This is a genomic window from Agarivorans sp. 2_MG-2023 (assembly GCF_030548085.1).
Classification (GTDB): Bacteria; Pseudomonadota; Gammaproteobacteria; order Enterobacterales; family Celerinatantimonadaceae; genus Agarivorans.
The window spans coordinates 461,090-576,432 of sequence record NZ_JAUORQ010000001.1; the positions used below are offsets into that span (position 1 = coordinate 461,090).

Below are 115,343 nucleotides of genomic sequence, written 5' to 3' on the forward strand. Positions count from 1 at the left end.
TACTGGTTTTAAGTAAGTGATCAGTACCCGGAATAAATGAATCCCCATTGAACATACTTGGTGAGCACGTTCTAGTGTGTCTTCATTTTTTGCAAGCTGCCAAGGTGCTTCTTCTGCAATATATTGGTTGGCTTTGTCGGCTAAGGCCATAATCTCGCGCATAGCTTTACCAAACTCACGTCCTTCGTATAAGGCTGCGATGTTTTGTTCAGCGGCTACAAACTCATCAAGTAAAGCTTGGTTGCTAACATGAGTAGATAAGGTAGCGTTAAAGCGCTTGCTAATAAAGCCGGCGGTGCGGCTGGCAATGTTAATAACCTTGCCTACTAAATCTGAGTTAACTCGCTGTGCGAAGTCTTCTAGATTTAAATCTAAGTCATCGATACGATTATTAAGCTTAGCGGCGTAGTAGTAACGCAGATATTCTGGGTTTAAATGATCTAAATAGGTTCGCGCTTTAATAAAGGTACCGCGAGATTTAGACATTTTTGCGCCATTAACGGTGACATAACCGTGGGCATAAACGCTAGTAGGTTTGCGGTAACCAGCACCTTCTAACATGGCGGGCCAAAATAAGCTGTGGAAGTAAATAATATCTTTGCCGATGAAGTGGTACACCTCGGCGTCTGAATCCTTGTTCCAATAGTTATCAAAATCCAAATCGTCACGTTTATCACATAGGTTTTTAAAGCTGCCCATGTAACCGATAGGTGCATCTAACCAAACGTAAAAGTATTTGTCTTCAGTACCCGGGATCTTGAACCCAAAGTAGGGCGCATCACGGCTAATATCCCACTGCTGTAAACCTTGTTCAAACCACTCATTAAGTTTGTTAGACATCTCTTCTTGGAGTGAGCCAGAGACGGTCCAATCTTTTAGCATGTTTTGAAATTCTGGTAAGTCAAAGAAGTAATGCTCTGAATCTTTAAGAATAGGCTCGGCACCAGAAATAACTGATTTAGGCGATACTAAGTCTGTTGGGCTATAAGTAGCACCACAATTATCACAGTTGTCGCCGTTTTGATCTTCGCTACCACATTTAGGACAAGTGCCTTTTACAAAACGGTCAGGCAAAAACATGTTTTTCTCAGGATCGAATAACTGAGAAATGGTACGTGTTTTAATATGTCCAGCTTGGTTCAACTTGTTGTAAATATCTTCCGATAGCGTCTGGTTTTCTGGGCTATGGGTTGAGTGGTAGTTATCAAATTCTATATGGAATTCTTTAAAGTCAGCGGTGTGTTCAAGCTGAACTTGATTGATCATTTCTTCCGGGGTGATCCCCATTTGCTGAGCTTTTAGCATGATAGGCGTACCGTGTGCATCGTCGGCACAAACATAGGTACAAGTATTGCCGCGAAGTTTTTGGAAACGAACCCAAATATCGGTTTGAATATATTCCAGTAAATGGCCTAAGTGAATAGGACCATTAGCATAAGGTAAGGCACTGGTTACCAGGATTTTGCGTTGTTCGTTTGTCATGTGATCTACTGTAAGCTCAGTCAATTAACAGGTGATTCAAGGCTGCCAATATTACCCTAAGCGACAGTTGATGCCTAGTAGCGTAGCGCTTATGGAACAACTATTACGAATTTGCGATTAATTATCTTGCTTCATGCTATTCCCGTAATGACTAATACTTTGTTAGCACCTATAATTGCGGCAAAAGTACCAGGTTAATTCTATGAAAAATCAAGATCACAATATTGTGGTTATAGGCATTTCTGGGGCATCGGCCTCTGGCAAAAGCCTTTTCTCTCAAACTATCGTAAACGACATTCGTAATGAGTTGGGCGATGATTGTATTGCTGTGATTAACGAAGACAGCTATTACAACGATCAGAGCCACATTACGCCTGAAGAGCGTAAGCTAACCAACTATGATCATCCCAAATCAATGGATCACGCATTACTGGTTAATCACTTAAAACAGCTCAAACAAGGGCAGGCGATTCAGCAGCCACAATACAGTTATAAAGTTAATAACCGAATGGACGAAACCAAAACGGTTGAACCTACAAAAATTGTGGTTTTAGAAGGGATTCTATTGTTTACAGACCCTGCTATTAGAGAGCAGCTAGACATTAGTATTTTTGTAGATACACCTTTAGATATTTGTTTAGCTCGACGTATTCAGCGCGATGTTAAAGAGCGCGGTCGAACTCTAGATTCAGTGTTGTCTCAATACAACACCACTGTTCGTCCAATGTTTTTGCAGTTTGTCGAGCCGTCTAAGCAGTACGCCGATGTGATTGTGCCAAGAGGTGGAAAAAATCGGATTGCTATTGATATTATTAACGCAAAAATTCGCCATTTATTGGCGTCTTAGCTAACACCAACTCACTAGAATTAAACCAATTAAAATGAAAGCTGGCTAAAAGCGAAGCAAAGCTAGCAGATCTCGATTATCATTTATAGATAAATTGCATATTATTCAACAGCTTTGTTAATAGGGAAAATTATGAAAAAGTTGCTATATGGTGTGGTCATTGTAGTTGCAGCACTGGTTGTAGCCGTAGTTATTGCAGTTTCATTGGTAAATACCGACGATATAAAACAACTATTAGTTGATAAAACGAAACAGGCGACTGGCCGAGAGTTAGTGATCGAGGGTGATTTGGGCTGGCGCTTTTTCCCCAGTATTGGTTTTGAACTGGGTAAAGTGCGTTTATTGGACCACCCAGACTTTGGTGAAGGTGATACATTCATTATCGTAGGTGCAGAGATGTCTGTTGCCTTAATGCCGTTATTCAGTAAAAGCGTTGAGGTAGGTGACATTTCTCTACAGGGATTACGTTTACGTCACCAAACTAATGCCGATGGCAGTACCAATTTAGATGATTTAACCCAGTCTGACACTAACGCTGACAAATCTGATCCAGAGCCAAGTAATGAGTCTGATTCGGGGGCTTCCGCGCCAAGCGATTGGAACATAAGCTTGTCTGGTATAAACGTGGTTGATGCCAACGTTGAGCTTATAGATTTAAAACAAAACAAAACGCTGAAACTTGGACCGGTTAACTTTTCTTTAGAAGGCCTAGAGTTAGGTGCAGACAACAAATTCGCACTTTCTTTAATGTTTACTGATGGAGAGATGAGTGTTGAGCAACAAGCAGAAGGCTTACTGTTTATTGCCAATGACTTTAGTGAAGTCGCGCTAAAGGGGGTAAACAACGGCTTATCTTTGCAAGGTGCCGCTATACCCAATGGTGCGATGAATATACAAACTGGCTTTGATTTAGCTTATGTAGTTAACGCAAAAACAGCTGCATTAAGCAATTTGGTGGTGGATATAGATGGTAAAACAAAAATTAACGGTAGCAGTAGCGTTGTATTAAGCGAGATACCCTTAGTTAAGTTTGATTTCACTATCCCGCTTTTAGATACCGCCCACTTTATTGGCTCAAGCAGCACTGATACAGCCAAAGCAGAGAGCGAATCACCTACACCAAGTAACAGTGAGCCTGAGCAAGAGCCAGATCTCAGCGCCCTTAAAACGGTTAATCTAGATGGTGTATTAAGAATCACTAAGTTACAGCACGAAAAATTACACATTGAGAATATCAAACAGCATGTGAGCATTAATAAAGGTATTTTGCGCCTTAAAGAGTTAAGTGCTGATTTGTACGGTGGTAAATTGTTGAGTAACGCGGTTGTAAATGCTCAAAAATCGATAGCAAGTTATTCAATGACAGCTACGCTAAGTAGCGTACAAGCAAGACCCTTATTAACCGATGCCGCAGGTTTTGAATACATCGCTGGCGGACTAAATGTCGATTTGGATCTTAAAGGTGTCGGTTTAACTCCTACAGCGGTTAAACAAAAAATATCTGGTCCAGTCAATGCTACATTCACCGATGGCGCTGTTTATGGTGTGAATATTCCGCAAATGATCCGCAGTGCTAAAGCTTCAATAAAGGGCGGAGATAAACAACAAGCTAAGGAAGAGCAGAAAACAGATTTCAGTGAACTGTTAATTAATACCCAATTAGGTAAATCAGTAGCTACGGTTAAGAAAATGCAAATGTCTTCGCCGCTGTTGAGAATAGATGGCAAAGGTAATACTCACTTAATCAAAGAAAGTCTAGATTTTAGCTTCGTTACCAAAGTTGTCGCGAGCTTAGAAGGGCAAGGTTCTAAAAATGATTTGGCTGGTCTAGATATACCGATTAATGTTAAAGGTTCTTGGTCAGAGCCTAAAATTAACCTGGATATGAAAAAGTTGTTTGAAGGACAGGCAAAAGAAGCCGTGAACAAAGAACTTAAAAAAGCACTGGGCGATAACGAAGACAGTAAGCAATTGCTCGACAGTCTAGGTGGCTTTTTCAACTAAGCAACACAGGGCACATAACGTGCCCTTTTTTATAGGATTGATTGTGGAAAAAATTGCGGGTGTAAAATCTATTTTGGTTGTTTGCATGGGAAACATCTGTCGTTCAACCACAGCAGAAGCGGTATTACGAGAAAAACTAAAGCAAAGTAAGTTAAAGATTAAAGTTGACTCAGCAGGTACTACTGGATATCACAAGGGGGATAAACCAGATCCCAGAGCGATTAGAATAGCTGAAGAGAAAGGCTATAAGTTCAAAGGTATTCGTTCACGTAAGGTTGCTGATAAAGATTTTGTTAAGTGTGATTTAATATTGGCGTCAGATAAAAAAAACCTAGCCTACTTAGAGAAGCATTGCCCTGCAGAGCATGCTCATAAACTGGCGCTTTTTCTACCTGTTGGTGGTGTAGAAAGAGAAGAAATACCCGATCCTTACTATGGCAGTGTACAAGGATTCAAACAGGTTCTTGAAATGATAGAGCAGGCCAGTGACACTATAATTGAGCGCTTAAAAGTTTAGCAATACAAAAAAAGAATATAAAAAAGGCCAGCATTAAGCTGGCCTTTTTAGTGTCTTATTTACCTATTCGCCTGAAGGGCTCATAGGGCTCATAGGGCTTTGAGCTGAAGTGCTAGAGCTACTATTTTGTGCTCTGCGTGTGCCCACTGTAACAGGCTTACGCACGTATGGTTTTTTAACTTCATCAGTGCTTATTGCTGGAGCACTTACTGGTGCTGGCTTAGCCATTACCGCAGACGCATTACCTTTGCCTTCAACCTTGCTTGGTTTAAGCTTACCGCGATTACTACGCTTAGGTTTTACCTCAGCTTTAACTGCTTCAACCGGTACTTCAGCTTTCACTGTTTCAACAGGTGCCTCAGCTTTCACTGTTTCAACAGGTGCCTCAGCTTTCACTGTTTCAACAGGTGCTTCAGCTTTCACTGTTTCAACAGGTGCTTCAGCTTTCACTGTTTCTACCGGTACTTCGGTTTTAACTGTTTCTACCAGTGCTTCGGTTTTAACTGTTTCTACCGGTGCTTCGGTTTTAACTGTTTCTACCGGTGCTTCGGTTTTAACGGCTTCAACCGGTGTTTCGGTTTTAACTGCTTCTACCGGTGCTTCGGTTTTAACTGCTTCTACCGGTGCTTCAGCTTTCACTGTTTCAACAGGCACTTCGGTTTTAACTGCTTCTACCGGTGCTTCAGCTTTTACTGTTTCAACAGGTGCTTCGGCTTTAACCGCTTCTACAGGCGCTTGCGTCGAATCTGTAGCTGGGTAACGAGAATCTACCGCATCTTCATTCGTCTGGGTGCCAGTTTCAGCTTTAGGCAAATCATTAAAACGTTTGCGTCCGGCGCTGCTTGAAGAACGACGACGACGTTTTGGCTTCGGTGCATCGTTGTTCTCAGTTGAGGCTACGGGGGCCTCAGGTGCAACTGTTTTTGGCTCGACTTTTTCAGGTACTGATTGTTCTACCAATACTGGCTCTTGCACTTTAGGTTGCTCAGCAGTCTTCTCCGCATTAACACGAACTTTCTTACGTAAGTTTCGACGTTCTCTGCGTTCTTTAATTTGCTGTTCTTTAGGTGCTTGCTCTTTTTGAGCAGGCTTATTTTCTTTTACCGTCTCGGTCTTTTCAACCTTGTCGCGCGCAGGCTTATTGCGCTGGTCCTTACGACGACGGGTTTTAGCGCCTTCGCTTCGCTCACCGCGCTCGTTACGTTCGTTGCGATCTTTACGTTCAGGGCGCTCTTGTCGCTCCGAATTTTTGCTAGTACGCTTGTCGTTGCGTTGGTTGTTACGACGATTGTTGCGCTTGTCACGGTTATTATTGTTTTTGCTTCGAGTGTTCTGCTTAGGAGCAGGCTTTTCCTCGGTAGCAAACATGGCACTAAAGAAAGCAACAATGCGTGCTAACAAAGAAGGAGAGGCTGCTGCGGCAGTTTTAACTGGTTTATTAGATTTCGCAGGAGCTGCAGGAGCCGCCGGGGCACTAAAACCTTGTAATACTGGTTGCTCAGCTTCGATTTTCTCTTTTGCTACTTGATTCGGCTGATAAACAGGAGATGGGTTTTCAGTGGTTAGCTGATAGCTTGTCTCTTGTGTTTCTTCGCCGCTACGAACACGTGTAACATCGTAGTGAGGTGTTTCCATATGTTGATTAGGAATAATCACTAAACGTACGTTATGACGTTTTTCTAGTTTGTTAATTGCTACTCGTTTTTCGTTAAGCAAGTATGCAGCAACAGGAACCGGTACTTGAGCATGAACTTCCGAGGTGTTTTCTTTAAGTGCTTCTTCTTCGAACAAACGTAAGATAGAAAGTGCTAAAGATTCGTTATCGCGAATTGTCCCTTGACCATCACAACGTGGACAAATATGAGTGCTTGACTCACCTAAAGAAGGGCGTAAACGTTGGCGGGACATCTCTAATAAACCGAAACGAGAAATACGACCCACTTGAACACGCGCTCTGTCTTGACGAACGGCTTCACGGAAACGATTTTCTACTTCTCGTTGGTTTTTAACTGGCGTCATATCGATGAAATCGATAACAACCAAACCGCCCAAGTCACGTAAACGCAACTGGCGTGCAATTTCATCTGAAGCTTCTAAGTTAGTTTGTAGTGCTGTTTCTTCAATATCGCCGCCTTTGGTTGCTCGGGCGGAGTTGATATCGATTGACGTTAGCGCTTCTGTTGGATCAATAACAATTGACCCGCCAGATGGTAAACGTACTTCACGTTGGAAGGCTGATTCAATTTGCGATTCAATCTGGTAATGATTGAACATTGGCACTTCACCTTCGTAGCGCTTTACGCGGCTTACAAAGTCAGGGCGTACCAACTCGATGTGTTTTTTAGCTTGGTCGAAGATAGTTTTATTATCTATCAAGATCTCACCAACATCACGACGTAAGTAATCGCGAATAGCACGTACAATAACGTTGCTCTCTTGGTGTATTAGAAAAGGAGCTTGCTTAGAATCAGAAGCGTCAGTAATAGCACCCCAGTGATTAAGCAATACTTTTAGATCCCACTGTAATTCTTCAGCTGATTTACCAACGCCTGCTGTACGAACAATAAGACCCATACCATTTGGTAATTCTAGGCCGTTCATTGCTTCTTTTAGTTGGGTGCGCTCGTCACCTTCGATACGACGAGAAATTCCGCCTGCACGAGGGTTGTTTGGCATCAATACTAAGTAGCTTCCAGCTAAACTGATAAAGGTAGTTAAAGCCGCGCCTTTGTTGCCTCGTTCTTCTTTGTCGATCTGAACGATAACTTCTTGGCCTTCTTTTACTACTTCTTTAATGCTTGGGCGTCCTTGATAGACGTAGCCTTCTGGGAAGTATTCACGTGCGATTTCTTTCATCGGAAGGAAACCGTGACGCTCTGCGCCGTAGTCTACGAATGCAGCTTCTAAACTTGGTTCTACGCGGGTGATTTTACCTTTGTAAATGTTAGCTTTTTTCTGTTCGTGACCAGGACTTTCTATGTCTAGATCGTATAGCCTTTGGCCATCGACCAATGCAACGCGCATCTCTTCAAGCTGCATCGCATTTATTAACATTCTTTTCATTTATGTTGCCTTGGGGTTTGTTTGATTAAAACAACCTCATGGACAGCAATTAACCTGCCTTAAATGGCCAGACCCTGTGTTTGATGTCAGAGTGTTCAGGTAACCTCTCGGTTAGCTACTCTAGTCCTTAGGGCGCATTTTGGCGCTTCTATAAATAATGAGTCCCGCAAGCTGAGCTTGCCGAACTTAACAATATATTCTATATAGCTTTGATTTAAGGCAAATAATTGTGATTGCCTATCAGGTTGCTATGAAAATTCTTACTATCAAGAGCGTCAAAATATACAAAATAGTACGCTCTAAAGTTGGTGCCAAATAAGGAAAACCTTTAAAAACGGGCACTTTAAGCCTTACAAATATAGCAAAGCTATATTTTTCCATCAAATTATTTATGAGCATGTTACAATTTTTGCTATGAATACCGAAAATAAAGCAGTTCAGATGGTCACGGTTAGTGACGACGAGGCTGGACAAAGAATAGATAACTTCCTATTAAAACGGCTGAAAGGGGTACCTAAAAGTCGTATTTATCGCATTTTACGCAAAGGGGAGGTTAGGGTTAACAAAAAGAGGGTTAAACCCGAATACAAGGTAGTGGGTAGTGACATTGTGCGCATCCCACCGATTCGTGTTGCCGAAGAAACAGGGTTGCCTTCTAATAAACTGAATCAGGTGGTGCAGTTAGAGCAGCACATTGTATATGAAGATGATTGTTTGTTGGTTATTAACAAACCCTCGGGCATGGCCGTTCATGGCGGCAGTGGCCTCAGCTTTGGGGTTATCGAAGCATTACGCTCACTACGCCAAGATTGCCGTTACTTAGAATTAGTGCATCGGATTGACCGAGATACCTCGGGTTTGTTGGTGGTGGCTAAAAAACGCAGCGCGTTACGTGAAATGCATAGGCAACTTAGAGAGAAGGTGGTGCAGAAAGATTACCTCACCTTAGTTCACGGGCAATGGCCTAAATCTACAAAAACGGTAGATGCGCCTTTACGTAAGAACGCGGTGGCGTCTGGTGAACGAATAGTGATCGTTGATCACCAAGAAGGTAAAGCTTCGCTAACACGTTACCGAATAGAGCGTCGCTTTGCTGATATGACTCTAATGAAAGCTAGCCCCGTAACCGGCCGAACCCACCAAATCCGGGTTCACAGCCAATATGAAGGGCATAGCATAGCTGGTGATGATAAATACACGAGTAGAGAGTTGCTCAGTGAGGCCGCATCTCAAGGTTTACATCGTTTGTTCTTACATGCATGGCAAATACGCTTTACTCATCCTGCTACAGAAAAAGAGATGCACTTAACCGCACCTTTAGAGTCAAGCTTAAAAAGCTATTTAGATAAACTAACGCCTTTATAGTAGTTAACAGATTAAGGAGGAATTTCCTCCTAATCTCTTAATCAAGCAGCTTTACGCCTTGTTGCTCTAATAAAGCACAAAGCTTTATTAGCGGTAGTCCGACTAAACTATTTGGATCATCACCTCTTAAATGTTTAAACAGTACAATGCCAGAACCTTCGCTTTTAAAGCTTCCTGCGCAATTATAAGGTTGCTCAGCTTTTAGGTAGCGCTCTATGAGTTCCGGACTAAGCTCTCGAAAACCAACGTCAAAAGTATCCACTAAACTATTCATCTGCTGGGTAGTACTGTTATATAGCGCTAAGCCCGTATAAAAGGTAATAACTTGGTTGCTGGCTTGGCTTAGTTGATCTACCGCACTTTTGTGGTTGCCAGGCTTACCTACAATATTGCCGTTAATACAACATACTTGATCGGATCCTATAATAAGGTGCTCTGGGAAAGTTTGTTTTCCGGCGAGTGCTTTATGCTCTGCTAAACGCAATACTAATTGCCTAGCAGTTTCATTTGGTTGAGGTGTTTCGTCTATATCTGGATTGAAAGTGTTAAACTCAGAAATAATTTTTTGTAGCAGTTGTTTTCTAAAAGGTGAGCTTGAAGCCAAAACTAGGCGATTTTTCATCGTTTTTTAACCAAAATGAGCAGTCTGGTGATTTTAAACGCAAACTATAGTGATAGCGACGCTTAAAGGCATGAAAAAAGCAGAAATTGTTTTGACTATCACTGAGTGTAACTATAATATGCGCGCCTTATGCAAAAAGTGAAATTACCAGTAGAGATTGACCCGTTTAAGACGGCCAAGCGAAAGTTAGATTATCAAGGTTCACTTGAAATCAAACGATTGCCTCGTCTTAGCGATGCAACCTTGAAAGTGAATAGTGATGTAGACGTCTGGTTACGCTTTGGAACTGACCCGCAAGGGTTGGTTGTCGTTCAAGGCAAAGCGTTAACTGAGGTGGAGTTGGAATGCCAACGTTGTGGTGAAGCTTTTAGCTATGCTATTGATGTTGAGTTTACCTACTCGCCAGTCTGCGATGAATCGCAAGTGGAAGAGTTACCTGAAGATTACGAACCACTGCAATTAGATGAAGACAACTACTTTTTAGTCGCTGATTTAATTGAGGACGAGCTGTTACTGGCGTTACCAATTATACCTAAGCATTCTTTAGAAGACTGTTTAGTAAAGCAAGACGAACAAGTATTTGGAAAAATCGACATTGTAGAGGAAGAATCTAAACCGAATCCGTTTGCAGTGTTACAAAGTTTAAAAAAGAAAGACTAGGAGACTGGGTCAATGGCTGTTCAGAAAAGTAAAGTTACACGTTCAAGACGTGGCATGCGTCGTTCACATGACGCAATTGAAAACAATGTTGCATTAACAACTGACGCAACTTCAGGCGAGCTTCACCGCCGTCACCATGTTACTGCTGACGGTTACTACCGCGGTAACAAGGTAATTAACAAGTAAATTTTTGCATTTTGCAAAAACTTACAATTGCAGTTGATGCAATGGGGGGCGATGTTGGCCCCCATGTTACAGTGCCTGCCGTTGCGCAGGCACTTAACTATTACCCTCATCTAAATGTTACCTTAATCGGTGACAAGCATTTTATTAATTCCCTATTGATTGAGCATAAACTCGCTCAACATCCCCGTTTAGAATTTATTCACACTACTCAAGTTGTTACTGCTAACGATAAACCACTAACTGCTTTACGTTCTCGCCGTCAGTCTTCAATGCGTTTAGCCTTAGATTTGGTGCACCAGAATCAAGCCGACGCTTGCGTAAGCGCGGGTAATACAGGCGCGCTTATGGCCATGGCAAAAGTTGTATTAAAACTGCTGCCAGGTATCGAGCGTCCAGCGCTAATTAGCCATTTGCCAGAACAAAATGGACGGGGTAGTTTACTGCTCGATCTCGGTGCTAATTCAAGTTGTGACTCTGAAGTGTTGATGCAGTTTGCGGTTATGGGGGCATCATTAGCCGAAAGCGTGTGGGGCTTAAAGCACCCTCGTGTAGCCTTACTCAACATTGGTGAGGAACAAATCAAAGGTAATGATGTCGTAAAACAGACTGCGCAACTTCTTGAAAACTCTAACGCAATTAATTACATTGGCTTTGTTGAGGGTAATCAAATATTTAGCGGCAAAGCTGACGTAATAGTTTGTGATGGATTTGTAGGCAATATCGCACTAAAAACCGCCGAAGGTGTTTCTCAGCTAATATTGGCTAAATTAAAGAAGCAGTTTGACGTAAACTGGTTTGCTCGTTTTATATTGACTTTGTTTTTACCAAGCTTAAAAACACAGCTAAAACAATTGAACCCCGACCAGTATAATGGCGCTAGTCTGTTAGGATTGCGCGGAATTGTCATCAAGAGCCATGGTCATGCCGATGAAACGGCATTTTTGCAAGCTATTCACCAAGCGGTTGCCGAAATACAGCAACAAGTGCCAAGCCGTATTACCGACAAACTAGAATCTTTATTAATGGATAAGCATTAAGTCATTTATGTACTCAAAAATATTATCTACAGGTAGTTATCTGCCAAGTAATGTAAGAACTAACTCAGATCTTGAGCAAATGGTAGAAACCAGTGACCAATGGATCACTGATCGAACCGGCATTAAAGAACGTCGTATCGCTGCTAGTGACGAAACGGTCGCGGACATGGGCGCATACGCTGCTGAGTTAGCAATAGAACGAGCGGGTATAGATAAAAACGACATTGGCTTAATTATTCTTGCGACTACTTCTAGCGAAAATGCTTTTCCCGCAGCCGCGTGTGAAGTACAAGCTAAGTTAGAGCTACCTGGCGTGCCAGCCTTTGATATAGCAGCCGCGTGTGCAGGTTTCACCTACGCCTTAAGTGTTGCCGACCAATACATTAAAAGTGGTTTAGTTAAAACTGCGCTAGTGATTGGGGCCGATAGGCTATCGCAGATGTGTGATCCTGAAGATCGCTCTACCATTATTTTGTTTGGCGACGGTGCCGGTTGTGTATTGTTAGGTGCGAGTGAAGAGCCTGGTATTTTATCTACCCATATCCACGCCGATGGTCGATATGGTGATCTATTAAAACTCCCTCATCCTCAGCGTGGTATGTCTGGCACTGAAATGGAGTCTTACATGAGCATGAGCGGCAATGAAGTATTCAAAGTGGCGGTTACTCGTTTAAGCGAAATTGTGACCGAAACCTTAGCCGCTAACAATATTGAGAAAACAGAATTAGATTGGTTGGTTCCTCACCAAGCAAACTTCAGAATTATTAAAGCTACAGCCAAAAAGCTAGCCATGCCGCTTGAAAAAGTGGTACTGACTTTAGATCGACATGGTAATACTTCAGCCGCATCTGTTCCTATTGCTTTAGACGAAGCAGTGAGTGACGGACGCATTCAACGTGGCCAGTTAGTATTACTAGAAGCTTTTGGTGGTGGTTTTGCGTGGGGCAGTGCCCTAGTCAGATTTTAATTATTAGGATAGATGATGAGTAAATTAGCATTTGTTTTTCCCGGTCAAGGTTCACAAAGCGTAGGTATGCTAGCTGAATTAGCCGGAGAATATGCAGTAGTTGCCGACACTTTTAAACAGGCTTCAGACGTATTAGGTTACGACTTGGCAGGACTTATTGCCAATGGCCCTGCAGAAGATTTAAACGATACGAGCCGCACTCAACCTGCATTATTAGCTGCCTCTGTAGCGCTATGGCGTTTGTGGAATGAAAAGGGTGGTCAACAACCCGCTATATTAGCAGGGCATAGCCTAGGTGAGTACTCTGCCTTAACGTGTGCAGGCGTGCTTGATTTTGCTGACGCGCTAAAACTGGTTGAATATCGCGGACAACTGATGCAACAAGCTGTACCAGCAGGTATCGGCGCTATGTCTGCAATTATCGGTTTAGGTAACCAAGAGATTATTGACGCTTGTGAAAAAGCGGCTGAAGACCAAGTTGTAACAGCAGTTAACTTTAACTCACCTGGTCAGGTTGTTATTGCTGGTCACAAAGAAGCCGTAGAGCGCGCTAATGTGTTGTGTAAAGAAGCTGGCGCAAAACGTGCACTTCCTTTGCCTGTTAGCGTTCCATCTCACTGTGCATTAATGCAACCGGCAGCAGATGAGTTAGCTGGCTATATTGAAGGCGTTACGTTCTCTACACCTCAGTTTGACGTGATTAATAACGTAGACGTTGCGATTGAGAAAGACGCTAAAGCAATTAAATTAGCGTTAATTAAGCAACTATATAGTCCAGTACGCTGGACAGAGACGGTAGAAGCAATGGCAGCCAAAGGCATTGACTCAGTTTATGAATGTGGCCCAGGAAAAGTACTTAGTGGCTTAGTAAAACGTATTCATAAACCTATGGCAGCTGCGGCAATTAACGATTTAACGTCAATTAAATCAGCTTTAGATAACAAGTAACGAGGATTTATTAATGACCTTACAAGGTAAAGTTGCACTAGTCACTGGCGCAAGTCGCGGCATTGGTCGTGCGACTGCAGAAACGTTAGTAGCAAAAGGCGCTACAGTTATTGGTACAGCTACATCTGAAAAGGGTGCTCAAGCAATTGCTGGTTACCTAGGTGAAAACGGCACTGGTTTAGCGTTGGACGTAACCTCTAGCGATTCGATTCAACAGTTGTTTGCGGCTATCAAAGCTCAATACGGGGATATCGATATCCTAGTAAACAATGCTGGTATTACTCGCGATAACTTGTTGATGCGCATGAAAGATGACGAGTGGGAAGATATTATTAATACTAACCTAACGTCTATTTTCCGTTTGAGTAAAGCGGTACTTCGCTCAATGATGAAAAAGCGAAACGGCCGAATTATCAGTATTGGCTCAGTCGTCGGCACCATGGGCAATGCAGGCCAAGCGAATTACGCTGCAGCAAAAGCTGGAGTACTTGGTTTTACGCGTTCTTTAGCACGTGAAGTGGCTTCTCGCGGAATCACAGTAAATGCGATTGCCCCAGGATTTATTGAAACAGATATGACTCGAGCACTTGACGATAATCAACGTGGTGCTATCTTGTCGCAAGTGCCTATGGCACGTTTAGGTGATGCTCAAGAAATCGCCAAAACGGTTGCCTTTTTAGCCAGCGAAGATGCTGCTTATATAACAGGTGAAACTATTCACGTTAATGGTGGAATGTACATGGTTTAAGCAGTGGCTTAAAAAATGTGCAAAAAATTGATAGATCGCAAGTTTTTTACAAAAATAACTACGAAAAACGTGGTTAGACCACTACGGTTAGGCTTGCAAAGTAATTCGGTTTGAATACACTATCGCAACAACGCAGAAGCGTATTTACTAAGGAAAAATATTGTCATGAGTGCAATTGAAGAACGTGTTAAAAAAATCATCATCGAGCAACTTGGTGTAAGCGAAGACGAAGTTAAAAACGAAGCTTCTTTCGTAGATGACCTAGGCGCTGATTCTTTAGATACAGTAGAATTGGTTATGGCTTTAGAGGAAGAATTCGATACTGAAATTCCTGATGAAGAAGCTGAAAAAATCACTACTGTACAAGCTGCAATTGATTACGTTCTAAATAATCAAGATTAGTAAAAAAGTGGGCGACGTCAGTCGCCCGTTTTGAATCCCCCTAAGATAAGTAAATCCCCCCTGGAGGCATTTCAGTGACTAAGCGTAGAGTCGTTGTTACTGGTATTGGTGCTTTATCACCAGTAGGTAATACCGCTGAATTAACTTGGCAAGCTATTAAGGCTGGTCAAAGTGGTATTGGCCCAATCGAACACTTTGATGTAGAAGCATTCCCAACCCGCTTTGCCGGTTTAGTGAAAGACTTCAATGTTGAAGAGTTCATGACTAAAAAAGACGCCCGTAAAATGGACGCGTTTATTCAATACGGTATTGCAGCAGGGCTTATGGCCTTTGACGACGCAGGTATTGAAGTAACTGATTCAAATGCTCACGGCATTGGGGTTTCAATTGGCTCTGGCATTGGTGGCCTAGGTTTAATTGAACAAAATCATGAAAATTATTTAAAGAATGGACCACGTAAAATTAGTCCGTTTTTTGTTCCTTCAACCATTATCAACATGGTGTCAGGACATTTATCGATAATGAAAGGCCTAAAGGGCCCTAATATCGCTGTTACTACCGCATGTACTACAGGTGCCCACGCTATTGGCTTAGCGGCGCGCATGATCGCTTATGGCGACGCTGAAGTGATGTTAGCCGGTGGTGCAGAAAAAGCGTCTACCCATTTAGGCATGGGCGGCTTTGGTGCTGCTAAAGCCTTATCTACTCGCAACGACGACCCAACAAAAGCAAGTCGTCCGTGGGATAAAGACCGTGATGGTTTTGTACTAGGCGACGGTGCTGGTGTAGTAGTGCTTGAGGAATACGAAGCCGCTAAAGCACGTGGTGCTAAAATCTACGCAGAGCTTGTTGGCTTTGGCATGAGTGGCGATGCATATCATATGACTTCACCTCCAGCCGACGGTGATGGTGCAGCGCGTTCTATGGCTGCAGCCATTAAAGACGCCGGCATTGATGCTTCTGTGATTGATTATATCAATGCGCACGGTACGTCGACACCTGCTGGTGACGTTGCTGAAACTCAAGCGGTGAAAAATGTTTTTGGTGATCATGCTAAAGATGTATTGGTTAGCTCAACTAAATCGATGACCGGACATCTATTGGGTGCTGCGGGCGCTGTTGAAGCGATTATTTCAGTACTCGCTATTCGTGACCAAATCGCGCCGCCTACCATTAACTTGGAAAACCCAAGTGAAGGTTGTGACTTAGATTATGTTGTTGGCAGCGCTCGAAACGCAAAAATTGATTACGCCTTATCTAACTCGTTTGGTTTTGGCGGCACCAATGGTTCGTTAGTATTTAAGAAAATTGACGCATAATCTTTTTTCTATGCTATAGCTATTCAAAGCCTGATGTTATCATCGGGCTTTTTTATGTTTAGGGATATCGCTTTTGCAGGGCTCTGAGTTATCTGTGCTTGATCGCGGATTTAATTATGGCGATGGATTCTTCACGACAATGCTGGTGAGGAAGGGTGAAGTAGAACTATGGGACTATCACCAGCAGCGTTTGTTAAATGCTCAGCGAGTCTTAAAGTTTCCAGAAATAGACTTAGAGAGCCTACTTGAACAGGTAAAGCTAAAAGTCTCTGGCCGTCAAATCTGCGTGGCTAAAATAGTTGTTAGTCGTGGCCAAGGTGGCCGAGGGTACGCCCCTCCTAAAGTGGCTACGCCAACCATTTTTATTAACACTGCTGATTATCCCAAGGCCTATATTGGTCTGCAAAAAAATGGACTCAGAGTAGGCTCTGCTACTCAGCGCTTGTCTTATGGTGGCCTTTATTCCTCGGTTAAAACTCTAAATCGTTTAGAGCAAGTTATGCTAAAGATTGAAGCTGACGAACGTGGCCTTGATGATTTGGTTTGCTTAGATATAAATGATCACGTTGTTGAGGGGGTGGCTTCTAACTTGTTCTGGGTAAAGGGAAATCACATTTATACGAGTGATCTTGGCGGGGCTGGTGTTGCAGGTGTGCAACGTCAGTTTCTTCTGAATAGTATTCAGCATTCGCCTTATCAACTTAAGCTCGGTACTTTTTCATTATCCGATTTGTTAGGTGCAGATGAAATTTTTATGAGTAACTCAATTATCCAGTTTGCTCCAGTTAAACAGTTTGATGAACGTAAGTTTAATCAGTTTCCCGTTTGTCGATGGTTTCAAGATTTGGTGAATCATGTTTCGTAAATTAGTTGTTATTGTTCTACTTTTTTCTCTAGCAGGCTTTGCGGCTTACACATGGTTTGATGACTATCTGAATACTCAGTGGCAGGAAGCACGAGACACTCAATTAGAACAAATTGAAGTGAGCTCTGGCGATAATTTTTATCGTGTTGCTCAAAACGTATTTCTAGATGCAGAGCAAGATAATTGGTGGCTAAGAGTGTGGTTTAAACTTCACCCTCAGCATAGCCAAATTAAAACTGGTCATTACCAACTACCGCCTGAACTTAGCTATGCACAGCTTACCGACATATTAGCAAGCGGTAAAGTTGTGCAGTTAAAAGTAAGCTTGATTGAAGGCGAAACGTATACTCAATTTTGGCAAAAGCTCAACCAAACCAAAGGTATTAAAGCGAGCAGCAAAACTGAACAAGAGCTGTTAACTTGGCTTGGTAGTGAATTTACCAAATTAGAAGGTTTATTGCTGCCAGAAACCTATTTCTTTGTTCATGGCACTCCTGCAGAAAACATTATTAAACGTTCTTTTGTAGCGCAAGAAAAAGTAATTGCAGAGCAGTGGGACAAACGTAATAAAAAAGTGCCGCTTAAATCACCATACGAAGCCTTGATTTTGGCCTCAATTATTGAAAAAGAAACGGGAGCCAAGTTTGAGCGGCCGCGCATTGCGTCGGTGTTTGTTAATCGCTTAAACAAAGGTATGCGTTTGCAAACTGATCCTACGGTTATTTACGGAATGGGCGAGCGTTATGATGGCAATATACGGCGTAAAGACTTGCGAGAAGCCACGGCCTACAATACTTACGTGATTCGCGCTTTACCTCCAACGCCAATCGCGATGGCTAGCGAAGATGCTATTATTGCCGCCCTTAATCCTGAAAAATCGAACTATTACTATTTTGTAGCCAAAGGTGGCGGTGAGCATTACTTCTCTAAGAATCTTGCAGAACACAACCGAGCGGTTAGAAAATACATATTAAAGAAGTAACAACATGACTATTGGTAAATTTATTGTAATAGAAGGGCTAGAAGGCGCAGGTAAAAGTACTGCGGTTGCCGCTATTCAGGCATTATTAAGCGAACGAAAAATTCCATTTATTAATACTCGGGAGCCTGGCGGCACGCCAATAGCTGAAGCATTACGAGATATCGTGAAGCAGGGCGTCGGCGAAGAACAAGTTTGTGATAGCACAGAGTTATTATTAATGTATGCTGCTCGAGCACAATTAGTTGAAACACGCATTAAACCTGCTTTAGCAAGTGGTAAGTGGGTTATTGGAGATCGACACGATCTCAGCTCACAAGCCTACCAAGGCGGTGGCCGCCAATTGGGTGTTGAAAAACTTGCTGCCATCAAGCAGATCGCCATTGGCGATTTTGAACCCGATCTCACTCTTTATTTAGACATAGAACCAAGCCTTGGTTTAAGTCGAGCTCGCCACCGCGGTGAACTAGATAGAATTGAACAACAAGCCTTAAGCTTTTTTGAGCGTAGTCGAGCGGTATATCTAGAGCAGACGGAGAGCAAACCCAATATCGTTAAAATAGATGCTAGCCAAAATATTGAGCAAGTCGCTAGCGACATCTCTCAGCATCTTAAAGATTATCTAGCCGGTTTATAAGCGAGAATTACGATGAGTTTGCCGTGGTTAGGAAAAGCCTGGAAGCAGTTATCAGCCCAATTAAGCGCAGATACTTTCCCGCAAAGTTTACTACTACGGGGAGAAAAGGGCCTAGGTAAGTTGCAGTTAGCCCAGTTTGTGGCCAAAACAATTCTCTGCTCCGAACAACAACACCAAGCCTGCAATCAATGCCACAGTTGTAAATTGGTTGATGCTGGCGCTCATGGAAGTTTATTTTTACTTAATCAAGACAAACCTAAAGTTGATGATATTCGTGCGCTAAGCCTGTGGGCTAATAAAACCAGTAGTATTGGTAAAAATAAAGTCGCGATCATACAAGATATTGCTTTGCTGAATATGGCATCCAATAACGCCTTGTTAAAAACCTTAGAAGAACCGGTTGCAGATACTCGTTTTATTCTAGTTAATCATCTACCGTTCAAAGCGATGCCAACCATTCTTAGTCGCTGTCAGTTGTTAACCATCACAACCCCTGAACAAGACTTGGTGAAGCACTGGTTAAGTAAACAGAAAGTAAGGTTAGACGATAACTTCGCGTTAATATACCGATTTTGTAACGGTTCCCCACTAACTATTGCTGAGTTTTATCGAGACCAATCCTACACCGAACTAGAACAGTTTTTATTGCAGTTCAAACAAATGGTTGAAGCAAAACCTAATAAATTGGCCGAGCTGATTCAAAAAGATAGCAATAAGTTACTTTGGCTAGGTCAAAGTTTGGCCTTAAGTTTTAGCATTGCCAAAGGTTTAGACTCGCCAGCAGTTTTTCCACAACTTGCACTAAATTCTAGTTTAACAAGCACGTTAGGGCGGGCTTACCAAGACTGGTTATCGTTAAATAAACAATTAGAACAATTTCCCGGACTTAACGTGGGCCAACAGCTCTACCCGTTGTTTGCCGAATTTAAGGATTAACAATACGTGTTAGTAGATTCACATTGTCATTTAGACCGACTTGATTATAAAGACAAACATCAAAACGTGGCTGAGGCCCTAGCAAAAGCAAAAAATGTAGGGGTAGATTATTGCCTTGCCGTTGCTATTTCGCCAGACAAGTTTCCCAGTATGATGGACAAAGTAGGGGAGTTTGATAATGTATTTGCATCTTGCGGCATGCACCCTCTTTATGTTCAAGACCAAGCTTTTGACTTGGAGCTGATGGAATCATATTTGAGCCACCCTAAGGTTGTTGCAGTGGGTGAGACTGGCTTAGATTATTTCTACGCTAAAGAACACAAAGAGCTACAGCATGAGGTGTTTACTCAACACATTAAGCTGGCAGTAAAACACCAAAAACCCCTAATTATTCATACTCGCGACGCGCGAGAAGATACGCTTAACTTATTGACACAACATAATGCAGAGCGCTGTAAAGGGGTATTGCATTGTTTTACCGAAAGCTTAGAGATGGCGCAAGCGGCGATAGAGATGGGCTTTTACATTTCGGCTTCCGGTATTATTAGTTTTAATTCGGCGAAAGAGCTACAAAATACCTTCAAACAGTTACCGTTAGATCGAATCTTGGTTGAAACAGACAGTCCTTATCTAGCACCGGTTCCGCATCGTGGTGATGAAAACCAACCCGCTTATACGTTAGATGTGGCGAAATGTTTGGCTAAGATTAAAGGGGTAAGCTTAGAAGAAGTAGCAGAGCAAACCACGAAAAACTTCTTCGATTTGTTCAGCTTGGCTAAGCCTTAAAAAAACGGCTCCACTCTAGTCCTTGAGCGGAGCGTAGGGGAATGGCTCTGTGTAGAGCCTTGCGCTAATAGTTTGCTAAGTGTAGTTGCAAATACTGTATTTGCAAGTTCACGCCAGCCCCTTGTCTTTAACCAATTCACGTGGGTAAGAGTTTTTAATTTTGTTTCTAATCCACTTGCCTAATCCTATTACCTGACCTTGATAGCTTAGTGCTACTTCACCTTTATTCGCGTTTGGATAGGCAATATCTTTCCCTTGATAAAACTCATGGGCTTGTTGACCATTTAACTCAATGAGGTTGTTGCTGATGTTTGCACCTAGAGCTGTTATTGCATCGTGGCTTGTTCTAAAGCCGTGTTTAAACTCTTCGGCTAATTTCACTCCTACTCGTTCAAAACGCATTTCATCTTTAACTAACAAAAAGCTGTTAGGTAATAACCAGTAGTCGCTGCCTTTGATAAATACCGAATAATCAGTTGGCAGTGTAAGGCCAAACGATTGTGAAAAGTGCAGTTGTATAGCGCTTGTCTGCTTAGCGCTTGCCGCTTTATAAGCAAAGGGCTTAATCCGCTTTTTAATCACTTCAGTAGGCATTGATTGGTCTGACTTACGTAAAGCAGCAACAAAGAATCCCTCGCTGTTAAAGCGTTGTGGCCAAACGTGCAAATACCCTTCAGGGGTTATCGCTTTTTGGCAATCAGGAAAAAGCTGGCTCAGACTGATTGGTTCAAAGCTATTCGGGTATTGAAGATTAACCTTATCAATCACTTGTTGGTTTTCTTGTTGGTTAAGAGTACAGGTTGAATAGATGACCGTTCCACCTGGTTTTAATGCATGTAGTGCACTGGCCAATAGCTCACTTTGCAATGTGGCAATACTCTCGACATGCTGTTCACTCCAGTTATCCAAAGCTTGTGGGTCTTTTCTTAAAGTGCCTTCACCAGAGCATGGCGCATCAAGTAAAATGGCATCAAATTTCTCTGTCATCCAAGTGCCAAATACTTCAGCACTAAAGTGGGTGATAGCTGCATTTGTTACTCCACAGCGAAGTAAATTGGCGCTTAAGACTTTTACTCTACTCGCGGAGAACTCATTGGCGACAATAGCGCCTTGCCCCTTAAGCTTAGCGGCCATTTGAGTGGTTTTGGACCCAGGTGCTGCGGCTGCGTCTAACAACAGACTATCGTTGTTAGCATCAAAGCAATGAAATAGGGCGCTTACCGGTAACATGGAGCTAGCTTCTTGGATGTAAAACAGTCCAGCCATATGTTCAGCTGTGTTACCTAAAGAGACGTTCTCGTTTTCGCGTTCAATCCAAAAGCCTTCTTCGCACCAGGGGATGGGTTCTAGTTGCCAGCCATTATTCTTAGCTAACTGAGTAAACTGCTGCACATCGGTTTTTAAGGTATTAACCCTAATACTTTTGCGCATTGGTTGCTGGAAAATCGCTTTAAAGCTAGCCAAACTCAGGTCGCTGGGAAGGTCTTTCTCAATGCGCTCTATGAATTTTGCTGGGAAGTTAATTGGTTTAGTCAAAACGAATAGGTCTAAGGTTGAATAGAAGGGCTCCATTGTAGCCATTTTTCGTCGTATGTGGACTGTAATTGATATTTATCGTTATCATTTGCTAATTCGGCCAAGGGCGTTGTTTCTGGAGTCGCGAAGGCAATACCCCCAGTTAACAGGGTTTCCATTGAATCAAGACGAATATCTGCCCCGCCTAATCCCAATTTTACATCCACTCCCGAAGCATTCCAAAACACACTATTAGCCCTAACTAAATGGCGATAATTTGAGTCAATATTGAGTCGCGCTAGAATTTTTGAGCCATCCAGTTCTAATTTCGCTTTATCAACAGTGCCCACTTTATACTGTTTATATAATACCGGGCTGCCTATTTTGAGAGAGCCAAAATGGCTTGAGCTTAACCACACATGTAGTGAACCCTTGTCGGTATTAGGCACCTCTTTTAACAGCTTAAATGTTTGAAGCGGTTTCCCTTTACCAGGCAATGCGTTAATAAAATCGCCTTTGACCAAAGTATCCAAATTTTTCACTTCAGATAAGCTAATCGATGCACTTTCTTGCCAATACAAGCTGCCACTGCGTGCGAAGTTGCGGTAATAAGGGAAATCTAGCTCAGCACTTGCCGTTAATGTGCTTAAGTCTTCACTAAATCTCAGTTGGGTGATTTTACCAATCTGCTGGCCTTGGTATTTAATTGGCATGTTGTTGTATATGCCGTGGCTATCTTGAGTAGATAGGGCGATATTTAAGTGCCGTTTAGTTGCCAATTGTTTTGATTTATAAATAGTGCGCTGGGTTTCTTTAGCCAATTCGTCGAATTGGTCAAAGCTTATACCGCCTAACACGAGTGATTTTAATGACTCACTGTTTACCGATAATCCCTCTAAACTGGCTTTAATTTCTAAGCCAGAGGCATGCCAAAAACGCGTGTTATCAGTGACTAGGTAACGGTAATTACCGTAGATTTCTAGCTCAACTTCTATTTTCCCATCTTTAAGTAGCTGATAAGAATCTACTTTACCCACCGGTACACGTCGATATAGTACTGGTGCCCCTTCAGCTAAAGAACCCAAATAGTCAGTGTTTACCGTAAGTTTGAGCGGTGCTAGTGCTTTTTCTTTAGAAAGCAAAGCGGCTTGTTTGTTGTGGTGTAATCGGAATGTTTTACTGGTACTAGTCTTTTTGGACTGCCCAGGTAATAAAATAATAGGTGACTGTATAAACCCGCTTAAACCACTGCTTTCTACAGTGATGCCATTCAAGTCAGCTTCTATCGCTAACGGACTTTGGTTATAGAAACGAGAATTAATGGTGAGTAGGCTTGCGAATTCTGGTGCGATATATGTCGATAACTCAAAACTTCGTTTTTTTAGCGTCAGCGCAAGAACTTTACCTATGGTTAGTCCATTGTAGACAATAGGGCTACCTGAGCTCACACCTTTAACGTTATCAGTAGTCAGCGTGAAGGTTTTACTGCCCTGTGGTGGCTTAGGGGCTAAAGATAGCTCAAATTGTGTAGCAAGCTCTCCTTGGTCGGCAATAACTTCTATCTGCTTAGCACCGACTAAGGCCCCTATATTTTTAACGCCATTTAAGCCAATTTCGGGTTTGATAAGAACAAGTTGAGTAGAACTATTAAACAAATCTTCGTATTTGGGCTCAACCAAGGCTTTAGCAGTAAACTGGTCATGACTGCCGTTGTTTATAATTTCGCTAACAAAACCAATGTTAGCGCCTCGATAAACTAGTTTACTCCTACCTGCCACCAATCCATTTTGCTGTTGCATACTAATTTGAATCGGCTTGCCGCGGTGAGAATCCTTTAGGTTATCGTAGAGGGTAAAGCTTTGCCCTTTTGTGGCAATGGCAGATTGAAGAGGGCTGTCAAAACTCACACCACCAGAAATAACACTGGCTAAGCTCTCGCTGCTTATCTGCATTCCGTCTAGGGAAATATCTGCCTCAAAGCCACTCACATTCCAGAAGCGCGTATCTATTTTCACTAAATGAGCGAACTGAGGCCTTATTTGAATATCAAATTCTACTTTGTGTTCGTCTGTAAGTTGGTAACGTTGAACCTCACCAACTTTAATCTTTTTAAAGTAAATCGCGGAGCCTATATTTAGAGAGCCTAAATCGTCAGCGTTTAGTCGCACGTTCAGACCTTTGCCTCTAATGATGTTTGGTGGCTCTGAGAGGGCAACAAAACTGTCGTCATATTTCCCTGTGCCAGGGTTTAGTTCTATATAGTTACCAGATACTAAGGCATCTAAACCACTAATTTCAGTAATTGAGGCCTTCGGTGTCACTAACCAAAATTGGCTGTCAGCTTTTAAAAGCTGTTCGGCTTCTCTTTTAACTTCAGCTTTTACTATTACCCCTTCCAACTTAGGGGCTAATGCGACTGACTTAACTACGCCGATATCTAAGCCCTGATAGAACAACTGTGTTTGCCCAGCAGTAATACCTTTGGCACTTTCGAACACAATATCAATTTTTACGCCGGCTTCTGACCACGCTTTAAATAGCAGCCATGCTCCTAGCACTATCGCTAAAATAGGCAGCAACCAAATAGGGGAGATTACGCGTTCTTTTTTAATCTCTGGAGCACTAGCGTTGTTCAAGTTGTTTATCCCATATAATTCTTGTGTCGAATGACTTAGCAGCAAATAATGTTAACAAAACAACTGCACCAAATGCTGTAGCACCGGGCCCGGCTTCTACTCCGACTAAGTTGTTACGTTCAAAAACCGCTATCATAATTGACAGTACAAACAGATCAAGCATCGACCATTTGCCGATAATGTCAATTATCCTATAAATAACAATACGTTGTCGATTATCTAAATTCATCTTGAATTGCAAGCTGAGCATAATCACGATTAAGCCAACAAGTTTCATAACTGGAACAACAATACTGGCTACAAAAACGACGATGGCAATGCCTACCATGTCGTCTTTTATTAAACTAATTACACCAGACATTATTGTTTCGTATTGAGGCGCTCCGCGGGTACTTAGCACGGTAATAGGCATTAGATTAGCGGGGAAAAGGCCTACTGTAGCGGCAATAACAAATGCCCAACACTTTTGCAGGCTGTTTGGGGTTCTGGTATGCACTCGCATATGACAGCGTTGGCAATGAGTTTGCTCTTCGGACATAGAAAGTTTGCAGTGTCTACAGAGCTTTAAACCCATTTGCTTAGCGGATGTGTACATAGCGCTCCCAGTATTCTGCTGGTTCTATCCGTTGAATCAAACGAGTAGACAACAATAGCGTAATACATATACACCAGAGGCCATAACCTAAATCAATATCTGCATATTCAACCAGTTTCACTAGGGCGACTAAAAAGCTGACGATATAAACCTCTATCATGCTCCAGTGAATCAAATCATCTTGAAAATGCAACGCAGTGGCAAGACCTGGCGCTTTCCAGCCCTTGCTTAACGACAACGATGTGTAACAAATAAGGCTAAAAAGCAGTATTGGTGCAATGAAACTGGCGATAACGACAGCAAAACCTACTAGGTAATAGCCGTGCTCCAACAGCAATACTGTGCCACGAAGAATGTTAGCTGAGCTGGGTATTCCCAAGAATGTAAAGCTTAATAAAGGGTAAGTATTTGCAAGAGACACCATAATTAAGCAGGTAAGGGCGAGTGCAAATTGGCTAGAAAATCGGGCTCTGTTACCTCGCGCTAAGGTATGCTTACAGCGTGGGCAAATAAGAACTTTACCGGCTCTGCAATGGGCGTGCGTATCCACTAAAAGATCACAACTTGGGCAAATGGATAGCTTTGATAACTCAGAAGATTTCATAATCTACATATTAGCCAAGTCGAGCCAACTATGCTGTAAAAATTTGTCACTAGTAGTTTAAAAATGAATGATGCATACTATCCTGTATATAAAAACAGTAAACGGAGGCAGCGGTGGCTGTAATTATTAAATATGTCGTCGAACGGAACGGTGTAGAGAAAATGACTTTTAGCTCAAAGAAAGAAGCCGATAACTACGACAAAATGTTAGATGTTGCCGATCAACTTACATTGTTGATTAAGCACGCAGAGCCAAAACTTAACGAGCAACAAGCAGAAAACTTAGGTTTTTACCTTTCATCGCAGCGCAACGCTTTACAACAGGTGCTAAAGGGCCAAGAGTTTGAGCCATCGATGATAGAAGAAGAGGCTTAAAGCTTGGAACAGGTATCAACACGTTATATCACGCTTGGCAAACAGTTAGACGCTATTTTAGACAAAGACCTACCTTACATATCAAGCTTAGCAAATTTTTCTGCTTTATTGTGGCTAGAGCTAAGCGATATAAATTGGGTTGGTTGTTATTTAACAAACCAAAACAAAGACACATTATTTTTGGGCCCGTTCCAGGGTAAACCTGCTTGTACCTCTATTACTGTAGGTAAAGGTGTGTGTGGCGAGGCATTTGCTCAGCAAGAAACTCTAAGAGTGGCTGATGTTCATAGTTTTCCTGGCCACATCGCTTGTGATAGCGCGAGTGAGTCTGAAATTGTGGTGCCATTCCGTTTAAATGGACAACTCTTTGGGGTAATCGATATTGATAGTCCTAAGCTTTCCCGTTTTGGTGCCGATGACCAAATTGGTATCGAGCATTTAGTTAACGTGCTGGAAAATAACTTGGCGGATGTGCATTTTTAATGGCTTTTCAATATACGCTCACTATAATAGCCGAAATCAGCCCTGTCGCTGTACCAGAAGAGATGTTTAAGAAAGGTCATCATGGAACAAACTAATAAACTGAAAAATAGTAAAGAAGTCATTCAATATTTGGCAATGCAATTTCCTAACTGTTTCTCTACAGAAGGTGAAGCTAAGCCACTTAAAATTGGTATTTTTCAGGATTTAGCTGAACGTCTAAAAGAAGACGAGAAAGTTAGTAATACTGTACTTCGCTCGGCACTGCGCCAATACACTTCAAGCTGGCGCTACCTACATGGCGTTAAAGTGGGTTCTAAGCGAGTTGACTTAGACGGTGTTGAAGGTGCTGAAATTGAGCAAGAGCATGTAGAACACGCGCAAAAAACCTTGAAAGAAAGCAAAGATAAAGCTTTTGCTAACAAGAAAGCGCAGGCCGAAAAAGCCGACAAAAATAAATCTGGCGAACGTAAGGCTAAAGCTGAATTTAAACGTACTAGTAAACCGAAACAAAGTACCAATAAACCAGCGGTAGAGAAAAAGCCGATTGAAAAAATCGACAGTAAAGATTTAGTTGCTGGGAAGCAAGTACGTGTATTGGTTGGAAAAACACCAATGCCGGGCCAGATCTCAGAAGTAACAAAAGATGGCATTGCTGTTACACTTAAAAGCGGTATGTTAGTTAAAGTAAAAGCAGAACATATCGTCGCATAATCGTATTTAGTAGTGAGAATAGGTGCCTATGAAATATTTGAGCCGTCTGTGGCTATTTTTTTTAACGCTTAGTTACTCAACTCTGTTGTTGGCTCAAACGCCTACATTAGGACAAGACGCGCTACCCACATTAAGCCAGCAAAGCCAACATGCAACAGCGGCTAAAAGGATCAGCGCTTTATACTCCCGTTCACACTACCGCAGTGTTCCGTTCGATGATGAACTTTCCAGCGAAATGTTTGATAAGTTCGTACAACAGCTCGATTACAATCGCAGCTTGTTTCTTGAGGAAGACTTTCTTCGCTTCGAGCGCTACCGATTCAGTTTAGATCAAGACATACCAGCAGGGCGTTTAGAACCGCTTTACTCTATGTTTGATTTGTCCCTTAAACGTCGTTACCAGCAATTAGTCTATTCATTACAGGTTCTCGATGAACCGATGGATTTTACTAAAGACGAAGACTTCCAATTTGACCGTAGTGAAGCAGACTGGCCTAAAACCCAAGCAGAGATAAAAGAACTGTGGCGTTTAAAGGTTAAGTACGACGCGCTTAACTTAAAGCTTGCGGGCCGAGACCACGACAAAATTGTAGAGGTGTTAGCTAAACGCTATAACAGTGCGATTAAACGTTTGGTGCAAACTAGCAGTGAAGATGTTTTCCAAACGGCTATGAATGCATATTCTCGTAGCATTGAACCGCATACCAGCTATTTGTCTCCTCGCACTGCAGAGCGCTTCAAAATGGAGATGAATTTATCTCTTGAAGGCATTGGAGCGGTGTTGCAAGGTCAAGATGAATATACGGTTATTCGTAGTTTGGTACCTGGCGGCCCTGCTGCAATGAGTAATCAACTAGGTCCTGAAGACAAGATTGTGGGAGTTGCCCAAGGCGAAGATGAGATTGTAGATATTATCGGCTGGCGTTTAGATGACGTTGTCGATCTTATTAAAGGCCCTAAGGGAACCACTGTTCGTTTAGAAATCTTGGCATCGGGTGGCAAAGTCGATGGCAAAACTAAAGTTGTTGATATTATTCGCGACAAGGTTCGTCTGGAAGACCGCGCCGCCAAAAGCGAAGTTATTGAGCTACATGGTAAGAAAGTTGGGGTACTTAACGTACCGAGCTTTTACGTAAACTTAAGTGAAGATGCTAGCAAAGAGCTCAATAAACTTGACGAAGAAAACATCAGCTCACTGATTGTTGACTTACGTGGAAATGGCGGTGGTGCGTTAACCGAGGCAACAGCGTTAACCGGGTTGTTTATTCCGCAAGGGCCTGTAGTTCAAGTACGTGATCAGCTGGGCCGCATTACCGTTAACAATGATACGAGTAATTCGGTAACTTACAGCGGCCCAATGGTGGTGTTAATTGACCGTTATAGTGCTTCAGCATCAGAGATTTTTGCTGCTGCGTTACAAGATTACGGGCGCGCACTGGTTATAGGCGAACAAAGTTACGGTAAAGGTACTGTTCAGCAGCATCGTGGTTTAGGCCGAATTTACGATTTGTACGAAAATGAGTTAGGTCATGTTCAATACACAATTGCTAAGTTTTATCGTATCGATGGTGGTAGTACTCAGCACCGCGGTGTAGTGCCTGATATATCTTATCCTTCAGCTTTGTTACCAGAAGAAACTGGTGAAAGCGTAGAAGATAACGCACTACCTTGGGACAAGATAAAGCCCGCTCAGTACAAGCTATTAGGTGACGTTAGTCCTTATATTGAAGCCTTAGATAAAAAGCATTCAGCACGAATTGCCAATGATACTGAATTTCAATATATCGTTAGCGACATAGCCGACTACCGCAAAGATAAAGATATGGTGTCGGTTAGCTTAAGTGAAAAATCACGTATCGCGCAACGGGATGAAAAAGAGCAGAAACAATTAGCTCGATTAAATGAGCGCTTAGTTCGCTTAGGTAAAGAACCCGTTAAAGATTTAGAAGATGCGCCGAAAGATTTAGAACTAGATGATGCATTTTTAACTGAAGCTGCCGAAATTGCTCTAGATTACTTAGAGCTACGTAACCCAAGTTAATGTTTGTCATTATTAAAAAAGCCAGCTTATAGCTGGCTTTTTTAATTTTAGGTATCTTGGTTTAAACCGGGCTAGCTACTATTGATTGCTGTAGCTTTTTCACTTCAGTGATTTTTACTTCAATGATATCACCAAGACTAAACTGCTTATCTTTGGTAGTGATAGTGCCTAACTCACTTTCAATGCTTAAGTCTTCAGTTTTGTCTGCAAGCTTTGTTTTAGGAACAAATGCCGACGCGCCGCTGGCTAACAATCGAATGTTTAAACCACCGCGATTAATATTGGTCACTTCTGCCTCTAAGCCAATGTTTGGATCTTGTTCAGCAAAATACTCACAGTATAAATAAGTGGCCATCTCACGTTCGGCAAAACGTTGGCGCTTTCTGCAGTCGCTTAAATGTTCAGCTAGTGATTCAGACAACGGTGAGTTTGGCGTTTCTCCGTTAAGCACCGACTTAATTAAACGATGATTAAGTAGATCGCTGTATTTACGGATTGGAGAGGTCCAAGTGGCGTACTTTGCTTCACCTAAACCAAAGTGAGGCAAACAAGTTTCACTGTAAATACTAAAATTGAAATGTCGTTTAACTAATTGATCTAAGGTTTTGTTGCCGCTAGCAATAATGTTACGACGCAACTGACAGAAGTACTCTAGATCATTGAGCTTATCTCGCTCTACCGATATTTCAAATCTGCCAAGTAGTTCAACTAGGCTGTCTAGTTTCTCTTCTTTAAAGCCTGAATGGCTAGCAAATACACCGCGACCTAAATTTTCATCCAAGAAACGTCCACCGCATATGTTTGCAGCAACCATTGATTCTTCAATCATGCGATTGGCGCTACGGCGATTCTGGCGCAAAATGTCCATCACTTGGCCTTTGTTATCCAAAACAAACTCGTAATCTGCTTGGTCTCCAAAAACTGAGGTATTTTGTTCACGCCATTGGTAACGTTGCTGGCTCATTAAATCCAGTTGCTGAAGAGCGATAGCGAGTTCTTCATGCTGGGCAAGTTCTAGATTCGTCTGCTCTATAAAATCTGAAACCTGATTGTAGTTAAGTCTGTGCTTAGACTGTACATTAGCTAAATAGAAGTTGGCATTGTTAAGTAGCTCGCCATTAAAACCAATCTTCATTTCGCAAACTAATGCCGGCCGCTGCTGTTCAGCAAGTAATGAGCAGCGCTCATTGGCCAATTTACTTGGCATCATCGGCACAGTGCGGGCTGGGAGATAGAGAGTAAAAGCACGTTTTACAGCGGCTTTTTCTATCTCACCTTGCTCTTCCAAATATGCGCTAGGGTCGGCGATAGCTACTTTTAGCGTCCAATGGTCTGCATCGCGTTTGATTGATACAGCATCATCCATGTCTCGAGTGCTTTCACCATCAATAGTAAAAAACAATTCATTAAGTAAGTCTTTACGCTCAATGTTTGGATCAATGATGTTTAAGTCACCAGCAAATTCTGGCTGATCCCATGCGAGCTGGTGTTTAAGCGTGGTCGCTTTCCAGCGGGCAAAATTATCGTCACTTTCTGCAATAAACTCTACGATTTCAGCTTGGAAATGATCGTCTTTAAGTGCATGTTTCAGCAGCTTAGCCATCACCCAATCGCCTTGTTTGATTGAAAAACCACTGTCTTTTTTAACTTTGGCATTCAAGGCTTGGTTTATTAGAGGGTGATCTACCTGTAGTTTGGTTCGCTTGTCTACAAAAGTTACGCGCGCTACAAAGGTATCAAGTGCTGCGTCGACTAGCTCTTCTGGTTCAGCTGATTCTTTACCACTGTTTTCACGAATGACCGCGCTAATACGGTCGCCATGAATTAGCCTCTTCATCATAGGGGGAGAGATGAAGTAGCTTTTTTTATTATCTGTTTGAAGGAATCCAAAGTTTTTTTCGGTGGCTTTAACCACACCTTCAACAGTTGGAATCGTCTCTCTAATTTGCTGCTTCAATTGGGCTAATAGAGGGTTATCTTTAAACATAAAGGCTTCCATCATTTATCGTGAAAGCACTATACCCAAAGGTTTATAGCTATTCTAGAGAAACAGTACTGGTTTATTGGCTTTAGCTCAGGCTACACTTGCCAACAAATGGGTAACAAGTGAAGAGCAGGGATGAGTAAAGATCAAGAGAAACACCAGCAGCGTCAGGAAAAACTAAAAGCTAGCGTTGATGCAAAGGTAGAGGATGCGCAAATCGAAAAAGGCTTGCTGCTAGTCATAACCGGAAACGGTAAAGGTAAATCAACCGCTGGCTTCGGCAACGTTGCGCGTGCAACTGGCCATGGTTATAAGGCTGTTGCCGCGCAGTTTATTAAAGGCGGATGGGAGTGTGGTGAGCGAAATTTGCTAGAAAAGAATGGTGTTGAATTCGCTGTTATGGCGACAGGTTTTACTTGGGAAACTCAAAATCGAGAATTGGATACTCAAGCTGCGCAAGAAGTGTGGCAACGTTGTAAGCAATGGTTAGCCGATCCGTCTATTTATTTGGTGTTATTAGACGAGATAACTTACATGTTGAGTTACGACTATTTAGACGTAGATGAAGTGGTAGCCGCCATTGAGCAACGCCCTAAAGAACAGTCTGTAGTGGTTACTGGACGCGCTTGTCATCGTAAAGTGATAGAACTGGCGGATACTGTGTCGGAAGTTAAAAACGTTAAACATGCTTTTGAGTCTGGTATTAAAGCTAGAAAAGGCGTGGATTGGTAGTTATCGGTCTTCCTCCTCAAGCCCTTTTCCTGGGGCTTGATTTCTTACATCAATATAAAGTTAGAAATATATTGCCAATTTTAGATTATAGTTGAAAAATAATGTCTCCATTTGGCTGGTCATAGCCAAAAACGCCAACATTTTCTAAGCCACTAAAAATATCATATAGGTATCTTAAATCACCGAGAATTCATGATGGTAAATCAGTGGCAACAGTATATAGACCTAGTACAAAAGGAAGTGGTACCGGCATTAGGTTGCACCGAGCCAGTCACTGTTGCTTTAGCGAGCGCTAAGGCGAGCGAATTACTGGGTGGGGTTCCCGATCATCTCACCATTAAGGTTACTCCCAACTTATATAAAAATGGCATGGGGGTATTTGTACCTGGTACCGGTAAAGCCGGTTTGCCTATTGCCGCAGCAGTTGGTGCTACTGCAGGCGATGCAGATAAAGGTTTAGAGGTTCTTGCAACGATCAGTGATCAAGGCTTGATTAGGGCAAATCAGCTTTTAGACGAAAAGCGTGTGTCGGTGTCGATGGTTAGCAATGACGATGTACTTTACACCGTGGTAAACGCAAGTTTGGCTGATAAGCATGTAGAAGTGTGCATTGCAAAAGCGCATACCCGTTTCGAATATATGGTAGTGAATGGTGACCTTGTTTACCAAGCAGAAAATGTACAATGCACGAGCTCAACTAGCGAGCAGAGCTTAAGCTTAACGATTGCCGATATTTTGGCATTTATAACCTCGGTTCCCTTAGCTGACATAAGCTTCATTAAACGCGCGGCAGAGTTAAATAAAGCCCTCGCCGATACCGGTTTAAGCGGCAACTTTGGCTTAGGGCTAGGCGCTAGTTTACAAAGCCAAATGGATCAGGGCCTACTAAGCGATGACTTACTCGGACGAGCAATGCGTTTGGGCGCCGCGGCGTCAGATGCGCGCATGGGCGGCGCTCATCAAGCTGCGATGAGCAATTCTGGAAGTGGTAATCAAGGTATATCTGCAACTATGCCAATTGTTGCCTTTGCTGAGTTACGCGATCTAAACGATGATCAATACGTACGCGCGCTAATGCTTAGCCATTTAGTCGCCATTTATGTTAAATCTAAGCAAAATAAACTATCCGCGTTATGTGCTGCTACCACGGCCGCAATGGGTTCTACCGCAGCACTTACTTGGTTACTAAAAGGTGACTTAGCGGCTATCCACCGGGCTATCAATTCTATGATTGGTGATGTGTCTGGTGTGTTTTGTGATGGAGCAAAAGCAGGTTGTGCCATGAAGGTATCAACCGGTGCAAGTAGCGCAGTTAAATCGGCGATACTCGCTGTTGCGGGCCGCTGTGTGTCTTCTCAGCAAGGCATTGTTTTCGAGTCGGCTGATGACAGTATTACTCAGCTGGGCCTTATGTCTAAAACTGCTATGTTGTCTACCGATGAAGCCATTATTGCAACCATGCAGCACAAGCAAGTTGGCTAACAAAGAGTTTAATGCTTACTCTGCTGATGGTTAAACACTAGAGAAAGCTCAGACATAGCCAATTGCACCTTTTCTTTATCGTTAGGGTTAACCTTGTGTACCAAGCTCAACTCAAAGGGGTAGCAATACTCCGTGGCATTAATCAATCTAATGTCTTGATTGTCTAGGTAGGGTTTAACTTCACTTTTAGGTAAATACCCGATGTAAGCACCGGATAATATTAAGGCCAAGCGGCTATCAAATTGGTAGCCTTTTGCGCCAAAGTTTAACTGTTGCAGTTGCTTGCGGCCTTTAGGGTTTAATTCAATGCCAGGGTGAATGGCGGAGTATTGACTCAATATGCTCGGGTCAATGTCGGTATCACTCAGATGATATAAAGGAGAGTGCTGGCTGGCACATAAATAGATAGTTTCACTAAATACCACTTCACTTTGTAGGCCATCAATACTTCGGTAGGCCGGGTAAAAACCAATATGGGCTGTATTGTTGATTAATGCTGATTCTATATTAGCGACGGTATCCATGTTTAGCGAAACACACAACCGTGGCGCTTTTTGTTTGATAGCCGCAATAGCTTTGCCAAGGTTGATAATGCTGCTTCTATCTAACAGGTCTGAATACAAGATAATCAGTTCACCGCTTAAGGTTTTGCCTAAGTTGTCAACTAACGAGCCAAACTCTTGTATCGATGCAAATAGTTTTAAACACGCCTGGTAGACCACTTGGCCACGCTCGGTTAACGCAAACCCACTGCGCCCACGTACACATAGCTTTAAGTTCATCCTACTTTCTAAACTCGACATATGTACGCTGATTGTTGAACGTGTAATGCCTAAAAACCCTTCGGCGGCAGCAAAACCACCATGTTCGACAACTGCTTTAAACACTCTTAATAAACGTAGGTCGTATTCACTTAATTGTTTACCGTTGATTGGGTCTAACATAGTTTTACCTAGTTCAAACTAAAGTTTTATTGTTTGATATTTAACATTGTTTTTAATTGGTATTCAATAAGTGTTAACGGTCTGAGTCGCTATAGAGAATCACGCAATGGAAGCTATCAAACATCGTGCTTTGTTAAAAATGCAGTCTTACATCAATGGACAGTGGCACGCTTCTACCAAGCAGTTTGCAGTGCATAACCCTGCTAACCAACAGACTATTGCTTTGGTTGATGATGCCGGTATAGATGGAACTGTACTCGCTATTGAAGCGGCTAAGTCGGCCTTTAAGGCTTGGAACAGCAAATCTGCTAACGAGCGAGGCACATTGCTTAGGCGTTGGTACCAGTTAATGTTAGAGCACCAAGATGATCTAGCGCTAATTTTGACACAAGAGCAAGGTAAGCCTTTAGCCGAAGCAAAAGGAGAGATAGCTTACGGCGCGGCGTTCCTCGATTGGTTTGCCGAAGAAGGAAAACGCTGTTATGGCGATGTAATTCCAGGACCCGCGTCAGATAAACGCATCTTAGTGATTAAGCAAGCGGTAGGGGTTGTGGCTGCGGTAACTCCTTGGAACTTTCCTAACGCAATGATCGCGCGTAAAGCCGCGGCTGCATTAGCTGCAGGATGTACTTTTGTGGTTAGGCCTGCGCAATTAACGCCTTTGTCTGCCTTAGCGATGGCTGAATTAGCCCACCAAGCCGGTATTCCGGCTGGTGTGTTTAATGTTGTAGTGGGTGAAGACGCTCGAGGTATGGGAAAAATACTGACCGAAAGCACTGACGTGGCAAAATTTACCTTTACGGGCTCTACTGCTGTTGGCAAACAGCTTATTGCTCAGTGCGCTGGTAGTGTTAAAAAAGTCTCTATGGAACTCGGTGGTAACGCCCCGTTCATAGTGTTTGATGATGCAGACTTAGACGCTGCTGTACAGGGGGCTTTGGCATCGAAATATCGAAACGCCGGGCAAACCTGTGTTTGCGCAAATCGATTCTTTGTACAAAGAGGTGTTTATAAAGTATTTGCCGAAAAACTGGCTGCTGCATTAGCCCAATTACCCGTGGGTAATGGCTTAGCTAATGATGTAGTGATTGGCCCAATGATTAGTGAGCAAGCCAAAATTAATGTTCATGAATTGGTGACTGATTCGGTGTCTGCTGGTGCCAAAATCCTTAGTGGTGGTGAAGCTCATCATGCTGGTAGCCATTTTTATCAACCAACTATCATGACTGATGTGACTAACGACATGCCTATCGCTAGAAATGAAATATTTGGCCCGGTAGCGCCGCTGATAATGTTTGACGATGAAGCTGAGGTTATCCAGTTAGCTAACGATACTGAGTATGGCTTAGCGGCCTATTTCTATACCAGAGATATAGGGCGGGTGTGGCGAGTAGGCGAGGCCCTCGAGTTTGGCATGGTAGGCGTGAATGAAGGGATTATTTCCAACGCTGCAGCCCCCTTTGGCGGGGTAAAGCAATCGGGAAGTGGGCGCGAAGGCTCGCAATACGGTTTAGATGATTACACCGAAATTAAGTATTTGTGTATGGGCGGCTTAAACGCTTAGAAAATAGGGATATTGCTAATGAATAATCAACAACTACAACAAAGAAAACAAAAAGTATTCGCGAGAGGGCAAGGCAATATTTACCCTGTTTATGTTGAACGTGCCTTAAACGCTGAAGTATGGGATGTGGAAGGTCGCCGTTATATAGATTTTGGTACCGGGATTGCAGTTTGTAATACTGGCCATAGTCATCCTAAAGTGGTTGAAGCAGTAAAGGATCAGCTCGATAAGTTCAGCCATACCTGTGTGATGGTGAATCCATACGAAAGTGCCGTAGCATTAGCTGAAAAGTTGGTGAAACTTGCGCCTGGCTCAAGTGACAAAAAAGCGATGTTTGTTACCACTGGCGCAGAGGCCGTAGAAAATGCGGTAAAAATTGCCCGTGCTGCCACTGGACGCAGAGGTGTAGTGGCCTTCAATGGTGGCTTTCATGGTCGTACTAATCTCACCATGGCATTAACCGGTAAAATTACGCCCTACAAACACCTATTTGGCCCCTTTGCAGGAGATATTTACCATGTGCCTTTTCCTACAAAGCTACATGGGCAAAGCACTGAACAAAGCCTAGTCGCCTTGAATAACTTGTTTAAAGTAGATATCGCGGTACAAGATGTGGCTGCCATTATCATCGAGCCGATTCAAGGAGAGGGTGGGTTTTATCCTGCGCCTAAGTCTTTGTTGCAAGCGCTACGTAAACTATGCGATGAACACGGCATTGTACTGATAGTTGATGAGATTCAAACGGGGTTTGGCCGTACTGGTAAAATGTTCGCCTGTGAAGACGCTGGGATCGAGCCTGATTTAATCACGATGGCTAAAGGTATTGCTGGAGGGTTCCCCTTATCGGCAGTGGTAGGTAAAAGTGCATTAATGGATGCACCGTTACCGGGTGGGCTAGGCGGAACCTATGGTGGGTCGCCTGTCGCGTGTGCAGCGGCCTTAGCTGTGCTTGATTTAATTGAAAAAGACAAACTAGTGGAGAGGGCACCGCAAATAGGAGTGCAGTTTGGCGAGTACTTGAATCAGTTACAAAAGCAGTTTCCTGATTTGATCGCTGAAGTGAGAATTTCGGGTGCGATGATCGCCATTGAATTAGTGACAGAAGGCAATGCGAATCTACCTAATACTGCGCTTACTCAGCAACTCATCGCGAAAGCCCCTGAGTATGGACTGATTTTGTTGGCCTGTGGTTTTTACGGCAATGTGATTAGGTTTTTGCCAGCATTAACGATTGAAGATGACATTATTGCTGAGGGTATGCAGCAATTTAAACAGGTATTTACTGACTTAGCTGATTAAGTCAAAGTTATTAAACAAGTACTTAGCGAACCTTTTCGGTTCGCTTTTTTGTTTCCGCAAAACTATACAACTTAGCTTAGCTTCGCTATGTTGTTACTTTAAGTAATAATAAAACAAGCAGCGTTACGGTAGTTTCTTGTTTTGACGAAAAGCCGCACGGCCATATGCTGCAAAGGAATTCTAATGCCAAGCCCGTTACCCAATAGCCCTAGCTCCTTGTTTGTACTATTACGTTGGCTACTATTGCTAATACCACTGGCTTTGGTGGTTGGTTCACTAAACGCGCTGTTTTTATGGTTGTTAGATTACGCCAGCCATACTCGCGCAGACAATCCTTACTTGTTGTACTTTTTGCCTATTGCTGGTGTGGTGGTGGTGTTTATCTATCGCCGCTTTGGCAAAAACTCCGAATCTGGTAATAACTTAATCATTGATGAAATCCATCAGCCTGGAGCGGGTATCCCCGCCCGTATGGCCCCGTTGGTGCTTATATCTACGGTAGTCACCCACTTATTTGGTGGCTCAGCTGGGCGTGAAGGCACCGCGGTTCAAATTGGCGGTGCTTGTAGTGCTGCCTACGGAAAGATGTTTAAGCTAACCGGTCGCGACTACCAAATTTTGTTAAGTGCCGGGGTGGCCGCTGGTTTTTCTGCGTTGTTTAGCACTCCCTTGGCAGCCACTATTTTTGCGTTAGAGGTTCTGGCTGTAGGAAGAATAAGATTTGATTCCGTCATACCCGCCTTATTTGCGGCTATTTTAGCCGATGTAGTGTGTACTGCCTGGGGCACGCCGCATACTCAATACAAAATAGATTTCCTAGAGCATGTAATGCTGTTTGAACATGTGGTTCATGTTGATTTACTTATGTTAGGTAAAGTACTCGTTGCCTCCATCGCTTTTGGTATTGTTGGATACCTATTTGGCGAGTCGGTGTTTATGTTTAAAGACATCTTCAAACACACCATCAAAAACCCTTACTTGATCGCAATCGTTGGTGGAGTAATTGTAGTCTGTATTGTTAAGCTAATTGGAAACCAGGACTATATAGGTTTGGGGGTTAATAGTTATCGTGAGGGCGGCGTAAGTATTATTAGCGCCTTTAATGAAGGCGGTGCAGAGTGGTATAGCTGGATGCTCAAATTATTACTTACCGCAATTACGTTAGCCGCAGGTTTTAAAGGAGGAGAAGTAACGCCGTTGTTCTTTATCGGTGCCACTCTGGGTAATACTTTGGCCTGGATAATGGGCGCTCCTGTTGATTTATTTGCGGCAATTGGCTTCATCGCAGTATTTGCGGCGGCTACCAATACACCTTTGGCTTGTACCATTATGGGGGTTGAACTTTTCGGCTCTGACCACTTGTTGTATTTTGCTGTGGCTTGTTTTGTTGCTTACTATTTTAGTGGACACACTGGAATATACTCATCACAACGTGTAGCGGTACCTAAATCGACTAATTTTGCCGCTCATGAAAAAACTTTAGGTGAAATTAGAATGGCTAATAACAAGCTAGTGCAGTGGCTAAAAAAGCGGAAAAAGTAGATGGGCTTTTCAGTAAGCAAGAAAACCATAGTAATTTCTGCGGCTCTTTGCTTGAGCCCGACGATTGTGTTTGCTTACCCTGGAAACCTGACTACCAACTTAGAAGGGAACGAGTTAAAAGCCACGGTAACCTCAAATTCTGATCAACCTATACGCTGTCAACTTTCTGCAGGTCCAGATATTGTGTGGATGGAGATTGAAGATAAACAAGAAAACTTCAAGCTGGCACAGGGTTATCGAACCCATGATTTAAGTTTATATTGCAAAGTTATTAAGCAAAAAACTAAGCCAAGACCATGGCGAATTAACCCTTACAACACGCCAATTCCTGAGTGGAACAAAGTTATCTACCCTGATTAGTGACTTTATCAACGACCATTTGGTCTCCCCTAAGCCAATCTCCAATATTATGAATAGGCTTCTAATAGTAAAGGCGGCCATGCCGCCTTTACTATTTGTTATTTATAGCCTCCAGCTATTTCTGGACTGGTTTGCTGTAATGTCACCAGATTTCGGTGTAAAGCCTCTTCAGGTAACGGGATAAAGCCGTACTTAAGCATGCGCTGTTGGGCATCATCTGTTTGTACGTATTGAACAAACTGTCTATATGACGAATGAGAGTAGTTGCCGTTGGGGGCTACGTTAAGGTACATATAGTAAACATTGGCCAAAGGGTAGCGACCCGACAATATGGTCTCGTGATTTAAATCGAAATAGTCGCCTTGCTTATCGATTAACTGTAGTGCTTTTGCTTGGTCAAAATTATTTTGGTAAAGCGTATAAGCAATCGCATCGATTTGTTTATCCAGTGTGCTCAGGAGTTGCGATGTGCTGACTTGAGTTGCGGCATTTTGTTTGCCATCGCTACAGGCTACTAATTCGTTAAACTTTCGATGTTGATCTAGCTCTTCACTAACCGCATAGCGTTGAATAGGGCTATTAGCATAACTGGTATTTATAGTGTTCCAATTTAGCGTGGTAGCCTCTGTTTGGCAGGCAAATATTTGCTCTAAAGAAGCCATATCGATAGCGTTTATTGGATTGTCTCGATGCACCAGTATGGCAGCAGCGTCGGAGCTAAAAAACAACTCAATAGGTTGATAACCATAACGTTTAACAAACTCAGCCATGTCACTGTCTAACCATCGCTGAGAACTAATACCTACGCGACCTTTTCCTTCAATAAAGCTTTGGCTTACTGTGGTGGTTTTTATAATGCCTAATTGCTCAGCGAGTTCAGCGCTTTTTATCAACTCAATCATGGGTTCTACAAGTTCGTGTTCAACTAAAATACGCTGCTGGGCATCTGCTTGCGCTAAGTAAGTAATCAGCATGGTGAACCAAAGAAAACTGTGGATTAGCTTCATTGTTCAACTCCTCGCAATGTTGCCTTTTCAGAACTATAAATAGTCCACTGCGTTTGAGCCTGTAACTGCTGTTCTTTAAGAACCGCAATGACTCGTCGTTTCCGCTGTTTCAGCTGATGAGTGTAATCAGTATCTTGGTAATACTCTTGTATTAGTATTCGCTGCTTATCAACGCCTTGGTTTGTTAAGGCTAGGGTAATTGCATCGGTACGTTGTTGAGCAAGCCGATGATTGTAGGTTTCGTTGCCTTCACTACTTGTATCACCTATCAGTGTCACTTGCAGTTGCGGGTTTTGCTGTAAAGTTAGCGCTAAGTGTTGTATCTGCTCATGTTGATCATTCCTAATCTCGGACTTATCTAAGTCAAATAACACGCTATGAATGGCAATGGATTGTTCACTTAGCCAAATAGCACAGCCATTGTTATCTGTCAGCGTACCGGAAGGGGTTTCCCTGCATTTGTCGCGTTGATTGATAACCCCATCATTGTCATGATCTCTAAGATCGTCGATTTGATGGCGAGTGACTTGAGTATCTGGTTGCTTGGCGCAGGCTATAACCAGCAAACAAACCGTCATGAGAATGGTATTTTTAATGCTCATTGTTTAGTCTCCGTTTGCCATTGCTCAGGGTATTCAACTCTCAATGCGTAGGTTAAGCGACCCATCGCATTTAATATTCGATAGGCTGCAAGGGTGTGTTCGTAGTCCGTTTCAATATAGTTTTTGCGGGCCAAAAATACCTCCACCTTGGCATCAAGCACATCAAGCAAACTTCGCCTCCCCACATTAAATTGTTCTACGTAACCCAGCTCAGCGGCCTTGGCTGCGTCTACATTTACTTGAAGTAATTGCTTTTGTTGGGCAAGTAATTCATACGCATGCCAAGCCAATGTTGTGCCTTCAACTACTTCGCGTTGGGCTCGTATTCGAGTGGTTCTAGCTTGCTCACTGCGCCAAGCCGCGGCTTCCGTATTCGCGGTGGTACGCCCACCACTAAAAATGTCATAGCTCATTGTTAGCATTATTCGCGCGTCGCGGTCGGGTCCTCGAATACCACCAACGTTGTCATTTCTGTTGGCTACAGCTTCAAGGTTAAACTCTGGGTAATAGTTGCCTCGTTCACGGCGAGTTTCTTGATGAGCTGCTTCAATATCTGCCATCGCAGATTGAATCTCTGGATGGGTATCAATTCCTTGCTGTATGGCTAGTTCTTTATTGTTAGGTATTAGCTGATAGTCAAATTGTGGCTTTACTAAGTCTTCGGGAAGTCGACCCACCAACCGAGAATACTGAGCCTGTAGATCGTAAAGATTATTAGTGGCGGCTATCGTAGAGCTTTTAGATGTGGCCACTCGTGCTGATATTTGGGCTAAATCGGAATTACTGCTTAAACCATTTTGGGTACGTTCTAGAATATCGTTATAAATCTCTTGGTGCTCTAGCACGTTTCGTTGGCTAAGCTCTAATACCGTTTGTGCTTTAAGGGTGTTCAAATACACTCTAATCACGTCTAAGGCGACGTTTTCAGCGTCAGACAAAAGCAGCAAGCGTTCTGACTCCGCTTCGTAACTTAAACGCGAGATATTGGCGTTGGTTTTTAAACCGTCGAAGATTAACTGAGAGGCTTTTATACCAACCTCAGTTCGATTTAGATTGCGCTCGTCACTAGGGACTTGTACACCACTGTTATAGTAGGTGTCTTCGTAACCTGCAGCAGCATATACATTCAGTTGCGGAAGGTAGTCTGCTTGGGCGCCATCTACATCTCGTAATACTGATTGAAAGCGGGCATATTGGCCTGCCACATCAGGGCTGTAGTCAATGGCGTAAGCGACTGATTCTTCGATGGATAGTGCAGTTGCATTTACACTAAGTAGCCAAGTAGCGGCAATTATTACAGATGAACGCATTCCTTTTCCTCATCCGTTAAGGTTCACGAAGAGCACTGGCTTTAGCCCTGAGTAAGGGTTTAAGCCAATAGCCCAATACTGATTTTTCCCCGGTTAATATGTCTACCATGGCTTGCATGCCTGGGATTACCTGCAAGTTAGGATTAGCTGTTTGATTGAGTAGAATGTGTGCCCTGTAATAGGTACTACCATCTTCTTCTTGTAAGGCGTCGGGGCTTACGTAGCTAACGGTGCCTTTTTGTCCGCCATACACTACAAAGTCAAACGCAGTAAACTTCACCATCGCTGGCAAGCCTTCGTGGATAAATCCGATATCTTTAGGTGCAATTTTGGTTTCTATAATGAGCTGGCTATCTTGCGGGACAATTTCCATAATAGCTTCGCCGGGGCGAATCACGCCGCCAATCGACCGCACTAGTATGTCTTTTACTGTGCCCTCAATAGGCGAGGTGAGTTTGGTTCGATTAAGTTGGTCGGCTACTGCTCGTTGGCTTTCATCTAACTGCGCTAACTTGGCCGATACCTCATTTAGCTGAGCCTGTGCTTTAGTTCTAAACTCAACGGCAATGTTTCTTCGCTCTAAAATGGCTTCATTAATGGCCGCTCGAAGTTTGCTTGCCATTAGTTGAGCGCTAGTAATATCCCCATTAAGCTGAATTTTGTCGCGCTGTAGCTTAAGCAATTCAACTTTTGCTACGGCGCCGCTGGCGACAACATCTTCCAACATCGATATTTCTTGCTCTACCACCACTAGGCTATGTTGCAGGGTTTGTTGATTACCTATGGCATCGTTTAGCGCTTGTTGATGTTGCTCGACACTTAAAGTCGCTTCTTCGAGTTGCGCATTTAGCTGGCGGATCCGTTGTGCAAAGTTCGCGCTCGAATTGGTTTGTGCACGATGATTTTGGTTTATAAACTCAAGAGGTTTAGGACTCACTGTTACTTGCTGTGTCCAATCATTCGGGCTGGTATTTATGCTTACGCTAGCAAGTTCTGCAATAAGTCTGGTTTCTTGAGCGAGCAGGGTACTTCGCTGTTGTTCACTTTCCAAAAATGCTGCTCTAAATCGAGTATCTTCTAGGGATAGTAGAGTCTGACCTTGACTCACTTGATCACCCACTTCTACATATAGCTGTTTAACAATTCCACCCTCTAAACTTTGAATTTTACTGATAGCGGAAGAGGGAACGACTTTGCCATCGCCTACGACTACTTCATCTAAGGTGGCTAAAGTTGCCCATACAATTAGGCTAATTATCAGTCCCACGCAGAGCCATACAATGAGGCGAGATTGTTGGGCTAAGCGTTGTTGTTGCCAGGCAAGTTGACTAGTCATGCTTCGCCTCTCTCACCACACTCACTGAGTGACGTTTTTTGGATTGAAGTCCCAGTATTACCGAAGCCTTGTCGTTAGCGACCAAATGTCCTCTTTCAAGTACAATGATTCGGTCGCAAATACTCAATAAGCTTTGTTGGTGGGAACTTATTACCATTGTCATATCACGAGGTAGCTTGCTTAAGCTTTGCTTTATCAAACTTTGATTATTGTTATCCAAGGAGCTTACAGGCTCGTCTAACAGCAGCAGTTTGGGTTGTCTATATAGAGCTCGGGCTAGTGCTACCGCTTGACGCTGTCCGCCCGACAACAACATTCCGCGTTCACCTACTTGGCTCTCGAGACCATTACTTAAACGTTCAAGGTGGGTTTGAAGACCAGATTGGCTAATGACCGATGCGAGTTTTTGTTCGTCTAATTCAGATTCTCCTAACAGTATGTTTTGTATAACACTACCGAATACCAAATGAGCATCTTGCCCTAACCAGCCTATTTGTTGGCGTAGTACGATTGGAGGCCACATCGACGAATCAATATCTTGATAAAGTATTTGCCCACTAGTGGGAGAATATTGGCCAGCCATTAAAGAAATCAGGCTTGATTTCCCCGATCCAGCACTACCTATTATGCCCAGTCGCTCGCCTGGCATCACTTGCAGTTCAATATTGCTTAACGCATTAAAGTTTTGCTCTGGGTAACACAAGCTGACTTTATCAAACACCAATTTTCCTTTGAAACTACCGGGCTGAATAATTTGCTCTGGCTTGTGTTCTTGAGGTAATTCCATAACTTGCTCTAAACCTTGAATGGCCGAGCGGCATTGTTGATAGCGTAAGATAAGCATGGATAGCTGGTTAATGGCACCAGCTGCGCGACCACTCAACATTACAATGGCAATTAAACCACCCATGCTTAAAAGCCCTTCAGAAATACGGTATACACCGATGACTACCAAGCCAATAGTGACGACTTGTTGGCTGGTAACGATTGAATGGCTCACTAAGTTACTTAGGTGCCTAGAGCGTATTTGCCAATCGCTCATTTGGCTGGTGGTTTGCTCCCAAGTTCGTTGGCTAGCGCCTTCGGCGTTGAATTGTTTTACTTCAGTTAAACTAGATAAGGTTTCAAATAACTCAGCTTGCCGTTGAGTTGACAGCTTAGCGCTTTGCTCCATGCTGGCCGCGATCTTAGCTTTCATCAGTAAACTAAAACTGAGCAATCCAATTAATACGCCTAACGGGACAAACACCATTGGCCCACCTAGCCAGGCAATTAGCACTAAGAAAAACAAGGTAAAGGGGAGGTCGACTAAGGTGACAAGGGTTATTGAAGTAAAGAACTCGCGCACACTGTCAAAGTCTTGTATTTGTCGAGAAAACGCCCCTACTGATTGAGGTTTATTCTCTAAGCTCATGCCTAGCACTTTTTGCATAATGCTTGCGGAAAGCTTGTTATCTATTTGCTTGCCGGCCATGTCGGTAATATTGCTGCGCGCTTTACGCAACAACCAATCAAAAAGCAGCGCAAGGCTTACCCCTATTGCTAATGTCCATAAAGTATTGAACGCCTGATTAGGCACCACTCGATCATAAACATTCATAGTGAAAAGCGGCACAACCATCGCCAGTAAATTGATAAACACTGACGCTAAGAGTAAGTCTCTAAACCAAGGTTTTACCTCATTGAGTGCTTGTGTTATCCAGTGTTGCTGTTTGGTATCGTGTAACTGTTCCACCCTGGTGTCTTTGGCGATTGTAGGGCTGATGAGCCAAAGCTGATGTGAGACTTCGGCTTTAAAGTTCTTTAAGGTTTGTTGGCAGACCGCATTTTTGTTGGAAAACTGATAATTAACCATTTGTTGGTTGATTTCGGTCACCATCCGTAACTGTTGTTGTTTATCTAGCGCTACCAATACGCCGCTAAATTGTTGGGTTTGTTCTAGTTTTACTGGAACCGCTTTTAGGCCTGTTTGTTGACAAGCACGAGCGAAAAGATCAGCATTTAGCTGTCCATTTTCCAAAGGAAGACCACGTAATAGGGTTAAGCGATTAAAGCTTTGACCGAAATGGCGACACATCCATTCAATGCTGTCTAACCAGGCGTCCTGCGGTTCCATATTTTCCTTAGCTTATAATGAGATTTTGGTCGTCTATCATTTTTTGTAATAAGTCAGATTGGTCGGCCACGCTAGCATCGCCCTTGTATAAGTCATCTAAACTTACGCCCGATAAATGAATACTTTGCGTAACGTTACTGGCGTCTGGTTTTATTGTCATAAGTGCCGAACCGGAAAGCTCGCTTAATTCAATGTAGGCTTCTGCACTTGTTCCATTGGTTATACCTAATCCATTTAAGATACTGCTTAAGTCAATCGCGTCAGCGTTTTCGGCCGCGTTAAAGTCAGTTATCGTATCAACGCTTGGATCTACAATTGTGCCTTGGTCTTCGCTCCTAAATGCAAATACATCGTTGTTTAAGCCACCGGTAAGGAGATCATTTCCAGAGCCGCCGATAATCAAATCCTGCTGTATTCCACCTTCAAGGGCACTGTCGCCCACAGCAACTAATGAAATATCCAACTCTTGACTAATGCCTTCTGCTTTATCGCTATCTATCTTGGCAAAGCTATCTATCGTTAAGGTAAAATCAGTGGCGAGATTGTGTCCACCAGTAATGGCTAAATCAGCCACCTCATTAGAGTTAAAAACCAACTCACCATTCACTGCTGTTTGTCCCGAAATTTCGAGCCCATCAGGAATCCCTGAAAGGGTCAATTTACCCACTTCGTTAGCAGCAGGGTTGGTCAGTTCCATACTGAGGCCTAATGGGATATCGCCGCTTTGTTCAGCAATAATGTGGCTAAATTGCAGGTTAACTACTGGCGGATCGGGTAGGGGCGAAATGTTAATCGTGAGGTTTTCTGTGGCCAGATCCCCAAAATCACTTTGTTGTGTACCTAATACAAAGGCACTGTCTTTAGTTTCGGAGTACAAGCTAACATCGAGTTGTCCGAAGGCATCACCTGCATAGAGCTCGATGCTGGAAACGCTGGAGGCACTAATCAGCAGTGAGGCAATGTATCCTGAACCATTATTAACGAACCGAGCTTCTTGACCATTAATAGAAATACGATCTAAACCAATCAGTGCGCTAGGGTCAGAGCTATTGTTTATTTGAACACCAACTAAAATTTGCTCATTGCTATTGCTTTCAAAACTACTGATGTTAACTGGGATGGTAATGGCGTCGTTTTCTAATCCTGTGATGTTATCGGGCACATCGAAAAACTGGCTATCATCGCCAATTGGCATCACCCCAACAACAAAGTCTTGAGTACTGGCTTTAAAGTCATTGGTGCCTGTTTCTACGCTTATAGCTTCAAATACTAAGGGAATGTCGCCGCTAAAATCGAGCGGAGGACTTAAATAAACCTCAGATAGCTGGCTGATATCCACGCCCCAAGCTTGGGTGGGATTACCATTAAAACTACCGCCATCGGCACCATCATTCTCAAGTAGTTGATAGTTACTGCCATCGAAATAACTTAATACTGCGCCCTCAGGGACTCCTCTGATACTGAGTGAAAAGGTTTCCGATCCGTCTTGGTCTACAGCGTTTGCTAACAAGCCCTCAATTTTTATATAGCTATCTTCATTGCCGCTGCTGTTTAGAGCGTCGAGTAGCACGAAGTCAGTGACGGGCTGCACATCCAATACTGCGCTGGTTGTTTTAGTTTGATTATCTACTAAGCCATCAGCTTGGTCAGTAATGTTAGCTGAGACGTCGATAGTGAGTTGACCACTAAAATTATTTGGTGGCCTAAACTCAATCTCGTTTAATTTGCTTGGGTCTAAGACTGTCCAGGTATCATTGCCATTGTCTACAATAATCGAAGAGTCCCCTATGAACTGGCTGTTTGCTGGCACGGTTATGAGTAAACTGTTTATCGTTTCGATACCTTCACCAGCGATATTGGAATCGCCAAGAACAAACGCCATGTTTAAGTTTGTTGTGGTGTCTTCTTGAATGGTGTTGCTAGAGACCGTTAGCCCAATATCGTCAACTACAGGCTGCACTTCAATATTTATGAACTGCTGTTCGCTAATACTGTCACCTGTGCAGGTATCGGTAACAATTACCGTAACGGGGATCTGTAACTGCCCAGCGTAATCTTCGTCTAAACCCACAATGGTCATGGTTTCTATTGCAGTAGCTGAAATCGTATATCCAGTTATTTGGCCTAGCGCGTTGTACTCTGGGTAAATCTCTCCACCTTCTAACTCTACATTTTCAGGTAGATCATCCACCGAAATATAGAACGAGATAACATCACTTGGATCATTGGCTATATCCCCATCAAGGTGGCCAGCCACACTAATATCTTCTCCCTCTATCGCGTCAACAGTGGATGTAGACAGTTCACCGGGCTCGGAAGGCGTGCAAGGGATGCCTCCGCCGCCGGAATGCCCAGTAACTTGGACCAGCAAAGGCGCCGAGATGAACCGAGCATCTTCGCCGTCTATTACTCTTGCTTTTACAATAATGGTGGTTTCATCGGTATCTAAAGCACTAAACAGCGTTGCACCTGCGAGTATATCTGCAGCTGTTTCTACTATAGCGTCACTGGTTAAACCATTGGCGGGAATGATCCAGTTGTTGTTGGCCCCCATAGTGGCACCATTGGGGTGGTGTACTTCAAAGAACGCCCCGTCCGGAATCACAATCTCTATGTAGTCTAGATATTCTGAACCATCGATATCCTCTTCAATGAACAATACGCTGCCATCAAGCGAGATGGCGCTGCCGTCTATGCTAGTAAGTGGCTCTGTTGTGGCACTTAAGCGTGTATTTAGCTCAACTCTGGCGGCAACGTTCACTTGTAAATCGGCATTAATGGTTTTTATATCAGTGCTGCCGTTTGGTGCGGTATCAGTGACTTGGTAGGTGATGGGTATGGTAAAATCTCCACTAAGATCGGTATCTGCTTGAATAACCAATTTTCCACTGGCTAAAAACTCTTCCCAGCTAGTGGTATTAAGGTCAAACAAAGTAGACAAATCTAAGCCACCCGCGCTTATGTCTATCGACACGCCCTCGTAAAGCAAATTTATGCCAGTAGGCAAGCTTACAATGGTGTAGCCAGTTACAGACTCACTGCCATCACTATCAGCGCCTAATGCGGGTAATAAATTTAGAGAGGCTTCGCGGTCTTCTACTGCTTGCGATGTTAGGTTATTCCCGTCGTTTTCATCGACTATCGGTGACACCTCAATATTAACGGTATAGTTGAAATCGCCACTGTCTCCATCGGGTTCTGTAGAGATAGCGATGATGTCGAAAGATAACTCGCCACTAAAATCATCGGTAGTTTTTATATAAAGCTGAGACAAAATGTCGTTGCTTATTTGATAGACCCCTCCAGTTACTGGGTCTTTCGCGACTGGCGCTAGGGGATAGGGAGCGCCCATATTATCAACTAAAGTAATTCCACTGGGTAGATTAGTAATCAGCAGGTTAATGCTCTCAGAGGCGTCGTTATCACTGGTACTAAATTCAAAATCCAAAGGGATTAATTGATCTTCGTTTACACTCACTTGATTGCTAATGATGTTGTTGGCTTGGTCTACTGCCCAATTGCCTGCACCAGAGTCGGCAACTAGAGGCTCATCTACAACACCCTTAAGCTCAATGGTGACTGTTTGAGCTGGTGTTTCTATTGAGACAGGGCTTGGTATCAAACCATCTATGGTTGATTCAGTGGCAATTGCCGAAACACTGATGGTCAATGTTTCGCTAACCGAACTGATGTCTTGTTTAGGAATGAGAGTTATTAAACCAGCATCAACCTCATTAGCATCAACTAGGTAGGTATTAGGGCCATCAAGAGCACTAGAACCGCCTACAACCTGCCAGCCAGGGTCTACCACTATTTTATAGCTGAGTGTTTCAGACCCATCAGTATCGGTAAGTTGCGCGGCGATAACCTCACTCACATCAATGGCATGATCTTCTAAGCCTTTAATATCTCTTACCGATAAGCTGGGTAGGTCTGCTTCAGGTTGTACATTTACCGTAATGGATTGGCTAGTTTGCGCCGTTTGGTCACTTGGACTCGCGAATACGTTGCCAGACTCAGTTGCGACGGCAATGAGTGTAAATACAAATTGTCCCGCTAGGTTGTTGTCTGCTTTAACAGTAACTTGGTCTAATTGTGCTTGTGTATAGCTTTTACCTTCTTTAATGGCATTGCCGTTTAGACTTAAGTGTAAACCGTTAGGTAAATCGGCAAATTGATAGCTTAATGATTCAGAACCGTCTACTTGATCAACCAAGTTTGCGGTAATGTCTAAAGTTTGCACTGAACCATCATCTTCCACCATGCTGTAGATGGTTTGTGAAGCACCGTCCCAAACCGGAGTATCCGCTACCGGCAAAACAGATACCGCAATGTCAGCATTAATGGTTCTGTTTCCAGAAACCGTATCGATAGTCGCGCTCACTAGAATATCTACTGCACTGGTGGTGTCAGACTCATTTTCTGCTGGCTGGTAAGTTAAAGTCCCATTCGGTTTGGCGTTACCATCAACAATCTCTAGATCAGTGATGGTAAATACACCGCCACTGGCAATGAGTTGGACGTTGCCTAACCATAAGCTTCCGCCATTTAGTGAAGCTTCGTCGATGAGTATGTTAGTGACAGTTTCGTTTTGATCGGTATCACCAGGTCTAACCTCAATAGACAGAGCAACCTGATTGTCTTCAGTGGTTTGCACGTCTTCAGTTCTAATCACCCCAGGAGAATCTCCCAGGTTCAAAGTGGCGCTACTGGTGACTTGGTCACCATCAAAATCTTCGACTACATAGGTAATGGAATCGACTAGCGCTGGGTCCTCGGTTACATTACTCTCAGTTGTGAGTTCTAACTGGCCGTTAGCATGAATAGTCAGCTCGCCATAAACTTCAGTTAATAGATTTGGGTTATATAAGGGGACTGTTTCTGAACCGTTAGCAGGTATGTTGTAATCAGTGCCCATGTAATTGAAGCTGATGATCGTGGCGCCATCAGCGCCACTGACAGTTTCATTGAGTAACTGAGTGGTAAAGCTTTCTCCCTCCACTAAATCTAAGGACCTGGTTTCGCTTTGCGGTACATCGTCGGTTACTGCCACTGCTATATTAACTGGCGAGCTAGTATCGCCATCGGCGTCAATGGCGGTCACGCTAAAATCTAAAGAAAGTAAATTCTCGCCAAGCCCATCTGGGTGGTCGAGGGGGGCTAAAAGAACGAACTCGGTACTGCCATCTAGGTTGATTCTAATTTGAAATATATCTTCCGCTAAGCCATTACTGGCTATGTACCAACCATCACCATCGGCTGCTGTTAAGCTTATGGCGCTGCCACTGGATTTAAGTCCTAGGGCGTTAAATGCCGCGGTGTCTATTCGCAACTCGGCAATATCATCACTGCCTTGTTTTATGCTTATCACTGGGTCAACACTAGACGCCCCATTAGGGTGATTACCGTCTGCTAAATCGGCTTCATCTACTTCTATTTGGCCTACAGCGCTAATGCTCGGATCTCTACCATCAAAAATAGTTACTAACGATGTGGCCGTTTGCGAAGTGCCATCGGTATCACTGGCTTTTATTGGAAGAGCAATAGTTAAGCTTTGTTCTTGGGAGGTGGGTAAGTGATCGACTTGGCTATAGAGATTGATTGTTAAGTCTACATCGGCAGCACTGTCAGCAGCTATGTTTATGTCTTCAGGTAAGCTCACTGTGAATACAACTTCGTTAGTGCTGAGTATGGCGTCATAACTGCCATCTGCGTTGTCGCGCCAAGTAAGTGCTTGGCCATTCTGACTTAAAGGATTGTTATTGGAATCTAAAACTGGGTCGCCATTGGATACCTCTAGCGCTAGTTGATCGATAGGATCTTGATTAGAGACCAATGATACTGTGCTAGTGGCAGTGCTAAATGCGTCAACAGGAGTACTTGGATCTCGCGGCAACTCACTTAGTTGCATATCCATGACCGCGATAGAAATATCGCTACTATCGTTTATCGTAATGTCTAAATTTACGCTTTGGGAATCATTGTCGGTATCACGCACGTTTAGTATTATTGGAAACTGAGAGCCATTGTTTTGGTCTATGCCTTTAAATAAGGTGAACTCATAATCAAGTGTTTCGCTTGTTTCACCGTTAAAAGTGTCAAGAATACTAATGGTAAATACGGGGTCGTTTATGTCGTTGGTATATGCAGTTAACGTGTTGCCTAAGGAGGAAACAGCATAAGATAAAGGCTCGCCACCGCTACTAAGGGCTGGTTGTTGCTCATCAAAAGCGACTGCAGCAATAGCATCACTACCCACAACCAAATCAACACTACCTGTGGCGCTAACTTCACCCGCAATTAAATCGGCTTCATTAAGCATCACTGCTTGGTTATTGTTAAGCTGAGGATCATTACCGTCTGAGAGCACCCACTCAACAATACCTGGTGCATTGTCACTGCCGTCTAAGTCGCTAGACAATATAGTGAGCTTTAGAAAGGTTAAGTCGCTGCTGTTTAACTGGTTAATGCTATTAAACATGGTTAAGGTGGTTGTACCAATAAGCTCATCACCATTTGCAAGGCCTGTCAGACTCAAAGTAAATACCAAGCCAATAAAAGGCACTTCTGCGCTAATGGTTTTACCGTCGTCACTTAAGGAGTAATCAAGGGATGTTAAATGCGTGCTGCTGGTGAGAAATAGCGATTGTAAGTCTACAAGCGTGGCTTCGCTGAAGGCGAGGCTTTCTGGGTCTGGATTATCGCTCCCAGGTTTTATCGTAAAGGTTTCAGTAAAGCTGTTAGGTGAGTTATCTAAATTACCTTCGGTGCTAACAGCCAAATCATCAACAAAATGACCGGCAGCACCATCACTAATTACTATGTTGTTAAAAGCGTTGCCTGTATCACCTGAGCTATCGGTGACTTGATACTCAAACCGTAACTCTTGATCTTGCTGGTGGTTTAAATTTCGGTTGGCATTAAAAAACCAATATCCGCTGTTATCTACAAATAAACGCCCTTGGTCAGTATCAAAGACAACAGGAATTGTCCCCACGTCTTTAGTCACTCCGTCAACGGTGACTTGAGTGACGTTTAAGTCACCGTCTAGGCTAAAGTCATTATCAGTTACATTACCAAAAACCGATTCACCTTCGGTAACCTGAGCAAAGTCGTTATGCACTTGAGGAACGGAGTCTTTAAGCGCAATCACTAAGGGGGTAAGTACGGTTTCGCTGGTTCCATCTGAATCATACTGAGTGGCTGAAATGATCGGTGTTAAAAATGATTCATCAGTATTTAAGTCGTTGTCTAGCGCGCGGTAAACTAAGGTCTGAATAGAGTTATTTGCCAGAACAGTAAACTTAAATACCAGTTCGTTGGTATCAACAGTGCGCGCTTCTAGGGTTTTATTGTCTGCCGAGACAATTAAGGCAACCGCGCTGCCTTCTGATTCAACACCTGCCAGTTCAGGCTGGTTCTCTGCAAAACTAATCGCTTGTGCATCGTAGATGTTTACGTTGGAGTTGGTTACCAATACGCCGGTTTGGTATAGGTCGGTTTCGAGTAAAATATGAGGGTCAGGTTCGTTTAACAAAGGTAATGCATCTTGTGCGTTATTACCTGCCACATCATTTACTGAGGTGTTGAGTGTCCAAGGTTCTAGCTTTTGTAAGCTACTGGTATCTATGTTGTTGGTCACCCAATTACCATTGTTATCTACGCTGGCTAGTGCTTCAATGCTTAGGGTTCCATCGCTTATTTGAATACTCACTTGCTGGCCTTGTTCAACTCCGGTGGTGGTTCCTTGTAGGCTAGTGAGAGTGCCAGCTTTAAATTGTGCAATGTTAAAGCCATCTAAGGTATTGATATCAATGGTAGGAATACCGGTATCTAAGGTGATTACGCTGGTGGCTGTTGTTGGGTTACCTGCTGCATCGGTGGTGTGTGCGGTTAAGTTTAATTGGCCATCGGCTAAACTGGCCAAGTTTTCGGTGGTTTGCCATTGATTGTTTAGTGATTGCACTTCAAAGCTAAGGCTTCCACCTTGTGAGTCAGTAACACTAATGAACACGGTTTGACCATCTTCTACGTCAATTAAGCTTCCTTCTAATAAGGTTGAGCCTACTTCAGACTGATTGATGGCATTGTCTCCATTGCCTTCAAATCGTGCGCTAATGGTCGCTTGAGTGTCTTTAACAATGCTTGAATTGGCGTTGGTAATATTACCTGCAATGTCTGTGGTTGAAGCTTCTAGCGTGAGTTGGCCATCAAGCAAGCTTGATAAGTCTGTGCTTGCTAGTTCCCAGACACCATTAATGACTTGAGTTTCTAGCGCTAACTGATCACCATTACTATCGGTAACCACAACTGTGACTAACTGTCCTTCCTCAACATTGTTTAACTCACCAAACAAACAGGTAGTGGGTGCTTCTACTGCGTTTATATAGTTGTCACCCTGGCCATCAACATTTGCATTTATTTCCGCTAGGGTGTCTTTAACAATACTTGAGTTTGCAGTAGCAATGTTACCGGCAATATCTAGTGTATTAGCGGTAATGCTTAGTGTCCCTTCGGCCAGTGAACTTAAATCTACATTGTTAATCTGCCAGCTATTGTTGCTAACGGTGGTTTCAAAGTTAAGCTGTCTGCCATTGCCATCATTTACGCTGACGCTAATGCTTTGACCGTTCTCAATATTCGCTACGTCACCAAATAACCTTGTGGTGGTAACTTCCAAGGCGTTTATGTAGTTGTCGCCTAAGCCATCAATATAGGCTTCTATACTTGCTTGGGTATCTTTTGTAATTGTAGATGTTGCTGTTGCTGGATTACCTGCAATATCTATAGCATTTGCGGTAATGCTTAGCTCACCATCTTGTAGACCAGATAAATCGTTATTGGCAATTTGCCATTGGTTGTTAACTACCGCGGTAGTGAAATTAAGCTGGTTACCAGCAAGATCGGTAATTTGAACAAATACGGTTTGTCCGTTTTCTATGCCAACTATGTCACCGTGCAAAGGAGTGGAGGATTGCTCATACTGATTAACATAAAGATCTCCTTGGCCATCTATTTCAGCTTCTATAGTGGCCACTACATCTTTAATTGTTGAATCGCTAGCCTCTACAAATTGACCAAAGTAATCCGTTACGCTGGCATTTACATCTATCTTACCCTCACTCAACAGCTGAATGTCTAAGCCTTGGTATTGATAGCTGTTGTTGTCGACCACTGCATTTACGGTAATGGTTTGTCCGCTAGCGTCAGTAAGGGTGATTACCACCACTCGGCCATCTTCAACATCAACGGTGTTTCCTTGTATTACTACCGAGGGCACTTCAAATTGGTTTTCGTAGCCATCACCACCGTCAATAATATTTACTGTTATAACGGCATCGTTACTCAAGGGGGGGATAGCATCGGCCTGAGCCCCTTGGTTTTCAGTGGCGCTAATACTTAAATCACTATTCTGGGTAGTAAAACCCGCTTCTGGAAGTGTCTCATCTAAGGTTGGTTGCACCCTAACTACAAATGAAGCGCCTTGACTAGATGGGTTGGTACTATTGTTAGTGGTGTTTGGAGAATAGAGGGGAGGAGCTGCGGTCTCGCTATCTTCCGCAGTTGTTTCCAATAGCGGATTTTTAGCTAACTCATTAATGACGTTTTTTACTAACGGAACACTGGTGTCGACTATTTCAGAAGGCGTTACTTTCACCCACTGACCATCGGCCATCACTTTCCAAATTTGTCCTTGTATATCTACGTAGACAACTGGCTTCATCCTTTAGCCCTTACTGTAAACAATATCTGTCTAACATAATGTTTAGCACAAAATTTTTACTAATGAGTAATTAGTAAACTATTTACTTAAGAAAGTCGTTATCTACTGCGGTTTAGCCGAAAACCAGGCAGCAATAAACACTCTTTAAAGGGGCTTTATAGGCGTTTAAAAGGCGGATATTTGTTCAAATCTCCTAAAAGCATTATTTAGTCGCTTTGAATTTACATAGATTTCATTCTTACTATTTTTATTAATTTTTAGTCATTTTCTTGTGTGCACCATTTAACCCGGCTTGATGTGCTACTAAGACTTATTCCTTAATAGACATTAAGCGCTGCTAATTGCTTGTGTTAATAGGTCACAAAATTAGTTTTAGCTCATGCGCTACACCATCCAAATTACCGAACCATCCCTCCAATACGCTAGTCACTTTTGCTACAAACGCGACATTTGCTCGAGCGATTGTCAGCTAGTTCAATTGTTTAAATACACTCGAAAACACATTAAATCCATATATTACAGTGCTTTACATTTTTTCTGAAGGCTTGGAACAGTATTCGCAATAGCTACTGCGGGAACCGTTAATCAAGCTAATAGGAAGAAATATTATGGCTATTCGTCAATGTGCAATTTACGGAAAAGGCGGTATTGGTAAATCTACCACTACTCAAAACTTGGTTGGAGCTTTAGCGGAAGCGGGCAAAAAAGTAATGATTATTGGTTGTGATCCTAAGGCGGATTCAACGCGCTTAATCTTACATGCAAAAGCGCAAAACACCATCATGGAAATGGCTGCAGAAGCTGGCTCAGTGGAAGACATCGAGTTAGAAGATGTACTTAAAGTGGGCTATGGCGGTGTTCGCTGTGTTGAGTCTGGTGGCCCAGAGCCAGGTGTTGGTTGTGCTGGTCGTGGTGTTATTACTGCCATTAACTTTTTAGAAGAAGAGGGCGCATACGAAGAAGACTTAGACTTTGTATTTTACGATGTACTTGGTGACGTTGTGTGTGGTGGTTTTGCCATGCCTATTCGCGAAAACAAAGCGCAAGAAATCTACATTGTTGTATCTGGTGAAATGATGGCGATGTACGCCGCTAACAACATTTCAAAAGGTATTTGTAAGTATGCTGCTACGGGTAGTGTGCGTTTAGCAGGTCTTATTTGTAACTCGCGTAAATGTGACCGAGAAGATGAGCTAATTGAAGCACTAGCCGCCAAAATCGGTACCCAAATGATCCACTTCGTACCGCGTGACAACGTAGTACAACAAGCTGAAATCCGCCGTATGACGGTAATTGAATATAACCCTAAGTGTAACCAAGCCAACGAATACCGCACGTTAGCCAACAAAATCATTGAAAACCAACTGTTTGTTGTTCCTACACCGGTAACGATGGACGAGCTTGAAGAACTATTGATGGAATTCGGCATCATGGATGAAGAAGACGAATCAATCATTGGTCAAACAGCTGAAGAAGCAACGGCTTAATCACTCATCTTAGTGAATATATCAATGCTATAGGAGGCAGCAATGTCAGATAAAAAAGCAGAGACTCAAGCGCTGATCGATGAAGTGCTAGAAGTCTATCCAGAGAAAGCTAAAGCTGATCGCAAAAAGCACTTAGGTGCTAATGACGGCGAAGCCGGCAGCTGTATTACCGCTAACCGTAAATCATTGCCCGGTGTAATGACCGCGCGTGGTTGTGCTTACGCAGGCTCTAAAGGGGTAGTGTGGGGACCAATTAAAGATATGGTACATATCTCTCATGGTCCAGTTGGCTGTGGCCAATACTCACGCGCTGGGCGTCGTAACTATTACACCGGTTACACGGGTGTAAATAGCTTTGGCACCATGAACTTCACTTCTGATTTCCAAGAGCGTGACATCGTGTTTGGTGGCGATAAAAAGCTAGCGACCATGGTTGATGAAGTAGAAATGCTATTTCCGCTGGCTAAAGGTTTGTCGATTCAATCTGAATGTCCAGTTGGCCTTATCGGTGACGATATTGAAGCTGTAGCTAAAACCAAGGGCGCAGAAATTGGCAAAACCATTGTGCCAGTGCGTTGTGAAGGTTTCCGTGGGGTGAGTCAATCACTGGGTCACCACATTGCTAACGATACCTTACGTGATTACGTATTGGATAAATCGGAAGGCAAAGAAGTCGCAACTACTGATTACGATGTCGCCATTATAGGTGACTACAACATCGGCGGTGATGCTTGGTCGTCACGTATTTTACTTGAAGAAATTGGCCTGCGTGTAGTCGCCCAATGGTCGGGTGACGGTACTTTGCCTGAGCTTGAAAATACCCCTTCAGTAAAACTAAACCTGGTGCACTGCTACCGCTCAATGAACTACATCTGTCGTCACATGGAAGAGAAGTATGGTGTGCCATGGATGGAGTACAACTTGTTTGGCCCAACCAAGTGTGAAGAGTCGCTACGCGCTATTGCTGCCAAGTTTGATGAAAAAATTCAAGCCAAGGCTGAAGAAGTGATTGCTGGCTACAAAGCACAATGGCAAGCGGTTATCGACAAGTACCGCCCGCGCTTAGAAGGCAAAAAAGTAATGTTATACGTAGGTGGTTTACGCCCGCGTCACGTTATTGGAGCCTACGAAGACTTAGGCATGGAGATTGTGGGAGCCGGTTATGAGTTTGGCCATAACGACGACTACAGCAAAACCGTCCCAGAAGTGAAAGACGCCACGCTTATTTATGATGACGTGACTGGTTACGAGCTAGAAGCCTTTGCTGAAAAACTTAAACCTGATTTGATTGGTGCTGGAGTTAAAGAGAAGTACATCTTCCAAAAGATGGGCATACCTTTCCGTCAAATGCACAGCTGGGATTACTCAGGTCCTTACCACGGCTTTGATGGCTTTGCGATTTTTGCCCGCGATATGGATATGACCTTAAACAACCCATGTTGGGACAAATTAACACCACCATGGAAAAGTGCCAAAGCTGCGGCTTAAGTGCTAGGCAAGATCAGGATGAGTGCACTAGCGCTTTACACATTAACTCAATTCGTAGTTCACAGATGAGTGGCGCGAAAGGAGAGAGAAAATGAGTCAACAAGTAGACGATATCAAACCTGGCTACCCCTTATTCGAACAGCCAGAATATAAAGACATGATGGCGCGCAAGCGTAGCGATCATGAAGAGGGGGCAAGCGACGAAAAGGTGAAAGAGGTGTTTGAGTGGACCACCACTCAAGAATATCAAGATCTAAACTTTTCGCGTAAAACCCTAACCGTAGACCCTGCCAAGGCCTGCCAACCTTTAGGCTCTGTGTTATGTGCTTTAGGTTTTGAGAAAACATTGCCTTATGTGCATGGTTCTCAAGGTTGTGTGGCTTACTTCCGCACGTACTTTAACCGCCATTTTAAAGAACCTGTAGCATGTGTGTCTGATTCTATGACCGAAGATGCAGCAGTGTTTGGTGGTCAGAAAAACATGTTTGACGGTTTGCAAAACTCATTAGCGTTGTACAAGCCAGAAGTGATTGCTGTATCCACCACCTGTATGGCCGAAGTGATTGGTGATGACTTAAATGCTTTTATTGGTAACGCCAAAAAAGAAGGCTACATACCTGAAGAACTACCCACTCCGTTTGCGCATACACCTAGCTTTGTTGGCAGTCATGTCACTGGATGGGATGGCATGTTTGAGGGTTTTGCTAAGTATTTCACGGCAAAAAGCATGGACGACAAAAAAGTCGCCAGCAACGGTAAAATTAACTTGGTACCGGGTTTTGAAACCTACTTGGGTAACTACCGCGTTATTCACAAAATGATGCAGCAAATGGGTGTTGATTACAGTTTGTTGTCTGATCCATCAGAAGTATTAGATACCCCAGCTGATGGAGAATATCGGATGTATGCGGGTGGCACACCACTAGCCGAGCTAGAAGATGCGCCTAACGCTATAACCACCTTACTGTTACAACCTGATCAACTGGTTAAAACCAAAAAGTTTGTTGAGGGAACCTGGAAGCATGAAGTGCCTGCCACCAACATCCCAATGGGCTTAGATTGGACAGACGAGCTATTGATCAAAATATCTGAGCTTACAGGCAAAGAAATTCCTGAATCTTTAGCTACTGAGCGTGGCCGTTTAGTCGACATGATGACCGATTCCCATACCTGGTTACACGGTGTGAGCTTCTCTATCTATGGCGATCCTGATTATTTGATGGGCTTAACCAAGTTCCTACAAGAACTAGGCTGTGAAGTTAAACACATTTTGTGTAACAACGCGGCCAAGCGTTGGCGCAAGAAGATGGAAGCTCTCATTGCGCAATCGCCATCTACTGCCAATGCTGAGATCCACGTTGGTAAAGACTTGTGGCATTTCCGTTCATTGATGTTCACCAACAAACCAGACTTTATGATTGGTAACTCTTACGGCAAGTTTATTCAGCGCGACACCAAAGCAAAAGGTGAAGAGTTTGAAGTGCCGTTAATTCGCTTAGGCTTTCCGATCTTCGATCGCCACCATTTACACCGCAACACAACATTAGGTTACGAAGGCGGTATGTACATGTTGACGACCTTAGTCAACGAGGTGCTGGCCAAGCTAGATCTTGATACCAGTGAAATGGGTAAAACAGATTATGGCTTTGACCTAGTCCGATAAGCTCCACTACCAAGCCTGGCTGGGAGTTGTTCCCAGCCAGCTTAAGGAACAGCAATGCCTAATTTAATCATAAGTCGCGAATCCTCAGGAGCGCTACAAGCCTATATCGCTAAAAAGGACCTAGAGCTTCCCATTAACTCATTGCAATTTGATCACGCTGATCAATGGGGTGGGGAGATAGAGCTAGGCGACGGCAGTAAATTCTATATCGAACCGGTTAGTCCAGCGCCAAGCTTGCCCAAAACATTTCGAGCTAGGCGAGCTTAGTGTGAGCTAGTGAGGTAAGACCCCATAAATCAAGGAAGCAGTTATGAAACAGCCAATGAGTGATAAGCTGGCCTTGCGGCTGGCAATGGCATCTAAAGCGGTGCCGGAAATAGGCTTAAAACAGTTTATTAGTTTGCTGGTAAAGCAATGTAGCGAACCGCTAACCGAAAGGAAACTGCGAACGTTAAGCCCAAAAGCATTACGTGGTGTACTGGAAGATTCTCGATTAACCATAGAGCGTGGCCAAGTAAATCAAGTACACGCAATATTAACCTCTGATCAAATTAGCCAAATGCAGGCACCCACTGTGCCTGCGGCAAAAGAGCTAGCAGGGCCAGTGGTGCAACTGGCTGTTAGCTCCAATAACTTAGAACAAATAGATGGTCATTTTGGTTCTTGCTTACGTTTTTTGGTCTATCAAATTAACGCAAGCGGTTATCAGTTAGTCGATGTACGCCCGGTAGCGGAAAACCTCAGTGGCGATGCGCGAACCTCTTATCTCATTGAGTTAATAAAAGATTGCCAATTGTTAGCGACTTTGTCGATAGGAGGACCGGCTGCAGCCAGAGTCAGCCGCGCTGATATCTTGCCGTTAAAACAACTCACGCCACAACCCAGCCAAGATATCCTTCAGCGCTTACAAAGCGTAATGGATACCCCTCCACGTTGGTTAGCGCGACTATTAGAAAAGCAGGAGGTGGAATTATGTCTACCTTAGAACCCGATGTACCGCATGCGACTAAGCAATGTAATTGTAAAGGTGATGGTAAGCTTCACCAGCCCCAACAAGCGGGGACTTACCAATGTGGGAATGACAATCCGTCAACTGCGAAACTAAAACATAATCGTTGTGGCTGTAGCGATAAAGCCCAACAAACCGATGAAGCTCTGAGTCAGAGTTTGATTGATACCTTTATTGCCAAAGTAGCTAACCAACACGACTACCAGCAGCAACTTGCTTGCTTTAAAAAGCATCATCCAAGTATTCGAATTATTGAATGCAGTGAAGACGATATGGCAGAACGTGAACCGTTTATCAGTGCCAGCTATTTTGATCTGTTCTTAATGGCGAACGGAACGAGTTGCGCGCGATTGACTAATAGTGTGGATCTAGCCATAGGCCTCGTTGTCGCCCTGCATGAAGAGTAATTAAGGACACATTTTCAATTTAATTTACTAAAGCTGCCTAGTAATAACTGCTAGGCAGCTTTTTAGTGAGGTGGCTCAACCATGAACAATAGACGTACCGACCGTTATATTTCATTTTGCAACATTCGTTGTGATGAAAATGCAGATCGTTTAATCACCCTTTTAGACCAGCATTTAGCGGCTGAGCATGGCGGCAAGCTTTGGCAAGACTACTTTAAAGGTAGAAGGGCAGAACAACTAAAAATGAAGCGTGACAACCTTAACTTTATTGGTAACCAAACGAATCCTTTATACGAATATTTTGCGCTTTGCGATGATAAGCAGGCCAGCGAGTTACTCTATACCATTGAACAAGAATGCTGTTAGCTTAGGCGTTATTACAAATTTGTAGAAAAAGCCAAATATAACTAGGTATTTGGCTTTGTGGTGATTCGCCGGATCCGATTAGCCGATTCCATGTTTTAGTTGATGGTGTAAGTCATGGGCATTTAAGGCATTAGCTTTTAAGGTCGACAGCAAGGCTATTAGTGCTGAACTTGCAATGATGAGAACCATCGGCCACAAGCTATTTGTCGAAAGCACTGCCGCGATAGCGCTGATGGCAGCGCCGGCAAAAAACTGCGTTGCGCCTAGAACGGCTTGCGCTGTCCCAGCCCCTTTAGCAAAATGTTTTAAGAAACAGGCATTAGCGTTAGACATGGTCCCACCAGTAGCCGCCATTACAATGATAAAACCACTTGCGGCAAACCAAAGATTTGTAGGCGCAATTGTTAGCGCGCTAATTAACACCACACCACCAAACAACTGTAGGGCTAAAGAGCTCACCAGCATATGCTCAGGTTCTGTATGGTTAAGCCGATAAGAGTTATAGCGGTTAACCATCACCACTCCTACTACGTTTGCAATAAACAGTAGTGAGAAGAGCTCTTCTGAAATACCAAATTTTATGATGTAAGCAAAGGGGGCATTGGTGATAAACGTCATCAAAACGCCATAGGCAAAAGCTTGCGCAACCAAGTAACCCAAAGCCTGTTTGTTTTTTAATACATCCAAAAAGCCTATCGAACTCGCATGAGGTGCAGCACTTCTATCTTGTTTGGGCATTACAAATATTGCCCATATCGCCACTACACAAGCAAATATGCCAGAGCTTATAAAAATCCAATGCCAGTTAGAGATTTGTAGAATCAAGGTACCAATTGAAGGAGCGATAGAAGGAGCAATCATCATGATCAGCATAACCAATGAGAACAGCTTTGCGGCTTCTTTACCTTCAGCGTTGTCCCGTATAACAGCCGGCACTCCTACCACTGCAACGCCACCGCCAATCGACTGAAGTATTCGCCACAACCAGAATAGCTCCAGGCTGTTAGCTAATGCTAAAAATACGCTGCATAGTGCAAAAATCAATAATCCCGCTACCATCACTGGTTTCCGCCCGTATTTATCGGATAAGGGTCCACCAATAAGTTGGCCTAAGGCCATACCAAAAACGTAAATGCTGACAGTTATAGCTACTAACGAAGTATTTACATCAAAATCGTTAGCAATAATCGGAATAGCGGGCAAATAACTATCAATGGCGTAGGGCGTCATCGCAAATACCGATGCCAGTAATAAAATCAGTTTTTTAGAAATCTTGTGTTGCATAATTCTCTCATATTTATCTTTCCAGAAAGATAGTATCTGGATATTACCTTTCCAGCAAGATATATTATCAATATCGCTTAGCGTTTAGAGAATCCAAATTGAAGCACCAAGAAAGCATCGACAGTATTTTGCGTTCCACCCAGTTAAACTGGCCAGAAGCCTACGAGACTATGTCCCCAGCTGTATTACGCATGGTTCGCGCCCATCATGGCTTTAATCAAACCTTGGAGAGTGTAATAGGGCAATATCAGTTGCAGGTGGCAGACTTTGGCATTTTAGTCACTCTTCGCCGTTATCCCGCCCCTTATTGTCTGTCGCCAACCACCTTGTACTCAGCGATGTTGTTTAGCTCTGGTGGCTTAACTAAAGTGTTAAACAGAGTCACCCAAGCGGGGTTAATCGAGCGCGTAGATAACCCTGAAGATAAACGTAGCAAGCTAGTACAATTGACCACTGCTGGTAAGACCTTGATTGACAAAGTAGTTTTAGAGTTACACCAGCAACAACAACGTCGTATGGCGGTGTTAACTAGCGACGAGCAGGCACAACTTAATCATTTACTCAGTAAATTGGGTGGCCGTTAAGCCCTTTAATTCACTGTCAAAACCGACGCTCTTTTTAACTACGCTTTGTACCGGTTCCTCTGGTTATGTTGAGTAATACCACTGCCGATACAAAGCCAATAGCCAACCATTAGTGAGGGAAACCTCTACTATTTTAGCTTTAAGACTTCGAGCTAGAAACGTTTAGCGAAGTCTATTTCTAGTAAATCCTAGCTTTTACCTTACTAATTAAAAATAAATTTAAAAATATTTTTGTTATTTGGTTTTGTAATACCTATTGGTTATTTTAATTCTAAAGTTTATTTACTTGGCCATGAAAATGTTTACTTTGTGATCTGTTCATTGTGAATACTATGGTTGTTCATTATGTAGTATTTTTAGTTTTCTGTGTTTTGTTGTTTTTAATAGGTTTGCAGTTGTTCTACAGGGTGTTGTTGAAATAATTTAGTCTTGTTATTTAGTTTCTCGTATGAATTAATAATTGGTTTGATCGACTCCATTGTTGGCCAGTATTGTTTTCAATACTTTAATGGATTAACTAATATAAAATGGGAACAACATGATTTTTAGAAACAAGATATCTCTGGGTGTCACCATGGCGTTTGTTATGTCAGCCCCCTTGTCGGCGGCTACGGTTAGCGACGCAGAATACCGTAATGTTGAGGTTCGCCATAGCGGTAAATGTATCGATTTGTCTGCTGGTAACACAGCTAACTTTGCCCCTTTTTCTCAATGGACTTGTGGTGAAAATAATGCCAACCAACGATTAGCTTTTGTTAACCAAGGTAATGGTTTTTACAGCATAAAAACTAAGGCCAGTAGTAAGTGCTTAGAAGTTAAAAATGGTGATGTAAGTAATGGCGCTGATATTCAACAGTTAGATTGTCAAGTAAACGATGAAAAACAATATTGGTCGTTGCTAGACATGAATAATGGCTGGTTTAAATTAAAAAACCAACAAACAGAAAAATGTTTAGATGTAGCAGGTGCCTATACAGAAAACGGTGATGAATTTCATCAGTGGGCATGTTTAGCCGATCATCCTAATCAAGAATTTCGATTTATTTATGATGTAGACAATGGCGACAACGCTAATCCTGAAGACCTTGTTGGCACTATAAATATCGAAGCCGAAGATTTTGTCAGTCAGGGTGGCACTTTTGACGATAACCAGCAAACACCGGTCAGTAAATATACCGTCGCTGGGCAAGGTGCTATTAACTACATAAACAGCGGTGATTTTGTCGATTACGACGTTAATGTAGACAAAGCCGGTATGTACTTAGTGAGTTTTAATGTTGCTACCGCCATCACCGAAAACTCAAGCATTGAGTTACTGGTAATGGAAGGTGGAGCATGGCGTTCTTATGTTCAAGCTCAAGTACCAGCCAACGGTTGGGATAACTTTTCACCACTAACTGCTAATACCGAAGTAGCGTTACCAGCGGGTGTTCAACAAGTGCGTATTCACGCACTAGGTACAAATGATTGGCAATGGAATTTAGAATCTTTCAAATTGGTTTGGCAGGGTGAATTAACTGGGCCCACAGAGCCTCCATTGTTAGATGACGACTGTGACGGCGTTCTAAATGCTAACGATTTATGCCCAAATACGGGGCTAAATGAAGCCGTAGACCAAAATGGATGTTCACCATCACAGTTAGATGACGATAACGACGGTGTGAATAACGCCATCGATCTTTGTCCAAATACGCCACCTGGAACCTCGGTAGATAACAGCGGTTGCGAAGTTTCCTCACCAAACGTCATCGACGTAAATACAGCCGATGCTAGTTTACCTAGTTTTGTGTCTTTTAATAACACAACTCCACAAGGTAAACGTTGGGAAAAAGTAGATAACCTATCTGATGAGTTTGAATTTTGGAATGGTGCTAAGTGGTTAAAAACCAATTGGAACTATGGAAATACACCAGTCAACATGCTGAACAAGAATTCAGGTGTGGCCGACGGTAACTTGTGGATCCAAGCAACCTTAAATGCTGACAGCCCTAACCAGTGGTTTGAATCATCTAGAGTACGCTCGGTAGCCAAAATCAAGTTCCCGATGTATACCGAAAGCCGGATAAAAGTGGCTAACATTTCGGCCTACTCAACATTCTGGTTAAACAATGGTGACATTAACAATCGCGATGAGATTGATATCATCGAAATCAACCCTGTTCCTACCTGTAACTGCCAGCCAGACTTTCCTTGGAAAATGAACTCGCAATACTTTATTGCTAAAAACGGCTCAACAGAACGTAACCATGGTAACTCTGATAACCGTACCGATTTATCGGATCAAAATACTTTGCAAGGTGTTTTATGGACCGAGGATTATCACGTATTTGGCGCATGGTGGAAAGATGAGCATACCGTACAGTTTTACCTAAACGGTGAACCAGTAAACAAGGTAACCACCCAGCAGCCATTCACGCTTGAGCAATTCATTATTTGGGATTTGTGGAGCCAGGATTCAAGTTGGGTAGGGGGTCTTCCTCAAAAAGATGACCTATTAAACAACGACAATAACATTATGAAAGTTGACTGGATCCGTACCTGGAAATTAGTCAACGAGTAATCCTTTGGCTTAAACAACATTCATAGTTTTAAAGGGCTTACCTTCACGGGTAAGCCCTTTTTTGTTGGTGATTAAGGTGTACGAGATACCTATACATTGTGTTGTTTGGCAGTATTTTGTTGTGTTTGCTACAAGAGAATATTCATATATATCAATAGCTAAGTCTTTGGAATGTCTGTTGCAACTAGAACTGCTGAGTGCTTTAACAAGCAAAGTTGCAAGTGATGAGGAGTAAGCATGAAGCGAAGTGATATTGCTGAATTATTAGATGAGCCAGCTTGTGAGCATAACCAAGGAGAAAAGAGCGGCTGTGCCAGGCCGGTGCCTGGTGCAACTGCGGGTGGTTGCAGTTTTGATGGAGCCCAAATAAGCCTGCTACCGATTGCCGACGTTGCCCATATTGTTCATGGGCCTATAGCTTGTGCTGGGAACAGTTGGAATAACCGAGGTACTCGCGCCTCTGGTCGCAACTTGTTTCGATTAGGGTTTACCACAGATTTAAACGAACAAGACGTGATAATGGGTCGAGCAGAAAAACGGTTACTTCACGCTATAAAAACCGTTATCGAGAAACATCAGCCACCAGCTGTGTTTGTTTACGTTACTTGTGTTCCTGCCTTAGAAGGTAATGACGTTCACGCGATATGCAAACTGGCCCAGCAGCGCTGGGAACTTCCCGTTGTTGCAGTAGATGCAGCCGGTTTTTACGGGAGTAAAAACCTAGGCAACCGCATTGCGGGAGAGGTAATGGTAAAACAGGTTGTGGGAAGTGCTGAGCCGCCAGCAAAACCCTTAATGCGCCACGATCCAACACGTCAAGTAAACGATATTGTGCTGATAGGTGAATACAATATTGCTGGAGAATTTTGGCACGTATCACCCTTGCTAGAACGTTTGGGTTATCGGGTATTAAGCTGTATGTCGGGAGATACCCGCTTCCACGAAATTCAAACTATGCACCGAGCCGACGCGGCCATGGTGGTGTGCTCTCGCGCGCAAATAAACGTCGCACGTATGTTAGAAGAACGCTGGGACATTCCCTGGTTCGAAGGCAGTTTTTATGGCGTAGAGGATACATCAGCAGCATTAAGAAGCTTCGCTAAATTGATCAATGATCCGCAAGTGATCCGCGAAACAGAGGTATTGATAGCTGAGCAAGAAATTGCCATCCGCAAGAAACTGCAGCCTTATATTAATCGCTTAACTGGTACTAAGGCCCTGCTGTATACCGGCGGAGTAAAGTCGTGGTCGATAGTCTCAGCATTGCAAGAGCTAGGCGTTAGCGTAGTGGCTACAGGGACCAAAAAATCCACTGCTGAAGACAAAGCCCGTATTAAACAAATAATGGGTGACGAAGCGTTAATGTTAGACGAAGGCGGTGCAAGAAACCTATTAGACATTGCTAGCCAACAACAGGCCGACTTATTAATAGCAGGTGGGCGAAACATGTATACCGCGCTTAAAGCGCGCTTACCGTTCCTCGACATTAACCAAGAGCGGGAACACGCCTACGCAGGCTACGAGGGCATGCTTACCTTTGCTAAAGAACTGTGCCGCACCTTAGAAAGTCCGATTTGGCCGCTGGTTGCTAGTACTGCGCCGTGGCAGCAAAAAGTACGATTAAGCAGCGAGGAGCAATAATATGAGCAAAGATAACTATCACATCGCTATAAATCGCAGCGCCTTAGTAGAACAACCGTTAAAAACCAGTGCGGCTACCGGAGCAACCTTAGCCTGTATGGGCTTAAGCAATGCCATCCCTTTAATGCATGGCTCACAGGGATGTGGGGCGTTCGCTAAGGTTTACTTGATACAACATTATCGCGAGCCCATACCGCTACAAAACACCGCCATAGACCACATTGCTGCAGTAATGGGTGGCGACGACAACTTAAGCAAAGCATTGGCGCTGTTATGTGAAAAACATCATCCTCAGTTAATTATGGTGGTAACTACAGGCTTAACGGAGATGCAAGGCTGCGACGTAGCTAGAGTTATTCGTGAATTTAAAGCTAACCATCCGCAGTATTCAAAAAGTAGACTGGTTTCTGTATCAACCCCAGATTTTAGCGGCTCGATGCAAAGTGGTTTTGCACATGCTGTTGAAGCTTGCGTGCAACAGTTAATTGTAGAACCTACCGTTGATAGCAAATCTACGGTTGTAGTACAGCCACAACTTAATGTGTTTTGCTCAGTGGCCTTAACCAGCGCAGATTGTGAGTTAATTGAACGGTATTGCTCAGCGTTTGGATTTAACGCGGTGTTACTCCCTAATTTAAGTGATTCCTTAGATGGCCACTTGGCCGATGAAGATTTTTCTAACACCAGTACTGGCGGTACCGGGGTAAATCAAATTACCAGCATGGTAAATAGCGTAGCGAGTTTGGTGATTGGCGAATCTCTATTACCCGCAGCAAAATTGTTACAAGAACACTATGCGGTGCCTTATCACTCTTTAGGTCTGGTTATGGGCCTAGAGAAGAGTGACAAACTGGTAATGTTGCTGTCTAGGCTATCCAATCAAGCAGTGCCCGATTGGATAAATCGTCAACGTAAACGGCTGCAAGACGCCATGTTAGATTGCCACTTTCTGTTATCGGCTAGCCAAGTGTCTATGGCCTTAGAGCCCGACGCCGCAGGGGGTTACGCAACATTGTTAGCCGAGAATGGTGCAGTGTTAAACAAACTTGTCACAACCCTCAATGTGCCAGAACTTAAAGCGATTAAAGCAAATAACGTGGTAGTAGGGGATCTATCAGACCTTACCAGTGTTATTGCCGATAGTGAGTTTGTTATAGGCAATACCCATTGCGCCAATTTATGCGAGCCCTCCACACCGGTATTACGAGCAGGCTTCCCTTGCCATGATCAGTTTGGTAATAGCGATACGCTGCAAGTGGGATACGAAGGTGCCAGAGATCGCTTATTTGCCATGGCTAATTTACTAAAAGCCAATCATCAAGACGAAGTACCTGCCCATGTAAGTGCTTACCGTTTTGAACCAGAAAGTTGTGTTAAACATCCACTGCCCATTTCCTAAGGTGCTGCTATGAATGCGATGGAAAGAAAGCTTTCAATTATCGAAGACGGCCAACAACGCGAGCACTGTTTTAAAGTGGCTTTTGCCAGTGAGAGTAAACACAAGGTTGACCAACATTTTGGTAGTGCACATACCTTTTTGATTTACGGTTTTGGTGAGCAACATATTCAACTTATTGAAGCGCTGCAGTTTGAAGTGACTAAACCTGGTCACGACGCTGGGCGCTTGAGCCAACGCATCGAAGCCCTTAAAGGCTGTGCAGCCGTATTCAGTAACGCTTGTGGCCAACGAGCAATAGAAAAACTTAAGCAATCGGGTATCAGTAGTTTAATGGTAGATAGCGATATAGAGCTTAGTGTTTTGTTGGGAGAAATTCACTTGCAGTTTGTTCATCAACCGATGGCGTGGATGCAAAACAAACAGACTGATTCAGCCGAACAAACCCAACGTTTAAACGAACTATTAGATGAGCCTTGGTAACAAGGTAATGGAATGTAAATTAACTAAAAAAGGAAAGAGTAATGAGCGATAAAAACTTTATGGGGCTCACCAGAGACGGATCACCTTGGGAACCGCAGTTTGTTACGGCATTAGATCAAGATGCTTGTATTGGCTGCGGGCGGTGCTACAAAGTTTGCCCACGTGATGTGTTTGATTTGGTTGAACGAGAAATAGACGAAGATGACGAAGCCTATGACGATTATGACGACGATGTAGTGATGGTGATGGAGCTGAAAAACGCCGGTGATTGTATTGGCTGTGCGGCTTGCTCTACCGTATGTGCTAAAAGTTGCCACACCCATACACCCGCTAGCGCTTTGGTCTAGGAAGCAGATCTTATGGCACAAGTAAGCTTAAATGTGGTTAGCGTGTCAGGTGATAAAGTTGTATTAGAAGGACAGCGGCAAAGTGCCTGTTCTTCTTGTGCGAGTAAAAATAGCTGTGTCACTGTGAACAGTGACACAGCTACCTTGCTACGGGCAGAACTTACCAGCCTAGCGCACTATAAGGTTGGGCAGCAAGTAGACATGAATTGCCACGACAGCTTTTTACTAAAAGCCATTATGGTGATGTTTGCTCCTGCTTTATGTGGTTTGCTTGGTTTTGCTTTATTGGCTAACTATTTGTTTGCGGCCTCTCATCCTCATACGGTCGAATACATTAATTTAGGGGCCGCTCTATTGGGTTTTGTCTCTGGCTTACTGTTAAGTCGATATTTTGCCCAGCCGCTTATTGGGCAGCTTAATCAGCAGTTGTCATTAAGGCCTACAACATCCTGTAGCAAATCTAACAAGCCATCCGATAATGTGATTTAACTCACACTGAAAATATTTATCCCGAGTTGATAAATCAATATTTATCAGTAGGTTACGCTCGTTGGTTGATTGGGTATCCCACTTGCAATACCTAATGTAGGTAATAACCCGTTGTGATTGAGTTTGCGGCCCTTGAGCAAGAAACGCTGTGTTCTAGGTTCCCAATGGCTTATCAACACTCAGTCTAGGGCAGTAATGTTGTCTTATCACAACGGGTTACTACCACTACCAATTAACTCATCATTGTGGGGTAGCGTATGTGGAACTATTCAGAAAAAGTAAAACAGCATTTCTTTCAACCCAAAAATGCTAAAGCAGTCGATCATGCAAACGCCATTGGTGACGTGGGTTCAATTTCCTGCGGAGACGCCTTGCGTCTTAGTCTTAAAGTAAACCCTGATAGTGATGTGATTGAAGATGCCGGATTTCAAACTTTTGGCTGTGGCAGCGCGATTGCCTCTTCGTCGGCATTAACTGAGATGATCATTGGTCAAACCATCGATCAAGCAATGCGTATTTCCAATCAAGATATCGTTGATTTTTTAGATGGTTTACCGCCAGAGAAAATGCATTGCTCAGTCATGGGAATGGAAGCATTGCATGCTGCGGTAGCGCAATATCGTGGAGAAGAAATTGCCGAGGAACATGAAGAAGGTGAACTCATTTGTAAATGTTTTGCCATCGACGACGCGCTAATTAAACGCGTGGTAAGCCAAAACAAACTTGAAACCTTAGATGAGGTGATCAACTACACCAAGGCTGGCGGGGCCTGTGCAGCTTGCCACGAGAAAATTGAATGGGTACTCGAAGAATGTTTAGGTGCGCCATTGGCAGATCCCATTGTCACGCCGGCTAGCCCGAGCAAAGCTAATACCATTGTTGGCAAGATACGTCTTATTGAACAAGCCCTAGAGCAAGTAAGGCCGCAACTTCAAGCAGACGGTGGTGATGTGCAATTGTCAGACGTAGAAGATGACATGGTGTTTGTTTCACTCACCGGCGCTTGTAATGGTTGTGGTCTATCGGGTGCCACCCTAGCCATGATCGAGCAGAAGATCAGTGCCGTATTAGGCGAAACAATCACTGTATATCCAACTGGCGCAGCCAGCTTAGCTTAAGGAAATAACACTATGAGCAACCTAACTACGCTAAACAAAGCCACTCCGCTGGCCTACTTGGATAACAACGCCACCACTCAAGTCGATGCCAAAGTACTGGAACAAATGCTGCCTTATTTAAGTGAGTTTTATGGTAACCCTTCTTCTATCCATCAGTTTGGTGAGCAAGTAGGTAAAGCGATAGAACATGCAAGGCAACAAGTGCAAGACTTGATCGGCGCAAGCTTTAGTAGCGAGGTTATCTTCACCTCGTGTGCCACCGAAGCCAGCGCAACAGCCATTATGTCGGCCATTGAAGCCTTTCCTAATCGAAAAGAGCTCATTACCTCAGTGATTGAACACCCAGCCACGTTAGAGCTGTGTCAAAACCTTGAGCGTAAAGGTTATACGGTGCATTGGATAAAAGTAGATGCGCGTGGTCGATTAGACATGGAAGCTTACAAACAAGCGCTGAGTAGCGAAGTCGCTGTAGCCAGTTTTATGTGGGCAAACAACGAAACTGGGAGTCTGTTCCCAATTCGAGGCATGGCAGAGTTAGCAAAACAGCATGGCATTTTATTTCACACCGACGCAGTGCAGGTTGCTGGCAAGTTACCTATTCAAGTCGCTGACAGCGGTATAGATCTGCTGTCTATCTCTGGGCACAAGTTCCATGCACCCAAAGGAGTGGGCGCCTTGTACCTGCGCCGTGGCGCCAAATTCCGACCATTACTGCGTGGCGGTCACCAGGAGCGCGGTCGTAGAGCTGGCACAGAGAATAGCAGCGGCATTGTTGGTTTGGGTAAAGCGGCAGAACTAGCCATGCAATCTATTGAACAAGATTCTGCGCGAATCAAGATGATGCGCGACCGCTTGGAAATGGGGCTGTTAGCGCGTATTCCACATTGTTTCGTGACCGGCGACCCTCGTCATCGTGTGCCTAATACCAGCAACATCGCTTTCGAGTTTGTTGAAGGCGAGTCCATTTTATTGATGCTGGATCAACACGGCATTGCTGCGTCTTCAGGGTCTGCCTGTACTTCAGGTTCACTAGAGCCATCGCATGTTATGCGCGCAATGGATATTCCTTATACCGCGGCACACGGCGCCATTCGTTTTTCGCTGTCTCGCTTTACGAGTGAAGAAATGATTGACCAAGTGCTGGCAGTGTTACCAGGCATCGTGGAAAAATTACGGATGCTTTCACCTTATTGGGATACCGCAAGCAATCAACCCGCAGAGCAAAGTTTTAGCCCTGTTTACGCTTAATCCTCAAGTATTAAGCAAACGATAGAGGGGGAGAGAACCATGTTGATTATAAACGACACCACTTTGCGTGATGGTGAGCAAACAGCGGGCGTGGCTTTTAGCGCCGAAGAAAAGCTAAACATAGCCAGTAGTTTACAAGCTGCAGGTATTGCAGAGTTAGAGGTAGGCGTACCGGCAATGAGCAGCGCCGAACGCGAGGTGATAAGTGCCATTTGCCTGCAGCTAAACACCAGTAAAACCATGGGCTGGAGCCGGCTTAATCAGCATGATATTTCACTCGCTGCTGGCCTAGGTTTAGACTATTTGGACATCTCCATTCCTGCTTCTAATCAGCAACGTGAATCGAAGTTGGCGCTTAGCAAAGTACAGTTATTTCGCTTGTTAGAACGCGGTATTGCCCAAGCTTTAGACCTAGGTATTAAGGTATGTGTGGGGATGGAAGATGCCTCGCGAGCTACCATAGACGAGCTACAAACTATTGCTGAGCTGGCGCAAAAATCCGGTGCATCGCGGCTTCGTTTCGCCGACACCTTGGGGGTACTGGACCCGTTTGCCACTGAAGTGTTTATTAGCGCCCTAAAACAAAGCAGTGATTTACAAATTGAGATGCATGCCCATAACGATTTGGGTATGGCTACCGCCAATACGCTTTCGGCTATTAAGGCGGGCGTTGACTCGGTGAATACCACCGTTATTGGCTTAGGTGAACGAGCCGGCAATGCAGCCCTAGAAGAAGTGTTAATGGCGCTGAATGTTACGCAGTTGGCAGGCCAGCGAACTATTCCCGAAATAGACTTAAAACAGCTTCCTAAAATATGTGAATTAGTGGCTCAAGCCTCTGGGCGCAGTGTGGCGGTAAGCAAAAGCATTATTGGTCAACATGTTTTTACCCACGAGTCAGGAATACACGTAGACGGTCTGCTAAAAGATCCGCAAAACTACCAAGGTTTTTCGCCCGCGTTATTGGGCCGTAACCACACCGTGGTATTAGGCAAACATTCTGGATTTTCGGCCATTGAATCGGTCTATCAATCACTCGGCATTGCCTTAACTAAGCCCCAGTGTATGGCCCTAAAATCACTATTGGTGAATTGGGCAGAACGCAATAAACGTAGCCCCAGTTCCCATGAGTTATTCGGGTTTTATCAACAATGTGTTAAGCCGCAGCTTCCACAAGCACTTTGTGTATAAAGGAGTAGGCCATGTTAGTTCACACAATAGAAGATCCAAAGTTGCAGCAGCAAATAGCCAGCTTAAGCAGTGCAGAGTCGTTTCTCGAGTTTTTTAAGGTGAGTTATCAACCCAACTTACTACAGGTAAAAAGGGTGGTGTATTTACGCTTGCTTGGTCAAGTGCTTTCCGAGCAACAATGTAGCAATTTTGACGAATTTAAAGCGGCGGTGGCCAAAGCTTACTGCCTGTTAGAAAAAGGCGTGGTGTTGGCGCATGCTGCACCCGCTTGTAAAACGTGTAGCGGCTGTTAAACAGTGAGGTAGCAGATGAATACAGCAAAATTTGGTTACGGATGCAAAGTGAGAGTGGTTGAGAATATTCGCAACGACGGAAGTTTCCCAGGCTGCAAAAAAGGGGCGTTATTAGTACGTCGTGGAGCTTGCGGGTACGTTCGACAATCGGGTTACCATTTACAAAATAACCTTATCTATCAGGTGCAGTTTATTAATCGTGGATTAACCATTGGCTGTAAAGAGGCCGAGCTAATTGATGCCGAATTGGTATGGCAGCCTAATCAATTTGAATATGGTGATAAAGCAGCGCTAAGCCTTTCTTTATCGCAAGAAGGTGAAATTGTGGCCAATAAAGGCAGTATTGTTGATGTATTAGCAGTAAGGCGTAAAGCTAAAACTAGCCCAAGTTATCGAATTCAAATTGGCGAACTCGATGTAGAGGTACCAGAGCGCGCATTGGTAAGCCTTGAGGAGGCCGCTTATGTTGGATAGCGTAGAGCTTACTGCAGATAGTCCCTTAACTAGTTCAATAGACAGCCCTCAAGCTTATCTTTGTATGAAAACCAGCATTTCTTTGTTTGAACTAAATCCAGATCAGTTAAGCCAAAAACAGGTCGCCGAGCTGCAAAGGGTAGTGAGTAAATCCTTTCATATTCAGCAAAAAGTGCTTGCCTCTAAAGAAGCAAAACTGGTGCATGTTGATGATGCGCAGCTAAACAAAGGTTTAGCGCTTATCAAACAAAATTTTGAATCCCCTGAAGCATTTAATAAAGCGCTACTGGCTAATCAGCTAAGTGAGCCAGGGCTGCGAGACGCGCTACGTTTAGAACTTAGTTGTGAAGCTGTGTTGGCGTATGTCAGTAAAAATGTCGCGCCCGTTAGCGAAGCGCAAGCCTTAGCGTTCTATCAGCAGTACCCTGAAAAATTCCTACAAGTAGAACGGCGAGCGGCCCATCATATTCTGATTACTGTTAATGAGCAGTTTAAAGAGAATGCGCCAACTCAAGCTAAGTCACGTATCTATCAGTTGGCGAAGCAAGTGAATAGTGACAATTTTGAACAGTTAGCCGAGCGGCATTCAGAATGTCCAACCGCGGTAAGTGGTGGCAAGCTGGGTTTAGTCGCACGAGACCAGTTATTACCTCAGCTAGACGAAGCCCTGTTTAACATGGACCAAGCGAGTTTTAGTCAGCCGATTTTTACCGGTATGGGTTACCACTTGTTATGGTGCAAACAAATCATGGCTGAACACAAAATACCCTTTGAAGAAGCAAAAACAAAAATTGAAGAAGCGCTTCTTGGGCAAGCGCAAAAGCAGCAACAGCGTCAGTGGTTGGTTGAAACGTGTAAAGGGTCTTCTCTTAATTGATGAGTATTTAAGTCAATAGGCACAAAATTTTGATGATTACTTGGGTATTACTTCAGTAAGCGTTCTAGAGATAAATGTTGAGTGTTGTCTATAAAAGCGAAATATTATGCTGGAAATTAATACTATTTTTTTAGAGATAGATGAAACGGCGATTACTGGTTTATTAGTATACTTGTTAATTACTTAGCGCTTAGCAAACTCACAAAATAATCCATACAAACTTAACGTAAATGTAACATTGTGGAATTAGCTTAATCCGAACAATAAATGAGAGTACTTAACTAGGATATAGCTAAATGAGCAAGGAAACATTTAACCCAACGCGTTTTAACAAAAGTAAAAACCCAAGCTTTGATGAAGTGCTAGATGTGCACCTCTCACGCCGTAAAATCTTAAAAGGCGGCTTAGGCTTAGGCGCAATGGCTACCTTTGGTGCTTTTGGTTTAGCTGGCTGTAACTCTTCTAGCAGCACTGCTGTTGGCGGTGGTGATACACCTAGCGCAACGCTAAACTTCAACTCAATCGCTGGTTCTAAAATTGATGCTGTAAGCGTACCAGAAGGCTACACTGCACAAATTCTTGCACCTTGGGGCCAACCAATAAATGCAACGGCGTCGGCTTGGCAAGATGACGGTAGCAACGATGCCGTAGACCAAAATAATGCGATGGGCATGCACCACGACGGTTTGCACTTCTTCCCGCTAAACGATGCCAGTACCGACGGCTTGTTGTGCGTAAACCACGAGTACATTGATCAAAACGCGCTACACCCCACTGGAACAGATGCTGATGCCGATGGCATCCGCAGCAGCATAGACCAAGTACGCAAGGAAATTGCTGCTCACGGCGTTAGTGTTATTCGCATTCAATTGCAAGATAATGGCCAGTGGATGATGCTAGACACTGACCCATTAAACCGCCGCTATACCGGCGCTACCGTTATGGATATTTCTGGCCCCTTAGCGCACTCTAGCAAACTAGCCACGCCATTTTCGCCAGATGGCAGCCAAGCTCGTGGCACGCTAAACAACTGTGGTAACGGCTACACACCATGGGGTACTTACTTAACCTGTGAAGAAAACTGGCCTGGTTACTTTATTAACACTGGCACCACCACTGATGAGCAAGACCGCATAGGTTTAGACACATCTGGCACTACTCGTTATGGCTGGGAAACACTCGCTGGTAACGCTGCTGAGCGAGTAGACGAGTTTGCCCGTTTTAACGTAACACCTACTGGCGCAACGGCCATGGACGACTACCGCAACGAAGCCAACGGCCACGGTTACATTGTAGAAATTGACCCCTACACAGCAAACTCACGCGCCGTAAAACGCACTGCTTTAGGCCGTTTCCGCCACGAAGGTTGTACCTTTGGAACACTTGAAGTCGGTAAACCTATTGTATTTTACTCAGGCCACGACTCGCGCTTTGAATACATGTACAAATTTGTGTCTGAGAAAATGTGGGATGCAGCCGATGCAGACCCAACAGATCGCCTAGCGGTAGGTGATAAATACATGGACCAAGGCACACTTTACGTTGCCAAGTTTGACGCTGACGGCGTAGGCCATTGGTTACCTCTTACCTTAGAGAGCGAGACCACTGCTGGCGGCACATTAGCCGACTCGTTTGCGGCACTGGAAGACATTATTTTAAACACCGCTGGCGCTGCTGATTTAGTTGGCGCAACCCCAATGGATCGCCCAGAATGGTGTGCCGTAGACCCAATTACTGGTTCTGTTTATTTAACACTAACCAACAATACTCGACGTGACGACACCACCGGTACAAACCCTGCTAATCCGCGCTTAAACAACAAATTTGGCCATGTAATTCGTTGGGACGAAGGTGACGCAGCGACCGACTTTAGCTGGGACATCTTTGTATTTGGTTCACCAGCAGATGGTGACGCAGACACCAACCTATCTGGATTAGGTGAGTTTAATCAATTTGCTAGCCCCGACGGTTTGGCATTTGATAAGCGCGGCATTATGTGGATTCAAACAGACAACGGTGCAGACGAAGTTAAAAACTACACCAACGATCAAATGCTGGCAGTAGTGCCTTCTGCGATAAAAGACGCCGACGGTAATGCTGATACCATTAACAGCGAAAACCAAGGTGAATTACGCCGTTTCTTTGTAGGACCAAACGGTTGTGAAGTTACAGGCTTTACCATAAGCCCTGACTACACCACCATGTTTGTGTGTATTCAACACCCAGGTAACTGGCCTTACAGCACCAACGCAGCAGAAGAAACACCTGTTGGTGTTGATTTGCGTCCGCGTGCATCAGTAGTGGCGATTCGTAAAAACGACGGTAGTGCTCTAGGCGTTTAAGTTACCCGGTAAACTTTAAAACAGGCTCTATCTGAGCCTGTTTGTTGTTTAAGAGCAAGAAAACAAAAAGGAGTGAGCATGGGTTTAGGTGGAATTAGTGTTTGGCAACTGGTTATAGTGGCCGTTATTGTTGCTTTATTGTTTGGTACTAAGCGCTTACGCGGTTTGGGCGGTGATTTAGGTACTACCATTAAAGGCTTTAAACAAGCTATGAGCGAAGACAATAAGGGTAAAACTACTCCAGAAACCGGTTTACGAGTTGAAACTGGCGGCAGCAAAAACCTGAGTAAATAACCGTGTTTGATTTTGGGAGCTAATGGTAATAGCCATAATGGGCTTAGCCTTGCTAGGCCCACAGCGATTACCTCAGGCATTGCGTAGCGGTTTTAGCTATAAACAGCTTAAACGCTCAATAAATCAGATATCTATAACTCTTGAGAAGGAGCTCACCTTAAGTAGCATTAATCAGTCGCTAATCACGCCACTAGAACCTACTCATAAAGTGACAGCTACAGCAGTTAGTAATAGACAACATTCGCCAACAGACTCCCACAAATAATCTCAGCTGTTTCACAGACTTTGTTTTGGGCGAACCTGCTTCTCACTTTTTAGTACTTTTTGAGCTGTTTTGTCAGCCTTGTTACTCTTGAACTGATCCAACCAGATAAAGGTGCTATTGTATGATGTAACTATCAAGAGGAATGAGGTGACTAATGTATAAAAAGCTAATCATATTAACTCTCACAATGTTTAGTTTATCAGGATGTGTGTCTACGGCGCCAACAGCAGAAGATGAGTTTGAGCTAATCGTTAAAACCAACGGCTACTATTCGTCTGAAGGTTACTCAACCAAAGTTGTTGACCAAAAATTGGTAAAGAAAAAACTGTTTTATACGCTTACGTTTGACGATCTTTCCACCAACATGCTTACTTATTTGACCACCAGCACTCCTTTAGCAAATGGCAAAGTAAGCGCCAATGCTGTGGTGAGTAAAGTTAGCAGCAAATACACGATAGCTTACGATAAGCTCAATGGTGGATATGAAATACGCTTTTACGAAAACAAAGCTGACATGAACACTGATTACATACTGCACGCTAATGAGCTAGGCGAAATTGAAGATTTTAGGTTCATTGCTAAGTAGCCATTAACACCAAGGTAAGACCCACTAAGCAGTTTGGCTTTACCATTACCAATTGTTAAAGGGCCTAGAAACTTAGGCCTCAAAAGCTAATCCAATAGCCAAGTAAGCCTAATTTTCCGCTAAGCTCATTTCTCTTCAGCCCTATACTTACATTTATGATAATTCTATCAATTTGATAGGTAGAACACTTATTCGCCAATTAGTTAGTGCTATTGTTTGGTCTAAGTAAAACGCATGGAAACTCTTGTTAAACACCTGAGTTTTCGGGTTTTCTCATAGCGGATTTAGATACTTATAATTCCTATGCGGCCTGGGCTAGTTTTGAGCCTTAAAGCTTTTGTTTAGCATTCGTAATTTGAGAAGGACATCATGGAGCGCAAAGTAAGGGAAGCACTGTTAGGTGATGTAGCTGCTATTGCTGTAATTCATGTTAACGCTTGGAAGTCTGCTTTTAAGGGCTTAATGCCAAAAGGCTATATTGATAAGTACACGGTTCAGCTAAGGCAACGTGAATGGCTACAAGCCATTAGTACCGGCGTTGAACATGTATTGGTGGCAGTAGACAATAACCAGATTGTTGGTTTCTTATCTTATAGCGAAGCTAAGGCTTCTGCTGCGATTCTCGAACTTCATAAGCTCTATCTTTGTCCTAGCGTTTACCGAAAGGGAATAGGGCAACTATTGATGGCGCAACTAGCATTAAAAGCGAAAGAAAAAGACATAGAGGAAATAAACCTTTATGTGCTGGATTCAAATAAGGTAGCGATTACCTTCTATCGTAAACTCGGATTTGAGTTTTCGGATAATAGCCTAACCGACACTTTTGAAGGTGAAACCATTACCGATCTGCAAATGGTTAAGCGGCTTTAAGTTTAAAGCAAGCGCTTTTAGCCCAGGGTTGAAACAGTATTAGCGTGATTCCATATTTGTGATTTTCAGGCTTAATAATTGTTTATCCCACTGGGTTTTATCTACCCCCTCTAACCAAAGAATCTCACTGGTGCGTGACTGCTCTTTGCGCAAATAGGTGTCCGGCATCCTAAAAATGGCTTGCCAAACTTTAACTTCTTGCTGGGTTAATAAGGTACCAGAGTCGGCATATAAACTGACTTCAAGCAATATTTGTACGTAGTTTTTGGTACCAGTGTTGACCAGTTGGAAATGCAGACCAAGCCGGTCTTTATCATCCCATTGGCTGTTGAGTAGGCTTATTTTTACGCCATTCTTTGCAGTAGACTTTAGTAACTCAGCTTGATTGATCGCTATGTCACTTAAACGCTCAGGTGAATGAGAAGACGCTGAGTTAGCCAATGGTGTTTCTGAGGCTCCTACAGCAACCGGTACTACAGCATTGCTTGTCTCAATTGAACCAGTTGTTTCACTTTGCGTGTTTAACAGCAGGTATTGCCAGGTAAAGTCGTCATTCAACTGTACTTGAGCACCATTTTGTAAGGTAACTATTTCTAAAGCTTTAGGTTCAAATTGCTCAGCTAGGCTGGGCATTACCCAAAACAAGCCACAGATTGCAGCGTAAGCGTTTAACTTTTTCAGCATTGTGTTTTGTCCTTTAAACAAGATGGTTTTAGCATAAGCAAGCATCGGAAAAATTAACACTGCAGTGGTTATTGTTTTGGCGTTTCCCTTGTGTCGTTAAAACAGTAAAATAGCGCGATAGCAAGTAGTACTTAAAGCTTGAGATTAACGATAACTAACAATCCGTTCAACCATTGAGTGCTATTAACAATATTCAACATTGATAAGTGAGTTTTATGCAGGCGTTTACCACCCAATTTACTTTGTCTCGCGCTTATCTTGCAGAGTGCTTTGATCAAACTCTACCCTATGGAAAAAATGCCAAGCCCAATTATATTCTACCTGTAGTGTTTTTTGCTTTAGGCATGGGATTGCTGGCGTTTATTGAAGACTCAGGCACGGTCGGATTTATGCTAATTGTTTTAGCGGTAATGGAAGTGCTACATATTCGGTTTCGCCGTGCATGGTGGCTAACCCGCCAAATGTGGGGCAGAAGTGCCGACAGTGAAGTAAAGTTGAGCATTGACGAGAACGGCATCAACACTCAAAACCCCTATACAAAAACCTCAGTGTTGTGGAGTGACATTCAGCGGGTGATTGAAACAGAGTTGGGCTTAATTTTGGTGGCTAAGTCTGGCGGCCAACAGTATTTGTCTAAATCGTTGTTTTCTGATGCGGTGATCAGCGAAATTCTTGCCATTAGTAATGAGTAGCCAAGACGAATTAAACCAGTACTAGGTGCTAGTTTTAACACTGCCTAAAAACGAGCTTTGAAATGAACAGTGACGATACGGCAGGCTTACATAACTTTAAGCAGAGGGTTATTTATGAATACCTTTCTTGTAGCGGCAGGAACACTCAGTGCTATAGCCGCCCTTATGCATGTGGGTTGTATTGTTTTTGGTGCATCGTGGTATCGCTTTTTCGGTGCGGGTGAAAAAATGGCGCTTCTGGCAGAGCAAAAAAGTATCAAACCTGCCTTAATCACCAGCGCTATTGTTGCAATTCTTTCGGTTTGGGCGCTTTATGCTTATTCTGCCGCAACGCTATCATTCGCTTTACCTTATCCACGTATTGTTTTAGTACTGATTACATTGGTCTATTTAGTTCGCGGATTGGCTGGTTTATTGTTGATTAAAAAGCCTATGGGCAATACACCAAGGTTTTGGTTGTGGAGTTCGGTAATTTGTTTGCTTATTGGATTGATTCACCTAGTGGGACTGAGCCAGCAATGGCCTAATCTGTAAGCCATTTTCCTCTTCGATAATTAAGGTAGGTGCAACAATGTTGCTCGAATTATTTAGCGCTAATCAATCACCAGCGGTGATTCAACTTTTTACTGAGGTATTCTCTTATTCAGAAGGAAAAGAAGAGGGGCAACTCATTGGCCATTTGGTCACTGACATTGTGGCTAATACCAAAGCAGAAGACTTGATTGGTTTTGTTGCTCTAGAAGACAAGGAGATCGTCGCCAGCATATTTTTTAGCCGCTTAGTGCTTCCCAATAAGCAAGCTGGTTATATTTTATCACCGGTGGCAGTGGCTACTCGCCAGCAAGGAAAAGGCGTGGGGCAGAAGCTAATTAATGCCGGCATCAAACATTTACGTGCTTTAGGCGGTGAGGTGTTAGTCACCTATGGCGATCCAAGCTTTTACTCAAAGGTGGGTTTTAGTCAGATTAGCCAAGATATGATTAAAGCGCCTTTAGTATTGAGTCATCCCGAAGGTTGGCTAGCTCAGTCTTTGAGCGAAACTCCACTAGCGCCAATCATTGGGGAAACAGCATGTATTGAGGCTTTAAATCACCAGAAATATTGGTAGTAAAGCATGAAATAGAAAGGGCACATTAGTATGTGCCCTAGGTACTGGTTTATAGGGTGCTACACACCAAACTCTGCTTTAATTTGTTCTAACCAACCGCTAATACGTTCTGGGTGTAACTCGCTCTGATTATCGTTATCTAACACTAGGCCTGCAAACTTACCGTTCTCTAGTAACGCAGATGAATCGTCAAACTCATAACCCTCGGCTGGCCATTCGCCAACAACATCGGCGCCGGTTTCTAGAATTGCATCGTACAATTCACCCAAGCCATCAACAAACTCGCCTGCGTAATTCACTTGATCGCCTAAGCCGTATAATGCCACCTTAATACCTGCAAAGTCTGCTACGTCTAGTTGGGGCATAAACTCATCCCAACTTTCTGTTTGGCAGTCGGCTGCTAAACCAGGTAGTTGGCCTTCACCTAGGGTTGGTGTACCTAGAATAAGCATTTTGTAAGAGGATAGGGTGTCTATGTCTACACGATTAATGTTAAGCGGCTTGTCGCTAAGTTCCGCCCCCAATTGTTGATGGATCTGCTTAGCGATTTTGCGAGTAGTACCGGTGTCAGTACCAAAAAATATGCCTATCTCTGCCATGTTCGTACTCCTTAATATGCTGGCTTATTGTTAGTGTTGCAATAAGTAAGCCAACCCTTTAATTCATAATTTACAGTGACTTACGGCTTTACTTTATTTTGTTAGACAGACGATTGTTGTAAAGGTGACAGGGTTTTGCATGTAGATTGTGCTATTTATTACTTAGTGGGTTTGTTCTGGTTTCCAGTATCGATAACGAAAAAACACTGCGGGTGCAGTGTTTGATGGAAATAAATGTAGCCTTTTAATCATCTTCGTCGTCATCGTCTTCAACGGGAGGGCTCCAAGTAATCGGTCGATAAATTTCTACTCTATCCCCTGCAACTAGCTGGCTCTCTAAGGTGACGAATTTACCAAACACACCTACCTTTTGCTTTTCTAGTTGGATCTCGGGACACAAATCCAAGATACCTGATTGATGTAAAGCGTTAATCACGCTGCTTTCATTCACTACATCTACATTAATGCACAGTTGCTGCTGTGGGGTGGCATAAGCAATACTCACTAACATCACTAGGCTCCTTCTGATTGTGCTGTAGGGCTTAGCTCGGGCGTAGCCTTGAGCGCAGCCATAGACTCTAGCTTTTGTTGAATAAGCCTATGCACACTAAGTAAAATGCCTAAAACAATAAAACCACCTGGCGGCAGTATCACTAACAGCAAGCCTCGGTAGTCAGGTATTACGGTAAACTCTATCGCCCTAAATGCTGCACCCAATAGAATATGAGCATCGGCGAACAGCGTACCTGAGCCAATAATTTCTCTAATACCGCCCAAGAATACTAATACCCAAGTAAATCCAATGCCCATGGCTAAGCCGTCGACAACAGCAGGTAACGGCGCTTGGCGACTAGCGAATGATTCAACTCGACCTAAAATGGCACAGTTAGTCACGATTAATGGAATGAACAAGCCAAGCACTTTGTGTAGCGGATGAACCCAAGCATTAAGTACCATGTCGGTTATGGTGACTAAGGTTGCTATCATCAAAATGTTGATTGGGATCCGCACTGCGCGGCTAACATAATCTTTAGTTAAGGCGCTAATTAAGTTAGCTAATACCATAACGACTAAACTGGCCAGCCCTAAACCTAAGCCGTTTGTAGCGCTAGACGTTACGGCTAACAAGGGACACAAGGCTAAACATTGGCCCAGCACAACGTTGTTATTCCATAATCCGTCGGCAATTATGCGTTTGTATTGGCTCATGCTAGCTTCCTTGTTTAGTGTTTAAATCTAACAGTGCTTGATGCACAGCGTTTACCACAGCGCGCGGTGTGATGGTTGCGCCAGTAAATTGATCAAACTCACCACCATCTTTTTTTACCGCCCAGCCTTTGCTTGTTGTATTAGCTAAGCTTTTGTCGTTAAAACTTAATATCCAGGGGTTTTTGGCAAGTTCTATTTTGTCACCCAAGCCTGGTGTTTCGCTGTGGTTGAGTACTCTCACTCCGGTAATGCTTAATTCAGCGTTTACCCCAACTAAAAGGTTAATTGGGCCGGCATAGCCTTTGGCACTTAGTTGCACAACATAACCACTGGCCTGTTGTTGCTTATCTAAGGCGTTGTAAACAGTGTATGTGCGGTCATCAATGCTGAAGCTCTGCTCGGTGGCGAGCAGAGAATTACTGTAATGTTGCTGCGGCATGACTAAGTCGATAGCTGCAAGTTTGTCTTCGTTCACTCGCTGGGCGATGGCAGGTTCAGTAATGATGTTCAAGCCGAGTAGTAAAGCGCTTGAAATACCCACTGCAAAAGCTAAAGAGAGTGACTGATAGATACTACTGTTAATGTGTTTTTCTACGCAGGGTAAGGCCATTGTTACACTCCTTTATTGCGTTTAAATAGCGATTGAGCACCAAATATTTTTGGCCGAAGATAGTGGTCTATCACCGGAGTACAGGCATTCATTATTAGCACGGCAAAGGCCACGCCCTCGGGGTAACTACCAACGCTACGGATCAACCAGATCAACAGACCACAACCAGCACCAAACAACAGTTGTCCGCGCGGACTGGTGGGGGATGTGACCATGTCAGTAGCTATAAAAAATGCCGCTAGCATTGCGCCGCCTGACAATAGATGAGCGATACCAGAAGCGTAATCATTAGGGCTTAGCATGTGAGCGATGGTCGCGGGAACAAATAACCCACCAATTAAGGCCAGTGGGATATAGGGTCGAATAATGCCTCGCCAGATCAAAAACACACCGCCTAGTGCAATCAGTAAAGCACTCGTTTCACCTAGGCTGCCTGGATGTTTGCCCAGGGCTAGATCTTGCCAATTAGTCAGCTGATTGAGATCGGCTAAAGGTGTAGCAGCGCTAATTCCATCAATGCCTAACCACGCTTGATTTAACATGATTCCTTGAGCCCCAATATCTGGTACTGAGATGGCTTGCCAGTTAGTGAGTTCAACGGGAAAACAAATCAGCAGCATTACGCGCCCTAGCATCGCGGGATTAAAGGGGTTATGCCCAAGACCACCATAAACTTGTTTGCCTAAGGTTATGGCAAAACAGCAACCAAAACTGGCTATCCACCATGGGGTGCTTGCAGGAAGGCTCATTGCCAGCAACAAAGCCGTTAACAAGGCTGATCCATCTAAGGCGGCTAGGCTGCGTTTACCTTGTAATTGCAAACAAGCAAGCTCTGCGATTAAAGCACTCACAACACAGGAAGCCAATACAGTGAGTGCCGGTAAACCAAATAGGTAAACGCCATAGAGCGCGGCGGGCAGCAGCGCCAACACTACTAAATACATAATGTTAGTTGTAGAGGTACCCGAATGAGTATGTGGTGCGGCAATGGGATTGATGTTACTCATTAGTTTCTCCTTGGCTGACTCGAGCACGAGCAGGGCGTTTACGTTTAGATGCTTTGGCTGCTTTTTTCGCTGCGGCTTCTTTGGCTAAGCGCTGCTGACGCGCCTCGGTTAGCTGGCGAGCTATATTGGATTTTTGCATCATGCTGCGTTGGGCATTGATATTAGATTTTGCATGCTGAAAATATTGAACCAGCGGTATGCTAGAGGGGCATATATAGCTGCATGCTCCGCATAACAAACAGGAATCTAGGCCAAACTGCTGGGCACCCTGCCAATCGTCGTGGTTACTATGGGCTGCCATTTGGAAAGGCATAAGCCCCATGGGGCACACCTTTACGCAGTTGCCGCAACGCACACAATCTTGGCTATTACGTTGATTGATTTTGTCTTCGCTTAGCGCTAGCAAACCGCCAATACTTTTATCTATGGGCACAAACGGTGAAGGCAGCACTTGGCCCATCATTGGCCCACCTGCAATCATCCGCTTGGCTTCTACTTTTAGCCCGCCACATTCTGCAAGTACCTGCGATACTAGGCTGCCGATGGGCACGGTAATGTTGGCCGGAGATTCAATTGCATCACCAGATACTGTGATCACGCGTTCGATCAAGGGTCGTTTGAATCGAACTGCTTGATAGATGGCTTTAGCCGTAGCAACGTTATGCACCAAAATACCTTGAGCAGTGCTAAGTTGGCCCGATGGGATGGCTATGCCTGTGGCCGCTTTTATTAAATGCCGCTCTGACCCCATTGGGTAAAGGCTAGGGACGACTTTTATGCTGAAATTGCTAAAGTCTTCGCTAGCTGCACTAATCGCAGCGATAGCGTCAGGCTTGTTATCCTCGATAGCGATGATGGCTTTGTTTGCGCCAATTGCTTTAAGCATGATGTTGATACCCGCGATGATCTCTGCGGCATGCTCTTGCATTAAGCGGTCGTCGCAGGTCAGGTAGGGTTCACATTCACCGCCGTTAATCAGTAGCGTGTGCACCTTGGCTTTGCGCGCTAAACGGAGTTTAATTCCGCTGGGAAAACCAGCACCGCCTAAACCCACTACGCCTGCATCAAGTACCCGTTGTACCAATTGATCATGGTCTAATTTTTGATAATCGCTTGGCGGGAAATCTTCTCCCCATTGTTTTTCGCCATTACAGTTAATGACTAAGGTTTGGCTTTTAATTCCTGCGGGGTGGCTACTTAGGTAAGGTTTTATATCTACTACTTTGCCGTTTACTGGCGAATGCAAAGGTACAGACATGTCGTTACTGCCTTTAGCAATAAGCTGACCTTTAAATACTTCATCGCCTATCGATACTAAGCAACTCAGCATAGACCCATTTCGTTGCTGCATGCCGAGGTAAACCCGGTCAGGAGTAAAGCTTCGGCTAATGCTTTGTTGCTGCGTTAACTCTTTGTACCCTTTGGGATGTACCCCGCCACTAAAAGGCTTGGGTTTTAAATTGAACATGGCTACTCCTAAGCGATTTTGGGTTTTGGCCATTGCCATGTGTTTAGCTGTATGGTTTGTGCTTGCATGGTTAAACAACCTTGAGGACAGGCTTTTTCACACAGCTTACATCCAGTACAAACTTGGCTTATTACCGTATGCATTTGTTTAGTTGCGCCTACAATGGCGTCAAAGGGGCAGGCTTTAAAACAGCGGGTACAACCGCTGCAGTTTGACTCATCAATCACCGCCACTAGGGGAACGGCATCAGGGTCATTGCTTACTTCCACACCCAGTAAACCAGCAATACTGGCTGCCAATCCATTACCGCCCGGGGGGCAACTGGTGGGGGACAGTCGGCCATCTACCATGGCTTCTGCCGCTTGGCGACAACCTGGCTCACCGCATTGGCCGCATTGACCGCCGGGTAACATGGCTTCTAGTTCATCCACCCTTGGGTCACCTTCAACCTTGAGCGCTTTAGACGCCCAGCCCAATAAGGCGCCTAAGGATGCGCCAATCAGAATCAGTACAACAATAGATACAATAATCATGGTAATACTCCTACTAACCCACCATGCCGCTAAACCCTAGAAAGGCCATTGATAACAATCCTGCAGTAATAAAGGCGATAGGTAAGCCAGCAAAGGCTGCAGGTACTTTGGCGAGCTTTAAACGCTGTCTTAAACCTGCAAACAACACTATGACCAAACTAAAACCGGCGGCAGAGCCAAAGGCGTAACACAGGGTTTCAAGAAAATTCATGTTGTTTTGCACCACGAGTAGCGCCACCCCTAACACCGCGCAGTTTGTGGTAATAAGCGGTAAAAAAATCCCTAGGGCTTGATAAAGTTCTGGGCTGTTTTTTTGAATCAGCAACTCGGTGAGTTGCACAACTGCAGCAATCACCAGAATCAGAACTAGAATTCGCATCACCTGAATACCTAGAGGGGCTAATAGCAAGGATTCAATAAGCCATGCGGCTACTGCGGCTAAACACAGCACAAAGGTAGTGGCTAAGCCCATACCTAAGGCGCTATCTATTTTGTTTGAGACACCCATGAATGGGCACAAACCTAAAAACTTTCCTAACACCACGTTGTTTACCACTGCGGTGCTAATAAAAATAAGTAGGTAGTCAGCCATTGTGTACTTCCTAAACTTGAGGATGGTTAACAATGCAATTGCAGGCTGTGTACCAAGTTGGTGAATTGCTCCGATATAGGGAGAGAAGCCAAGCTATTCATGGCCTTAGATAAAAACGATTCACATTTACCCGGGGCTTAAAGTGGTGATAAATACGACAATAATTACTGATAATTTACTTAAATTTGTTGTAAATCAAACAAAGTATTTCTAACTGAGCCCCGTGGCATGGCGATTTAGTTTCGGGAATACCGCTTGCATTGTGTGTTTATGTTCAGCAGTTAACTCAGCAATGCAAAGGATTGATTGGATGATGAATGAACTTAAATCAACCATGGAGCAAGCTTTTCAAGACTTGGCTCCCGTGAGTAAGAACGAGATCCTTGAACAGTGCTTTCAGATCTTAGAACAAATGCCAATGGCCATGTCGATAAGCGATTTAAAGGCGAACTTCCTATTCGTAAACAAACGCTTTTCTCAAGTAACTGGTTATTCGCCAAATGATTTGCTTGGCTGCAATCACTCTTTACTCAGTTTTAAAACCACTCCGCTAGACGTTTACCAAGAACTTTGGTCTTGCATAAGCACTGGTGGCAGTTGGCAGGGGCGGCTAATTAACCGCAAGAAAAATGGTCAGCGCTATTTAGCTGATCTATCTATTACCGGCTTATGCGATTCATCCGGAAACATCACTCATTACATGAGTGTGCATCAAGATATTAGTGAGCGGCACCAACACCAAACTAAAGCCGCCAATCAAAAAGCTATGGTTGAGGCGGTACTAAACACTTCACCAGTGGCAATAGCCTTAGTCGACGAATCCCACCAAGTGGTGTTAGACAACTTGGCTTACAAAACCTTGCGCAGTGACTTTTCGCAAGAGCCGGTAAGTATTGCGTTAACGCAACTAGGGCAGCGGATAAACAATGCTCATCATCAAACAGAAGAACCCTTTACCGAGGGACAAAACTTTAACATTGAAGTGGGCAAAGGAAAGCGTAAGCGCTGGTTCTCTTGCTGTTTGTCTTCCGTAAAAATAAGCGGTGCTGAGGTTGATGACTACTTTGTACCAAAGCGAGACCGCTATTTGGTGATCACCTTAAGTGAAGTAAGCCGCGAGCGTCGCCGCCAAGAGCAACAACGTTTAGCTGAGTTACAACGTTCTACCGCTGAGTCAGAAGCTTTACACAGTATGCAGGAAGCCTTGCATGCGGCTATTCATCAGATTCAGGGCCCGATAAACATGATTGATTCAGCACTGCAGATGTTTTGTGGTGGGGCTAATAGTTGTGCGCGAACCAATGCGATGCAAGCTGGCTTAGAAGCGGGTCATGCTGCCATTGATCAATTACAAAGTGCCTTACCGGAAAAGCCGCAAGAAGCTATACAGTCGGTAAACGTTAATCAGTTGGTGCATGAGGTTACTGAAATGAGTAACCAACGGTTGTTGTCGCGTAGTATCACCATGCAACTGAGCTTAAATGGTACGTTGCCGCCCTTAAGGGGCCAGCCATCTCGATTACGGGTGGCTATAAAACAGCTTATTGATAATGCCATAGAAGCCATTGATTTAGCGAAGAAAACACGTCGTGAGATTGTATGCAGTACCCAACTGGTTGATGAAGATATTGAAATCACCGTTGAAGACAGTGGCCCAGGTATTAAAAAAGAGCTGCAACTCAAGGTTTTTGAACCCTTTTACAGTACCAAGCCCCTCAATAATAACGGTTGTAGGGGCGTGGGCTTAAGCATTGTGCAGCAAGTGGTGAGTGAGCATAGTGGCACGGTTCAATATCAATCAACCTCTTTAGGCGGCTGTAAAGCCCGCATCGTTCTTCCTCTACGTAGTATTAAGCGAGGTGAATAATGGAATATTCAACAAAACGCGAGTCACATATAGCAGAGAGTCACTTAGCCGCGTTGTACGACGTAAGCAGTGTGTTAACTAACAGTTTGGATTACCAACAAAGTGTCAGTAAAGTGCTGCAAGTACTGCACGATAAAGCCATGTTACAGCACGCCATGTTAGCGTTGATTGCTGAAAACGAACAAATGCTCAACATAGACTCTGTACATACGCCAAACCATGCTGGCGATAATGTGGCCAAGAATGTTCGCTATCGCCCCGGCGAAGGCATAGTGGGAACGGTACTGACTCAAAAACAACCTATTGTATTAAGCAAAGTGTCGAACGACTTACGCTTTGCCGACAAACTGGATCTTTACGCGCTAGATTTACCTTTTATAGCGGTGCCGATTAAAAAGGCTAATGAGGTACTGGGTGTATTAGCGGCGCAACCGCAAATAGACGATCCGCAAAAGCTCTCGTCGTTTACCCGTTTTCTTGAAATGACCGCGAACCTAATTGCTAAAAGTGTGTTGCTGGCGAAAGACGTGGCAGTACAAACCAATCAGCTAGAAGCTGAACGGGATAGGTTACGCAGAAAAGTCCGTAGCAACTACAGCATGGACAACATTGTTGGCCACTCACGGGTGATGCGACGCGTATTTGAGCAGATCCGTTTGGTATCTAAATGGGACAGCACAGTCTTAATCCGCGGTGAATCAGGCACTGGTAAAGAGTTAATTGCTAACGCCATTCATTACAACTCGCCACGTGCAACAGGGCCATTTATAAAACTCAACTGCGCGGCGCTGCCCGACAACTTATTAGAGTCTGAGCTGTTTGGTCACGAAAAAGGTGCGTTTACAGGGGCGGTAAAACAACGTAAAGGCCGTTTTGAAATGGCCGACGGTGGCACTTTATTTTTAGATGAGATTGGCGAAATCTCAGCTGCTTTTCAAGCTAAATTGCTTCGAGTATTACAAGAAGGGGAATTTGAGCGAGTGGGTAGCACTCAAACCATTAACGTGAATGTACGGATACTAGCGGCTACTAACCGTAACTTGGAAGAAGAAGTGAGGCAGGAACGCTTTCGCGAAGACTTGTATTATCGCCTGAACGTAATGCCTATGTTCCCGCCACCATTACGCGACCGTATCGAAGACTTACCCGATTTAGCGGAGTTTTTGATAGAAAAATTGGCTAAACAACAGCGGCGTGAACTGTCGTTAACCGACAGCGCAATAAGAATGATGATGGCCTACGACTGGCCGGGCAATGTGCGACAACTGGAAAACTTGTTAGAACGGGCATCGGTAATGAGTGAGAGTGGGGTGATAGACCAAGACCTTATTGTACTAGATGGCTTAGATGGGCCTAAATTTAGCACGCGAACCCCAGTAGATAAGCCCGCTATAGATAACTCTGAGATGGATGAACGGGAAAGGGTTATTGCAGCATTAGAACAAGCCGGTTGGGTGCAAGCAAAAGCCGCGCGTTTACTCAATATGACCCCGAGGCAAATTGCTTATCGGATTCAAGTGATGAACATTAACGTTCGCCAAATGTAAGTTGATTGGCTGTCGTATTTACTACAAATACGACAGCCAATGCCTTTTCCTAAAACCTTATCACTCATAACTAATTGTATTTTATACCTTTAATTATTGGAATAAGCTTTGCAACGTAAACAATAAAGTATCTAACAAGGAAGCTTTATGACTTTACAACACTTAAGGCAGAGCCAAACCAAACAGCCTGTAAGCGCTGAAGCTCAAGCCGCTTTAGTAGCAAAGCATCCTTGCTTTTCTAAAGAGGGCCACCGTTATGCAAGAATGCACTTACCGGTAGCGCCAGCCTGTAATATTCAGTGTAATTACTGCAACAGAAAGTTTGATTGCAGCAACGAAACCCGTCCTGGCGTAGTGTCTAAGTTATTATCTCCCGCTATGGCGGCACGACGTTTTGAAAAAGTAAAACAACATGTTCCAGAGACTCAGGTTGTTGGAATAGCCGGGCCGGGAGACCCTTTGGCCAATCCAAAAGCAACCCTCGCCAGCTTGAAGGCTATCTCCAAAATAGACGAAGACGTGCATTTGTGCGTATCAACAAACGGTTTAGCGTTGGTTGATCAGCTTGATGCATTGCTTGCCGCTGGCGTAAAACATCTCACTATTACCATTAATTGTATCGACGCTGATATAGGGCAAAAAATCTATCCTTGGGTGTACTTTAATCAACAACGCTTACGCGGACGCAAAGCTGCTCAAACTCTGATAGATAGGCAATTATTGGGCTTGGAGGCTGCCATAAACGCGGGTATGTTAGTTAAAGTAAATACCGTGTTGATCCCAGGGATCAATGATTTCCATATTGATTCATTAGCTAAAGAGTTAGGTCGATTCGGCGCGTTCATCCACAACATTATGCCGCTTATTTCCGACCCCGCCCACGGTACTTACTTTGGTTTAATGGGGCAGCGTGAACCGAGCAAACAGGAATTAGATTTAGCCCGCCAAAGTGCCGGTCAAAGTATGGCGCAAATGACTCACTGCCAACAATGCAGAGCCGATGCAGTAGGCAAACTGGGTCAAGACATCGACCTTGCCGCAATTGAACAAGGTAGCGCTGTAGCCAATTCAACACTTCGAGTAGCAGTGGCGACCAGTAGTAACCAACTAATTGACCAGCATTTTGGTCACGCAACTCAGTTTTTAAGCTATTTGGTAAGCGCAGAGAGTATTGAACAACAACAAAGCGTTGATTGGCAGCAATACTGTTCCGGCAGTGATCAGTGTGCTGACGACAAGCAACAAGACTTAAACCAGCTTAGCCAATTTAATACCGTATTGTGCAGCCGAATTGGCCACACACCTTTGCAAGAGCTGTCTGACTTGGGCGTAGAGGTGAATACCAAATATGCCTTGCGAGATATTAAAGAGGCTTTGTTAGAGATACAACAATCGCTTATTAATCAAGTAAAGCCTGCCAAGCGAACTGTATGTAACGCCGGGGAGTGTAGCTAATGTCAGTATCTATTACTAAAGCCTGTATAGCATGTTTTGCGTGTAAAGAAGTGTGCCCTCAAAAGGCCATCTCAAGTGGCCAGTCGGTCTTTTCTGTGATTGCCCATCGCTGTAATGAATGCATCGATAATCCTAATGGACCGCAGTGCGCGCATATATGCCCAGTTGAAACGGCGATTGTCGACAACAAAGGCCAGGCGCTTAACCCTCCCGGTTCACTAACGGGTTTGCCCCAAGATCTTAACGTGATCGCCTTATCAAACTAGGAGCGCTTATGGAACAACAAGTGTTTGATTCAACAGATGGTTTAATAGGTAACGACTGGATGCAAGCCTTAACTAAAGTCTGTTATCCAATGTCTTTGCATAACCGCAATTGGTTTAAACAAATCATTAGCGCACAACTGAGTGGTGAAGCAGCCTTGCCCTACGGAGTAGGCTTAGACAACTCGTGCTATTTAGATTTAAAACGCGCCATCAATAATAGCGAGATCGAAAATCAAGAATTGTTATGGAAGCAACCGTTCAAGGAGAGCTTGCGAAAACGCGCAAACGTACTGAGTGAGGTATGTAGCCTGCGCGCCCAGGAACGCAACGAACTAATAGCAGTGTTGGTAGAGCACGCTAATCACAAAGCACCTTACGCCTTGCAAATGGCCATTATTGTGGCTACCGCGTGTTTGTCTCAATCTCACCTTTGGCGAAGTTTAGGCCTAAAGCATAGAGACGAACTAGGCGCTTTGTTGAAGTACAATTTTCCTGAGTTACACGCTATGAACACCAACAACATGCGGTGGAAACGCTTCTTTTATCGCTATTTGTGTCAGCAGGGCGGTGACTTTGTTTGTAGAGCGCCAAGCTGTGCTCAATGCCCCACCTATAGCGAATGCTTTGTGTAATTAAACGCCTCTATGCTGCTTATGAGGTTTGGTATTCAGCATAGAGCGTTTGGATACTAAATAGTTTGCTCGCTAACTCTAAGTGTCTATCGCTCGGCTAATCTTTCAATCTTTTCTTACATTAAAGAGGGATTTTGGTCCTCCAACTACTCACATCTAACACCTCTTATGTTTAGCCTGTCATTACTGGTTAGCTAAACTCTGTACTTCCAATAAACAGTTCAAATTCAATCTATTACAAAGATTAATACCCTTACCGGTAAACAGTATATTTGGTTCGTTGTATAGCTAACAATACAGCGCTTTTTGTTGTTTCCACGACATAAGTTAACAAGATAGGTAGTTCCTCATAGCCCGTTTCTATGGGCTTTCAGGCCGATTCTGGCTTTGGCGCTGGATTTGCAATCAACCTTATACAAGCCCTCTAAACTATTGCTCAAGGCATTTAGCCAAGCAGTAGTTAGCGTTATATAGGTAAGACTATGACGGTGAATCAATTAAAAAGCGCGGTGCCCTTAATGGGCAAAATAAAACTATGTAGTGAGTTAGGCCCCTTCCTCAGCGACAAACGAATAAAACTATTAGAAGCGGTGGTGGAACATGGTTCATTAAGCGCTGCGGCTAAATCTATTCCTATGTCTTACAAAGCGGCATGGGACGCCTTAGATGCCATAAATAATCTGTCTGAAAAGCCGCTGGTCGTTAAGCAAAGTGGTGGCAAACATGGCGGAGGCACCCAATTAACCGACTATGGATTAAGCCTACTTAGTTTATACAAAGCGCTAGAACTCGAATATCAACAGGCATTTGAGCAGTTAAAACCTACCTTGCAACAACCTAGTGCCGAACAACTCAATGTGGCTGATTTTCGCTTATTAATGCGTCGAATGAGTTTACGTAGTAGCGCACGAAATCAATTACTTGGTCAGGTAGTGATGATAGATAAAAAAGCGGTGAACAGCTTTGTGAAGGTAGCGATTAGCCAGCACCTTACGGTAAATGCAGTGCTAAGTAACGAGTCTGTAGAACTTTTGAATTTGAGTTTTGGTAGTCAAGTCTTGTGCCTCATAAAAGCGTCACAAGTGAGTTTACATCGAGGCGCCGAGGTCGCAAAAAATAACGTTAACCAGTTTGTTGGACGCGTTAGCAGAATTAACGAGGGAGAAGATAAGTTAGATATTACTGTGCAATTAGCAGAACAAAAAACTTTGTCGGCGATTGTATCTAGCGCGTCTGCCGCGCAGTTAAACATCAACGAAGCCAGTCAGGTAGCGTTATCGTTTAATGCTTCGTCGGTAATAATTTGTAGTTATTAATCTAAAAGGACGTTCGTAATGAAAAAATCTATAACTAAGTATTTCCCCCAAGCGGCGCTTGCGGTGATGTTTTTATTTAGTTCTGAGTTTGTAAAAGCCGCAGAAGTAAAAGTAGCGGTAGCAGCGAATTTTTATAAACCGGTGCTTGCCATTGCCAATCAATATCAACAAGAAACGGGGCATCAGGTTAGCGTATCAGCAGGCTCTACGGGCAAGCTATACGCCCAAATAAAAAATGGCGCACCATTTGAAGTATTTTTAGCCGCAGACCAAAAACGCCCAAGTTTATTAGTTGAACAAGGTTTGGCAAAAGCCAGCAGTCAATTTACCTACGCTAAAGGCACGCTAGTACTGTGGTCAAGTAAACCTGAGCTAGTGGATGCTAGGGGTGAAGTATTAAACAGTGAAATAAAACACCTTGCTATTTGTAACCCTAAAACTGCGCCTTACGGAGCGGCGGCGGTAAGCGCTTTGCAGCATTTAGGTATCTACCAGCAGTTGCAAAGCAAATTTGTTGAAGGGCAATCAGTTGGGCAGACCTATCAGCAGATCAGTTCCGGCGCAGTGGATTTAGGCTTTGTCGCGTTATCTCAGGTGCTTGTAGATAGTAAGTTAAGTGGCGGATCAATGTGGCTGGTACCAAGCAAGTTGTATGCTCCGATAAAACAAGACGCAGTATTACTTAATAAGGGCAACAGCAATCCGGCCGCTCAAGAGTTTATTGATTACTTACGTGAGAATCACATCACCGCTTTAATTAAAGGTTTTGGTTACGAAGTCGAGTAACAAGCCGCTGAGGCAAAGGAGCTTTATATGCCTGATTTAGTCGTCGTTTATCTTACTCTTAAACTCGCGAGCGTGGTTACGTTAATTTTGTTAATCGTGGCTACTCCGTTAGCGTGGTGGATGTCGCAAACTCAGTCTCCATATAAGTCGATAGTAGGCGCCATGTTTGCTTTGCCTTTAGTGCTTCCTCCAACGGTATTAGGTTTTTATCTATTGTTATTGCTTGGGCCAAATGGCGCATTGGGCGAATTGTCTGAGTTTGTTGGCATAGGTGCGTTGCCTTTTACTTTCACTGGAATAGTGATTGCCTGTGTGGTGCATACTTTGCCATTTGTGGTTCAACCTATGCAAAATGCTTTTGAAGCAATAGGGAAACGACCATTGGAAGTCGCAAAAACGCTTCGCGCCAGCCCAAGCCGGGTATTTTGGAAGGTGGCATTTCCTTTAGCTCGACCAGGTTTTTTTGCCGCTGCTATTCTCGGCTTCTGTCATACCATTGGTGAATTTGGTGTGGTGTTGATGATTGGCGGAAATATCGCCGGCGAAACCCGCGTTATGTCGATTGATATTTATAACCACGTAGAAGCGCTTGAATACAGCCAAGCTCATTGGTTAGCGGGTGGCATGTTGGTGTTTTCTTTTATCGCCTTACTGCTGATATACAGCCTAAATGATTTCGCCAAAAGGAGGCTTACTCAATGTGCTTAGAGTTATCTTTAGATTCGCAGCGAGGTGATTTTAGTTTAAACATCGATATTACCTTACCGCCTTCCGGCGTGTCGGCACTGTTTGGGCCCTCAGGTTCAGGAAAAACCTCTTGTTTAAGAGCAATGGCGGGCTTAGACCGTTTTGCAGGTGGGTATTTTTCGCTTAACGGAGAGGTGTGGCAAGATGATAAAAACAACATTTGGCTTGATTGTTATCAACGTGAAATTGGCTATGTATTTCAAGAAGCGAGCTTATTTCCTCATTTAAATGTAGAGAAAAACCTACTATTTGGTTATCGCTTAGTGCAGCCGGATAAACGCCAAGTAAGCATTAGTGATACCTGTGAGTTACTCAGTATTTCTCACTTACTTAAACGCCGAGTGACTTCTTTATCTGGTGGAGAGAGGCAACGTGTTGCCATTGCAAGAGCGCTATTAAGCTCACCAAAATTGTTACTCATGGACGAGCCCTTATCGGCGCTAGACGCCAAACTTAAGCAAGAGATCATTCCTTATCTAGAGCAATTACATCGGCAATTATCGATACCGGTTGTTTACGTTAGTCATGATATAGAAGAAGTAAAACGTCTGGCCGATTACATGATTTTGTTAGAGAAAGGCCAAGTGGTGAGTCAAGCTTATGTGAGCAATTTTCAGCTAGACATAGAACCCGCGGTTACTCAGCATTATCTAAAAGCCGTTTAAAAAAGGCCAATGCCAGATGGCATTGGCCTAATTGCCCATCCACTATGGTTGGCTAGTCTGCTCGTTTGCTATTTCTTGTTCTAATAGTTGAGTAACATGCCCTGGCGAATGGGTTGAGCGAGCCAGCAGTTGATACATCGCGGGAATAACCAACAAGCTAACTACTGATGCGAAGGCCATACCAAATAACACCACTGTGCCTACTGAAATTCGACTTTCGGCTCCGGCACCAGTAGAGATAATTAGCGGTACTGCGCCAGCTACGGTAGTAAACGCTGTCATCATAATAGGGCGTAAGCGTCGCGATGCGGCTTCTACAATAGCTTGGTTAAACTCGATGCCGCGGTCGCGAAGTTGGTTGGCATACTCAACAATTAAAATACCGTTTTTGGTCACCATGCCTATCAGCATAATCATCGCTATTTGGCTGTAAATGTTTAGGCTTTCACTCATGAAGTACATGCCTGCTAAGCCCCCAAATACGCCCATGGGTACCGTTAGCATTACCACCATAGGGTTGATAAAGCTTTCAAATTGCGCGGCTAATACCAAATAAGCAACCAACAACGCCAATGCAAATATGATTAGAGTACTGCTTTGGTTTTCTTTGTAGTCTTTTGATTCCCCGCTAAAGTCGATAGAAATATCGCTAGGCAGTTCATCTATTGCAAGTTGTTCTAAATAATCTAAGGCTTCACCTAGGGTATAACCTTGATTAACCGTTCCTGAAATAGTCACCGCGCGTTGTTTGTTTAAACGACTAAGTCTACTGGCTGAAGCCACTTCTTCTAGTTGCGTTACGCTGTCTAAGGTAATTAAGCTGCCGTTAGCTGCACGTAAGTAAATTTTGCTGAGATCTGTCGCGCTGTTAAAGCCTTCTTCGCCGCCACGTAAGTAAACGTCGTATTCTTCGCCACGATCTACAAAGGTCGTTTCACTGCGACCGCCCAGCATTATTTCTAAGGTGTCTGATATTTCGCTTACACTTACGCCCAGTTCAGCGGCACGTTGGCGATCAATCTTCACAATGAGTTCTGGTGTTTTTTCTGAATAGTTAATGTCTATAGTGCTAATTATTGGATGAGACTCGGCGTGTTCTAAAATCACCTGTCCCCAATGGTTTAATTCTTCAAAGCTGGAACCGGCCAATACAAACTGTATCGGGTCGTCAGATTTACCTCTAAACCCTGGCTGCATAGGCCGTATCGAGATATCAGCAATGTTGGATAAGGTTTTACGCATTAGATTCACCACATCTCCCGCGTTTTGCTCTCGCTCAGCCCAGTCTTCTAACTGCACAATAATAAAAGCTGTGTTATCTCCCGCGCGTCCGCCAAAAGCGGGGGTTTGCATATTGAAGGATTTAATCAAGCCTTGGCCGACCAAAGGCATGATTTGCTGCTCGACTTGGTCAATGTTTTTGGTCATACGGTCGTAGCTGGTGCCTTCAGCACCTTTTACCATAATAAACACCACGCCTCGGTCTTCTACCGGTGCAAGTTGCGACGGTATTTGTTGCATAAAAGCGATACTGCCTAGCACACACAACACAATGGCAGTGGGGCCAGCAGTGCGAGTGGCTATGATTTTGCGCAATAGCTTTTGATAAGCAGGCATTAGTTTTGCAAAGGCTCTATCCATATAGGCACTGATGCGGCTTGGTTTGGCATTCAAGCTTAATAGTTTGCTGCTGAGCACGGGGGTGAGCGTTAACGCAATTAGCGAAGAAAAAATAACCGCTACCGATAACAGCACCGAAAACTCGGTAAACATTTTACCTACCATCCCGTCCATATAAGCGATAGGTAGAAAAACCATCACCAAAACAAGGGTTGTAGCTATTACGGCAAAACCTACCTCGCGCGTTCCTCGATAAGCCGCCAACAAGGGTGGGGTACCTTGCTCTATGTGGTGGTAGATGTTTTCCACTACGACAATGGCGTCATCCACCACCAAGCCAATCGCTAAAATCAGTGCCATTAAGGTAATGAGGTTGATGGAAAAGCCAAAACTTTGTGCGGCAATAAAGGCAGCAATTAACGACACCGGTACAGTAATTGCCGGGATAATGGTGATTTTTGCTTGGCCTAGGAATATATACAGAACCAGCACCACAAGCGCACCCGTGATCATGAGGGTTTGGTAAACTTCGTCTATCGCCTGGTCAATAAACACCGTTGAATCGTAGTCTACCTTAAGCTCTGTTCCGTCAGGAACAAAGCGTTGTAGTCGTTCTACTTCTTCTGTGACTTTAGTGGCCACTTCTAAAGGGTTGGCATCTAATTGAGTAACAATACCTAGGCTTAGGTTTAAAATACCGTCACTTTTAAAAGTGGAGTTCTCATTCTCTGCACCGATAAAGACACTGGCTACGTCTTTCAGATAAACGTGTGTTCCGTCTTCGCTAGTGCGGATCCGTAAGTAATCAAAGTCCTCTGGTTCAGCGTATAAGCGTTCAGTTCGCACCGACATTACCGTGGTGTCGTTACGAATTTCGCCGCCGGGTAGCTCTAAGTTCTCACGATTAAGCGCCGCGACAATGTCACTTGGTGTGACTTGTCGACCAGCCATTAGGGTAGGGTCGAGTTTTACGTACATTACCTTATAAAGTGCGCCGGTTAAATCCACTGAACTCACACCGCTAATTAAGTTAAAGCGGTCAATCAATACCCGTTCGGCATAATCGGTTAGCTCGGTACGATCCATTATGCTGGAGTTTAAATTGATATATATCGAGGCTTCGCCCGAGCCATTATCCTTAGATACTACGGGATCGGTAATTTCGTCTGGCAAACTACGTTTGGCTCGTTCCACTGCGTCACGAACATCGCTCACGCCTTCGGTTAATGGCCAACCAAGCAAAAACGTTACGGTGACTCGCGACATTCCATTTCGAGATACAGAGTCAATTTGGTCAATACCACTTATTCCAGACAGCTGGTCTTCAATAACCGAGGTAATTTGGCTATCGATAATGGTGGCAGATACGCCTTCATAGCGAGTAGAAATGGTAACAACCGGGTTTTCTACATCTGGCATTTCCCGAACAGCCAATTGGCTAAACGATACTAGACCGAAAACACACAGTAAAAGGCTAAGTACAATTGCCACTACTGGGCGTTTAACCGAAACATCAGATAACCACATTAAATAGCTTCCTGTTCATCATGAGTTATCGATTCGCTAGACGGTTTAGCATGTTCATTCTTGGCGATTTGCTGCTCTACGTTTCTTACCTTTGCCCCATCTCTTATATTAACCAAGCCTTGTATAACAATGTTGTCGTGCAAGCTGATACCTTGGTCGATGAGTACAAAGTTGTTAATACGTGCACCGAGTTGCACTTCAGTACGATGTGCAATGTGTTGCTCATCTACCACATAAACGTAGCGCTTAGTACCTGAATACTCGATAGCTTGCACCGGGATCATCGCTTGGGTAGCAGGCGGTAAGGTAAGCGTTGCTCGCATCATCATTCCGGGTTTTAATTGGTCACTGGTGTTGTCAAATGCGACTCGAACCTTAAGATTCAGCGTATCGCTGTCTACCCTTGGGTCGATAACATCGATGCTGCCAGTAAAATTTTGCTGAGACCATGCAGGTGTAGAGGCTTGAATACTCATGCCCTTTTCTAACAGAGACAAGTACTGATCTGGTACGTTTAAATCTAGCTGCAGGTCTTGTAGGTTATCTAAGTTTAATAAGCTTTGATTCGCACTCACTAACGCGCCTTTGCTAATATCTACTAAGCCGATCACGCCAGAGAAGGGGGCGGTTAAGCTGTGATCATCTAAGTCTGATTGTGCTGATGTTACCCGAGCTTTGGCGATGATCACGCTAGCGAGTTGGGCGTCAAAGCTGGTTTGCGAAACGGCTTTACGTTTTAGCAGTTGCTCAAATTCGTGTAGCTTACGCTGTTCATCGGCCAAGTAGGCTTTAGCTTCATCTAATAGTGCTTTAGCTTTAATGCTATTTAGCTCTATCAGTACCTCGCCTTGTTTAACCCGTTGATTTGAACTCACGTTAATTTTTTCGATTTTGCCGGTTACCTCGGCAGCTATCGATACTGATTGTCGAGCACTTAAGGTTCCAATCAAGCTGAGTTCTTGAGACAAACTATGTTGTTGTACGTCTTCTGTTGTGACTAGCGTAGGTGCGGCGCGACGAGGTGCATTATTCGAATTAGATTGCTGGTTGATAAAAATTAACGCCAGCATGCTAACGATTAGAACTGGCGGTACCACAAAACGTAAATACATGAGAATCCATACAGCATAGAAAGGAACCCTATTTTACCGTTTTGTTGTTTCAGCTGGCGTAAAGCGAATGTAAAGAAATGCAAAGCTTTATATTTACACTATTCCACAGATTCCTACTAAACCTTGTGTTTATGCTAATAATGACACCTAAATCGATGAAAAAGGCAGAGGCGGGTTCAGTAGCATTAAATGAGGATGTTGGAAGATGCAAATCAAGCCTAAGACTAAAATGATCTAACCATTGCTTGCGATAAAAATCTAAACACTAATAAAGAATTAGGGCTAGGGCACTCATAGTAACCTCTCGGTTACTATGAGGTTTTTAGGCTTATTGTTGGTATTCGCTCTCTGCTATCTTCAATAGTTCAGCAATTCCCTTGGCATAGGCCGGGTCGGCTAAGTAACAGTGTTTTAAATGGCGCAATTGGATTTCTTTAGGCACGCCACCTAAGTTTCTTGCGGTGTTATCAAACAAAATGGCTTGTTTGTCAGCCGACATTAAGCGGAATAAATCCCCCGGCTGGCTAAAGTAGTCATCATCTTCTCTATGATCCCAGTGTGCTGCTGCGCCATCTAGGCTTAGCGGCGGTTCTGAAAAATCAGGCTGTTCTGCCCATTCGCCTTGATCATTAGGTTCATAACCCAGAGTACCACCGTGATTGCCATCAACGCGCATGGCACCATCTCGATGGTAACTATGCACCGGACAACGAGGCGCGTTTACTGGAATGCTGTGATGATTAACCCCTAAACGGTAGCGCTGTGCATCACCGTAGGAAAACAGTCGACCTTGTAACATCTTATCTGGAGAAAAGCTGATACCAGGTACTACGCTCGCTGGATTAAACGCCGATTGTTCTACTTCTGCAAAGAAGTTCTCAGGGTTTCGGTTAAGTTCTAATTCGCCAACTTCAATCAGTGGGTAGTCTTTGTGTGGCCAAATTTTTGTTAAGTCGAACGGATTGTAAGGTACCTTAGCCGCGTCATCTTCTGGCATCACCTGAATTTTTAAGGCCCACTTTGGAAAGGCTTTGTTATCGATACTTTCAAGTAAGTCTCTATGGTGACTTTCTCTGTCTTTTCCTATTAAGGTTTCCGCTTCGGCGTCAGATAAGTTTTCAATACCTTGTTGCGACTTAAAGTGGAACTTAACCCAGAAGCGTTCGTTGTTTGCATTGATTAAACTAAAGGTATGACTACCAAAGCCATGCATGTGGCGGTAGGTGGCGGGTATGCCTCGGTCACTCATTACGATGGTTATTTGGTGAAGCGCTTCAGGTAACGAGGTCCAAAAATCCCAGTTGTTTTTAGCACTACGCATATTGGTTCTTGGGTCGCGCTTAACTGCATGATTTAGATCGGGAAATTTTAATGGATCACGTAGAAAAAATACTGGCGTATTGTTACCCACTAAATCCCAGTTGCCTTCTTCGGTATAAAACTTAATGGCAAAGCCGCGAATATCTCGTTCGGCGTCGGCTGCACCGCGTTCACCCGCTACGGTTGTAAAGCGCGTAAACAGCTCAGTTTTTTTACCTACTTCGGAGAACAACTTAGCTTTTGTGTACTGAGTAATATCATGAGTCACTGTAAACGTGCCGTAAGCACCAGAACCCTTAGCGTGCATGCGCCGCTCTGGAATAACTTCACGATCAAAATGCGCCAGTTTTTCTAAAAACCAAACATCTTGAAGCAGTTGTGGCCCTCTCTTTCCAGCAGTTTCTACGTTCTGGTTATGAGCAACCGGACAGCCGGCGGCTGTAGTTAACTTTTTACTCATGTTGATACCTTCTATGGTGACAATATAATCCTGAAAAATTGAATCTCATTAAGTCCTAAAAGAGTATGGACTCTAGTTCTTTTTTAAGCGACTCAAGCAGGGCACTACAATGTCATTTACATAGATTTACATATATTTGTGTGACAAATATATGTTCTTATATAACTTGTATTACGGAGCGGGTTTTAATGATTTAAATCAAAGACGTTCAAGGAAAAAAAGCTTAAGAGATAAGCGAAGAGACCGCTGGATAGGGGCGTTAATAATAGATTAAAGCGCAAACGAATAATCTGCTGGCTTAGGGAAGTTAAAGAGTAAGAAAATTGATGCTTAGAGAAATGGTATTCGCGAGTGGATTTGAACCACCGACCCCTACCATGTCAAGGTAGTGCTCTAACCAACTGAGCTACGCGAATATCTTAGGTGTTAACTGTAATTGAGAGTGATTTAAAAGCCGCTCCGCTTTACAGCGAGTGCAATACTAGGGGAGAGCGTATCGTCAGTCAATAGTTGTAGATTTCGTTTGCTCAATAAGTGGCCTTTACAACGCACAATTTAACTAAATGAGGCGTACAAGGCTGAATAAACGTAAGCAAATGGAGCCCTTATCACTTTAAAGCCTCGGCTTAGGTTATTTGTAAGACTTGTTAAGCCTTACAGCTATCTAAAATCAATTGCCATTGTTTAACGTGCTGTCGATTACTCTCTTGAAAATCTAAATGGATTTTTTTTGTAGTCATTAACAAAAACGAACTTTTCTGTGAGTGGTAAAGGGCCGTTAAGGGCGGCAGTAATAGTCGAACGCTTTGATCAAGTTCAGCAAGGTAGCGTTGTAATTTTTCCATATAGACTTTGTGCAGAATATTTTTGAGAACGATGCCATTTTTACGGTCATTTTCACGGTCATTTTTACAGTTGAACTCTCGCTTTTCTAACGCTGTAGAAACCTCATTGAGCCACAAGCTAGAACGTTTCATTTCTTGTAACAAGGCAAAAATACTAGGTCCCTTAGCAAACGACTCACTCAGTGTCAACAGTCCTTCATGGTCGAGGTTATGATTTTCTATGAGTTGTTGATGTAACTTATTTAAGTAACTCAAATTGTTGGCTAGAGATTGATAAGCGGAGTAGGGCTGTTGACGCAGTGCGTGGTCGCTCTGCCACAAGTAACGTAAACTTTGCTCGTTAACTAAATAGTTGCCCCAATAGAGACTCAGCGATTGTATTTTTTTATTGAGAATTACTGTTAGCGTGTCTTCTAGCTTTGGTTCTAGTTGCTTGCCTTGAATACATTCTGCTAAGCCTTGAATGATTTTGGTGTGCCAAACTAGCTGGTAATCCGCTGCAGCGTGTTTACCTAAACTGGAGTTTCCATCAAAAATAACCTGGTCTAGGCCACATTGCTTTAAGCCGACACTGTCTAGCAGCGAAAGTTGTAACACTGGCTCTGGTTGTTGGTAATCACGCCAACTAAAAGGAGTTAATGATCTGGTTGTTTGGGGGGCAGTAATATTGATGTTCAAGACGCGATTTAAACGAGCGCTATAATCCCCAAAGAGCTGATCACTACGTGGGGCTAACCAATTAAGCAGGGAGTAAATGCAGGCAACTAGAATGACACTAGCTGCCAGCAAGTAAAAGAAGTTAGCCCTACTCATGCTTCCTTGTTGATTAGGTGCAGCTTATGCGGATTGTTAGTGGCCCACACTAGCCTTGAGAACAAGCCAATCGCGCAGGCGGTTAATGCGAGTACTATTGCTATCCAAAAACCTATCACACCCATTGGCTCGCTAGTAAAGTAGTCGGTAAAAGTAAGTATAGAACCTACACCTAAGCCTATTGGCCAAAAGCTAATCAGCGTAACTATTAGGATGAAACGGGTATCTTGGTAACCCCGCAGCGCGCCAGCACAGCATACCTGTAATGAATCGGACAACTGATAAGTTGCCGCTAGCAAAAATAGAGGTGCAGCAATAGCAGCAACAGCGGTGTTATTGGTATACCAACCAATAATGTCATGACGAAATAACACGGTAGCTGTGGCAATAAACAACGTAGCGATAATAGACAAAATAACCCCGCTGTAGGCACTAATTTGTGCTTTATCTAACGACTTTTCGCCCATGTAATTACCCACTCTTATAGTTAAGGCAATGCCAATGCTTAAGGGCAACATAAACACCATAGAGGTAAAGTTTAGGGCGATTTGGTGTGCTGCAACAATGTCGGCACCAAGCGGTGATAGCAACAGAGCAATCATCGAAAACAAGGTCACCTCAAAGAATATAGCGCCACCAATCGGCAAGCCAAGTTTGAATATTCGCGAGATAATTGCCCAATCAATACCAGAACCCTGCTCAAATAATTTTAACGGCAGCAAAGTTGTACTTCGCTTGGCGTAAATAAGCATAGCAATGGCCATAAACCAATTGACCATTGCGGTTGCAACACCACAGCCAGCGCCACCTTGCTTTGGCATGCCAAGCAAACCATTAATAAATACATAATTAATGGGAATATTTAAGGCCAAGCCAGCAATACCGATGAGCATAATGGCTTTAATATTTGAACACGCCTCGTTGACTCCACGTAATACCTGATACAAGGCAAAAGCTGGCAAGCCAAAGCTAACAAAAAACAAGTATTGTTTGGTTAACCCCACCAATTGCGGTTCTACATCCATCACATTAAAAACGTTTGGTGCAAACCACAAGATCGCCCAAGCAATAGCGGCGAGTATTAAAGAAATAAATAAGGCTTGGCGAAAAATGTTTCCGCCTTTAAATGCTTGTTTAGCGCCTATTTGATAAGCCACCAATGGTGTAACCGCCATCAATATGCCTTGTAATAATAAAATGATGGGGTTAAAAAAACTGGCAGCAACTGCAACAGCGGCTAAATCGGTAGGGCTTACCGAGCCAGCCATAATTGTGTCAACAAAACTCATTCCAGTTATGGTAAGTTGAGCCACGACAATAGGCCCTGCCAAACGTAAAATGGCAAAACACTCTTTTGAAAAACGTTGTTTAAAACCCAGGAAAAAATACTTCATGTTCACCGGAATAGTTCAAAGTAAAAGAAAAGTTGTCAAAGTCGAACGAGCGCCAGGCTTAATGAAGCTCTGGGTCGATTTAGTGGATATCGAAGGCTTAAACATAGGCGCTAGTGTTGCGATAAACGGGACCTGTTTAACCGCAGTCAACATTAGCGAACAAGGCGTTCAATTCGACTTGATACAAGAAACGCTAAGTCTAACAAACTTAGACCTTATTAAAGAAGGGGATTTAGTAAATATTGAACGAGCTGCCAAAGTAGGTGACGAAATCGGTGGTCACCTAGTGTCGGGGCATATTCATACCACCGCCACCATATTAGACATGCAGTACTCAGAGAATAACCTAGCAATTCATCTATCGTTAGCTAACGAGTGGAAAGACTACGTGATTTATAAAGGGTTTATCTGCATAGATGGTGCAAGTTTAACGGTAGGCAAGTTAAGCGACCAAGGATTTTGGTTGCACATTATTCCAGAAACGCTGCGAGTCACTACTTTGGGTGATAAAGCGGTTAAAGATTTAGTGAACATAGAAATAGACAGTTCAACGCAAACTGCCATAGACACCATTAAACAACTCGCAAAAGCGGGAGATTTAAAACGCTGGCTTAGCTAAAAGAATTGCTCGTCATCTGCATCTACGTAGGCCAATAGCTTGTCGTTGCTCTCGTCTATATGTAGGCGACAATGAATGGGGTTACAACAAACACGGCAATCTTCGTAGAAGTCTTGGTCACCATTACTCGCATCCATAATTAGCGGGGTATGGTGGCCACAGGTAGGGCAAGAAATCATTTTTTCGACATAGTTTTTCATAACAACTACTCCAATATGTCCACCGTTTAATTATGGTTCAAATTCCTTGGTTCGACGAGTCTTCTAATCAATAAAGCATAAGCTATTGAAGTTATTTGTTCAGACCTTTAATATTGCCGCTCTTTTAAGTGCCTTAGGTACTCAATTTTATCGACTAAATCATGTGATGTTGCGTAGGCATCACCACTGTATGTGCAAGGATAAATATGCCAGTTATTACTCTCCCTGACGGTAGCCAACGTCAATTCGAAAACCCAGTATCAACCATGGATATCGCCGCTGATATCGGCCCAGGTTTAGCTAAAGCCTGCATAGCCGGCCGTGTAAACGGCGAGCGTGTTGATGCATGTGAACTCATTACCGATGACGCTCAAGTAGCGATTATCACGGCAAAAGATGAAGATGGTTTAGAAATCATTCGTCACTCTTGTGCGCATTTATTAGGCCATGCTATCAAGCAAATGTGGCCTGAAACCAAAATGGCAATTGGCCCTACCATTGATAACGGCTTTTATTACGACATCGATTTAGAGCATTCGCTAACTCAAGAAGACATCGACAATCTTGAGAAGAAAATGAAAGCACTGGCCAAGACAAATTACGATGTGATTAAAAAAACAGTGCCTTTAGCTGAAGCTAAAACGGTTTTTGAACAACGCGAAGAACCTTACAAGCTAGAAATTATTGAAGGCATTGACGCAAGTGCAACGCCAGGCTTGTACCACCACGAAGAATACATTGATATGTGTCGTGGTCCGCACGTACCTAACATGAAATTCTGTCACCACTTTAAATTAATGAAAGTGGCTGGTGCATACTGGCGCGGTGATAGCAAAAACAAAATGCTACAACGCGTATATGGCACTGCATGGGCAGACAAAAAGCAACTAGCGGCTTATTTAAAACGTTTAGAAGAAGCAGCAAAGCGTGATCACCGTAAAATTGGTAAGCAATTAGATCTTTACCACATGCAAGAAGAAGCGCCGGGTATGGTGTTCTGGCATGACTCTGGTTGGACTATTTTCCGCCAACTAGAAACCTACGTGCGCGAACAACTTACTAAGTACGAATACCAAGAAGTAAAAGCGCCGCAGATTATGGATCGTAGCTTATGGGAGAAATCTGGTCACTGGGACAAGTATGCCGACGGCATGTTTACCACTCAATCAGAAAGCCGTGAGTATGCAGTTAAACCGATGAACTGTCCGGGTCACATCCAAATCTTTAATCAAGGTTTGAAATCGTACCGCGACTTACCGTTACGTATGGCCGAATTTGGCTCTTGTCACCGTAACGAACCATCGGGCTCTTTACACGGTTTGATGCGAGTACGTGGCTTTACCCAAGATGATGCGCATATCTTCTGTACTGAAAATCAAATTCAAGACGAAGTCGCGTCGTGTATCGACATGGTATACGAAACATATAAGACTTTTGGTTTTGAAGAAATCGAAGTAAAACTGTCTACTCGCCCAGAACAGCGAGTAGGGGATGATGAAACGTGGGATAAATCTGAAAAAGCCCTAGCCGATGCGCTAACGTCTAAAGGTATTGAGTTTTCTTACTTACCTGGCGAAGGGGCTTTCTACGGACCTAAAATTGAATTCACTTTGCACGACTGCTTAGATAGAGCATGGCAATGTGGAACGGTTCAATTAGATTTCTCTATGCCTGGTCGTTTATCTGCCTCTTTTGTTGGCGAAGATAACGAACGCCACGTTCCGGTAATGATTCACCGCGCAATTTTGGGTTCATTAGAGCGATTCATCGGTATTTTGACTGAAGAATACTCAGGCTTTTTCCCAACTTGGTTAGCACCTCGCCAAGTGGTTGTGATGAATATTACCGATAAACAGGCCGATTTTGTCCATCAAGTAGTAAAAAAATTAAATAAACAGGGCATTAGAGCCATTGCGGACTTGAGAAATGAGAAGATAGGCTTTAAAATCCGCGAACATACTCTAAAGCGTATTCCTTACTTACTGGTTGTCGGCGATAAAGAAGTCGAAAGTAATGAGGTTGCGGTTAGAACTCGTAAGGGTGACGATCTAGGTAAATTTGCTGTTGATAAGTTTGTAGAGCAAATTAAACAAGAAATCGCCAATCGTGACAATAATTGTATTGAGGTATAAATTATAAAAACCGGAAGACGTGGTCAGCAACAAGCTGCAAGAGCACATAAGATAAATGAAGAAATTCAAGCTCAAGAATTACGCCTTACAGGCATAGACGGCGAAGCCCTAGGCATTGTTAGCTTGAATGAAGCGCTAGATATAGCCGGCGAGTCTGGTGTAGATCTAGTAGAAATTAGTCCTAATGCTGAACCACCTGTTTGTCGGGTCATGGACTACGGTAAGTTCATTTACGAAAAGAGTAAATCTGTAAAAGAACAGAAGAAGAAGCAAAAACAGATTCAGGTTAAGGAAATAAAATTCCGACCTGGAACTGACGAAGGCGACTATCAGGTAAAACTACGCAACCTGGTTCGTTTTCTAGAAGAGGGTAATAAAGCTAAAGTAACGCTACGTTTCCGTGGTCGTGAAATGGCACACCAAAGCTTAGGCTTTGATCTGCTAAACCGCATTAAAGGCGATTTAGAAGAACTAGCAGTTGTGGAAGCTTTTCCAAAAATGGAAGGTCGCCAAGCTGTGATGGTGTTAGGCCCTAAAAAGAAGTAACTAAGGCATCCAAGTAACAAACAGCTTACTTTAACCGGTAAGCTGTTTTTGTTCGCCTTTAGTTATATGTTGTTAATCTCGCAATGCGGAGTGCATGTAAATGCCAAAAATGAAATCGAACAAAGGCGCAGCTAAGCGCTTTAGAAAAACTGCTTCTGGTGGTTTTAAATACAAACAAGCTGGTCTTCGTCACATCCTGACTAAGCGCCGTACTAAGGTAAAACGTCACCTTCGTCCGAAGGGTATGATTGCTGCGTCTGATATCGCATCAATTGTTCGCATGTTGCCGTACGCATAAGTTTAGAGGAAATTAAGAATGGCCAGAGTTAAACGCGGTGTACAAGCACGTGCACGTCATAAGAAAGTCTTAAAACAAGCCAAAGGTTACTACGGAGCACGTTCACGTGTTTATCGCGTAGCCTTCCAAGCGGTAATCAAAGCGGGTCAATACGCTTACCGTGACCGTCGTCAGCGTAAGCGTCAATTCCGTCAGTTATGGATTGCACGTATTAATGCGGCTTCACGTCAAAATGGTTTGTCTTACAGCCGTTTGATTGACGGACTTAAAAAAGCATCTATCGAAATCGATCGTAAGATCCTAGCTGATATTGCTGTTTTTGATAAAGCAGCATTTACAGTATTGGTAGAAAAAGCAAAAGCTGCTTTATAAGTTTTATCAAGTTTGTAAAAGGGGAGCTTAGGCTCCCTTTTTTTATTGCAAAAAAATACCCATACTACCTACCTTTTCCCGGAACAAGTCTAGCTATAAGCAGTTCATTAAAGTACTATTTCCGGTCTTATTTAAAACGAAAATCAGCCTTCCCCCATTGGCGGAATATGAGGAAATCATGCTAGATCTTGATGCGCTAATCAATCAGGCTAAGACTCACATTGAAGCGGCTTCAGCGATTAACGAACTCGATGCCGTTCGCGTGGAATACTTAGGTAAAAAAGGACTAATGACTAAACAGCTGCAAGGACTTGGCAAATTAACGCCAGAAGAACGTCCTCAAGCTGGTCAGCTTATTAATCAGGCCAAACAAGTTATCCAAGACGCGTTAAATGCAAAACGTGAATTGCTAGTACAGCAAGAACTTAATGCAAAGCTTTCGGCCGAAACCGTTGATATTACTTTGCCCGGTCGCAGTGACGAACTAGGTGGTCTACACCCAGTGACTCGCACTATTGAACGCATTCAAACGTTCTTCGGAGAGTTAGGCTTTCAAGTTAAATCTGGGCCAGAAATCGAAGATGGCTTTCATAACTTTGATGCATTAAATATTCCTGAGCATCATCCTGCTCGCGCCGACCACGATACGTTCTATTTTAATCCTGATTTAGTATTGCGTACCCAAACTTCGGGTGTGCAAATTCGTACCATGGAAACTGAAAAGCCGCCGATTAGAATTATTTCTCCTGGCCGCGTTTATCGAAACGATTACGATCAAACCCACACGCCAATGTTCCACCAGGTGGAAGGATTGATGGTTGATAAAAACGTAAACTTCACTGAATTAAAGGGCGTGTTGTATGACTTCCTGCAAAACTTCTTTGAAGATGACTTACAAGTACGTTTTCGACCGTCTTACTTCCCGTTTACAGAAACTTCTGCAGAAGTGGATGTTCTTGGTAAAAACGGTTGGTTAGAAGTGCTTGGTTGCGGCATGGTACACCCAAATGTATTACGTGCAGTAAACATTGACCCTGAAGAATACACCGGCTTTGCCTTTGGTATGGGTGTAGAGCGTTTAACTATGTTGCGTTACGGCGTTAACGATTTACGTTCATTCTTCGAAAACGACTTACGTTTCTTAAAACAATTTAATTAAGGGTTAATTAACATGAAATTTAGTGAATCATGGCTAAGAGAGTGGGTTAACCCTAGCATTTCACGCGATGAGTTGTCTGAGAAGATCACCATGGCCGGCCTAGAAGTTGACGGTATTGAAGCCGTAGCGTCTAGTTTTAACGGCGTTGTAATTGGTGAAGTGGTTGAGTGTGGTCAACATCCTGATGCTGACAAATTACGCGTAACCAAAATCAATGTTGGTGGCGACGAGCTATTAGACATTGTTTGTGGTGCCCCAAATTGCCGCCAAGGCTTAAAAGTAGCGGTAGCTCAAGTTGGCGCAGTATTACCCGGCGATTTCAAAATCAAAAAAGCGAAACTGCGTGGTCAACCTTCTCACGGTATGCTTTGTGCCTACAGTGAACTAGGCATCAGTGATGAGTCAGACGGTATTATGGAGCTTCCAAGTGACGCGCCAATTGGTACTGATTTACGCGATTACCTACAGTTAGATGACGTAACTATTGAAGTTGATTTAACACCCAACCGTGCCGATTGTTTAAGCCTTCGTGGTTTGGCTCGCGAAGTAGGTGTGCTAAATCAAATGGACGTTGCCGAGCCACAATGGCAAAACGCTGTTGTAAGCATTGAAGATACGTTTACGGTGAACGTTGAAGCGACCGAGCAATGTCCACGTTACTTAGGACGCGTGATAAAAGGTGTAGATGTAAAAGCAACAACACCTCTTTGGATGCAAGAACGTTTACGCCGCAGCGGTATTCGATCTATCGATCCCGTTGTTGATGTGACTAACTATGTACTGGTAGAGCAAGGTCAACCAATGCATGCTTTTGATCTTGCGAAGCTAAACGGTTCAATTGATGTGCGTTTAGCAAACAACGGCGAAAAGCTAGTATTACTAGATGGTAACGAAGTTGAGTTAAAAGATAATACTCTGACTATTTGTGACCAGAGCGGTCCAATTGCTATGGCTGGTATCTTTGGTGGTGAGAAAACCGGTGTTACTGAAAGTAGCAGCGACATCTTTTTAGAGTGTGCGTTCTTTAGCAAACTAGCTATTACTGGTCGTGCCCGACAATATGGTTTACACACTGACTCATCTCACCGTTACGAGCGTGGGGTTGATTTCCAATTGCAAACTCAAGCAATGGAACGTGCTACACAGTTATTGGTCGAGATTTGTGGTGGCGAGGTAGGCCCAATTGTTGAGTCTGGTGATGAAGCTAAGCTTCCACAAGCGGCAACCATTACTTTGCGCCACGCGCGTTTAGAAAAAGTAATTGGTTACTCGTTTGCCAAAGATCAAGTTAGCGAAATCCTTACTCGTTTAGGAATGACTGTTACCGAAACAGAACAAGGCTGGCAGGCAACTGCACCGAGTTACCGTTTTGATATGGCGATTGAAGAAGACCTAATTGAAGAGGTTGCGCGAATTTTTGGATATAACAACATTCCAAATGTTTCACCAGTTGCATCCTTAAAAATGAGTCAACACAAAGAAGTTGAGTTACCAGCAAGCAAGTTGCGCCAATTGTTGTGTGGTCGTGGTTATCAAGAAGCGGTTACTTACAGTTTTGTTGACCCCAAACGCCAGCAACTATTGCACCCACAACAAGATGCTATGATTTTGCCGCACCCAATTTCTGTGGAAATGTCGGCAATGCGTTTAAGTTTGTGGACAGGTTTGTTAGATACTGTGTCTTACAACCAAAAACGTCAACAAGCTCGGGTTCGTGTTTTTGAGTCGGGTTTACGTTTTGTTCCTGATACAAACGCTGAAAACAATGTAAGCCAAACAGCAATGTTGGCTGGTGTGATTAGTGGCACAGCGAATCAAGAAGCTTGGAATAGCACAGAGCGAGAATTAGATTTCTTTGATATCAAAGGTGATGTTGAAGCGTTAATTCAACAAACCACTGATGCCGATTCATTTAGCTTTGAAGCTGCAAATATTCCTGCATTACATCCTGGCCAGTCTGCTAGCATATTGCGCCATGGTAAACATGTTGGGTATGTAGGTGCATTGCACCCACAACATCTAAAAGCCTTTGGCTTAAGTGGTAAAGTATTTGTATTTGAGCTAGAACTTGCAGCAGTTACTCAACGCAACTTACCAGATGCTAAGCCTGTTTCTAAGTTCCCTGCTAACCGACGAGACCTTGCTTTATTAGTATCAGAACAAGTTAATGCAGGAGATTTATTAAATTGCATTAAGAAAGTTGGCGGAAATCAATTAGTTGGCGTAAACTTATTCGATGTATACAAAGGGAAAGGCATTGCAGACGATATGCAAAGTATTGCGATTAGCTTAACGCTGCAAGAACAAAGCCGAACCCTTGAAGAAAAAGAGATTGCCGCTACAGTTGATACCATTGTAGAGGCGTTACGTTCAGAGTTTGACGCATCCTTGAGGGACTAGTTATGGCATTAACTAAAGCTGACCTGGCAGAAAATTTATTTGAAAACTTGGGCTTTAGCAAAAGAGAGTCTAAAGAAGTTGTAGAAGCGTTTTTTGAAGAAATACGGGTGGCTTTGGAAAGTGGGGAGCAAGTCAAAATTTCAGGTTTTGGAAACTTTGATCTAAGGGAGAAAAATCAACGCCCTGGTCGTAACCCGAAAACTGGTGAAGATATCCCCATCTCTGCGCGTCGAGTAGTCACCTTTCGTCCTGGGCAAAAGCTCAAGAGTAGGGTAGAGAACGCCGAACCAAAATAATGTTCAGTTAATAAAAAAGGAAGCCAATTGGCTTCCTTTCTTTTTATCTGTTTACTAACTAGTGATTTAAGATCTGGCTTAAGAATAGTTTAGTACGATCAGATTGTGGGTTCTCAAAGAACTGAACCGGTTCGTTCTCTTCAATAATTTCCCCTCTGTCCATAAAGATAACCCGATCTGCAACCTGCTTAGCAAAGCCCATTTCGTGGGTTACACAAAGCATGGTCATCCCTTCATTCGCTAACTCCACCATTACATCTAACACTTCTCTTACCATTTCAGGATCAAGAGCAGAAGTTGGCTCATCAAATAACATGATAGATGGGTTCATACATAGGCTGCGAGCAATCGCTA

At 43.6% G+C, this 115,343-nt stretch carries 103 protein-coding genes and 1 tRNA gene (2 of these 104 running past the window's edge); 71 read left to right on the forward strand and 33 right to left on the reverse strand.

The features are described 5' to 3' along the window. Positions 1 to 1,482, reverse strand: the 5' portion of a protein-coding gene (metG, locus tag Q4549_RS01985) for a methionine--tRNA ligase (RefSeq protein WP_303552833.1). 576 nt of this gene lie to the left of the window's left edge; the window shows 1,482 of its 2,058 coding nt (coding positions 1-1,482); the start codon lies at positions 1,480 to 1,482; the stop codon falls past the left edge of the window. A 202-nt stretch (positions 1,483 to 1,684) separates the two neighbouring features. On the opposite strand from metG, the gene udk reads away from it, so the two are divergent. The 3 genes from udk (at position 1,685) to Q4549_RS02000 (ending at position 4,850) form a co-directional block, all read left to right on the forward strand. Then, on the forward strand, positions 1,685 to 2,329 hold the full coding sequence (udk, locus tag Q4549_RS01990; protein ID WP_137672890.1) for a uridine kinase: 645 nt from the start codon (positions 1,685 to 1,687) through the stop codon (positions 2,327 to 2,329). Between the two features lie 132 nt (positions 2,330 to 2,461). Further along, on the forward strand, positions 2,462 to 4,333 hold the full coding sequence (locus Q4549_RS01995; RefSeq protein ID WP_303552832.1) for an AsmA family protein: 1,872 nt from the start codon (positions 2,462 to 2,464) through the stop codon (positions 4,331 to 4,333). A gap of 43 nt (positions 4,334 to 4,376) precedes the next feature. Then, a complete protein-coding gene (locus Q4549_RS02000) occupies positions 4,377 to 4,850 on the forward strand; it encodes a low molecular weight protein-tyrosine-phosphatase (RefSeq protein WP_137672888.1) in 474 nt (157 codons plus the stop codon). A 63-nt stretch (positions 4,851 to 4,913) separates the two neighbouring features. Here the strand turns inward: Q4549_RS02000 and rne are convergent, their stop codons facing one another. Continuing rightward, positions 4,914 to 7,913, reverse strand: a complete 3,000-nt coding sequence (gene rne / locus Q4549_RS02005; RefSeq protein WP_303552831.1) for a ribonuclease E — start codon at positions 7,911 to 7,913, stop codon at positions 4,914 to 4,916. 414 nt (positions 7,914 to 8,327) lie between these two features. Between rne and rluC the strand changes: the two genes are divergently transcribed. Continuing rightward, entirely contained in the window at positions 8,328 to 9,278 is a 951-nt protein-coding gene (rluC, locus tag Q4549_RS02010; RefSeq protein ID WP_303552830.1) for a 23S rRNA pseudouridine(955/2504/2580) synthase RluC, read from the forward strand. Between the two features lie 37 nt (positions 9,279 to 9,315). On the opposite strand, the gene Q4549_RS02015 is transcribed toward rluC, so the two are convergent. Continuing rightward, positions 9,316 to 9,900, reverse strand: coding sequence for a nucleoside triphosphate pyrophosphatase (locus Q4549_RS02015; protein WP_303552829.1), 585 nt, complete (start codon positions 9,898 to 9,900; stop codon positions 9,316 to 9,318). Positions 9,901 to 10,029: 129 nt separating this feature from the next. Here Q4549_RS02015 and yceD point away from each other — a divergent pair, with 129 nt between their 5' ends. From yceD to Q4549_RS02080, 13 genes are all read left to right on the forward strand, one after another. Continuing rightward, positions 10,030 to 10,560 carry a 23S rRNA accumulation protein YceD gene (yceD, locus tag Q4549_RS02020; RefSeq protein ID WP_137673298.1) on the forward strand — a complete coding sequence of 177 codons (531 nt, stop codon included), beginning with the start codon at positions 10,030 to 10,032 and terminating at the stop codon, positions 10,558 to 10,560. A 12-nt stretch (positions 10,561 to 10,572) separates the two neighbouring features. After that, positions 10,573 to 10,746, forward strand: coding sequence for a 50S ribosomal protein L32 (rpmF, locus tag Q4549_RS02025; RefSeq protein ID WP_016403344.1), 174 nt, complete (start codon positions 10,573 to 10,575; stop codon positions 10,744 to 10,746). Between the two features lie 11 nt (positions 10,747 to 10,757). Then, entirely contained in the window at positions 10,758 to 11,783 is a 1,026-nt protein-coding gene (plsX, locus tag Q4549_RS02030) for a phosphate acyltransferase PlsX (protein WP_137673297.1), read from the forward strand. A 7-nt stretch (positions 11,784 to 11,790) separates the two neighbouring features. Continuing rightward, entirely contained in the window at positions 11,791 to 12,750 is a 960-nt protein-coding gene (locus Q4549_RS02035; RefSeq protein WP_303508819.1) for a beta-ketoacyl-ACP synthase III, read from the forward strand. A 15-nt stretch (positions 12,751 to 12,765) separates the two neighbouring features. Next, positions 12,766 to 13,698: an ACP S-malonyltransferase gene (fabD, locus tag Q4549_RS02040; protein WP_303508821.1), complete on the forward strand. Its 933-nt coding sequence runs from the start codon at positions 12,766 to 12,768 to the stop codon at positions 13,696 to 13,698. Positions 13,699 to 13,711: 13 nt separating this feature from the next. Further along, on the forward strand, positions 13,712 to 14,446 hold the full coding sequence (fabG, locus tag Q4549_RS02045; RefSeq protein ID WP_303552828.1) for a 3-oxoacyl-ACP reductase FabG: 735 nt from the start codon (positions 13,712 to 13,714) through the stop codon (positions 14,444 to 14,446). 165 nt (positions 14,447 to 14,611) lie between these two features. After that, positions 14,612 to 14,848: an acyl carrier protein gene (gene acpP, locus Q4549_RS02050; RefSeq protein ID WP_016403339.1), complete on the forward strand. Its 237-nt coding sequence runs from the start codon at positions 14,612 to 14,614 to the stop codon at positions 14,846 to 14,848. A gap of 74 nt (positions 14,849 to 14,922) precedes the next feature. After that, positions 14,923 to 16,167 (forward strand): beta-ketoacyl-ACP synthase II, encoded by a 1,245-nt coding sequence (gene fabF / locus Q4549_RS02055; protein ID WP_137673294.1) that lies wholly within the window; start codon positions 14,923 to 14,925, stop codon positions 16,165 to 16,167. A gap of 73 nt (positions 16,168 to 16,240) precedes the next feature. Then, positions 16,241 to 17,032, forward strand: a complete 792-nt coding sequence (gene pabC, locus Q4549_RS02060; protein ID WP_303552827.1) for an aminodeoxychorismate lyase — start codon at positions 16,241 to 16,243, stop codon at positions 17,030 to 17,032. Further along, positions 17,022 to 18,014 carry an endolytic transglycosylase MltG gene (gene mltG / locus Q4549_RS02065; protein ID WP_137673292.1) on the forward strand — a complete coding sequence of 331 codons (993 nt, stop codon included), beginning with the start codon at positions 17,022 to 17,024 and terminating at the stop codon, positions 18,012 to 18,014. The genes pabC and mltG overlap by 11 nt, the downstream gene beginning before the upstream one ends. Before the next feature lie 4 nt (positions 18,015 to 18,018). Next, the gene (tmk, locus tag Q4549_RS02070; RefSeq protein WP_303552826.1) at positions 18,019 to 18,648 is read left to right on the forward strand and encodes a dTMP kinase; all 630 of its coding nucleotides are present in this window, start codon (positions 18,019 to 18,021) and stop codon (positions 18,646 to 18,648) included. 12 nt (positions 18,649 to 18,660) lie between these two features. Further along, entirely contained in the window at positions 18,661 to 19,584 is a 924-nt protein-coding gene (locus Q4549_RS02075; RefSeq protein WP_303552825.1) for a hypothetical protein, read from the forward strand. Between the two features lie 6 nt (positions 19,585 to 19,590). Continuing rightward, complete coding sequence (locus tag Q4549_RS02080; protein WP_303552824.1) at positions 19,591 to 20,370, forward strand: TatD family hydrolase; 780 nt, start codon at positions 19,591 to 19,593, stop codon at positions 20,368 to 20,370. Between the two features lie 108 nt (positions 20,371 to 20,478). Here the strand turns inward: Q4549_RS02080 and rsmF are convergent, their stop codons facing one another. Genes rsmF through Q4549_RS02100 form a run of 4 tightly spaced genes read right to left on the reverse strand, consistent with a single transcriptional unit; the run spans position 20,479 to position 25,666 of the window. After that, positions 20,479 to 21,951 carry a 16S rRNA (cytosine(1407)-C(5))-methyltransferase RsmF gene (gene rsmF, locus Q4549_RS02085; protein ID WP_303552823.1) on the reverse strand — a complete coding sequence of 491 codons (1,473 nt, stop codon included), beginning with the start codon at positions 21,949 to 21,951 and terminating at the stop codon, positions 20,479 to 20,481. Next, positions 21,918 to 24,521, reverse strand: coding sequence for a PqiB family protein (locus Q4549_RS02090; RefSeq protein ID WP_303552822.1), 2,604 nt, complete (start codon positions 24,519 to 24,521; stop codon positions 21,918 to 21,920). Before Q4549_RS02090 ends, rsmF begins: the two co-directional genes overlap by 34 nt. After that, on the reverse strand, positions 24,508 to 25,059 hold the full coding sequence (locus tag Q4549_RS02095) for a paraquat-inducible protein A (protein WP_303552821.1): 552 nt from the start codon (positions 25,057 to 25,059) through the stop codon (positions 24,508 to 24,510). Before Q4549_RS02095 ends, Q4549_RS02090 begins: the two co-directional genes overlap by 14 nt. Before the next feature lie 40 nt (positions 25,060 to 25,099). Further along, positions 25,100 to 25,666: a paraquat-inducible protein A gene (locus Q4549_RS02100; RefSeq protein WP_161985141.1), complete on the reverse strand. Its 567-nt coding sequence runs from the start codon at positions 25,664 to 25,666 to the stop codon at positions 25,100 to 25,102. A gap of 167 nt (positions 25,667 to 25,833) precedes the next feature. Here Q4549_RS02100 and Q4549_RS02105 point away from each other — a divergent pair, with 167 nt between their 5' ends. The 4 genes from Q4549_RS02105 to prc all read left to right on the forward strand — a co-directional run bounded on the left by Q4549_RS02105 (position 25,834) and on the right by prc (position 29,329). Next, positions 25,834 to 26,094 carry a YebG family protein gene (locus Q4549_RS02105; RefSeq protein ID WP_137673284.1) on the forward strand — a complete coding sequence of 87 codons (261 nt, stop codon included), beginning with the start codon at positions 25,834 to 25,836 and terminating at the stop codon, positions 26,092 to 26,094. A gap of 3 nt (positions 26,095 to 26,097) precedes the next feature. Next, on the forward strand, positions 26,098 to 26,577 hold the full coding sequence (locus Q4549_RS02110) for a GAF domain-containing protein (protein ID WP_303552820.1): 480 nt from the start codon (positions 26,098 to 26,100) through the stop codon (positions 26,575 to 26,577). An 81-nt stretch (positions 26,578 to 26,658) separates the two neighbouring features. Continuing rightward, complete coding sequence (gene proQ, locus Q4549_RS02115; RefSeq protein WP_303508856.1) at positions 26,659 to 27,288, forward strand: RNA chaperone ProQ; 630 nt, start codon at positions 26,659 to 26,661, stop codon at positions 27,286 to 27,288. A 28-nt stretch (positions 27,289 to 27,316) separates the two neighbouring features. Then, positions 27,317 to 29,329 carry a carboxy terminal-processing peptidase gene (prc, locus tag Q4549_RS02120; protein WP_137673281.1) on the forward strand — a complete coding sequence of 671 codons (2,013 nt, stop codon included), beginning with the start codon at positions 27,317 to 27,319 and terminating at the stop codon, positions 29,327 to 29,329. Between the two features lie 61 nt (positions 29,330 to 29,390). Here the strand turns inward: prc and Q4549_RS02125 are convergent, their stop codons facing one another. Further along, positions 29,391 to 31,316, reverse strand: coding sequence for an exoribonuclease II (locus Q4549_RS02125; protein ID WP_303552819.1), 1,926 nt, complete (start codon positions 31,314 to 31,316; stop codon positions 29,391 to 29,393). Between the two features lie 132 nt (positions 31,317 to 31,448). Here Q4549_RS02125 and cobO point away from each other — a divergent pair, with 132 nt between their 5' ends. Together cobO and Q4549_RS02135 are read left to right on the forward strand one after the other, a co-directional pair. After that, on the forward strand, positions 31,449 to 32,045 hold the full coding sequence (gene cobO / locus Q4549_RS02130; protein ID WP_303508862.1) for a cob(I)yrinic acid a,c-diamide adenosyltransferase: 597 nt from the start codon (positions 31,449 to 31,451) through the stop codon (positions 32,043 to 32,045). A gap of 192 nt (positions 32,046 to 32,237) precedes the next feature. Further along, the gene (locus Q4549_RS02135; RefSeq protein WP_303552818.1) at positions 32,238 to 33,527 is read left to right on the forward strand and encodes a serine dehydratase subunit alpha family protein; all 1,290 of its coding nucleotides are present in this window, start codon (positions 32,238 to 32,240) and stop codon (positions 33,525 to 33,527) included. Positions 33,528 to 33,535: 8 nt separating this feature from the next. Here Q4549_RS02135 and Q4549_RS02140 read toward each other — a convergent pair whose 3' ends face one another. Then, the gene (locus Q4549_RS02140) at positions 33,536 to 34,471 is read right to left on the reverse strand and encodes a LysR family transcriptional regulator (protein ID WP_303552817.1); all 936 of its coding nucleotides are present in this window, start codon (positions 34,469 to 34,471) and stop codon (positions 33,536 to 33,538) included. A 106-nt stretch (positions 34,472 to 34,577) separates the two neighbouring features. Here Q4549_RS02140 and Q4549_RS02145 point away from each other — a divergent pair, with 106 nt between their 5' ends. From Q4549_RS02145 to Q4549_RS02160, 4 genes are all read left to right on the forward strand, one after another. Further along, complete coding sequence (locus Q4549_RS02145) at positions 34,578 to 36,035, forward strand: NAD-dependent succinate-semialdehyde dehydrogenase (RefSeq protein WP_303552816.1); 1,458 nt, start codon at positions 34,578 to 34,580, stop codon at positions 36,033 to 36,035. Positions 36,036 to 36,053: 18 nt separating this feature from the next. Further along, complete coding sequence (gene gabT, locus Q4549_RS02150) at positions 36,054 to 37,334, forward strand: 4-aminobutyrate--2-oxoglutarate transaminase (RefSeq protein WP_303552815.1); 1,281 nt, start codon at positions 36,054 to 36,056, stop codon at positions 37,332 to 37,334. Positions 37,335 to 37,517: 183 nt separating this feature from the next. Then, positions 37,518 to 38,876 carry a voltage-gated chloride channel family protein gene (locus tag Q4549_RS02155; protein WP_137673275.1) on the forward strand — a complete coding sequence of 453 codons (1,359 nt, stop codon included), beginning with the start codon at positions 37,518 to 37,520 and terminating at the stop codon, positions 38,874 to 38,876. Between the two features lie 51 nt (positions 38,877 to 38,927). Beyond that, positions 38,928 to 39,236, forward strand: coding sequence for a hypothetical protein (locus Q4549_RS02160; RefSeq protein ID WP_303552814.1), 309 nt, complete (start codon positions 38,928 to 38,930; stop codon positions 39,234 to 39,236). Positions 39,237 to 39,334: 98 nt separating this feature from the next. Here the strand turns inward: Q4549_RS02160 and Q4549_RS02165 are convergent, their stop codons facing one another. From Q4549_RS02165 to Q4549_RS02190, 6 genes are read right to left on the reverse strand one after another with little or no spacing between them, the layout of a single operon-like run. Next, positions 39,335 to 40,243 carry a PstS family phosphate ABC transporter substrate-binding protein gene (locus Q4549_RS02165; RefSeq protein WP_303552813.1) on the reverse strand — a complete coding sequence of 303 codons (909 nt, stop codon included), beginning with the start codon at positions 40,241 to 40,243 and terminating at the stop codon, positions 39,335 to 39,337. Further along, positions 40,240 to 40,845, reverse strand: coding sequence for an OmpA family protein (locus Q4549_RS02170; protein WP_303552812.1), 606 nt, complete (start codon positions 40,843 to 40,845; stop codon positions 40,240 to 40,242). Before Q4549_RS02170 ends, Q4549_RS02165 begins: the two co-directional genes overlap by 4 nt. Continuing rightward, on the reverse strand, positions 40,842 to 42,155 hold the full coding sequence (locus tag Q4549_RS02175; RefSeq protein WP_303552811.1) for a TolC family outer membrane protein: 1,314 nt from the start codon (positions 42,153 to 42,155) through the stop codon (positions 40,842 to 40,844). The genes Q4549_RS02170 and Q4549_RS02175 overlap by 4 nt, the downstream gene beginning before the upstream one ends. 16 nt (positions 42,156 to 42,171) lie before the next feature. Further along, positions 42,172 to 43,491, reverse strand: a complete 1,320-nt coding sequence (locus Q4549_RS02180; protein ID WP_303552810.1) for an HlyD family type I secretion periplasmic adaptor subunit — start codon at positions 43,489 to 43,491, stop codon at positions 42,172 to 42,174. Continuing rightward, positions 43,484 to 45,607: a type I secretion system permease/ATPase gene (locus tag Q4549_RS02185; protein ID WP_303552809.1), complete on the reverse strand. Its 2,124-nt coding sequence runs from the start codon at positions 45,605 to 45,607 to the stop codon at positions 43,484 to 43,486. The genes Q4549_RS02180 and Q4549_RS02185 overlap by 8 nt, the downstream gene beginning before the upstream one ends. A gap of 7 nt (positions 45,608 to 45,614) precedes the next feature. Beyond that, positions 45,615 to 55,331 carry a hypothetical protein gene (locus tag Q4549_RS02190; protein WP_303552808.1) on the reverse strand — a complete coding sequence of 3,239 codons (9,717 nt, stop codon included), beginning with the start codon at positions 55,329 to 55,331 and terminating at the stop codon, positions 45,615 to 45,617. Positions 55,332 to 55,939: 608 nt separating this feature from the next. Between Q4549_RS02190 and nifH the strand changes: the two genes are divergently transcribed. The 7 genes from nifH to cowN all read left to right on the forward strand — a co-directional run bounded on the left by nifH (position 55,940) and on the right by cowN (position 61,751). Further along, on the forward strand, positions 55,940 to 56,818 hold the full coding sequence (gene nifH, locus Q4549_RS02195; protein ID WP_137673268.1) for a nitrogenase iron protein: 879 nt from the start codon (positions 55,940 to 55,942) through the stop codon (positions 56,816 to 56,818). A gap of 42 nt (positions 56,819 to 56,860) precedes the next feature. Beyond that, complete coding sequence (gene nifD, locus Q4549_RS02200) at positions 56,861 to 58,306, forward strand: nitrogenase molybdenum-iron protein alpha chain (protein ID WP_137673267.1); 1,446 nt, start codon at positions 56,861 to 56,863, stop codon at positions 58,304 to 58,306. A 91-nt stretch (positions 58,307 to 58,397) separates the two neighbouring features. Next, positions 58,398 to 59,969, forward strand: a complete 1,572-nt coding sequence (nifK, locus tag Q4549_RS02205) for a nitrogenase molybdenum-iron protein subunit beta (RefSeq protein ID WP_303552807.1) — start codon at positions 58,398 to 58,400, stop codon at positions 59,967 to 59,969. A 54-nt stretch (positions 59,970 to 60,023) separates the two neighbouring features. Next, on the forward strand, positions 60,024 to 60,236 hold the full coding sequence (gene nifT / locus Q4549_RS02210; RefSeq protein WP_137673265.1) for a putative nitrogen fixation protein NifT: 213 nt from the start codon (positions 60,024 to 60,026) through the stop codon (positions 60,234 to 60,236). Between the two features lie 43 nt (positions 60,237 to 60,279). Next, entirely contained in the window at positions 60,280 to 60,954 is a 675-nt protein-coding gene (locus Q4549_RS02215) for a NifB/NifX family molybdenum-iron cluster-binding protein (RefSeq protein WP_303552806.1), read from the forward strand. Continuing rightward, on the forward strand, positions 60,942 to 61,385 hold the full coding sequence (locus tag Q4549_RS02220) for a hypothetical protein (protein WP_303552805.1): 444 nt from the start codon (positions 60,942 to 60,944) through the stop codon (positions 61,383 to 61,385). The genes Q4549_RS02215 and Q4549_RS02220 overlap by 13 nt, the downstream gene beginning before the upstream one ends. An 81-nt stretch (positions 61,386 to 61,466) precedes the next feature. After that, a complete protein-coding gene (gene cowN, locus Q4549_RS02225) occupies positions 61,467 to 61,751 on the forward strand; it encodes a N(2)-fixation sustaining protein CowN (protein ID WP_303552804.1) in 285 nt (94 codons plus the stop codon). 78 nt (positions 61,752 to 61,829) lie between these two features. On the opposite strand, the gene Q4549_RS02230 is transcribed toward cowN, so the two are convergent. Further along, complete coding sequence (locus Q4549_RS02230; protein ID WP_303552803.1) at positions 61,830 to 63,035, reverse strand: multidrug effflux MFS transporter; 1,206 nt, start codon at positions 63,033 to 63,035, stop codon at positions 61,830 to 61,832. 98 nt (positions 63,036 to 63,133) lie between these two features. On the opposite strand from Q4549_RS02230, the gene Q4549_RS02235 reads away from it, so the two are divergent. The 17 genes from Q4549_RS02235 to Q4549_RS02315 all read left to right on the forward strand — a co-directional run bounded on the left by Q4549_RS02235 (position 63,134) and on the right by Q4549_RS02315 (position 80,093). Continuing rightward, entirely contained in the window at positions 63,134 to 63,619 is a 486-nt protein-coding gene (locus Q4549_RS02235; RefSeq protein WP_303552802.1) for a MarR family winged helix-turn-helix transcriptional regulator, read from the forward strand. 538 nt (positions 63,620 to 64,157) lie between these two features. Then, the gene (locus Q4549_RS02240; RefSeq protein ID WP_303552801.1) at positions 64,158 to 66,179 is read left to right on the forward strand and encodes an RICIN domain-containing protein; all 2,022 of its coding nucleotides are present in this window, start codon (positions 64,158 to 64,160) and stop codon (positions 66,177 to 66,179) included. Positions 66,180 to 66,416: 237 nt separating this feature from the next. Then, complete coding sequence (gene nifE, locus Q4549_RS02245; RefSeq protein WP_303552800.1) at positions 66,417 to 67,820, forward strand: nitrogenase iron-molybdenum cofactor biosynthesis protein NifE; 1,404 nt, start codon at positions 66,417 to 66,419, stop codon at positions 67,818 to 67,820. A gap of 1 nt (position 67,821) precedes the next feature. Continuing rightward, positions 67,822 to 69,219 carry a nitrogenase iron-molybdenum cofactor biosynthesis protein NifN gene (nifN, locus tag Q4549_RS02250; protein WP_303552799.1) on the forward strand — a complete coding sequence of 466 codons (1,398 nt, stop codon included), beginning with the start codon at positions 67,822 to 67,824 and terminating at the stop codon, positions 69,217 to 69,219. Positions 69,220 to 69,228: 9 nt separating this feature from the next. Continuing rightward, positions 69,229 to 69,699: a NifB/NifX family molybdenum-iron cluster-binding protein gene (locus Q4549_RS02255; RefSeq protein WP_137673257.1), complete on the forward strand. Its 471-nt coding sequence runs from the start codon at positions 69,229 to 69,231 to the stop codon at positions 69,697 to 69,699. Between the two features lie 41 nt (positions 69,700 to 69,740). Next, complete coding sequence (gene fdxB / locus Q4549_RS02260; RefSeq protein ID WP_303552798.1) at positions 69,741 to 70,046, forward strand: ferredoxin III, nif-specific; 306 nt, start codon at positions 69,741 to 69,743, stop codon at positions 70,044 to 70,046. Positions 70,047 to 70,058: 12 nt separating this feature from the next. Further along, entirely contained in the window at positions 70,059 to 70,535 is a 477-nt protein-coding gene (locus Q4549_RS02265; protein WP_303552797.1) for a SoxR reducing system RseC family protein, read from the forward strand. A gap of 257 nt (positions 70,536 to 70,792) precedes the next feature. Then, complete coding sequence (gene nifU, locus Q4549_RS02270; protein ID WP_303508927.1) at positions 70,793 to 71,653, forward strand: Fe-S cluster assembly protein NifU; 861 nt, start codon at positions 70,793 to 70,795, stop codon at positions 71,651 to 71,653. Between the two features lie 12 nt (positions 71,654 to 71,665). Continuing rightward, positions 71,666 to 72,901 carry a cysteine desulfurase NifS gene (gene nifS, locus Q4549_RS02275; protein ID WP_303552796.1) on the forward strand — a complete coding sequence of 412 codons (1,236 nt, stop codon included), beginning with the start codon at positions 71,666 to 71,668 and terminating at the stop codon, positions 72,899 to 72,901. 39 nt (positions 72,902 to 72,940) lie between these two features. Continuing rightward, complete coding sequence (gene nifV / locus Q4549_RS02280) at positions 72,941 to 74,092, forward strand: homocitrate synthase (RefSeq protein WP_303552795.1); 1,152 nt, start codon at positions 72,941 to 72,943, stop codon at positions 74,090 to 74,092. An 11-nt stretch (positions 74,093 to 74,103) separates the two neighbouring features. Beyond that, a complete protein-coding gene (locus Q4549_RS02285) occupies positions 74,104 to 74,385 on the forward strand; it encodes a nitrogenase-stabilizing/protective protein NifW (RefSeq protein ID WP_303552794.1) in 282 nt (93 codons plus the stop codon). Between the two features lie 15 nt (positions 74,386 to 74,400). Continuing rightward, on the forward strand, positions 74,401 to 74,859 hold the full coding sequence (locus tag Q4549_RS02290; RefSeq protein ID WP_137673250.1) for a nitrogen fixation protein NifZ: 459 nt from the start codon (positions 74,401 to 74,403) through the stop codon (positions 74,857 to 74,859). Beyond that, entirely contained in the window at positions 74,849 to 75,736 is an 888-nt protein-coding gene (gene nifM, locus Q4549_RS02295; RefSeq protein WP_303552793.1) for a nitrogen fixation protein NifM, read from the forward strand. Before Q4549_RS02290 ends, nifM begins: the two co-directional genes overlap by 11 nt. 296 nt (positions 75,737 to 76,032) lie before the next feature. Beyond that, positions 76,033 to 78,078, forward strand: a complete 2,046-nt coding sequence (locus Q4549_RS02300) for a PhoX family phosphatase (RefSeq protein ID WP_303552792.1) — start codon at positions 76,033 to 76,035, stop codon at positions 78,076 to 78,078. A gap of 78 nt (positions 78,079 to 78,156) precedes the next feature. Further along, the gene (gene tatA / locus Q4549_RS02305; protein ID WP_303552791.1) at positions 78,157 to 78,372 is read left to right on the forward strand and encodes a twin-arginine translocase TatA/TatE family subunit; all 216 of its coding nucleotides are present in this window, start codon (positions 78,157 to 78,159) and stop codon (positions 78,370 to 78,372) included. A gap of 419 nt (positions 78,373 to 78,791) precedes the next feature. Further along, positions 78,792 to 79,223: a hypothetical protein gene (locus Q4549_RS02310; protein ID WP_303552790.1), complete on the forward strand. Its 432-nt coding sequence runs from the start codon at positions 78,792 to 78,794 to the stop codon at positions 79,221 to 79,223. Positions 79,224 to 79,592: 369 nt separating this feature from the next. Then, positions 79,593 to 80,093 carry a GNAT family N-acetyltransferase gene (locus Q4549_RS02315; RefSeq protein ID WP_303552789.1) on the forward strand — a complete coding sequence of 167 codons (501 nt, stop codon included), beginning with the start codon at positions 79,593 to 79,595 and terminating at the stop codon, positions 80,091 to 80,093. A 39-nt stretch (positions 80,094 to 80,132) separates the two neighbouring features. Here Q4549_RS02315 and Q4549_RS02320 read toward each other — a convergent pair whose 3' ends face one another. After that, positions 80,133 to 80,777 carry a DUF3157 family protein gene (locus tag Q4549_RS02320; RefSeq protein ID WP_303552788.1) on the reverse strand — a complete coding sequence of 215 codons (645 nt, stop codon included), beginning with the start codon at positions 80,775 to 80,777 and terminating at the stop codon, positions 80,133 to 80,135. A 215-nt stretch (positions 80,778 to 80,992) separates the two neighbouring features. Here Q4549_RS02320 and Q4549_RS02325 point away from each other — a divergent pair, with 215 nt between their 5' ends. The 3 genes from Q4549_RS02325 to Q4549_RS02335 all read left to right on the forward strand — a co-directional run bounded on the left by Q4549_RS02325 (position 80,993) and on the right by Q4549_RS02335 (position 82,577). Then, entirely contained in the window at positions 80,993 to 81,469 is a 477-nt protein-coding gene (locus Q4549_RS02325; RefSeq protein ID WP_303552787.1) for a YcxB family protein, read from the forward strand. Positions 81,470 to 81,583: 114 nt separating this feature from the next. After that, positions 81,584 to 82,003, forward strand: coding sequence for a hypothetical protein (locus tag Q4549_RS02330; protein ID WP_303552786.1), 420 nt, complete (start codon positions 81,584 to 81,586; stop codon positions 82,001 to 82,003). Between the two features lie 37 nt (positions 82,004 to 82,040). Then, positions 82,041 to 82,577, forward strand: coding sequence for a GNAT family N-acetyltransferase (locus Q4549_RS02335; protein ID WP_303552785.1), 537 nt, complete (start codon positions 82,041 to 82,043; stop codon positions 82,575 to 82,577). A gap of 59 nt (positions 82,578 to 82,636) precedes the next feature. Here Q4549_RS02335 and Q4549_RS02340 read toward each other — a convergent pair whose 3' ends face one another. The 8 genes from Q4549_RS02340 to rsxA all read right to left on the reverse strand — a co-directional run bounded on the left by Q4549_RS02340 (position 82,637) and on the right by rsxA (position 88,595). Next, positions 82,637 to 83,176 carry a flavodoxin gene (locus Q4549_RS02340; RefSeq protein ID WP_137673240.1) on the reverse strand — a complete coding sequence of 180 codons (540 nt, stop codon included), beginning with the start codon at positions 83,174 to 83,176 and terminating at the stop codon, positions 82,637 to 82,639. A gap of 244 nt (positions 83,177 to 83,420) precedes the next feature. Then, entirely contained in the window at positions 83,421 to 83,687 is a 267-nt protein-coding gene (locus tag Q4549_RS02345; protein WP_303508955.1) for an RnfH family protein, read from the reverse strand. A 2-nt stretch (positions 83,688 to 83,689) separates the two neighbouring features. Further along, positions 83,690 to 84,385 (reverse strand): electron transport complex subunit E, encoded by a 696-nt coding sequence (locus Q4549_RS02350; RefSeq protein WP_303552784.1) that lies wholly within the window; start codon positions 84,383 to 84,385, stop codon positions 83,690 to 83,692. A 1-nt stretch (position 84,386) separates the two neighbouring features. Beyond that, positions 84,387 to 84,995, reverse strand: coding sequence for an RnfABCDGE type electron transport complex subunit G (locus Q4549_RS02355; RefSeq protein WP_303552783.1), 609 nt, complete (start codon positions 84,993 to 84,995; stop codon positions 84,387 to 84,389). 2 nt (positions 84,996 to 84,997) lie between these two features. Beyond that, positions 84,998 to 86,002 (reverse strand): RnfABCDGE type electron transport complex subunit D, encoded by a 1,005-nt coding sequence (locus Q4549_RS02360; protein WP_303552782.1) that lies wholly within the window; start codon positions 86,000 to 86,002, stop codon positions 84,998 to 85,000. Then, positions 85,995 to 87,470, reverse strand: coding sequence for an electron transport complex subunit RsxC (gene rsxC / locus Q4549_RS02365; RefSeq protein WP_303552781.1), 1,476 nt, complete (start codon positions 87,468 to 87,470; stop codon positions 85,995 to 85,997). The genes Q4549_RS02360 and rsxC overlap by 8 nt, the downstream gene beginning before the upstream one ends. Before the next feature lie 8 nt (positions 87,471 to 87,478). Then, entirely contained in the window at positions 87,479 to 88,003 is a 525-nt protein-coding gene (locus Q4549_RS02370) for an RnfABCDGE type electron transport complex subunit B (protein ID WP_303508974.1), read from the reverse strand. Between the two features lie 13 nt (positions 88,004 to 88,016). Beyond that, positions 88,017 to 88,595, reverse strand: a complete 579-nt coding sequence (gene rsxA, locus Q4549_RS02375; protein ID WP_303508976.1) for an electron transport complex subunit RsxA — start codon at positions 88,593 to 88,595, stop codon at positions 88,017 to 88,019. Positions 88,596 to 88,905: 310 nt separating this feature from the next. Between rsxA and nifL the strand changes: the two genes are divergently transcribed. The 9 genes from nifL (at position 88,906) to modC (ending at position 97,876) form a co-directional block, all read left to right on the forward strand. Continuing rightward, a complete protein-coding gene (nifL, locus tag Q4549_RS02380) occupies positions 88,906 to 90,462 on the forward strand; it encodes a nitrogen fixation negative regulator NifL (RefSeq protein ID WP_303552780.1) in 1,557 nt (518 codons plus the stop codon). Further along, positions 90,462 to 92,009, forward strand: a complete 1,548-nt coding sequence (nifA, locus tag Q4549_RS02385) for a nif-specific transcriptional activator NifA (RefSeq protein WP_303552779.1) — start codon at positions 90,462 to 90,464, stop codon at positions 92,007 to 92,009. The genes nifL and nifA overlap by 1 nt, the downstream gene beginning before the upstream one ends. A gap of 147 nt (positions 92,010 to 92,156) precedes the next feature. Further along, positions 92,157 to 93,464: a nitrogenase cofactor biosynthesis protein NifB gene (nifB, locus tag Q4549_RS02390; RefSeq protein WP_303508981.1), complete on the forward strand. Its 1,308-nt coding sequence runs from the start codon at positions 92,157 to 92,159 to the stop codon at positions 93,462 to 93,464. Next, a complete protein-coding gene (locus tag Q4549_RS02395; RefSeq protein WP_303552778.1) occupies positions 93,464 to 93,730 on the forward strand; it encodes a ferredoxin in 267 nt (88 codons plus the stop codon). Before nifB ends, Q4549_RS02395 begins: the two co-directional genes overlap by 1 nt. A gap of 8 nt (positions 93,731 to 93,738) precedes the next feature. Next, a complete protein-coding gene (locus tag Q4549_RS02400) occupies positions 93,739 to 94,362 on the forward strand; it encodes a nitrogen fixation protein NifQ (protein ID WP_303552777.1) in 624 nt (207 codons plus the stop codon). A 482-nt stretch (positions 94,363 to 94,844) separates the two neighbouring features. Further along, complete coding sequence (locus tag Q4549_RS02405; protein ID WP_303552776.1) at positions 94,845 to 95,678, forward strand: TOBE domain-containing protein; 834 nt, start codon at positions 94,845 to 94,847, stop codon at positions 95,676 to 95,678. Positions 95,679 to 95,696: 18 nt separating this feature from the next. Then, the gene (gene modA / locus Q4549_RS02410; RefSeq protein WP_303552775.1) at positions 95,697 to 96,464 is read left to right on the forward strand and encodes a molybdate ABC transporter substrate-binding protein; all 768 of its coding nucleotides are present in this window, start codon (positions 95,697 to 95,699) and stop codon (positions 96,462 to 96,464) included. A 27-nt stretch (positions 96,465 to 96,491) separates the two neighbouring features. After that, positions 96,492 to 97,172, forward strand: a complete 681-nt coding sequence (gene modB, locus Q4549_RS02415) for a molybdate ABC transporter permease subunit (RefSeq protein WP_303508993.1) — start codon at positions 96,492 to 96,494, stop codon at positions 97,170 to 97,172. Next, positions 97,163 to 97,876, forward strand: a complete 714-nt coding sequence (gene modC / locus Q4549_RS02420) for a molybdenum ABC transporter ATP-binding protein (RefSeq protein ID WP_303552774.1) — start codon at positions 97,163 to 97,165, stop codon at positions 97,874 to 97,876. Before modB ends, modC begins: the two co-directional genes overlap by 10 nt. Positions 97,877 to 97,918: 42 nt before the next feature. On the opposite strand, the gene Q4549_RS02425 is transcribed toward modC, so the two are convergent. The 6 genes from Q4549_RS02425 to Q4549_RS02450 form a co-directional block, all read right to left on the reverse strand. Beyond that, positions 97,919 to 101,023 carry an efflux RND transporter permease subunit gene (locus Q4549_RS02425; RefSeq protein WP_303552773.1) on the reverse strand — a complete coding sequence of 1,035 codons (3,105 nt, stop codon included), beginning with the start codon at positions 101,021 to 101,023 and terminating at the stop codon, positions 97,919 to 97,921. Continuing rightward, positions 101,023 to 102,135, reverse strand: coding sequence for an efflux RND transporter periplasmic adaptor subunit (locus Q4549_RS02430; RefSeq protein WP_303552772.1), 1,113 nt, complete (start codon positions 102,133 to 102,135; stop codon positions 101,023 to 101,025). Before Q4549_RS02430 ends, Q4549_RS02425 begins: the two co-directional genes overlap by 1 nt. 328 nt (positions 102,136 to 102,463) lie before the next feature. Beyond that, the gene (locus Q4549_RS02435; RefSeq protein ID WP_303552771.1) at positions 102,464 to 103,915 is read right to left on the reverse strand and encodes a catalase; all 1,452 of its coding nucleotides are present in this window, start codon (positions 103,913 to 103,915) and stop codon (positions 102,464 to 102,466) included. Between the two features lie 339 nt (positions 103,916 to 104,254). Beyond that, positions 104,255 to 104,331, reverse strand: a tRNA-Val gene (locus tag Q4549_RS02440). 231 nt (positions 104,332 to 104,562) lie between these two features. Beyond that, complete coding sequence (locus tag Q4549_RS02445; protein WP_303552770.1) at positions 104,563 to 105,573, reverse strand: DUF3080 family protein; 1,011 nt, start codon at positions 105,571 to 105,573, stop codon at positions 104,563 to 104,565. Continuing rightward, the gene (locus tag Q4549_RS02450; RefSeq protein ID WP_303552769.1) at positions 105,570 to 106,967 is read right to left on the reverse strand and encodes an MATE family efflux transporter; all 1,398 of its coding nucleotides are present in this window, start codon (positions 106,965 to 106,967) and stop codon (positions 105,570 to 105,572) included. The genes Q4549_RS02445 and Q4549_RS02450 overlap by 4 nt, the downstream gene beginning before the upstream one ends. On the opposite strand from Q4549_RS02450, the gene Q4549_RS02455 reads away from it, so the two are divergent. Next, positions 106,966 to 107,586 carry a riboflavin synthase subunit alpha gene (locus Q4549_RS02455; protein WP_303509010.1) on the forward strand — a complete coding sequence of 207 codons (621 nt, stop codon included), beginning with the start codon at positions 106,966 to 106,968 and terminating at the stop codon, positions 107,584 to 107,586. The two genes, Q4549_RS02450 and Q4549_RS02455, sit on opposite strands and share 2 nt — an antisense overlap. Here Q4549_RS02455 and Q4549_RS02460 read toward each other — a convergent pair. Continuing rightward, complete coding sequence (locus Q4549_RS02460; RefSeq protein WP_137673217.1) at positions 107,583 to 107,786, reverse strand: CPXCG motif-containing cysteine-rich protein; 204 nt, start codon at positions 107,784 to 107,786, stop codon at positions 107,583 to 107,585. The genes Q4549_RS02455 and Q4549_RS02460 overlap by 4 nt on opposite strands. 206 nt (positions 107,787 to 107,992) lie before the next feature. On the opposite strand from Q4549_RS02460, the gene thrS reads away from it, so the two are divergent. The 7 genes from thrS to ihfA all read left to right on the forward strand — a co-directional run bounded on the left by thrS (position 107,993) and on the right by ihfA (position 114,989). Next, entirely contained in the window at positions 107,993 to 109,918 is a 1,926-nt protein-coding gene (gene thrS, locus Q4549_RS02465; RefSeq protein WP_137673216.1) for a threonine--tRNA ligase, read from the forward strand. 3 nt (positions 109,919 to 109,921) lie between these two features. After that, positions 109,922 to 110,464, forward strand: coding sequence for a translation initiation factor IF-3 (infC, locus tag Q4549_RS02470; RefSeq protein ID WP_137673215.1), 543 nt, complete (start codon positions 109,922 to 109,924; stop codon positions 110,462 to 110,464). A 100-nt stretch (positions 110,465 to 110,564) separates the two neighbouring features. Beyond that, on the forward strand, positions 110,565 to 110,762 hold the full coding sequence (gene rpmI / locus Q4549_RS02475; RefSeq protein ID WP_137673214.1) for a 50S ribosomal protein L35: 198 nt from the start codon (positions 110,565 to 110,567) through the stop codon (positions 110,760 to 110,762). Positions 110,763 to 110,780: 18 nt separating this feature from the next. Continuing rightward, a complete protein-coding gene (gene rplT, locus Q4549_RS02480; protein ID WP_137673213.1) occupies positions 110,781 to 111,134 on the forward strand; it encodes a 50S ribosomal protein L20 in 354 nt (117 codons plus the stop codon). Positions 111,135 to 111,312: 178 nt separating this feature from the next. Then, on the forward strand, positions 111,313 to 112,293 hold the full coding sequence (pheS, locus tag Q4549_RS02485; RefSeq protein WP_303509019.1) for a phenylalanine--tRNA ligase subunit alpha: 981 nt from the start codon (positions 111,313 to 111,315) through the stop codon (positions 112,291 to 112,293). A 12-nt stretch (positions 112,294 to 112,305) separates the two neighbouring features. Next, entirely contained in the window at positions 112,306 to 114,693 is a 2,388-nt protein-coding gene (gene pheT, locus Q4549_RS02490; protein ID WP_303552768.1) for a phenylalanine--tRNA ligase subunit beta, read from the forward strand. 2 nt (positions 114,694 to 114,695) lie between these two features. Next, the gene (gene ihfA, locus Q4549_RS02495; protein WP_016401503.1) at positions 114,696 to 114,989 is read left to right on the forward strand and encodes an integration host factor subunit alpha; all 294 of its coding nucleotides are present in this window, start codon (positions 114,696 to 114,698) and stop codon (positions 114,987 to 114,989) included. A 58-nt stretch (positions 114,990 to 115,047) separates the two neighbouring features. Here the strand turns inward: ihfA and Q4549_RS02500 are convergent, their stop codons facing one another. Continuing rightward, on the reverse strand, positions 115,048 to 115,343 hold the 3' end of the coding sequence (locus Q4549_RS02500; protein WP_303509029.1) for an amino acid ABC transporter ATP-binding protein. It continues 463 nt past the right edge of the window; only the last 296 of its 759 coding nucleotides appear in the window; the start codon falls outside the window, past its right edge; the stop codon is at positions 115,048 to 115,050.

Coding starts and splice junctions, on each gene's coding strand:
- Q4549_RS02340 (WP_137673240.1), bottom strand. CDS start 83,176: ATGGCAGAGATAGGCATATTTTTTGGTACTGACACCGGTACTACTCGC.
- Q4549_RS02370 (WP_303508974.1), bottom strand. CDS start 88,003: ATGATTATTGTATCTATTGTTGTACTGATTCTGATTGGCGCATCCTTA.
- Q4549_RS02320 (WP_303552788.1), bottom strand. CDS start 80,777: ATGCTGAAAAAGTTAAACGCTTACGCTGCAATCTGTGGCTTGTTTTGG.
- Q4549_RS02190 (WP_303552808.1), bottom strand. CDS start 55,331: ATGAAGCCAGTTGTCTACGTAGATATACAAGGACAAATTTGGAAAGTG.
- Q4549_RS02300 (WP_303552792.1), top strand. CDS start 76,033: ATGAGCAAGGAAACATTTAACCCAACGCGTTTTAACAAAAGTAAAAAC.
- prc (WP_137673281.1), top strand. CDS start 27,317: ATGAAATATTTGAGCCGTCTGTGGCTATTTTTTTTAACGCTTAGTTAC.
- rsxC (WP_303552781.1), bottom strand. CDS start 87,470: ATGTTCAATTTAAAACCCAAGCCTTTTAGTGGCGGGGTACATCCCAAA.
- rpmI (WP_137673214.1), top strand. CDS start 110,565: ATGCCAAAAATGAAATCGAACAAAGGCGCAGCTAAGCGCTTTAGAAAA.
- ihfA (WP_016401503.1), top strand. CDS start 114,696: ATGGCATTAACTAAAGCTGACCTGGCAGAAAATTTATTTGAAAACTTG.
- rluC (WP_303552830.1), top strand. CDS start 8,328: ATGAATACCGAAAATAAAGCAGTTCAGATGGTCACGGTTAGTGACGAC.
- nifN (WP_303552799.1), top strand. CDS start 67,822: ATGAGCAAAGATAACTATCACATCGCTATAAATCGCAGCGCCTTAGTA.
- Q4549_RS02400 (WP_303552777.1), top strand. CDS start 93,739: ATGGAACAACAAGTGTTTGATTCAACAGATGGTTTAATAGGTAACGAC.
- nifK (WP_303552807.1), top strand. CDS start 58,398: ATGAGTCAACAAGTAGACGATATCAAACCTGGCTACCCCTTATTCGAA.
- Q4549_RS01995 (WP_303552832.1), top strand. CDS start 2,462: ATGAAAAAGTTGCTATATGGTGTGGTCATTGTAGTTGCAGCACTGGTT.
- Q4549_RS02285 (WP_303552794.1), top strand. CDS start 74,104: ATGTTAGTTCACACAATAGAAGATCCAAAGTTGCAGCAGCAAATAGCC.
- Q4549_RS02215 (WP_303552806.1), top strand. CDS start 60,280: ATGAAACAGCCAATGAGTGATAAGCTGGCCTTGCGGCTGGCAATGGCA.
- Q4549_RS02175 (WP_303552811.1), bottom strand. CDS start 42,155: ATGCGTTCATCTGTAATAATTGCCGCTACTTGGCTACTTAGTGTAAAT.
- Q4549_RS02230 (WP_303552803.1), bottom strand. CDS start 63,035: ATGCAACACAAGATTTCTAAAAAACTGATTTTATTACTGGCATCGGTA.
- Q4549_RS02425 (WP_303552773.1), bottom strand. CDS start 101,023: ATGTGGTTATCTGATGTTTCGGTTAAACGCCCAGTAGTGGCAATTGTA.
- rsmF (WP_303552823.1), bottom strand. CDS start 21,951: ATGGCTACAATGGAGCCCTTCTATTCAACCTTAGACCTATTCGTTTTG.
- Q4549_RS02435 (WP_303552771.1), bottom strand. CDS start 103,915: ATGAGTAAAAAGTTAACTACAGCCGCCGGCTGTCCGGTTGCTCATAAC.
- Q4549_RS02395 (WP_303552778.1), top strand. CDS start 93,464: ATGTCAGTATCTATTACTAAAGCCTGTATAGCATGTTTTGCGTGTAAA.
- Q4549_RS02360 (WP_303552782.1), bottom strand. CDS start 86,002: ATGAGTAACATCAATCCCATTGCCGCACCACATACTCATTCGGGTACC.
- rplT (WP_137673213.1), top strand. CDS start 110,781: ATGGCCAGAGTTAAACGCGGTGTACAAGCACGTGCACGTCATAAGAAA.
- nifM (WP_303552793.1), top strand. CDS start 74,849: ATGTTGGATAGCGTAGAGCTTACTGCAGATAGTCCCTTAACTAGTTCA.
- acpP (WP_016403339.1), top strand. CDS start 14,612: ATGAGTGCAATTGAAGAACGTGTTAAAAAAATCATCATCGAGCAACTT.
- Q4549_RS02135 (WP_303552818.1), top strand. CDS start 32,238: ATGATGGTAAATCAGTGGCAACAGTATATAGACCTAGTACAAAAGGAA.
- proQ (WP_303508856.1), top strand. CDS start 26,659: ATGGAACAAACTAATAAACTGAAAAATAGTAAAGAAGTCATTCAATAT.
- Q4549_RS02335 (WP_303552785.1), top strand. CDS start 82,041: ATGTTGCTCGAATTATTTAGCGCTAATCAATCACCAGCGGTGATTCAA.
- modC (WP_303552774.1), top strand. CDS start 97,163: ATGTGCTTAGAGTTATCTTTAGATTCGCAGCGAGGTGATTTTAGTTTA.
- Q4549_RS02140 (WP_303552817.1), bottom strand. CDS start 34,471: ATGTTAGACCCAATCAACGGTAAACAATTAAGTGAATACGACCTACGT.
- nifL (WP_303552780.1), top strand. CDS start 88,906: ATGATGAATGAACTTAAATCAACCATGGAGCAAGCTTTTCAAGACTTG.
- fabG (WP_303552828.1), top strand. CDS start 13,712: ATGACCTTACAAGGTAAAGTTGCACTAGTCACTGGCGCAAGTCGCGGC.
- cobO (WP_303508862.1), top strand. CDS start 31,449: ATGAGTAAAGATCAAGAGAAACACCAGCAGCGTCAGGAAAAACTAAAA.
- Q4549_RS02310 (WP_303552790.1), top strand. CDS start 78,792: ATGTATAAAAAGCTAATCATATTAACTCTCACAATGTTTAGTTTATCA.
- Q4549_RS02165 (WP_303552813.1), bottom strand. CDS start 40,243: ATGAAGCTAATCCACAGTTTTCTTTGGTTCACCATGCTGATTACTTAC.
- Q4549_RS02290 (WP_137673250.1), top strand. CDS start 74,401: ATGAATACAGCAAAATTTGGTTACGGATGCAAAGTGAGAGTGGTTGAG.
- Q4549_RS02145 (WP_303552816.1), top strand. CDS start 34,578: ATGGAAGCTATCAAACATCGTGCTTTGTTAAAAATGCAGTCTTACATC.
- thrS (WP_137673216.1), top strand. CDS start 107,993: ATGCCAGTTATTACTCTCCCTGACGGTAGCCAACGTCAATTCGAAAAC.
- Q4549_RS02355 (WP_303552783.1), bottom strand. CDS start 84,995: ATGGCCTTACCCTGCGTAGAAAAACACATTAACAGTAGTATCTATCAG.
- Q4549_RS02255 (WP_137673257.1), top strand. CDS start 69,229: ATGAATGCGATGGAAAGAAAGCTTTCAATTATCGAAGACGGCCAACAA.
- Q4549_RS02345 (WP_303508955.1), bottom strand. CDS start 83,687: ATGTTAGTGAGTATTGCTTATGCCACCCCACAGCAGCAACTGTGCATT.
- Q4549_RS02095 (WP_303552821.1), bottom strand. CDS start 25,059: ATGTCCGAAGAGCAAACTCATTGCCAACGCTGTCATATGCGAGTGCAT.
- Q4549_RS02350 (WP_303552784.1), bottom strand. CDS start 84,385: ATGAGCCAATACAAACGCATAATTGCCGACGGATTATGGAATAACAAC.
- mltG (WP_137673292.1), top strand. CDS start 17,022: ATGTTTCGTAAATTAGTTGTTATTGTTCTACTTTTTTCTCTAGCAGGC.
- Q4549_RS02185 (WP_303552809.1), bottom strand. CDS start 45,607: ATGGAACCGCAGGACGCCTGGTTAGACAGCATTGAATGGATGTGTCGC.
- Q4549_RS02445 (WP_303552770.1), bottom strand. CDS start 105,573: ATGAGTAGGGCTAACTTCTTTTACTTGCTGGCAGCTAGTGTCATTCTA.
- nifD (WP_137673267.1), top strand. CDS start 56,861: ATGTCAGATAAAAAAGCAGAGACTCAAGCGCTGATCGATGAAGTGCTA.
- rne (WP_303552831.1), bottom strand. CDS start 7,913: ATGAAAAGAATGTTAATAAATGCGATGCAGCTTGAAGAGATGCGCGTT.
- Q4549_RS02450 (WP_303552769.1), bottom strand. CDS start 106,967: ATGAAGTATTTTTTCCTGGGTTTTAAACAACGTTTTTCAAAAGAGTGT.
- udk (WP_137672890.1), top strand. CDS start 1,685: ATGAAAAATCAAGATCACAATATTGTGGTTATAGGCATTTCTGGGGCA.
- Q4549_RS02405 (WP_303552776.1), top strand. CDS start 94,845: ATGACGGTGAATCAATTAAAAAGCGCGGTGCCCTTAATGGGCAAAATA.
- nifH (WP_137673268.1), top strand. CDS start 55,940: ATGGCTATTCGTCAATGTGCAATTTACGGAAAAGGCGGTATTGGTAAA.
- rpmF (WP_016403344.1), top strand. CDS start 10,573: ATGGCTGTTCAGAAAAGTAAAGTTACACGTTCAAGACGTGGCATGCGT.
- tmk (WP_303552826.1), top strand. CDS start 18,019: ATGACTATTGGTAAATTTATTGTAATAGAAGGGCTAGAAGGCGCAGGT.
- Q4549_RS02315 (WP_303552789.1), top strand. CDS start 79,593: ATGGAGCGCAAAGTAAGGGAAGCACTGTTAGGTGATGTAGCTGCTATT.
- tatA (WP_303552791.1), top strand. CDS start 78,157: ATGGGTTTAGGTGGAATTAGTGTTTGGCAACTGGTTATAGTGGCCGTT.
- Q4549_RS02330 (WP_303552786.1), top strand. CDS start 81,584: ATGAATACCTTTCTTGTAGCGGCAGGAACACTCAGTGCTATAGCCGCC.
- Q4549_RS02155 (WP_137673275.1), top strand. CDS start 37,518: ATGCCAAGCCCGTTACCCAATAGCCCTAGCTCCTTGTTTGTACTATTA.
- pheS (WP_303509019.1), top strand. CDS start 111,313: ATGCTAGATCTTGATGCGCTAATCAATCAGGCTAAGACTCACATTGAA.
- Q4549_RS02180 (WP_303552810.1), bottom strand. CDS start 43,491: ATGACTAGTCAACTTGCCTGGCAACAACAACGCTTAGCCCAACAATCT.
- nifU (WP_303508927.1), top strand. CDS start 70,793: ATGTGGAACTATTCAGAAAAAGTAAAACAGCATTTCTTTCAACCCAAA.
- gabT (WP_303552815.1), top strand. CDS start 36,054: ATGAATAATCAACAACTACAACAAAGAAAACAAAAAGTATTCGCGAGA.
- pheT (WP_303552768.1), top strand. CDS start 112,306: ATGAAATTTAGTGAATCATGGCTAAGAGAGTGGGTTAACCCTAGCATT.
- nifT (WP_137673265.1), top strand. CDS start 60,024: ATGCCTAATTTAATCATAAGTCGCGAATCCTCAGGAGCGCTACAAGCC.
- Q4549_RS02265 (WP_303552797.1), top strand. CDS start 70,059: ATGGCACAAGTAAGCTTAAATGTGGTTAGCGTGTCAGGTGATAAAGTT.
- Q4549_RS02035 (WP_303508819.1), top strand. CDS start 11,791: ATGTACTCAAAAATATTATCTACAGGTAGTTATCTGCCAAGTAATGTA.
- nifE (WP_303552800.1), top strand. CDS start 66,417: ATGAAGCGAAGTGATATTGCTGAATTATTAGATGAGCCAGCTTGTGAG.
- nifV (WP_303552795.1), top strand. CDS start 72,941: ATGTTGATTATAAACGACACCACTTTGCGTGATGGTGAGCAAACAGCG.
- rsxA (WP_303508976.1), bottom strand. CDS start 88,595: ATGGCTGACTACCTACTTATTTTTATTAGCACCGCAGTGGTAAACAAC.
- Q4549_RS02220 (WP_303552805.1), top strand. CDS start 60,942: ATGTCTACCTTAGAACCCGATGTACCGCATGCGACTAAGCAATGTAAT.
- Q4549_RS02455 (WP_303509010.1), top strand. CDS start 106,966: ATGTTCACCGGAATAGTTCAAAGTAAAAGAAAAGTTGTCAAAGTCGAA.
- yceD (WP_137673298.1), top strand. CDS start 10,030: ATGCAAAAAGTGAAATTACCAGTAGAGATTGACCCGTTTAAGACGGCC.
- Q4549_RS02125 (WP_303552819.1), bottom strand. CDS start 31,316: ATGTTTAAAGATAACCCTCTATTAGCCCAATTGAAGCAGCAAATTAGA.
- nifA (WP_303552779.1), top strand. CDS start 90,462: ATGGAATATTCAACAAAACGCGAGTCACATATAGCAGAGAGTCACTTA.
- fdxB (WP_303552798.1), top strand. CDS start 69,741: ATGAGCGATAAAAACTTTATGGGGCTCACCAGAGACGGATCACCTTGG.
- modA (WP_303552775.1), top strand. CDS start 95,697: ATGAAAAAATCTATAACTAAGTATTTCCCCCAAGCGGCGCTTGCGGTG.
- nifS (WP_303552796.1), top strand. CDS start 71,666: ATGAGCAACCTAACTACGCTAAACAAAGCCACTCCGCTGGCCTACTTG.
- Q4549_RS02240 (WP_303552801.1), top strand. CDS start 64,158: ATGATTTTTAGAAACAAGATATCTCTGGGTGTCACCATGGCGTTTGTT.
- fabD (WP_303508821.1), top strand. CDS start 12,766: ATGAGTAAATTAGCATTTGTTTTTCCCGGTCAAGGTTCACAAAGCGTA.
- cowN (WP_303552804.1), top strand. CDS start 61,467: ATGAACAATAGACGTACCGACCGTTATATTTCATTTTGCAACATTCGT.
- Q4549_RS02075 (WP_303552825.1), top strand. CDS start 18,661: ATGAGTTTGCCGTGGTTAGGAAAAGCCTGGAAGCAGTTATCAGCCCAA.
- Q4549_RS02015 (WP_303552829.1), bottom strand. CDS start 9,900: ATGAAAAATCGCCTAGTTTTGGCTTCAAGCTCACCTTTTAGAAAACAA.
- Q4549_RS02325 (WP_303552787.1), top strand. CDS start 80,993: ATGCAGGCGTTTACCACCCAATTTACTTTGTCTCGCGCTTATCTTGCA.
- Q4549_RS02430 (WP_303552772.1), bottom strand. CDS start 102,135: ATGTATTTACGTTTTGTGGTACCGCCAGTTCTAATCGTTAGCATGCTG.
- Q4549_RS02170 (WP_303552812.1), bottom strand. CDS start 40,845: ATGAGCATTAAAAATACCATTCTCATGACGGTTTGTTTGCTGGTTATA.
- nifB (WP_303508981.1), top strand. CDS start 92,157: ATGACTTTACAACACTTAAGGCAGAGCCAAACCAAACAGCCTGTAAGC.
- Q4549_RS02460 (WP_137673217.1), bottom strand. CDS start 107,786: ATGAAAAACTATGTCGAAAAAATGATTTCTTGCCCTACCTGTGGCCAC.
- modB (WP_303508993.1), top strand. CDS start 96,492: ATGCCTGATTTAGTCGTCGTTTATCTTACTCTTAAACTCGCGAGCGTG.